This is a genomic window from Acidobacteriota bacterium, assembly GCA_038040445.1.
Classification (GTDB): domain Bacteria; phylum Acidobacteriota; class Blastocatellia; order UBA7656; family UBA7656; genus Onstottus_A; species Onstottus_A frigus.
On record JBBPIG010000008.1, the window covers coordinates 166,798 to 272,819 of the forward strand.

A 106,022-nucleotide genomic window follows, 5' to 3' on the forward strand; every position below is an offset into this window, starting at 1 on the left:
ACAAGCGAGCCCGTCTCGAGCGACATCACGTAGAGATTGTTAGCGCGTGTGAAATAGACGTGCTTCTGGCCGCGTGTGAAGTGAGCGTTCGACTCCGCGTCGTTGGTGGCGGTAATCTGCCGCCGCTGGTTTGCGGCGTTGTCGTAGACGAACACATCGCCGCTGTCGACGAAGAGTGTGAGCTTCTTGTCTTTCGACAACTCGCCGTTGACTGGAGGCGCTTTCCTGGCTTCTTCTTCGCTGAGCTTTTTCAAACCGCTGCCGTCGCGATTGACGACGTAGGTATCGAAGTCCTTCTCACGCGGCTCGACTGCCTGCTTCCACTGAAAAAAGATGCGCTGGCTGTCCGGCGACCAGTGAACGGCGCGGGGTTCGTTGCCGACAAGGCCAGGCCCTCGCATGATGTTGTCGATGGTAAGCGCGAACTTGCCGTTCGCGGAACCGCCGTTGGCCGGCGAGCCCGGACCTTTTTGCCGGGCAACAGCAGGAGCGATCTGCGCTGCGATGAGGAAAAGAATTAAGCAAAGAATCGTACTCCGCTTGCAGCGTCCTTCAGAATTATCCATGAGCCCTCCAAGATCTTGAGCGGTTTTATACCTGAATCGTCGAGCCCCGAACGGGGTTTGTATCATAGCCCAGCAGCTTCAGCGGCGGGAAGAGGGGTGCTGCAACGGCACGCGTCCCGTAGATGATTGGAACCATGCTTTCAGACGTCCTACGGGCAGACGTCCTACGAGACTCCCGTCAATTTTATTGCCTGAATCCGGGTCCGTGACCGCTGGGCCGTTGTCGTCTGACCCGGCGCGACGCGATCAAACTCCCGGCATGGCTTTTTTAAGCGGTTTCAGAAGCAGCGTCAAAACGACCGCCATCACCAGCGCCATTGTGCCGAGGATGATGAAGAACGATGACTGCCTCCAGATGGACCAGTAGACGCCGATTGCCGTCAGCTTGTTGCCGATTGCCGTAGCGACGAACCAGCCGCCCATCATCAAGCCGCGGACACGGAGCGGCGCGACCTTGGATACGAGCGACAAGCCCATCGGCGACAGCATCAATTCGCCAAGAGAAATCACGGCGTAGGCCAGGATCAGCCAGAACGGCGAGACAACGAACAGATATCCTCCCATCATAATCGCTGGTATAGACCCATCAGCCAGGTTGCCACCGACAGCTTTCCGAATTGCATCAGTGAGCTTTTCCTGAGCGGTAAAGGTTTTGTTTTTGTAGCCACGCATTTTCTCTAGAACATCGTCTGGCACACCTTCAACCTTCAATGTTTGTATCGCGGTCTCAAGTGCGGCAGCAAATCTACCGTCTCCAGAAATCTCTCCACTCTCAATCTTCCCATCTTTCAGTTTCTTCCAAACATCATCGGGCAAACCGTCGGCTTTCAGGTCATACTTGATGGTTTCAAAAGCCGCGCTGAATGATTTGTCGGCGCTGAATTTCTTTTCGTTGACGATGAACTTATCTTCGGCGTTTTTGCGGGTCTTAAGTTTTTCCAAAACGTCCGGCGACACACCGTTGGCGCGCAGCGAATCCATCACACGTTCATTCACGCGAAATGAGCCTTCGGCAATCATCGCCGGGGTAACCTCTTTGGCTTCGCCTAGCTGTGCCCCAGCGTAGAGGATTAAGAACGATAGCCCTGTCAGCGTCATCCCGATCGCCATCTTCGTCGGCGTCGAAGGCTCTTTGCCTTTGTTGTCGAGCCACTTCCAAAACCACACCAGCGGGAAGGTCAGCGTCACGATCCAGAATGGGTTGATGGCGTTGGAAATCGTCCCCGTAACGTCCCAGTCAGTGTTGTCATTCGCCCAGTACGTCAGCGTAGAGCCGTTCTGGTGGAAGACCATCCAGAAGACGATGACGATGAGGAAGATAACAATCAAAGCGCCGATGCGCCGACCGTCGGAGACCTTCTCCATCTCTCCGCCGCGCCCAACCGTGGGCAGTGACTTGCCGCTCTTCCTGGCTTCGATTACCGCCGGGTCTTCGACTATGTTTTTGAATTTCCAGAGGATCGACACTGAAATGACCATCCCGAAAGCAGCAACCGCGAACGCGGGGTGGAAGCCCCAGCGCGCTTTAACGACTTCCATCACGACCGGGGCTGCGAATGCGCCGACGTTGATGCCCATGTAGAAGATGTTGTAGGCGCGGTCCTTCAGGTGGCTGCCTTCGGGGTAGAGATTGCCGACCATCGTCGAGACGTTCGGCTTGAAGAACCCGTTGCCGATGACTAGACAGGTAAGCGCCGCGTAAACAGCCCAGAGCGACGGAACCGAAAGCAGCCCGTGTCCTGCCATAAAGAAGAAGCCGCCAATCATAACGGCTTTTCGATAGCCTAAGACTTTGTCGGCGAGCCAGCCGCCTATGAGCGGGCTCGCGTAAACGAACATCAGATAGTTTGAATAGAGACTTGTCGCTTGCGCGGGAGTCCAGCTAAAGCCGTCTTTGGAGTCCTGCATGTACAGCGTGAACAGCGCGAGCATCGAATAGAAACTAAAGCGCTCCCACATCTCGGTCGCGAATAGCGCGTAAAGCCCTTTAGGGTGTTTGTCGAGGTCACCAGTCGGAGCAGTGATGACATCCTGTGCGTGGGTTCTGACAGCCATAGTTGAGAAGGCTCCTTATTCAGATTTCGTCAGCAGGATCGCGGAACACTCATCCGCAAGTGAGAGCCTTGGAGCAGCTCTCAGAGAATCAAAGGCAGTTCGAGAGCATTGATCTTACATGACCGCGGCGGGGCCGACAACTATTTGAGCACGAACTGCCTGGCGGCGGTTATGAACAGCCGCCTGGCGGCTCAAACGACATCGCCTCATCGAAAAGGTCCTCACGTGAAGCTTAGGTCTATCTCTCGTGGGCGCCGCCTTTCGTCAACTTGGCAACCAACTGGGCATTGGCTAGACTGGCGACGTTATTGTCACTTCGCGAAAGGACCCTGTGAAGCAGGAGCAGCTTCCATGATATGGCAGGCGAGCGGCTTATGTTCGAATGGGACGTTCAAAATCGGCGCTTCCATATCCGAGATGTCGAGCGCGAGGCTGAACATCACGCCATCGAAGATCTCCAGAAGGAAGCGTGGGGATTCAGCGATCTGGACATAGTGCCGGCGGCTACGCTGATTGCAACGCAGCATGCAGGCGGCCTAGTGCTCGGCGCGTTCGCAGGCGGCTTGATGATCGGGTTCGCTTACGCGTTTCCTGCTTTTGAAGAAGGCCGCACTTCGATGCATTCGCACATGCTTGCGGTCAAACCGGAGTACCGCAACTTTCACGCGGGCTTCTACTTGAAGCTTGCGCAGCGCGAGCGCGTGCTTGAAAGAGGACTCGACGAAATCACGTGGACGTTTGACCCGCTTCAAAGCTTGAACGCGCACTTGAACTTCGCGAAGCTCGGCGTGGTGTCGCGGCGTTACATGGTGAACTTCTACGGGGAACAAACGTCGAGTCCTTTGCATAGCGGCTTCGGCACGGACCGGCTGTGGGTGAGATGGCTGTTGAACAGCGACCGGGTGAAGCAGTGCGTCTCGCGCACGGCGTCGCACCGCGCGGCTCAGGTTGCCACCGATAGTGTTGCCGTCATTCGATCGGCGCTGATCTACAGCGACGGCTCACGCCCGCTGCTCGGGGATTTCAAGGGCAATCTCTCCGCTGACCGATGCACGATCGAGATACCTCACAACATAAACGCGCTCAAAGAACGTGAACCGAAGCTGGGAATTGAATGGCGAGAAGCAACTCGCGCTGCTTTCCTGGCGGCGATCGAAGCGGGCTTCTTGGCCGACAATTTCGTGCGAATCGAAGGCGAGGACGGCCCGCGATGGTTCTATTCGCTGAGTAAGCAGTCCAGCCCTGAACGTTGAATTCTGCTAACAGATCTCTGAAGTCGCGGTTCACCGGTTTGATCCCCCTGCCAGGCAAGACACAAAATAGTAAGGTCCCAGTGTCTAATCTCGTGTTGGTCGACTAACTAGACTCCATGCAACCTTGGCGGTTCACTTCACGCACGGATAGAATCTTTTCAGATGCGGAGGATATTCATTGATCGCTCAGGTCTGAAGGCTTTCGCGATCATCTTTCTGCTCCCCTTTCTTACGCCAGCCCAGTCCAATCCCAAATCGGAAAGCGCACCTCAGACCAGGCAGGAAAGAAAAGACGAAGCGAAACAGAAGGCCGGCCGCCCAGATCGAGCCGCGCGCACGGAAGCGGGCGCGGCCTCGACCTCACGCTTGGCGCTCCCGTTCAAGCGCGCGTGGCAGTATTTGACCGAGAGCGCATCGACGCTTGCGCCTTCGGTCGACGAAGAGCGCATCTATCTGCCGCTTGCAGGCGGACGTGTCATTTGTCTGGATCGCGGCAGCGGATCTTTGCTGTGGACGAGCGAACCCGGCGGAATCGTCGGAGTGCCGGTTGCCGTTGGCGAGAATTCCGTCTACATCGCAACGCGCAAGGTCGCCGACGATGGATCAGAAGCGGGCGGATCGCTGCGCGCGGTGGACAAAGCTACCGGTCTGACGGTGTGGGTGAAAGACTATCCGCGGCCTTTCGCCTCGCCTCTCGAGCCGGGCGGCAATCGGATTTATGCCGGGAGTTCGGATGGATCGTTCTACGCGCTCGCCTCAACCAGCGGGGATGTGATCTGGAAGGTTGAGACTCAAGACATTGTTCACGGCCGGGCCCGTATCACCGATCGCGCGATCTATTTCGGAAGCGACGACGGCGCGCTGCGCGCGGTAGACCCGGTCAACGGGCAGATGATTTGGAAGTATCAAGCGGTTGGCAAAATCATCGGTCAGCCCGCGGTCGATGCGCGCGACATCTACTTTGGTTCGGGGGACGGCTACATCACTTCGGCCGATTGTCTGACAGGCAAGCTCAAATGGCGTTCGCGAACCGGGGCTGCCGTCGAAGCGTCGCCGGTGCTGGCCGGCGGCCGCGTGCTTGTAGCGTCGTTCGACAACTTCGTTTACGCGTTGTCACGTTCAAACGGGGACCGAATCTGGAAGCGGCGTCTCGAAAACCGCATCGCTTCTGCTCCGATAGTAGAAGGAGACGCGAGCCTGGTTGCTCCGCTCCGAGGCGAATACGTTGCCGTGTTCCTGAATTCCGACGGCCGCCGTGTAAACCTCTACCAACTCGAAAAGGACTTCGAGATCGTTGCCGATCCTGTCTTCTCGGGCGATACGCTGGTGCTCGCGACGGATAAGGGCCTCGTCGTCGCCAGGACCACTCGATCGGCCGACATCCCGCCGAGTGCCGTCAAGAAATAACAGTCTAAAAAGAGATCGCCGCCGCGCTGATGAAAAGGTGGATACAACCCTGATCAACAGCGCAGCGGCGACGCGTGGGAACTAATAGTGGGAGCTTTAGTCCGAAGGAGCCTGAGGGCGACAGAACAACTCGATGTACTGCTTTATGATTGCGAATGGCGGGGGCAGCCGTTCTATTATCAATCGGCGTTCCACAAATGACGTAGTCATCAGTTCGGCAGAATCGCGTTCCGTATAAAGGAGAAATCACAATCAGGCTGGCATGGTCGGGTAAGACCGGAGGCGCGTTCAACCAGAATGAAAGAGGCATTTCAACTGCATTGCGCGATACTGACCGAGTGATCAACGGGAAATAGGAGGCGAAAATGTCACTCCCGAAGAGCGATGACAACCATTGTCATCTTCGCGTACCACCACCTGTCACTCAAATGTGATCAAGCTTTCCCATGCGCCTTAGCGTTCTGAAAGACGCGGCACATCCGCTCGACGCCATCGGCGATCGCTTCCGGTGTCTCCCTGGAATATGCAAGCCGCAATGTGTTCGCGCCGCTGCCATCGACGAAGAAAGGCTGGCCGGGCACGTAGGCGACTCCGCTGTCGATCGCCTCGGGCAGCAACGCCGTCGCATTGGTTCCAGCAGCAAGCTCCATCAGAATGAAAAACCCGCCGGCCGGTCTGGTCCAGCGCGATCCGGCTGGCGCGAAACGATCGAGCGCTTCGAGCATCGCTGCGCAGCGAACCTGATAAAACGTGCGAAGCGCGGGCAACCGCCGCTCGATCAGCCCCTCGCGTATGGCCTCGATGACAATCGCTTGATCGAGCATGCTCGACGAGAGATCGGCGCCTTCCTTGGCTAGCTCGACCTTCGCGGCAAGCTCTTCAGGCGCGCGCAACCACGCGGTTCGCAAGCCCGGCGCGAGCGTTTTTGAAAAAGTGCCCAGATAAACGACGCGGTCCGGGCATAGCGCCGCCAACGGCATTAGCCGCGAAGCGTCTTCAGTGAAGGAGAGATCGAAGTAGGCGTCGTCTTCGATTATCAACAGATCGTTCTCGCCGGCGATCTCGACCAGTTGGTTGCGGCGTTCGGCTGCCAGCGTCACGCCCGAGGGGTTTTGAAAATTAGGGATGGTGTAGATGCACTTGATGCGTCGCCCTTCCAAGCGTGCGCGCTCGATCTTCTCTCGCAGATCGGGGATGACGATGCCGCCCTCATCCTGGCGGACGCCTATCATTTGAGCCCCGGCGTTGTGCAGAGCGATGATTCCGCCGATGTAGCTTGGAAGCTCGACCAGTGCGACGTCGCCCGGATCCAAAATCACTCGAGCGATCAAATCGAGTCCCTGCTGCGAGCCGGTTGTCATCACGATCTGGGAAGGGTTCGAGCTCGAGATGCCGCGTGAGCGAAGGTTGGCGGAAACAGCTTCGACAAGTGCGCTCTGGCCGCGGGTCGGTCCATACTGAAGCGCGAACCGGCCGCGCTCGCGTATGACGCGCGCGGAGATTTCAGCGATCTCTTCGAGCGGGAATGTTTCAAAGCTTGGCGCGCCCGCGGCAAGCGAGATCACTTCCCGGTTGCCGAGCAGCGTGGTCAGCTTGCGGATTGCGTTGGGTTGCAGACGCCGGCCTAGCACGGACAGCATCTCGTGGTATTCGATTTGGGTTTTCAGCATGCAATGCGCCGCCGCTCACCCCTTCACGTCGAAGGCAAACTGCACCATGTGAGAGGGATTAGTTTTATCGTTTGATTTTATGGTTATCGACTTGACGTGCTCACCCGGCGCTTTGCCCGTCTCGACTTTTACCTTGATTTTGCCGGCCTGACCAGGCCGGAGGACCTTCGGATAGTCCACGGTGGTGCATCCTCAGCTTGGCACGACCGCTTCAATATTGAGATCGGCCCGCCCTCCGTTTCTGATGGCAATCGCCCGAATGAGCGTCTTGTCCTGGGGGTGCTTGCCGAAGTCTATTTTCTTTTCCGGCGCGATCAGTTTCGGCGCGCGCGCGCTGCTCGCGGTGTTCGCGCTTCGGTCCGCCGGAGGCTTCTCAGCCGGCGTAACTGCATTGCCGGCAGCCTTCGGTTCCGGCGGCGGTATCGATTGAACCGTTGGCGGGGTGCTCGGCGAAGCGTTGTTTTGAGCGACGCGAAGTTGTTCGGCAGCGTTGCTGTTAGCTTGCTGCTGAGGAGCGTTGGTATTCGAGGAGCCGGAGGGTCCCGTTGAGCTCGAGCATCCCGAGAGTAACGCTATCAGCACAAGCAGGGCGGCGTACGGTCTTATGATCGAGGGTTTCATGGCGCTGATAATTTAGCATAACGAAGCCGCAGGTGTGCAACGTGCCCCTGGGAGCGCAGGCATCCTTGCCTGCCGGTTCTCGCACAACAACAAGCTCCGCAGGTATGCCTGCACTCTCAGGGTCATTCAGCCTTGCTCTCCGCTTCATCGAGCTTCAGCGTTACGACCGTAGCTCCCCATCCGCCGGCCTCCTGCGGCGCATCGCGAAAATCAACCACGTCATTCGTGCGCGAAAGGATCGACCGAACCATCTCCCGCTGAACGCCGATCCCTTTACCATGAATGATGCGAACCCATCGCACGCCGCGGCGGCGTGCTTCCTCGATGTAGCCTTCAACGACAGCGCGAACCTGACCGGGCGGTATCGAATGAAGGTCGATCACATCGCGGAATTCGATCGTGACGACCTCCGGGAACGGATTGTTCGGGTCGGGCGAGTCAATTTCGGCTTTGTCGGAAACGGGGTTCGTCGATCGCTGGCGCCTCTTAGTTCGAAGCTCGCGGCGGAATCTTCCGAACAGTAGATCGAGACGCATTGTCCAATGATATGTGGCTTGAGGCGACGGCCTCAAGGTATGCAGAAACGAGCGCAACCTTAATTCTGCGTTTGGAAGGCCAGCTTGCCCGCCGATTTGAAATCATGAATAATCCTTTATTGAACTTCTCCGCGCGCGCCGCATGAGCAACAAAGACGCGCGGTCTGCTTCTGCGTGCGTATGACCTTACTGACTGTCACTTCACTGATTGCAGCTCTACTGCTGGCCGGGCTCGATGTGCCCGCTCAATTTCCCAGCGCGGCCAGACAGAGCTACCCGGCCGTCATTAAGGACTCCCCGGATCGGCGAGAGAAGGGAGAACGCGAGTGGAGGCGGATGCTTGACTCCTACGGCGTACCGCCAACGCCGCCCGACCTTTATCCCATCACCGGCACGCCGCGCTCGCTGTTGGGCGTCTCCGGCGGCATAAAGCTTCTGACCGGCAAGCCCGAACCCGGCACTGAAACATTCGCGCTTCGTCAGGCGATGAAGGCATTCATCGATCGGTGGCGCGAACTGCTCGGAGTCGATTCGGCGACGGTTTCGCTGATCAACGCCGAGGTGTCGGGCGATACCGAGCGGCTCACTTATCGGCAGGGGAACTATGCTTATCCGGTGGCGGGCAACTTCGGCGAAATGGTCGCGGTTGTCAGCAAGGACGCGAGGCTATTGCAGCTCGACGACAGGTTTGTCCCAGTCGTTGACTTGCCTTTGAAACCCGCTATCGAAAGGAGCCTCGCCGCCAAAAAATGCATCGGCCGAACGTTCAGCTATACGGACATAGCCGGAAGAGAGCAGCGGACCGCGATCAGCTCCGCCGACGAAGTGAACGTTAAACGGCTGGTTGTCCTTCCAATCGAGAAGGGCGATGCGGTTGAAGTCTACCTGGCCTGGGAAGTAGTAGCGGGAAAGTCGCTTTCATGGACGGTGTATATCGACGCGGTGAAGGGCGAGGAGCTGAGAGTGGTTCAGAATTTTCAAACGTGAAGAATAGGGGTTTTGGGATTAGGGGTTAGGGGTTGGCGCGGAGAAGCGTTCTCAAACCCAGCCCCAATCGCCAACCCCCAATCCCCAACTATGGAAACAGTCATAACGCGCGATACTGACGTACTTCGTGAATACCTGGCGGCTCTCGACGAGCGCGAGCGAGTGTTGTCCCCATTCGCCAGGCTTGCCGCCACCATCAAGCTCGCTCGGTTGCGCCGCGAACTGAACAACGCACGGCTTGAAACCACCGATGAGGACTTTGCGGCGTTGCGGAGGGAAATAGACGAGCGCCTCAACCGCTCTTTGTTGCGCCGCTTTCAAGGCAACAACTGGGGCTCGCGAATATCTGTATTCCTGATACTCGTGGCCGGCCAGCAACTCGCGCTGGCGCTCATATGGTTGCTGACGATGTTGTTCGTTCGCTTCGCTCCGGTGCCAAAGGGGTGGAATCCTGTGCTGCCGCACGAACAACCTGCTTTCCTGTTCGGCTTCATTTTCATCTTCTTCTTTGCGACGCCGATGCTGGCGCTGTTTGTGTTGTCCGGGGGGAGATACCTTCGCTCGTGGCGGACCACGCTGCCGGCGACGATTGCGATTTTCGCGCTATCCGCGCTCGGCGCCTTCCTCGTGGTGCGAAACAAGGAAACGAGCAATCCGGTGCGTCACACGACTTCGTTGGGACAGTTCATGAAAGGGCGAGACGTGAACCCCGCGAGCTACGGCGAGTGGGTGAATGCCAACTGGTTGATGAAGGATGTGAAGTTCCAGCGCGACTACGAACGTTACCTTCGCGCAGGTCCGGGACGTTGGATCACGTCGCGCTTCGACTCCCCAAATGATGCGGCGTGGTCAGACTCGCTTGGGATAATGAATGAGTACCTGGACGACGGGCAAGATACCGACGGCTTCGGCGAATGGTTGCGGTACTACCTGGACCGGAATCGAATCTATGCCGAAGACCGCATCGACCGCGAAGTGGCTGCGTTGACCGGCAGCGCGAATCAGCGATTCCTCGGGACCTGGCAGCTCGAGCCTTATCTGAAAGAGCGCGACCAGCGATTGTACCGCGCGTATCTCGGGTCGGTTGACAGGGCGATGAAGACGTTGGGCCTGATATGGCTTGGCCTCCTCGCCCTCGTCCTGCTGGCGGCCTACGCAGCTACGCCGGTTGTTTCGTTGTGGAAACGCATGCCGGGAAGCGGCCGCATGCGCGGGGAATCAGTCGCGCTGGACTCGGACGAGCACGCGGCTTCGAGCCCGGCGGACGAACGTTATAGCTCGTTTCCCGAACGGAGCGAGATCACCACGCCCCCATTCTTCGAGACGCCGTTCAAACTGTTATCGCGAGTTCATCGGGCGTTTTTGCGATTGGCGATCTTCGCTTCACTCTTCGTCTTCGCTTTCTTGAGCTTGGTGTATGCGCTCGATCTAACAAGCGAGCACCCGAACCCGCAGTCGCAGATGGCGCTGATGCGAAGCAATCTGCTTTTCGGGGGCTCACCCGATCGCGCCGAGAGCGACAAGGGCGAGCTGCTCTCTCGTAGCAGCTCGACGGATTCGCGAGTTGCGGGAGAGACGGCCAAAGCCTCGCGGGAAACACTGCTGGCCACGCGAGTGCAAGAGCTTGAACAGACGCTCGACGAGGACGACTATCAGAGCGACAAGAAGTTCAAAGAACAATACAAGATCATTGCGAGTCAACGCAGCGAGTTGAGCTCGATCAGGAGCGCGACGGGGCAGCTTCAGCAGACGCTGCCGGAGCAAATCTCGAGCGTCGGCTCGCGAGTCGGCGCCGCCGAAGCGCGCGCCGGCGAAGTGATGGGACAGGCCGAGGCCGCAAGGCAGGCGGCTGAAAGCGTTCAGAAGCAGCTCGGCACCAAGCTGAGCGAGGTCGAAACTCGAGCGGCGCGCGCGGTCGAGCAGGTCGGCAAAGTCGAAGATCAGGCTTCGCTGCTCGCGACTCGGACCGAAGCGCTTGAGAGAGAACTCGACCGCCGCGCCCGGCAAATCGAAGCTCGAACTGAAGAACTCGGCGAGCGAACCGCGGGACTCAAAGAACGCGAGGAACGAGTAGACCGGTTGCAGCGGGTCGCGTTCGCGGCGATCCTCGCGGAGCTCAAATCCGGCGCCGATGATCTCGAGCGCCGCATCGCTTCATCGTTCTACCGCTTCTTCAGCAAAGGCGAAGCGCGGCGTGATGCCGACTCGCTTCGCCAGCGCATAACGGCGCTATCGACCGAGCTTCGTGCGATGAACACCGATCAAGCGAAGCAATTCATCGAGCAGCTTGATGCGTTGGGCAAGCGTGTTGATCAAATCGCCGAGCACATCAAATGAGCCGGAGGGTGTGATTAGAGTGCGACGATCACAAAAGTGTTTTGCGCGAATCCCACTCACTGCCGAGATTGTGTGAAAACCCCCAACTTCAGTTGGGGGATTGTTAGATTCAACCTACGGCGGAGGACGAATCTCTTGTCCCGTCGTAGGCTGAACTGAAACATCCCCCAACTTGAAGTTGGGGGTATTTCGGGAGTTTTCACACATCTCTGCCGTGGGAGGGATTCCCGAAGTATTGAAGAGAGGCGACGAGTGGTTGACACAGTTGCGGAGACGGAGCGGCGCGGAGAGGACGAGAGCGGGCGCGTCGTCCCTGCTCCCCCGGTCCTCCGCCGCTCTGCTCCTACTCTTCGCTCCACGATCGAGATCGCTGCCGGACTCGCTTTGATACTCGCGGTGATGGGCTGGATCGAATTCGGCGGTCCGGCGATTCTCGACAACGACGGCTACTATCACATCCGCTGGGCTGCGATGCTGCGCGAGAATTGGCCGCACCTTCCGCCGTTCAAAGCGCTGCCGCTCACCACACTCAACGAGCAAAACTACGTCGATCATCATTACCTGTTTCACGTGCTGTTGATTCCTTTCACCCTGGGCGATTTGAGAGTAGGCGCAAAGCTCGCGGCGGTTGTCTTTTCAAGCCTCGGAATTGTCTCGATGTTCGCGCTGCTGGTCGCCTATCGGGTTCGATATCGATGGCTATGGCTTGCGCCGATGGTCGCCGGCTCCGAGCATTTTCTTTACCGGATGTCGATGACGCGAGCGCCGGCGTTGTCGCTTGCGTTGTTAGGCTTGGGGACGCATCTGATCCTCAAGCGCAAGCACGTTTGGCTGGCGCTTCTCTCCTTCGTCTTTGTCTGGTCCTACAGCCTGTTTCCGCTGATGCTTGCCTTTACCCTGGCCTACTCGATCACGGTTTATTTGGCCGAGCGCCGAATAGATCTGTGGGGCGCTCTTGCTTCGGCGATCGGGATAGTCGCCGGACTCGTCATCAATCCTTACTTCCCAAAGAACCTCACGTTGTTCCGCGAACACTTTCTAATGAAGTACACCGGCACCTACTCGGTAGACGTAGGCGTTGAGTGGTATCCGTATGAGACCTGGGTGATGCTGGGCATCAGCGCCGTAGCGTTCGCGATTTACTTGATTGCGCTGTTGGCGTTTGACTATCGAGAGCGCGTGCGCGACGCCAAGCCGCTGTTCTTCTTGATCGTGTCGGTGATGTTTTTGTTGTTGGTTTTCAAATCGCGGCGGTTCATCGAATACTGGCCGCCGTTCGCGGTTCTGTTCGCTGCGTTCACGATGGGGCCAAGGCTTGAAGGCATGAACTTCGCCTGGCTGACTCGAACTCGAGATCGAGTATTCGCAGCGACGGCTGCGGCGGTTGTTACGGTTGCGGCTATCTTGTGGATGGGCTGGTGTGTTTGGCAGGCGCGCGAAGACGTCAAAAGCGAAACGGACCCTTTCGCTTACCGAGGCGCGGCGGAATGGATCGCTGCAAACACGCCGCCGGGCTCGATGATCTTCAACACGGACTGGGATGATTTTCCGATGCTGTTCTACTACAGCCCGAACAACACATACATTGTTGGGCTCGATCCGACTTATCTGCACAATCGCGATCCCGAGCTATGGAAGCTGTATGCGAAGATCACTCTGGGCGAAGAAGACAACCCGGCCCCGCTGATCCGCGAACGGTTTGGAGCTGAGTACGTGTTCACGGATAACGAGCACCCGGACTTCATTCAAGTGGCTGAAGATAGCGGCGACTTCGAGAAGGTGTATGAGGACAAGTTCACTACTGTGCTGAGGGTTCGGAAGGCTGATGAGCCGAGACCGAAGAAAGAAGACGAGAACTAACCATCACCCTCAAGAGGGACACGGTTCGAGTCATATGCAGGCGAGCTTCGTCGGCCATTGTTCCTCGCATCGTTTGATTCATGATATCGGGTTAGCGGTTATGAGTAGTGCGTTGGCAACTGGGAAGTTTTGGTATTTGAAAACCCTCCGGCCGCAGTATGATCCAGCATGGGCTCTGGGGTACGGCATTCTGACACCTTGACAGTTTAATTGTAGCGCCCCAATGAGGCGGCCATTTCGAAGTTAGACGCCAAAGCGATGTGGATAATGCGACCCTGGAACAAGGAGCATTACTTGATCCGATCTATGAATTCAAAGAGAATAATTAGCTTGTTTGCCAATCCTTGGTTGGGACTTCTTGGAACGATCTTCAGTATACTAGGGGGTCATACTATCTATTTATCTATTCAATTTGTCGAAGAGAGAGCGGAACTTGACATATTATGTACACCCAAGCAGATCAGTGATCGTAAAAGCGGGACAGTCTACAAGTTTACGTGTTCTATACAAAGATAAAGACCTAGACACAGATGTAACTGCTGTTCAAGTTTCTATCTGGAACCAAGGAAAAGACTTGATTCGGAAAGAGCAGATACTGAGTAATGCCAAAATAGTAACCCGTCCTCTTGTGCCCGTTCTTGAAGCCACAGTCAGCAAGCCCAGTAGAAATGTTATCGATTTCAATATAGACGAGTCCCACTTATCTGAGGGCTATGTTCCTTTATCTTGGAGAATACTTGAACAAGATGATGGGGCTGTTGTCCAACTAGTCTATGCAGGCTCCTCGGATATAGAAATACAGGTTGAGGCTACAATCGAGGGGCAAGCTGTGGCTCCAACGCGCTTTGCACCCGGTAGGAACTGGTTCATTCTTCTTTTGCTGGTAAATATTATCGGTTATGCGGTAATGAGCGTACGTCTTATCAAGAGCCACATGCCTATTATAGTAAGAATCGTTTTGTTGCTCTTAACCCTCCCGATATGTCTTATGAGCGTTTATTACTTCATACGGTCTTTGATGGGAGCATTAACAGCGTCAGGCTCTCCATATGGGATTTAGATTGGATACTAAAAAGAAATATTGATTAGCGGAACCAACATTCTGCACGGAGGTTTCTATCACCTAAACGCGTCCATACAACAGGATGGTCGCGAGGCAAGGTTCCGATCATCTATTCCTATCCAGCGGGCCTTTGCTGAAACGAGACCGACCTTAGGCTCTGGTTCGTTGACATCAGAACCCGCGAAGCGGGTGGCGGCCGTGGTTCACGAGCGCCGGTAGAGAACTCTGGTGGCGAGGATTTCAGGACATCACTTTCCGGTTGATACTTTCCGCCGGCCGCCACCCTCTTCGAGGGTTCGCGTACTTCGGTGTCGAGTTGTCCACGGGTTCGCGGACTCACCCGTGGCTTTACTCCGGCATCCCGTCCGGGATTCAACCGCAAAATCTAACGCGCACTCAGCGCGGTACCCAAGGACTCCAGTTACTTTCGCCCCGGAATGTTGTATATTCCTCGCACGAGGTTTGGCCATGAAGACTATCAATGCCGGAGAAACAGAAAAGACCCTCAAGGAACTCTTGGAAGAGACTGCTGCTTCTCATGAACCAATTCAAATCATCAGCGATGCTTCTAACGGGATCCTCGTCTCAGAGGAAGACTGGCGTGCCATACAAGAAACTCTTTACTTGCTCTCGATTCCTGGAATGCGCGAATCCATTCGAGACGGAATGGCAACACCGATTGAAGAATGCTCTAAGGAGTTGAACTGGTGAGCTGGCTGCTTGTGTATGCAAAGCAAGCCCAGAAAGACGCGAAAAAACTAGCTGCTGCCGGCCTCCGAAGAAAGGCCGAACAGTTGTTGAAGATCATCAGTGAGAATCCCTTTCAAACGCCACCTCCTTATGAAAAGCTCGTGGGCGATCTTTCAGGAGCGTACTCTCGGAGAATCAACATTCAGCATCGCCTGGTCTATCAGGTTTATGAAGATCAGAAAGTGGTAAAGGTGTTACGAATGTGGACTCATTATGAGTGATGGAGAGTCCGCCCCGGAACCATTGCACGGCGACCGGGTGATTGGGCTCGACTTGCGGCCCGCTCTGCTTGGCGGGTGCAGCTTATCGATCGGAGAGTAAGATATGCGATATGCAATCGTGATCGAAAAAGCCGAAAACAATTACGGAGCCTATGTTCCTGATTTACCTGGTTGCGTGGCGACTGGAAAAACAATAGAAGCAACCGAAAGGGAAATCCGTGAAGCCATAAAATTTCATTTGCGCGGACTTCGCGAAGATGGATTACCCATTCCGGAGCCATCAAGCCGTGTCGACTATGTGGAAGTTGCTGCTTAGCGCTCTTCAAATCCGAGAAGCTTCCATGCCTAACGAAAGGCAGGCACCGCGGCGGCGGCAATCCCAGCAACGCCGGTCGTGGATTGTTCGAACCCGACCTACGATGGCGCCGCGACTAAGCCGTGCACTCAACGTTAGATCGCCCGAGGGAGAAGTGACTCTTCTTAGTAAGTCATCAAACTGGACCGCCTCAAAGTTCCTGACCGCTGAATGGCGTCATCTGGCGATGCTGAACTTCGAGGTCGATCCGAAGGTGCTGCGGCCATTCGTGCCAGCCGGAACCGAGTTGGATCAATGGCACGGCCGAACCTTCATCAGCGTCGTTGGATTCCTGTTCCTCAACACACGCGTCTTCGGCATAGCGATCCCCTTCCACCGCAACTTCGAAGAGGTGAATCTGCGCTTCTATGTAAGACGGAAGGCGAGCGACGGATGGCGGCGCGGCGTGGTCTTCGTGAAGGAAATCGTGCCGCGCGCCGCGATCGCGCTGACGGCGAGGATCGTCTACGGAGAGAACTACGTGGCCGTTCCCATGAAGCACCACATCGAAGGCGAGAACGGCGGCGCTGCAAAGCCGCGAACCGTCTGGTACTCCTGGCGGTTTCGCGGGCGAGAGAACCGAATCGAACTGACTGTTCAGGGCGACGCTGACGAGGCCCCCGAGGGAAGCGACGCGGAGTTCATAACCGAACACTACTGGGGCTACGCCCGTCGGCGAGGCGGCCGTACAATGGAATACCGCGTCGAGCACCCGCGTTGGCGGATTGCGCGGGCGTCCGCAGCGCGGCTCGATTGCGACGTGGATGGACTCTACGGAAGCCAATTCGTCGAGTCCTTGCAGGGGCAGCCGGCATCCGCGTTTCTCGCCGACGGATCGGAAGTCACCGTTTTCAGAGGGACCTTGCTGACTTCACGAGAAGACCAATGACGGAACAGGAAGAACCGATCGGATGGGTGCTGTATGACGACTCCTGCGGATTCTGCAGGCGGTGGGTCCCGTTCTGGGCGGGTGCGCTTTCTAAGAGGGGCTTTGCCATCGCGCCCCTGCAAAGCGAGTGGGTTGTGCAACGGCTGAACACGGTGCCGGAGGATCTGCTTCTGGACCTGCGGCTTTTGCTTGCGGACGGTAGGCAGGTGCGCGGCGCAGACGTTTACCGCCACGTGATGGGCCGGATCTGGTGGGCGTACCCGTTTTATCTGCTTTCCGTGGCGCCACTGCTGCGGCAGGTTTTCGACTGGGGCTATAGGACCTTCGCAGACAATCGCTACCGTTTTTCGCGTGCGTGCCGGCTCCTCCTGCCGTCGAGGATAGGAACCGCATCAGCGGATAACAACGCCTTGCTTATCGAGTCCTCGATCGTTGACTTAGAGCGTTCTCAAAAACGCAATCAACGCGCGTTTGTCTTCACTCGAGAGGTCGAGCCCAAACTCGTGACCCGGCACCGCGCGAGTTTTCTTGCCCGGGGCTTTCCATCCGCTCGGGACGTAGTCGTCTCGCAATCGCTTTCGGTCAAACCACTCCTCGAGCGTCGCAATCGACCCCGAGTGCTCGATCAGGTTTCGATACCACAGCCCCTTCAGCGAAGGCGTCTTGTAATAACCGGTTCCTTTTCTTGTCCTCAATGCCAGATTCGGATCGGTGCCGACTGGTAAGCGCATAATGCGCAGCCGAGCGGTGCCCGGATCGTTCTTGGGCGGAGTGAATCCGTCAGCAGGGATCAGCATGTTGTTCGTGTAGAGCGGCGGCGTGTGGCACATCGCACAGCCTTCGCTCTTGAAGACTTCCTGCCCGCGCCGCGCAACACCATCGGACTTGTTCGGGTTCGGAGGCGGTTCAAGTGAGTAGACAAACTTCCCAATCGCGTACAACGCTTCGTCGCTGAATCGATGACTGAGCTTGCGCTGCTTCTCATCGAAGAACTTGTGTTGACCGATCGAGCCGTCGTCGGCAACGCTAACGAGGATTGCGTATCGGGCGATGTCTTCGGGGCCACGGTTGACGTGAGTGCCGGTGTGATCGATGTACCGGCGGTCCTTCATACCTATCAGGTCGGGAATCTTTGTGATGAAGTAAGGGCTCCCGTTGAAACGCGAGAACGTACCGGGCTGCGGAAACCCGTCCACCTGCCCGATCTCTCCGGGTGTCATCGTCTTGAAGCGTTCGTGAATGTCGTCCTTAAGCCAGGGCATTCCGTACGCCGCGTACTCTGCATGATTGAGCGAGATGCCTTTTCGCTCGAGGTCCTTTCCGAATCCTTCGACGACAACGCCAATGGACTCGAACGCGAACGTGAGGTTGCCTTGAGCGCCAAGCAGCAGCGAACCGTCCGGCATGATCCGGCTGTGACAACCTGAGCAGTCCGCGAGCGAGGCTTTCAACTTGCCATCGCGACCAACGCTCCAGCGCAGCGCGGGAATGATGCCGTCTTTGGTAATTGCGTCTCCGCCTTTGCGGACGGCTTCCGCATCGCTCAGAAAGTTGAAGATGCGAGGGTCATCGGTTCGCGTAACGGGGAAGTCGAGTCCCCCGAATACCGCGCGGCCGGCTTCGATCCAGTCGCGTTCGGTCCTGAGCTTCTCCGGCTCGATCAACCTCTGCGGGCCTTGCTTGAGCATCCACTCTCGGTAGCCCTTGGGCTCTTTATCCGGAGCGTAGACCGGATACGTGCGCAGGTTGTCGACAGGCGCGGCGTAGTACTCTTCTTCACTGTAGAAATTTGGGGTGGCGTTAATCCCGGCGACCGGCGTGGCCCACGTAGCCAGTTGCTTTGCGTCCCAGATCCTGGGAACGCTGATCTTGTCTGAAGCCGGCCTGTTCTGAGCACCTGAGCCGGGCATCATCAAAAACACAGTTGCCGCGGCCCACACAAGCACAAGGATGAAACGATCAGGTCTTCGCATCTTTGAACCTCGCGATTAGTCTAATCCATTGGTCCACCCTGACAAAGGAACCGCAACCTGCCAGAGCCTTCATGAAACATGAACCTACGGCTCCCGCCAAAGGTTACGGGGGAATCAGTATGAAGATAAGGCCGGGCGAAGATATGACCTGATGACGGGTGGCCGACTGATCGGCGATCGATTGAACCTTGTTCGTCCCATCGACCATCGGTGTTCGATTCTACGCCCGACTCTACGTCCGATTCTTGATAGCTTAGCGATCGGTCGGCTATACTCTGACCGGCCATTGACGGAGAAGTCGCCTAGTGGCTGAGGGCGGCGGTTTGCTAAACCGCTATAGGCTGTAAAGGCCTATCGAGGGTTCGAATCCCTCCTTCTCCGCCAATTTTTTTCACCCCTTCCGCGATTCAGACCCAGCTTATGGTTTCTTCGTGTCGGGAGCGCAGGGTTGCGTTTGGCAAGCACCGTTACAACAGAACTCGAGTGGGGGACAGCCCCCCGCTTTGCATACATTGTTGACGACTCTCTTCACGCACTTGACCTTCTTAGCTTCGGCCGCAGCCGCTATCCTGTGGCTGTTGTATCGGACCTTTCCGGTCAAAGTGGCGACCCCAGCTTTTACAACAACGTCGATGTCTTTTAGTGAGGCCCGCTTAGATAGGCGCTCTTTGATTTGGGCCGCGAGCGCTGCATCGTCAGCCTTCGAACAATCAGTTTTGGTTGACGGCTTCGTCGCGCTCTTAGTCGCGCCGCTCTTGTTGGTGTTTTGCGCTGCAGACGCGCTTGTGGTTGAACCGCCCGCTACAGGGTGCATCGAAGCGAAGGCGATCATCCCAAGAAACAGTGGAAGCAGCAGCGCTGTTGCGGAAATTCTCGTTGGTGAGGTCTTTGTCATCGTTTTCTCCTTATCTGAAGTTTTCTATCATCGAGATCAAGGTCCTTGTTAACTGCTTACCGTAGAAAATTGCCTTTCCATCAGGCGACCACGCCATGCTGGAGAAATAGAGCTTCGGGTCAGTGTTTGAGGTGACTCTCCTTCCTTTACCGCCATTAACGCTAATCAGCCAGACGTTATCTTTAGCGTCTTCCCGCACCGGCACAGCGATAACCCGGCCGTCCGGTGATAAAAAAGAATTATAAAGATAGGCAGACTTCGGGTGAGCAATTTCATGCTTAACCCCTCCGGTCGCTGAAACCTGAAACAACGTAATCCCGCGTGGCTCCTCCGAAGGAACGTCGAGGTCAGCCGTTCCGGCAACAAGGTTATCGCCAGACCAACCTAGCAGCCGCAAGAAGGAATTCTTCTGAAAGATGATTTCGGATCTCTCCGTCTTTGTGTCCAATACCCAGATGCTCCAAAGCTGGTTGCCGTCAGCGGGCGCTACTCTTGTCCTCGACAGATAAGCGATACGTGTGGCATCAGGTGAAAGGAAAGGGCAATAAAAGATGAGATCAAGGTTTGTGGGCACCAAAGTATGAGTCTCACCTGAACCATCAACAGCCACCATGCAGACGCTCGATTGTTCATACGATGTGCAATAAACAATCCTCTTGCTGTCGAATGTCCAGGAATAATCTTTGGGCAGCACCCGGTTATAGGGCGCGCTGACTTGCCCTCCGGTGTTAACGCCATCGGTGGTTAGCTGTCTTTCATCTCCGCCCGCGGCTCTCACCGTCCATAGATTCCAGCCTTTACTTCGACGCACAAATGCGACGTGTTCGCCATCGGGCGACCACAGCGGCTTTATTCCTTCAGCGGCTAACTGATTCTGTGGACCCTCAGTCGCTATTGGTCTGGTTAGTATCCGGCACTTGTCCAGCTTAACATGACCAAGTTCCCGGATAGATTGATACGCAATCGTCTTACCATCAGGTGAAACATCGGGCCACAGCTTGACGTTCACGTCCGATGCCAGCTCGAGCTCACTGCCAGTGTCCAGTCTCACTCCCCAGATATCGCTCTCTTCTTTCAGGTTTTTGTATAGTATTTTTGTGCCATCCGCTGAAACATCTTGGACGAAAACACTAGTCTCTCCAAAGGTAATCTGCAGCGGTTTTCGACCATCGAGATAAGCTATGCATATCTGGAACGTGCCGTCACGGTCGGAGCTATAGACTATTCTCTTCCCGTCCGGGAGCCATGCAAGATTCATGTCTCTCGCCGGATCATTGGTAATTCGTGCCGGCGCACCGCCTGACACTGGCATCACCCATAGATCCTCTTGCCCGTCCTTGTTGGCTACGTAAACGATCCGGTCCTCGCCCGGCGATACGCTCAAGTACACTATGCGCTGATCGAAGTGCGCTACCAGTTTGGTATCCCCAGATGTCGTATTCAGAGCTAGGAGATCGGTGTCAAAAGCAGAGCCGTAGGTGTACAGGTAGTAAATGGTATGTCCATCATCCGACCAGGATATCAGTTTGTATTCAGTATCGACCTGCTTAAGCAATGTTGGCGTGCCGCCAAAAGCCGGCATTCGCCAGATTCCGAACTGCTTTCCTCGATTCGATTTGAATGCTATTTGACTGCCGTCAGGTGAGAAGATCGGATTATTGTTGTTCCATTCTCCCTTAGTGATCTGAATCGGGTTCGGATCTCCGCCTATGCTCTGCTTGATCCACAGATTGGGGACTCCGCCTCCCATCGTAGAAAAGGCGATTAATTTGCCATCGCGCGAGAGGACGCTTTCGACATCCTCGTCCGCCTCATTCTTCCAATTTGCAAGCTGGACAAACTTCAAGGAAGACAGAAATTCTGTCTGAGTCTCGTTGGGCGTTCTGGCGATCAACCACCAAATAACTCCGGCGACAGCGACTGCAATCGGAACAATCACCGCCACTGGTAAGCGGACGCGCGGAGACAGTATCCTGGATGTCGTCGAAACGAAGCTTCCGGTGGGTAGGATTCGAGTCTTGATAGTCATTGGAGAGCTTACCGCGGAAGGCCTCGTTGAAGCGCCCCTGATCTGTATTCCCTTGCTCTGAATATACTCGACCAGTTCCAGCTTCAATTCATTGACCGAATCGTACCTATCCGCCGGCTCTTTCTTCATTGCTTTCGTTACTATTCTCTCGAGGTCCCGGCCCACTTCCCGTCTTACTTTGCTGAGAGGTTTAGGCTCCTCGTGCAGAATCGCGTGCATTGCTTCTATCGAGCTTCGACCGGTGAAGGGGCGCACGCCGCTCAGCATCTCATAAAACGTGGCGCCGAATGAAAAGACATCACTGCGCGCATCAACGGCCTCGCCCCGCACCTGCTCCGGTGACATGTAAGGAGCCGTTCCAATGATGGCCGCCGCCGTGGTCACGTGCATCATCGTAGGAGATTCGTCGGTCAGCTTGCTCAGATATGAGGAAACTTGTTTCGCGAGCCCGAAATCAAGCACCACTGCCGAGCCGCGTTCGTTCACGATTATGTTCGAGGGCTTTATGTCTCGATGTATGACCCCGTTCTTATGAGCTTCTTCAAGGGCCTCTGCGACGTCCAACGCATAACTCACCGCGCTTTCTATCGGCATCGGGCCTTGCGTCAGCAACTCGTGAATCGTTCTCCCCTGCAGGTACTGCATAGCGATGAAGACCAGGTCGCCTTCCTTCCCCACTTCAAAAACGGTGCAGATGCTTGGGTGAGACAGAATCGAAGCGGCGCGGGCCTCGCGCAAGAATCGCTGGTGAGCGTTTTGATCTGCAGTCAGCTCGGGCGAGAGAGTTTTGATGGCAACGACTCTGCCAAGCTCGAGGTCTACCGCTTTATAGATCTCGCCCATGCCACCGCGGCCGATCAGTTCCTTGATCTTGTAGTGCGAGATCGTTGAGTCCGGGCTCAGGGTGCTCATAGCCGTTCTCCACACTTGCGTGGCCAAGACCTCGCGATCCGAAGAGAGCGGACCTCCTGTTCGGCGAGAAGACCAGGTGTTTACAAAACTTCAAACGCTTACAATGACCACAAGCCTTGAAGCTTATATGCTGTTGAGCCTGCGACTGATAAGCTTCAGTCGCGCCGTTACTGTTTAGTTCATCGAAAGAAAAAAAGCAAGCGGCACGAACTACTGAGGACTGTCTGATTTAACACACCGCACGTTTGAACAAGATGGCTCTTCGGCGCCCAGCTCTTGAGTTCAGATCATGAGTCCAATCTGAAATCCGCGACGACCGGCGCGTGGTCGGAAGGCTTCTCCCAGCCGCGAGGTTCTTTGTCTATCAAGACAGAAGTCGACTCTTTGGCAAGCGGCTCGGTCACCCACACGTGATCGATTCGCAGTCCAAGGTTGCGCCGGAATGCTCCCGCGCGATAATCCCACCACGAATACTGATTCGCTTCTGAGTTGTGCATCCGGAACGCATCCACAAAACCCCATTGCCTCACGAGGTCCAACGCGTCCTTCTCGGGCTCGCTGAAAAGGATTCGCCCGCGCCACAGCTCCGGATTGTGGACGTCGCGTTCTTCAGGCGCGACGTTGAAATCGCCGCACAGCAGCACTCTCTCGCTCGGCTGATAGCACGAGTCGAAGAAGGCTCGCAGCCGTCGCAGCCATTCCAGCTTGAAGTAGTATTTGTCGGCGCCGACCGCCTGGCCGTTGGGAGTATAGACATTGACGATTCGGATTCCGCTTATGGTCGCCGCAAGCACACGAGACTGAGAGCCGGGCTCGTCATCTGGCAAGCCGCGGCTGACCCGTTCACACTTGACGCGTGAGAGGATCGCGACCCCGTTGTATGCAGCTTGCCCGAACGATTCAGACAGGTAACCTAGCCGGGCGAACTCTTCGGCGGGAAACTTCTCGTCGATGCACTTGGTCTCTTGCATGCACAAGACGTCGGGACTGGCGGCTTCAAGCCATCGGACGACCTGGGGTAAGCGCGCCAGCACCGAGTTCACATTCCACGTGGCGATCTTCAATGCGTTTCCCATTTCGAATCAGGACGCCGAAAGAAACGGGCCGCGGCTAAGCGGCCCTTTGCTGAATTTAGTACCCGCGGCAGGAGTCGAACCTGCGACTTCTTGCTCCGGAGGCAAGCGCTCTATCCACTGAGCTACGCGGGCAAGCGTTTATGCGAACGGACAGCATAGCGAGGAACTGTGATCAGTGTCAATTTTCGGCCAGGTGCGCGTCAGACTTTCGCGCACCACCTCTGAGAGAGACTATGAAAACTCCGGGAATACCACCCACGGGCAGTGGGTGGATTGTTCAAGTGCAGCCTACAAAGGGGCGCGCCCGGATTCCCGTTTTTCCTCTCCTCCCCTCGCGGCGCGAGGGGAGACAGAGATAAAAAAAACACAGGGGGCCGGCGGCTCTCTACGTAGGCTGGGCTTGAACAATCCACCCCACTGCCGTGGGTGGTATTCCCGGAGGTTTTCAGAGTCTCTGTCAGAGGTGATGAATCCGTGATGCTAAGGCCTACAGGATCGCCTTGCTGCGTCTCAGATGCCCACACGCGTTTCTCCGCTAGTAAATCTGGCGAAGGTTATGGCCAAGTGTATGCACTCATCGTTTGCACCCGCGCTTGCGGAGCAGGACAAGAATCACGGCCTGGCTTCAAACACAAGATTGAACGGCGTTTGGGTCGCGCGGCGGAATCGCTTGAAGCCTCCGCTCGTGACCACCTCGCGAATCCGAGCCTCACCCGCTTGCGCGCCAAGACCCAACCCCACTTCTTGAGAGCGCGATGCCGGCGTGCAGATCATCGTAGACGCTGCATAAAAAATCCGGCCTATCGGATTCAAATTGTCCTCGACTTTATCATTGGCAAATGGCTCGACTATCATCCACGAACCATCGGGCTTCAACGTGCTGAGCACGTGAGCCGCCGCTCCGGCCGGATCGCCCATGTCATGCAGGCAATCGAAGAACGCCACGAAGTCATAGTCGCTGCCCGGGTAATCTTTCGCCTTCGCCACCTCGAAGCTCACCCGGTCGGATACACCTGCTTCGACCGCCTTCTTGCGGGCGTACTCAATCGAGCCTTGATGGTAATCGAATCCGATAAAGGTTGATTTCGGGTACGCCTGTGACATCAGAATGGTCGAGGCGCCGTGGCCGCAACCGACATCCGCTACGCTCGCCCCTGCCTTCAGCTTTTCCTCGAGGCCTTCGAGCGCGGGTATCCAGGAGCTCATAAGGTTTGCCGCGTAGCCCGGTCTGAAGAACCGTTCGGTGCCCCGAAACAGTCCGGGATCGTGTTCGTGCCAGCCCACCCCGTCGCCAGTTCTAAATGCATCCGTGATTCGAGGTTCGGCCTTCACCGCCGAGAGCGCAAGTTGGAACGCGCCCGGCAAGAAGACCGGTCCGTTCTCGTCGGTGAGCGCGAACGCCTGTTCTTCGGTTAAGAAGAATCGGCCGGGTTCCGCATCGTAGCTTGCGTAGCCCCCGGCCGCTTGCGACGCGAGCCATTCGCGCACATACCGCTCGGTTGTGCCGGTGCGCGTGGCAAGCTCTTCCGAGGTGATCGGGCCCGCTTCGGCCATCGCCTTGTACAAGCCCAATTTGTCTCCGATTACCGCCATCGCCGCATGAAAGGTCCCGCCAAAATCATTCAGAAACCTTCCAAGAAGCTCGCTCATCTTTTCCTCGTTGATAGCCATCATCACCTCTTCTGGGATTGTTCTTTTTGGGAGTAGGTGGATATGAAATCACGACGGTCGTTTCATTTCAACCGGCGGCAGGTCAGTTCCGCGGTTAGTTCATTCCGACACGAAGACTCAAAGATGCCAAGCCACACCAAGTCACCGGCTTCGAGTCTCCTTCGTGCCTTGGTGACTTAGTGGCGGAATGCAGTTTTTCAGCAGCCCGGCAAAAGCAAATGACGACAGAGCGGTCTTCAGAAGCTTGCCTTCATCTCGATGGGCTTCTTGTCCTTTGAGAACGCAGCGAGCGAGCAGTTCCAAACGGCAGTCCTGGAATTCAGCACGATGTCGGCGTTTGTCTCGGTGATCGGCGACGGCGCGTGCAACACGAACCGCATCCTTACGATCGAGAGAATCAACGGCTTGAATTGTTCTTCCATTTCTTTTGACGCCTTGTCTTCTTCGGGACTCGGCTTCGGCTGCTCTTGTACTTTGCCGTTCACCTTTACTTCCGCCTTCACTTCGGCCTTTGCTTTTGCATCGACGTCCAGAAGGAACTTCTGGGTGTAGAAGCTCTTGTTATCCTTCTTCTCGATCTGCACCGACCACTGCGGGTCCGATCCAATATCGCCTTCCTTCAGGCTGCTCTTTCCGAAGTTCGCCAGCACGCGCTGAATGTCCTGGAGCTGCTTGAACGAGAACACAAGGTAGATGCTCTGAACACCGTTTTGCTTCACGTCCCTGACTTCCTTCAGCTTGATGGTTGGAGGCAGCGCGGTGGTCAGCTCCTTTTTGAACTCGGCCAGCGCATCGGCCGGAGATTTCTTTTGCGTCATTTCGGCTCCGGCCATCTTTTCAGGAAGGTCGGGCAGCGAAATGAAGATGACCAGGTCACCGCTTCCGTCCGCGTTGAGGAATATCTCCTGCTCGATGCTGAAGCAGCCGGTGACGAACACGCAACAGACGATTATGATTCCATAGCCAACCAAACATTTGATTTTCATAAACCCCTTTCTCTGGTAAGCGATCCGCAATGTCTTGTCAGGTCTCCGCAGACCGCGATCAATGTCGCAGCAGACTCTCTCGCGGTCAATGCTCACTTCAAGCTCACCGGTTCTGCTCCTCCGTAATAGATGCCATTGAACAAAAACTTGAACGTCCCGTGTGGTTGAGCGCGGAACGTGATCTCCGGTCCAAAGAGAAACAGCTTGCCTTTTCCGATCTTTGCTTCCGCTACGGCTACGCCATCCTGAAGATACTTCTGACCCCACGCCCAACCGCTTCTGAGAGGTTTGTCGCTGTCGAACCAGGCAACCGCCTTTACCTCTTTCAAAGCAGCTTCAGGTTTGAGCCGGAACACGGGGCTGTTGTCGAAGAACACGTCGACCTTGTCACTCATCCCGTAAGCGAGCGGGTTGTTGTTGTCTACACGCACTTGCAAGACTGATCCCGGAACGTAGTACTTCTCTCGCGGCAACGCGCGCTCAACGCCTTCTGGTGGTTTCTCCATCAACGCGTTTGCGATCGGCAAACCCGTGTTGTAACCGAGACTGGTCGAGCTGCCAATGGTGAGAATCGTTCCGCCTGCTTCAAGAAACTGGCGCAACTGCGGAATCGTCTTTGCAACCGTCACGCTGCCGAGCCGCTCGCGAAACTCAGCGGGTATGCTCTGCGGATCAATTGGTCCGCCGCCTCCGCCTCCGCCGCCTCTTCCACCCGGCCCTCCGCCATCGCGCGCGGGGATGCCTCCGTCCGCGAAGATGAGCACGTCGAATTTACTGGCGAGATCGCCCGCGTCGAGCGCCGGCGGATAGACGACGCTGAACCGAAACTCGTACTGTTCCAGGAGCCAGCGGATCCACCCCGATGGCATCGAGCCGCCGTAGCGATCCCACAGACCAATTCGCAAAGCGCGCAGCTTGTATGCTTCGCCCGTGGGCTTTGAAGCTACTGCGTCGAAGGTCAACCCGATGTCGTTGGCCAGCTTCTGCAGCTTGGGAAGGGTGGATGGCTTTGCTGAAACGAAGATCGCGCCGGCCGGATATGGCTTGCCGTTCGCGCTGACCGGCTGCTTCAGCCAGTAGACTTCTTCGCCGCTTGAAAGCAGCCGATTCACCGCAATGATCGAGTCGTTGACTTGATGACTGAGTAGAAACCCGGCCGCGCCAGCGACCGTGTTGACTTTGCCCGGCGCCGGTTTCGCCAGTCCGGTGATCTTCTCAAACGGGCCCTCGAATCCGTCGAGAACCCGATCGAACGTCACACCCATCTGAAAAGCGAGCGTGTAGCCGGCGCTGTCGTAAGGAGGAGTGGGCGGACCACCGGGATATGGAATGTCGTCCGGATGATCTTGCGGCTCGAACATATCAAGAACGTGCGGGCGGAAAGCCTGCGCGGTCTTGACGACGTAGGAACCCGCCGGATAGCTCTTACCCGCGACTTGAAAGGCGCTGGTGGCGCGATGGATGGTGACGCCGTTCTTGATCAGAGCGTTGACGAACTTTGTCGCGGTCAGGAAGTCCGCCTGATCTGACGTGAGGATGTAACCGCGAGGATCACGGTTCTCCGGTTTGCGAAGCAACTCGAAATACTTGATCGGCACGCCGCGTTGAAAGGTAGCTTGCGGCGAGTCGCCGGCTTCGGGCGAGTCGCCAGCGCGGCGCGCAACACCCGCTTGCTGACTGTCTTTGGCGACTGCCGCGTTCACCTCGGCAAGCACCTTCGGATGAATCGTCCAGTTGTCCCGGCTTCCGCGCTCGATCGAGTTTTTGCCCATCCGATAGATGTTGAACAGCAAGTCTTCCCGATGTTTCGAGGCAACATCCAGCACAGCGCGGTTCGCGCTCATCGAGTACTCGATGGACTGGCGGAAATGCCATTTCTGCGGCGCGATGGGGTAAGCCTGCTCGCCCTTCGGCAGAAGCCGGTTGGGCAAAAACGGGATCTCAATAGGCGTCGGGCTGCCGATGGATTCGGTCAGCAAACCGATCATATTGTGAAAGCCGGTGGTTGAACGCAGCCCGCCATTCCACCACGTTGAATAAGGCGCGCCCGCACGCTGTGTCGCTCCCGGCTTGCCTTCAGTTGCGAACCGGTTGTGCATCGCGGCCCCGACCAGGTCGATGCCCAGCGGCACAAGCGGATCGTGATAATAATTGAACGGATCGCGGAATGGCGGAGCGAACAACACGGTTCCCGCCGGGCCGGTCTGATGGTGATTGTAAACAACGTGCGGGAACCACTCGTGATAGAAAATGCGGTTTATCGCTTCGGTCTCGGGCTGGTTGACCATGTAAAAGTCGCGATTGTTGTCGTGACCGATGTACTTCTGGTAAAGGCGCGGCAGCCCGGCCGTGGATCGCTTCATCGGGTCGGGGTTGCGCATATACCAGTTCGAGACCAGATCAAGCCCGTCGGGATTCACACAAGTCGCCAGCAGAATCACGTCCTTGAGAATTCGCAGCGTCTCGGGATCGTTCATGCTCACCATCTGATAGACCAATTCCATCAGTTGCTGCGCGCCAAGGACTTCGGTGGCGTGCAAGCCGCCGTCGATCCACACGACCGCCTTGCCTTCAGCCGCCAGCGCTCGCGCCTGCTCGTCGGTGAGCCCCTCGGCAGTCGCGAGCCGGCGCTCGATTTCTTTGTACTGCTCGAGCTTCTTGTGATTCTCAGGCGCGGTGATGATTGCCATGAGCATCGTCCGGCCTTCAGCGGTTTTGCCGATCTCAATCAGCTTCATACGGTCGGACTGCTGCGCAAGCTTCTTCCAGTAGTCGACGAGTTGAGTGTAGTTGGCGAGTTGATAGTCGTCCCCGAAATTGAACCCGAGCTGCTCCTTCGGGCTGGTGACTTTGGTTTGAGCGACCGCCGTAGCTGCGAGAAGCAAGACTGCGGCTAATGGTGCAATAATGCGGCTCCCGCGCTTATTCATAAAGACACCTCGCAGGCACTGTCGAAGTCATTCTTGAGTATCCACTGAATTGGGTTAACGGCTCACACCTGAAAACCGAGTGGCGAGCACTGGTTCTACATCAATTCATTGCTGATCGTAAAGGCCGAGATCGAGCAACTGCTTATAGTCGACGATACCGACCCTCAGTCTATCGAGAGGAACCCGATTCGGTCGACGACGTTGATATTGAATGCCTGCGGGTCCGCGAAGTAAACACGGCTTGCCGCTCTTGATCGAGACAGAGACTGTCAACTGCTCGAAGTGGATTCGGCTGAGGAACTCAAAGGGAGCTTCACGTTTGGGATACGTGCGCAACCGGGATCTCTTCGGTTTTCTCAAACGGCCTCGCTCCCGTCGCTATATCGTTTACGGCATGAAGTATATCGGCGGAGTAGTATCGAGTGCCGCATAAGTCGCAGACTCCGATGATGACCTCTTCGAGGATTACAAACCCGGCCTTATGTTTGAACGCCTCGCGCTTGACCTTCTTCGGCCGAACGATTCCTTCGCAGTACTCACATTTGTAGCCGTACATAACCTATTCCTCAGACTCGGTCATCGCATAGACCGTGATTATGAGGTAGCGGCCCGTACTTGTAAAACGCCCGACGACGCCAACCTTCGTTTGCTCACCCGGCTCCCTCGATGACGTATCGGATCCCCCTTGGGTCGTTCCTTTCAGTTCGATCTACATTTCCGTTCAAGACGGCGTGCTCGATATCCACTTGACCAGCGACGAATCCGGGAGTTGCGTAGAGAATGGGGACACGCCAAGTTCTACCGTCTCCGCTGAGGCTCGGCGTTCCGGCGCAGTACACCGTGCCTGCACGGGAAACTAAGACCCCGTTGACTCGGCCCCTAATATCAGGGGCGTCGAAGCTCGGAGTGTGTTTTATTGCCAGGTTTTTGCGTCTGGACATCAGAGGCATCGTAGCAAATGACTTCAAGGAGTTCGTCATCGACCATCGAAATCGCTAGATCCCCATCGACGATTCCCACTCCCCGAGCGTTTGATCCAACCTGTCCATCAAATCATCAACCTGCTCGCGAGTGATGCACAGCGGCGGCGCGATGAAGATCGGCATTCCTCGCTTCAAGGCTCCGGGGCGACGAGGGCCGTACAACGACATATAAAAGGCAAGACCGTTCTTTAAACCAATTGCCTGGAACTTCTCATCAGCGTTAGCCTCGGGCGGAAACCACTCCATCGTGTCCTTGTCGCGTACTAGCTCTAACACCATCAGCAAACCTTTGCCGCGCGCCTCGGCGATCGTGCGGCGCGCGAGAAAGCGTTCCGCGTTTGAGTGTAGGTAAGCTCCGACTGTGGCGCTGTTCTCGACCAGCTTGTCTTTCTCGAGGATGTCCAAGACCGCGAGACTCGCGGCGCATGCCAGCGGGTGACCCATGTTCGTGAAGCCGTGAACGAAAGTTTCGCCGGCCGCGAACGGCTCGTTCACTTCGTCGCTAACGGTCACCGCGCCCATCGGGACATAAAGCCCGGAGATTCCTTTTGCCGTGGTCATGATATCCGCTTGCACGCCGAAGTGCTCCATCGCGAACCAGCGGCCAGTGCGGCCAAAGCCGGTTACTACTTCGTCGGCGATCAACAACACATCGTAGCGATCACAGATTTCGCGGACCGCTTGCCAGTACTCGGCGGGCGGCATCAGGCCATAGTCTTTGCCGGCGCCGACCGGAGTCGCGATGAAAGCCGATACCTGCTCGGGCCCGACGAAGTAGATCGTCTCTTCGAGCTCACGTGCGCATTGAAGCGCCCAGTCTACTTCGCTCATTCCCTCGGGACGTTCCTTCGGGTTGCGGTAGTGCCGAACGTGAGGCCAGTTCGCGAGCATCGGAAGAAACGGCTTGCGAAAGCCCGGCCCGCCCGCGACTGACAACGCGCCTAGCGACATTCCGTGATAGCTATCCCAGGTCCCGATCACGACGTTCTTCTGCTCGTGGCCGCGAGCGAGGTGATACTGGCGGGCGATCTTGATCGCGGTCTCGACCGCTTCCGAGCCGCCCGAGCACAGATAGGTGGTGTTGAGATTGCCGGGCGCGAGGCGCGCGATTCGGGCACAGACATCGGCGCGCGGTTGATTGGAAAGCGCGGGATGACAGTAAGCGTACTTCTCGGCTTGTCGAGTGATGGCTTCGATGACACGACGGTCGCCGTGCGCTATGTTCATCGCAATCGGACCGCCCGACGCGTCAATGTAGCGATTGCCGTCAGTGTCGTAGAGGTATATGCCTTCGGCGCGCTCGAGTGCTGGCGCGAACGCGTGATAGGAGAAGAGGTGCTTCCAATCGCCCTCGGCGGTTCGCTGGTTTGGGATCTCTCTTTCTGGTGTTGCCATTGATAACTCCTGGGATGTTTGTAGTCCCGTCTTCAGACGGAAGTTTGTATCTCCTCGCTTCAGCTAAGAAAGAGGGTTGTCGCGAGCTTTACAAACTTCCGCCTGAAGGCGGGACTACGAACATTCATGTTTTCTCTGCCCACGCAATGGACGCCACTGCTCTCCGTGACTATTTGCCGGGCGGTAGTATAATCCGAATCCGAACTACGTCAAAGCGCGTGCAAGGGACGTTCAGAGTACCGACTTTAGTCGGCTATCTTGCGTCACCAGTACTTTGCTGCATGCCGAGAGAGAAGCCGACTAAAGTCGGTACTCTGAACGCTTGTTTGGTTTGACGTCGAACAAGGAGTCGAAATGCTGACCGTTGAACTCATTCGCCGCGGGGCGCGTTACTTCCCCGACCGAACCGCTGTGCTGTTCGAAGACAAATCGCTCACTTTCGCCGAGGTCGATCAACTCTCAAATCGTTTCGCGCACGTTCTTGCGCGCGGCGGCATCCAACGCGGTTCTCGACTGGCGATACTCGCCAACAACAGTCTCAACAGCATGCCTGTTGATTTCGCCTGCATTAAAGCGGGCGCCGCGCGCACGCCGTTGAACGCGCGCCTCTCGATGGACGAGCACGAGCATATGTTGCGCGAGATAGGCGCGAGAGTCGTGATTTACGATGCGGAGCTGGCCGACCGGGCCGAGGCTCTGGCCGCGCGCGTCGCGGGCCTGACGATGCTCGGCCTGGGTTCAACCCGCTGCGGTGCGGACTTGCTCGTAGAAGCATTGTCCGCTCCGAAAAATGATCCGCAAACTCCAGCAGAACCCGACGACGTTATTTTGACGGTGTTCACCTCCGGCACAACCGGGCGACTAAAAGCAGCCGAGCACACCCAGGCCACTTACGCGGCGGTGTGCAACAACACCTCGATTAACCTGCCGGACATTGGACCCGATGACGTGATGCTCCACGCGGCATCGCTGTTTCATGCGAGCGGTTGTTTCATGCTGCCCTACTGGATGAAGGGCGCAACGACTGCCGTTCTAGCGCGATTTGAACCGGCCGAGTTTCTGAATGCAATCGCTCGTTGGCGCGTGACTTCGATACACCTCGTGCCGACCATGCTCGCGATGTTGTTGGCTCACTCGGATATCGAGAAGGCGGAAATGCCGACGGTCAGAACGATTGTCTACGGCGCATCGCCGATGCCGCTGCCGGTCATCAAACGAGCGCTTGAGCTTTGGGGTCCTCGCTTTGTGCAGTACTACGGCCAGACTGAAGCGCCGCTGTTTATCACCAGGCTCGACAAAGAAGATCACGTTGGGCCGTGGGCTGATCGGCGGCTGTTAGCTTGCGGCCGGCCTTCGGTGGATTGCGAAATCCGATTGATTGACGACAAGGGCGACGACGTGGCGCCGGGTGAGCAAGGCGAGATTGCTCTTCGCGCGCCGTTTGCGATGGCGGGCTACTTCAACGCGCCTGATCTGAATGACGCGATGTTTGTCGAGGGAGGATGGCTTCGGACTCGCGACGTCGGACGCTTTGATGAAGCCGGGTTTCTTTATCTGGTGGACCGCACGTCGGACATGATCATCACCGGCGGCTACAACGTGTACCCTCGGGAAGTCGAAGATGCGTTGTTGGCTCATGCGTCGGTGCTCGAGTGCGCGGTTGTCGGTGCTCCGCACGAGAAATGGGTAGAAGCGGTGACTGCGTTCGTCGTCTTGCGATCAGGAAAAACGGCCACCGAAGGTGAGTTGATCGAGTTCACTCGCAAGCGGTTGGCGAGTTACAAGGTTCCCAAGTCGGTTCGCTTCATCGAGCAGATACCCAAGAGCGCCGTGGGAAAAGTTCTGCGTCGAGCGCTACGCGATCCTCTCTGGAAGGATGCGGTGGGATAGATGAGTTCGTAACTACTGCCGCCAAAATCTGCTATGCTATGCGAAGTCACAGGGTCATACAGGTCGCGAGAGGAGTTACGATGAGCAGTGAATACAAAGCCGTAATAAAGCAGGATGGCGATTGGTGGATTGGTTGGATAGAAGAAGTTCCCGGAGTGAACTGCCAGGAAGCCTCGCGCGATGAGCTGATTGAGACGCTCCACATAACGCTGCGAGAGGCGCTTGAACTTAATCGACAGGACGCAATCGCGGCGGCCGGAGGGGACTACCAGGAAGAACCAATCGCTGTATGAAGCGAAGTAAACTGGTTCACCATCTGAATGCTCACGGCTGTGAATTGCTCCGCGAGGGCAAGCGTCACTCCTGGTGGCAAAATCCCACGATGAACCGACGGTCAGCGGTACCCAGGCACAACGAGATAAGTGATGTCCTCGCGAAGAAAATCTGCAAGGATCTTGTAATACCATCCCCCAAGTAACATGAAAGACCGGAAGAGAGCGCAGTTGATTGGTCGGCACACCTTGAGCGATCCACGAATCTGTCACGGCAAGCCGACCTTTCGCGGTAACGCGGGTGCTGTTTGAAGATGTGCTGGAACAAGTCGCTAGCGGCATGGCCTGGGAGACAATCATCGAAGAGTGGAACGACAGCATCGACAAAGAGGCCATCCGAGAAGCTGGGCAGTTCCGCCCCCAAAATGAGATTCCGGTGCGTAAACTGGAGTGAGGTTCAGTTAGGCTTTCACGGTGACCCAACAGTGAACGTTCTCGACAATCCAGAATACGGAACTACCGTACCGTGCGACCTCGAGGCTCCGTCGTGCCGAATTCGGTAGACACCCGGCCGCGTTCCCGGTGGGATCGTCCATTCGACAGTCGCGAGTGATCCGAGCAGAGACCTTCGCCATATGAATCGAGTTTCCCAATCCCGGTCACGAGCCACGGTAACCCACGAAGACCCATCCTGGCGCTGAACCATCAAATACGTATCCTGAATCTTCAGATCATTCCGCGGGTGTCCCGCCCAAAAGGACACGTTTACAGTTTGTCCGGGCTGATAGGCGGCGTTGGTGTCTCGGTGAACATCTCCAAAGTGTTTCCACAGCGGCTTCCACTCACTGGTATGAACCGGCGCCGCGCGTTGTTCGTGTCGAAGATCGAGTGGAGGTGGGCCGGGATCTACGGAGTCCCCATTGCGAAGCGCTAGGGCCAACCGGTCAAACTCTTGTTGATAGGCTGCGAGTGTCCACGGACCAAAATGCGTAGACGCTCCCTCATAGAGTTGTTTGGCGTATTCTTCGCGCGTTGTGACGTAACCGGCGTAGGCATTCGATAGACCGGCGATGACCGCATACTCGACGCCCGCATGCGCAAGTTGGGCCATCACTGTATTGATTAGCCGCCGCCCCGCCATTGTCGTGAACTCACCAGGCACGGCGATGATGACGAGGTTGCCGATTCTCGCAAGTTGTATCGGCAGGACCGGCGGTGACCACGGAAACGGTTTCTTCGACCCGATCTCCGCTATGATCGGTTTCTCGCACTGACAGTCCGAGTGGAGCTTCTTGCAGATGAACCACAGGAATTTGTGTTCATCGCAAGCCCTTCCCAGCCAACCTATACCCGGGCCGTCTGCTGCGCCGGCTATCATTTTGAATCCAAGCGCCGCCGTGCAAGTGCGATGGCTGAAGCCGTCAGTGTACTGAGGCATAACCTCGACCGCGTCCATCTTTCTATATGCGTGACGGTAGTCTACGCCTCCAGAGAGCAATTGAGCGGTCGGGTCGCAGTAGAGTCTTAATGCGTTGTTATATTGCTTCTCTCCGGAAATCCTCGTGCTATCGACGTCGTTCACACCGCCGCCGTCGGCATCTCCGCAGACGTTCGGTGTCACGTCACCTTCGTTGCTTTGCGCGAATGCAGCCACGAAGGTGTGAGGACAGTAATCCGCAGTCTTCAACCGCTCGAAAAGGTACGCGGCGTAGCCCTTGTTATCTCCGCTAATCAGACGGTTGTCGTTGTGCATCGAGGTGCAATGGACGGGAAACCAGTTGATCAGTCCGGCCTCTCGATCGGAACGGACAAACTTTAACAGCGTCATCTGTTTGTCAGTATCGTATGCGTAGCGTTCGCGCTCTGAACGCGGGTTTTTCTCGTAAGCTTCCCGGGATCGATTGCGGCTCGCATCAAGTAGATCACCGCGTGCGATACGAATTGTCCCGGGCGCCAAGTCCTCGTGGGCTCGAACGATAGACTGATAAACGCCGTCGACGATTGTCTTGAAGTTTTGCCGATCAAAGCCAAGGATGGTCAAGTTGTACAGCGCGTAGTGGGAGAACCCGCCAGGACCGGCGTGGTTATGAGTTGCGCTGAGGACAACGTTCTTATCGCAGTACAGGTTTCCATATTTGTATCGAAGCCTTTCGACAACTTGTTGCTTGACCCCTTGAAAGAGTTGCCCCAGGTCGGCGCTGACGAAAACAACTCGCTTTCCGTTACAGGGACTCTCGATGACAAAGGCCCGCGACCACAGCCGAAAATGGATTCCTCGAGTACGCTGACCCACCTGCCCGTATCCCATCATCCCGAGGCCTGAGGCTGGACCGGTGATGTCGTAGATGCCGCTACCGATCCGGAAGTCAGTGTTCCCGGCACACTCACGATCGGGCGCGACAACCCGCGCGCCTGGCAGAGTGAGCGGCGCGACGCCGGTCGAAGCGCACGGACTGACTAGAGCCACGATTACGAACGATAGAGCGAATGACAGAATTCGCAGATTCACTTTTTTGGAAGGTGAGAAGAATACTCAGTTCTTAACGGTTTCAAAGATAATCTAGTGACTTGTAACAGCCGCTTCGCTAGCGTTCCAATGAAAACGAAATCGGTGCGAACCCGTCAACGCCGCGTCATCGGTGGTCCATGAGTCGTAATTCCAGCGCTGCATAGACCACGGCTGACACTGATTCGACCGAATCGCGCGGATATCACTCGAGCCAGCGTCCTCAGATCATTGCGAAGCCGAATCATTCGGCAGCGCGAAAACGATGATCGTAGCCGAACCTGGCGGCACCGCCCAGAACGCGTTTGCCGCACCCGTGGCTACCGCAACGTACTGCTTGCCGTTGATCGCGTACGTCACCACCCCGCCGTTCATCCGCCCGCCCGTGTTGAATCGATAAAGCACCTCGCCAGTCTTTCCATCGAGCGCCATGAAGTCGCCCAGCAGCTCGCCGGTGAAGATCAGATTCGCAGAGGTCGTTGTCACTGCCGCGAGCAGCGGCCTCGGAGACTCATACTTCCATCGAACTGCTCCGGTCGACGCATCGACTGCGGTCAGCCAGCCGCGCGATTTGTCGGGAGGATCGGCTCGCACCCCACCGCCCATGTAGAACTGGCCTTCAACGTAACGAGCCTCGTCGGCCTTGTTGAACGTCCCGCACCAATCGACCGCGTTGACGTAGAGCATGTTCGTGCCGGGGTTGAACGCCGGGCCGTTCCACTGCACGCCGCCCAGCACCCCCGGACACGCGCGAACTCCTTCGCGGGTAAGCGGCAAGTCGGTGTTCAACCGCGTAGTCACCGGCACCTCGTAAACCTGCTGGTGAGTCTCGCGATCGAGAACGTGTAACAAGCCGTCCTTTCCCACAGTCGCAACCAGCCGTCGAGTCTTACCCGCAATCGTCGTAGTGAAAAGAGGGCTAACCTGAGTCGTGTCCCAGTCGTGCAGATCGTGAGGAACAAGTTGATAAAACCATTTCAGCTTGCCGGTGCGAACGTCCAAGGCAACCATCGAGCAGGTGTACAGGTTCTTACCGGGCCGCGCTTCGCCGTAGAAATCCGGCGCCGGATTGGCGACCGGGACGTATACCAGTCCCTGCTCGACATCGAGCGACAGCGGCGCCCAAACCGCGCCTCCACCTTTGAGTTTCGCGTCGGCTTTCTCCCAGGTCTCCGAGCCGGGCTCGCCATCGTCGGGCACGGTGTTGAATCTCCAGACCTGTTCGCCGTTAGACAACTTGAAAGCGCCGACCCAGCCCTTCACGCCAAGCTCGCTTCCCGCGGGACCGATGAGAATCAGGTCTTCGAACACAACGGGCGCCATGGTGAAGCCGCCCTCGTTCTTTGTCATATCGACAAGAGCGCGGTCCCAAATCAACTTGCCCGTAGCGGCGTCAAGCGCGATGAGGTAACCGTCGTGCGTTCCTCGAATCACCATCCCGTCCTTGATCGCGACGCCGCGATTCAGCGGCCAACCCTCTTTACCTTTTGGCCTGCGGTCGTGGCGCCATCGAACTTTCAATGTCGTCGCGTCGAGCGCCATCGTCGAATCCTTAACCGTGATGTACATCAGCCCGCCGGATACGACAGGATTGGTGTGGAACGCGTTCATGTCTGCTGCCTGATACATAGCGACAGGTCTGAGCGACGCGGCGTTCTGGCGATTGATCTGTTTGAGGTCCACGAATCGCTGGCCGCCGTAGTCGTGATTGGACATCAACCAATCAGTCGTGGCGGCTTGAGCCGAGTTCAACTCCGCTTGCGTAGGTTTGCCGCCCGGCGCGCGAGATGTTCCGGCGGCTGATTCCCTGGCCGGCGCGGCGTCGCCCATCTTACTCGCGAAGTCCGGCCTGTCGGCGCCGCCCTGAGCGGCTATCGTCGTCCGTTTCAGCGAAGGCGAGTTTGCCACCAGCGCTTTGCTGCCGGCTCGGTAGCCGTTGCTTTGGAGTATGAACGCAACAACCTCCGCATACTGCTGGTTGGTCAGCGTGCCCGCTGCTCCGTACGGCATCTGCGATCGGATGACAAAATGCAGATCGTCAACCGTGTGTTTGCCGTCACCCCATTTGATCATGAAGCGCGAGCCAGCCAGCGGTGTTGATGTCGCCCCTTCCAGACCCTGCCCGTGACAAAAGGCGCATTGTTTGGCGTAGACAGCGCTGCCTCTCGCAGCCTGCGCGGCAGTGAACAGGCTTTCGGCCTGGGCACCACCCGATGATGAGACCGGGCTCACCCAAAACACCAAAAGCAAAAGGCCGAACGCACCGAGAGAGAGCACCGAGCGATACGAGTTTATGGCGACGCTGGGAACGTTCATCAAACACCTCCACGGTCTGTTCGCGAGATGGCTTTCTTAGCCGCACTTCAGGGCAACGCGGCGATGGTATCAGACACGCGGCGCTCTTACAACGGTGGTGAGAAAGCCATCTTTGCCTTCGAATAGCACAGCGCCGAGTAGTGTCCTAATCTTGTGTTGGGCGACTAGGACACTATTGGGCGACCGCGTATTTGGACTGCGGTGGCGTCTTTGCGTTGCCACCGCTTTGTGTCGTTTCGTGGGCGATAACCAAAAACGGCGGCAACGCAGGCCGCCGCAGTCCAAATATTCCGTCGCCCGTCATCGGTCGTGCGCCAGGGCACCGCAAATATCAACACAAGATTAGGACACTACCCCGCGCCGAATCCGATACCGGTGCGGGTCTAAGCGTGGTATAAACCTGGCGTCGCAGGTCGACGAAGGCGTTTCTCGCTGGACATTGAATAGGCGCCGAGAATCGAGCAAATGATACGGAACGGTTCGCCGCAGCAAACGCTATCGAGGATCGTCTGTTGCTTATGGCTGTGCTTGGCCGGCGGGGCGGTCATCGGCATCGAAACTCCAGCCACCGCGCAAAGCGACGACAAATGCATCGCCTGCCATAGCCGTGAGAAGGAGAGAGCAGGCCAGGTTGTTTCCATTTATCAAACCAGCACACACGGCAAGATGAATATCGGTTGCGAGGGCTGCCACGGCGGCGACGCTTCGCAAGCGGAAAAGCTCCAGGCTCACGCGGGTCGCTTCATCGCGAGACCGGACACGAGCGCGACTTTGGAGATGTGCGGCCGGTGTCACCGGCAACCGCTCGAGTTCTTCAAGAACAGCCGTCACTTCGCGGCTCGGCCGAATGTGCGGCGGCTCGATTGTGTCGAATGTCACGGCGTGCACGGCATCGGCGCGGCTTCAGAATCGTTTCGCTGGCCGCAGTTCTGCGCCGGCTGTCACGGTCTGGAGTACCTGCCGCAGTTGCCGCGCACGTTTCAGGAGATGCTTGCGCTGGCCGATGATCTGGGCGACGGGCTTCACCGGCTGGAAGCGAAGGGCCGCGCGAACACCGAACTTATTCAACGTCGCAAAGAGATTCGTCACTTAATCTCAGAGTTGGTGCACCAGACGGATGCCAGAGGGGGTATGGAACGCATCCCTCGCATTTTGAAGTTGGGCGCGACGTTGAAGCAACGAATCGCGTCGGAAGAAAAACGGTAGCCACTACTCTCTCCTCCTGCGGCTTGCGTCATGAGGCAAAGAAGCAGTAGCGTTCAAGGTCACGTGAACAGCTTGAGCACCTTGTTGAAATAGGCGGGCCTTCGCCTGCATTACGATTCTGTTTCAGTCATTGGCTGACTGCGTCAGCTGAAAGGAAAACCTATGTGGACTCGCAAGTGTTTCGCCGATGAAGATAAGCCCATTCAATCTCCCATACCCACCGAGATCGTTTCAAACGAAGAGTTCATTCCGCCGCCGCAGTCACCCCAGCAGCAGCGCTGGGAAGCGCGCATTGTTGAAATGTCAGATCGATGCGCGAAGACTCTCGGTATATCGCGGCGCAGCTTCCTGCAGAGCACCGGCGGTATGGCCGTAGCGATGCTCGCTTACAACGAGGTCTTCGGAAAGACTTATGAGGTCGATCCGGTTGAAGCGCTCGATCCGGCGGCCTTCGCCGAAAAATGGCCGAAGAACGAATTCATCTTCGACAATCAAACCCATCACGTGGATGTCGAAAGCCGCTGGTTCGAGGCGAGCGAGGCGGGCAAGCAAGCCGCCGACTTCCTTCGGAACTTCCGCCCGCAAGCCGGCTCAACCGCCGAGCGATTGGCGTTGCTCAATGAATCGCATTACATCAAAGAGATGTTCATGGACAGCGACACCATGATGGCGATCATCAGCGGGGTGCCCACCGCCGAGTGGCGCGAGAACATTCTGCCGCCCGATAAGATGGTCAAGACTCGCAATGACATCAACCAGATGGCCGGCAAATCGCAACGCATGCTAAGCCATGGGCTGCTGCGTCCCAATATGGGCAAGTCCGAGCTTGAAGAGATGGAGCGGCAGGTGAAGACGCTCAAGATCGATTCGTGGAAGATGTATCCCGGCTCGGTGATCGGAGACGGCGCCTACTGGCTCGACGATGAAAAAGCCACTTATCCATTCTGGGAGCGCAGCAAGAAACTCGGCGTCAAGAATATCTGCATTCACAAGGGGCTGCCGCTCGGGTTGTTCAACGAGGAACACTGTCACCCGAAGGACGTCGAAAAGGTCGCCAAAGATTTTCCCGATCTCAACTTCATCATCTACCACTCGGGTTGGAATCCCACGGCAGGCGGCGGACGGCGGCGCGAAGGGGCCGAGGCCGGGCCTCAGTACATCCCGTGGTGCTCCGAGCTGATCGACATAGTCAAGCGCAACAATCTGCAGAACGTCTACTTCGAAGTGGGCAGCACGTGGCAGGGGCTTTCGGGCGGATTCGGCGGACCCGATGTGCCGGCGATGCACTTCCTCGGACAGGTGATGAATCTTCCGGGCGGAGAAGATCGAATAATCTGGGGCACCGACTCGATCTGGGGCGGCAGCCCGCAATCACAGATCGAGCGGCTGCGCCGATTCCAGATTCGTGATGACGTCGCAGAGAAGTTCGGCTACAAGAAGCTCACGCCTGAGATCAAAGCGAAGATATTCGGGTTGAACGCAGCGCGGATTTACAAGATTGACGTGAAAGCCCAGCGCAAGGCGATTCAGACCGACAAGATCGCCGAAATGAGAGAGGAGTACCAGCAGGCGCCTCGTCCGAGCAACACCCAGTTCGGTTGGGTCTGGCGCACTCGCGGCCAGAGGGCGTGAGGGGATTACCCGAGGCACGACGAGTTCTCCAAGGGCATGGAGTTCAGGCTTTAGCCTGGTTGTTGCTGACACAGCCAGCCTGAAGGCTGAACTCCATGCCCTTCCGCTTCGATGACATGTCCAACGAGCAATCTCTTATCGACGAACTGAAAAAAATGCTTGCCGCAAGCAAGCGAGCCGTCGTCTTCACCGGCGCCGGCATCAGCACCGAATCGGGGATCCCCGACTTTCGCAGTCCGGGCGGCATCTGGACTAAATACCAACCAATCGACTTTCGCGAGTTTATGTCATCGGACGAAGCGCGCCGGGAAACGTGGCGGCGAAAGATGGCCGTCGACAAGTCTATCTCTCAAGCGGAGCCAAACCGCGGCCACCGGGCTATTGCTCAGCTCGTCGCACAGGGACGAGTCTCGAGCGTGATCACTCAGAACATCGATGGCTTGCACCAGCGATCGGGCGTCCCCGATGAACAGGTCATCGAGCTTCACGGCAACGGCACCTACGCAGCTTGCCTCGAGTGCTCGAAGCGTTACGAACTGTCAGACGTATTCGCTGAGTTTCAGATCGCCGAAGAGCCTCCGGTTTGTGAGTGCGGAAGCTTCATCAAGAGCGCGACGATTTCGTTTGGTCAGCCTATGCCGGTCGAGGCAATGCGGCGCGCGCAGGCGGAGTCAAAGAGCTGCGATCTGTTTCTGGCGATCGGGTCATCACTCGTCGTCTATCCCGCGGCGTCATTTCCGGCAGTGGCCAAGCAGAACCGCGCGCGACTGGTGATACTCAACCGCGAAGCGACGGATCTCGATTATCTGGCGGATCTGGTGCTCAACCTCGAGATCGGCCCGACGCTTGGCGCGGTGACTGGAGTTGATTGAATCAGCAGACTATCGTGCGCAACCTATCGCGCTTGTGCGAGCACCGCTGAGTTTATATAAATAGCAGGTCATGAAAAGTATCACGCACCCAGGGTTACTGCTTTGCCTGGCTCTCTTGGTTCTCGGCGCTTCTGCTATAGCCCAGCAGAAAAAACGGGATGCACAACCGAGTCAACCTGAGACTACCGCTGAAGAAGCGGCTCAGCTCGAAGCCGTCATCACCACCGATGCCGGCGTGATTCGCTTTGAGTTCTTCTCCGCCAAGGCTCTCAAGCACACGCAGCAGTTCATCAAGCGTGCGCGCAACGGTTCTTACGACGGTTCGGCGTTTCACCGCGTGATCCAGCGTGGAATCATTCAAGGCGGAGACCCGCTGCTCAAAGATACACAAACGGCGCGCGAGCGTTGGGGTACCGGAGGCTTGAATCAGATCGCCGATGAGTTTAGCGACATCAAGCATGTTCGGGGCACCGTTTCGACCGTTCGCATTCCGGGACAAGCGAACAGCGGCGGCGCCCAGTTCTTTATTTGCTCGTCGCCTCAGCCTCAGCTCGACGGGCAGTTCTCAGCTTTCGGTCAGGTCACCGAAGGAATCGACGTTGTGGATCGGATCTCACTCGCGCCAACTGACAGCAATGGGTTGACGGTCACCCCTGTGAGAATCATCAGCGTCAAGATCGAACCCAAGAAGCTCGAACCCTTCAAAGACGCATCTGTCGACCAGATGCGTAGAGAAGTTTTGCTACGAACGAGTCTCGGCGAAATGACGCTCGAGATGGACCCCGGGCTTGCTCCCGAACATGTGCGCAACTTTTTGAAACTCGTCGAAAGCGGATGGTACGACCATACGGCGTTTCAGCGCATCGTGCCGGGTTTCGTCATTCAAGGCGGCGCCGGATCGACGCGCGCCGACAACAAACCGCACCCCGCGGACAAATGGGTACACAAGCTGAAGGGGGAGTTCAGCCGGACGGCGCTTCACATTCGCGGCGTCTTGTCGATGGCGCGAACAAGCGACCCCGATTCGGCGGAGACTTCCTTCTTCATCGTGCTAGGCCCGGCGCCGCACCTCGATGGCAAGTACTCGATCTTCGGCAAGGTGGTTGTTGGCTTCGAGACGATTGAGCTGATCGAGAAGGCGGCTCGCAACGGTGAAGCGCCCGTCCAACGCATCGAGTTGATCGAAGCAGTAATCAAGCAGTGAAGTTCAGGGTTCAGGGTTCAGGGTTCAGAGTTCAAGCTTTAGCTTGCCGACCAATCGCAGCAACCTGAAGGTTGAACTCTGAACTCTGAACCCTGAACCCTGAACTCTGAACCCTAGTCTCAACGCGCGGATTCTTCGGCGCCTTGTACGATGGCGACCGCGCGTGGGGCGTGTCGAAGGGTGAGTATCAGGCCTGCCCCAATCATCGCAGAGAATGACAGGTATAACATTGCTCCCAAAAACGAATTGGTCCGGGTGTTGAGGTATCCGACAACGTACGGCCCGACGAATCCTCCAAGGTTTCCGATCGAGTTGATCAAGCCGATCGACGCGGCGGCTGCGGAACCGGTCAGAAAGGTCGTCGGCAGCGCCCAGAAGGAAGGGAAGAAGCTGTACAATCCGGCGGCTGCGATGCAGAACATGCTTACGGCCAGAGCCGTGTTGCTCTGAGTGAGCGCGCTTAGGAGCAGCCCCGCACCGGCGACCATCATTGGCGCCGCCGTGTGCCATCGTCTCTCGCCGCTGCGATCCGACGACCATCCTACAACCAACAACGCGATGAACCCGGCGAGATATGGCAATGCTGAGATCAGCGTGACGATTAAGTTCGGAAGCCCCGACAGGGCCTTGATGATGGCCGGCAGCCAGAAGTTGAAGCCGTACAGACTTGTCACGATAAAGAAGTAGGCAAGCGCGAGCAAGACGACTTCACGGTGCTTCAACGCTTGCAAGACTCCCAATGAGTGGGTCGCCGTCTTGAGCTCCTTTTCCTTTTCGAGTTCCTTTGTGATCCACTCTCGCTCGTCGGGTGCGAGCCACTTCGCCTGGTGCGGCCAGTCGGTCAAGTAAAAGAGCGTCACAATGCCGAGGATGATCGCCGGGGCGCCTTCAATGATGAACAGCCATCTCCAACCCGCCAGGCCAAACCAGTTCACGCCAAGAAGGAGCCCCGAGATCGGTGAGCCGATGAAGTTGGAAAGCGGCACGGCTGCCATAAACAACGCCACCGCTTTCGCTCTGTCCTGATAGCGAAACCAGTGGGTAAGGTAAACGATGATGCCCGGAAAGAATCCCGCTTCCGCCGCGCCGAGCCCGAGCCGCAGCCAGTAGAACTGCGTCGCCGAATTCATGAAACCCATCAGCACCGCGACGATTCCCCAGGTGATCATGATGCGCGCGATCCACTTTCGAGCGCTCCACAACTCAATGAGAATCGTTCCCGGGATCTCGAGCAGAAAATAACCGACGAAGAATATTCCCGCGCCGAACCCGAAGACGTCGGGTGTGAAGTTGAGATCCCTGGTCATCTCGAGATTGGCGTACGATATGTTGACGCGATCGATGTAGTTGATGATGTAGAGCAGGAATAAGTAGGGCAGGATGCGCCGCATTATTCGCTTACGGGCGCGATCGGCTGCGTCGGTTGAGGGAGCCAGGCTTACCATGTTGACGGCCTCACTTCGAAGCATGGATCGCAGCCAATGATCTGAGTGCCCGGTCGGACCAGACAACTTTCATTGAGACATTCCCAGCTTTTCACGGATCTCGTCGCTGGTCCAAACTCGACCTGCTTAGATGTCAGCAATTCCTTCCTCAATCAAGTGTCGCTCGAGCATCAGACGCGTGAGGTCTTCCCAGGTGGCATCGTCGGGTAACGACTCTATGAGCTTCAGGGCTTCTTCTTTAATGTGTGTGGTCTCCTGCATCGGTTCCTCCGCGCGGACCTTTTATCACAGGCTCAGTATCAGGTTTCACCGTTTCAGATGCTTCTGCCCGCCGACTTCATACGATTCACGCATCCAGCGTTGAACGTCCCGGTCGAGGTCGGCTTCGGAGTATACACGGAACGAGTGGCCGATAAAGTGGGGCGCGTACTTTTCTACCTTGAAGAATCTGGGGTCGTCATCGACTCTGGGGAGCGCGAGGGTGCAGAGCAGATGAGACTTGCGCGGATAGCATCCGCCGAATCGCACTCGCACTTGAAACACGACGCGGGTTTTTTGGGGAATCATGGTGACAGGCCCACATCTTCGAATCATTTCGGCGAACTTGTTGAAAAGCTGAAGCACATGAGGCTCACTGCGAGCGAAGAGGTCTTCTAGAGTGAACTTGCCACACGAATGCCACAGGTTCTTTGTGACGAATCGCTCGCCGCACTTCGGACACTGCCAGAGTGGTGGAAGCTCTGCTGGCATAGAGAAGATCTCCTCGGTATTCAGGCTGGTCAGAGTTCCCTTTTGAATGCCCGGTCTCATAGCGCAGTTCGGTCTAGAGGCCGAGCCAACCTGGAAATTCGCGCCCGATGTTACATTCTTGCTGTCGGGTGATCAAGTTAACCCAAGAGCCGACGACCTCACTGCGAGTCGCCCTTTCTCGCTCTCGCTGTAGTTGGTTCGCCTCTATTTCAAGGCGTATACTCTCCTCTCCGACACGGTCGTGCGAAACTAATTTCCATTCGAAGTCGTATTCGGAGCGCAACTTCATCCGATGAGACGGTCTTTTCAAAGGAGACTCCTATGATCCGAAGAGCACTCACTCTTATCCTTCCTTTCGCTTTTCTGTTCTGCGTGCAGGCATCGGCTCAAACCGTCGACGAGCTGATCAAGAAGAACCTCGACGCGAAGGGCGGCCTTCAAAAGCTCAAAGCCATCAAGAGCGTCAAAATAACGGGCAAGATCATCCAGCAGGGAATCGAGATCCCACTCGTCATTCAGCAAAAGCGGCCCCGTCTGGTTCGATTGGATGTGACCTTCCAGGGCAAGTCTCAGACTATGGCCTATGACGGCGAGAGCGGCTGGAAGACCAATCCGTTTCAGGGCTCCCCGGATCCCGAAAAGATCGCCGGCGATGATTTGAAAGAAGCTGAAGAGCAAGCCGACATCGACGGCGCGCTGGTCGACTACAAAGAGAAGGGCCACAAGGTCGAGCTTGTCGGCAAGGAGGATATGGAAGGCACCCCGGTCTACAAACTGAAGCTCACGCTCAAGAACGGTGACGTGCGCAACATCTATCTCGATGCCGAGAACTATCTCGAGCTGAAGGTCAATTTGAAGCGAAAGACGCCCGGCGGGGAGATTGAGGTGGATCAATACGTTGGAAACTACAAGCCGGTCAACGGAGTCTTGTTCCCCTTCTCGCTCGAGACCAAAGTCAAAGGGCAGACCGTCAGCCAGATCACTCTCGAAAAGATCGACCTTGATGTCGCTATTGACGATTCGATATTCAAGATGCCGGCCAAGCCCCCGGAGAAGCCGAAAACCGAAGAGAAGAAACCGCCGGTCCATGAGTAGCACCGCTTGTGCGAGGACAGATTAATTAACCGCTGATTTGCGCTGCCTGTCGGAACGCCGATCTTCGCCGATCTGCGAATATCAGCGGCACGGCAGTCAGCGAGAATCAGCGGTTCATTCGCAGCGAGAGGAAGACACCTATGCGCTCTCATTCATTCACCATAACTTCGTTGTTTGTTGTCCTCGCCGCTTCGCTAACGCTTAGCGTCGCCGCGCAGACCACGGTCAAACTCGATTCAAACAGCTTCGGCGCGATCGAGGCCCGGCACATCGGACCGGCAATCACTAGCGGCCGCATTGCCGCAATCGACGGAGTAGCAAGCGACCCGCGCATTCTCTACGCCGGCAGCGCCGGAGGCGGAGTGTGGAAGTCCATCAACGCGGGCACGACCTTCAAGCCGGTCTTCGACAAGTACACTCAATCCATCGGGGCGGTCACCGTCGATCAAGCTCACCCGGACACCGTGTGGGTCGGCACGGGTGAATCGTGGACCCGCAACAGCGTCTCCGTGGGGACGGGCGTGTACAAGACGACCGATGCGGGCGACACCTGGAAACTGATGGGGCTTGAAGACTCCGAGCGCATCGCGCGCATCGTGATCGATCCGAAGAACTCCGATGTAGTCTACGTCGCGGCGACCGGCCACCTGTGGAACAGCAACGAACAGCGAGGCGTCTTCAAAACCACCGACGGCGGTAAAACCTGGCAACGCATCCTGTACATCGACAAGGACACCGGCTGCTCGGATATCGCGATCGATCCACAGGAGCCCAACATAGTCTACGCGGGCATGTGGCAGTTTCGGCGAAAGCCCTACTTCTTCACGTCAGGCGGGCCGGGCAGCGGACTCCACAAGAGCACCGACGCCGGCAAGACCTGGAAGAAGCTGACTAAAGGTCTTCCCGAAGGTGAGCTTGGCCGTATCGCAATCGCGATCGCGCCCACTCGGCCGAATCTGGTCTACGCAATCGTCGAAGCCAAGAAGAGCGCGCTGTATCGTTCCGAAGACCTGGGCGAGACCTGGACCAAGGCAAGCTCATCAACCAGCGTGACCGGGCGGCCGTTCTACTTCGCGCGAATCCTCGTCGATCCGAAGGACTACAATCGGCTCTACAAACCTGATTTCAATGTAGGCGTGAGCACCGACGGCGGGCAATCGTTCACTCAACGCGGGGGGCGCGCTCACGGCGACTATCACACCATCTGGGTCAATCCGGTGGACACGTTTCAAGTATATGTCGGGACAGACGGCGGCGTGTACCAGTCCAACGACAAGGCGAACACTTTCAAGTTCCTGAGCAACATTCCTGTAGGCCAGTTCTATCACGCGAGCTTCGATATGGAGCAACCTTACAACGTGTACGGCGGGTTGCGGGATAACGGGTCGTGGATGGGACCCTCGCAGAGTCCGAACGGGGTTGAGAACAAAGACTGGCGCAACGTCGGGTTTGGTGACGGCTTTTTCGTCTGGCCCGATGCTATCGACAAGGACATCGTCTACAGCGAGTTTCAAGGCGGCAACGTTCTGCGCTTTCACAAATCAAGCGGCGAAGTGAAATGGATCAAGCCGCTGCCCAGGCAAGGCGAGCCGAAGTATCGCTTCAACTGGAACACAGCGCTGGGGCTGAGCCCGACTAACAAGAAGGTGATCTACATCGGCGCGCAGTTTCTGTTTCGCACTACGGACAGAGGCGAATCCTGGGAGCGCATCTCGAACGATCTGACGACCAACGATCCTGAGAAGCAGAAGCAGGAAGAGTCCGGCGGATTGTCGATCGACAACTCATCCGCCGAGAATCACTGCACTATCGTTGCAGTCGCGGAATCGCCGCTCGATGAAAAAGTGATTTGGGCCGGAACTGACGACGGAAATCTGCAACTCACGCGCGACGGCGGCAAGGCGTGGACCAACGTCGCCGGCAACATACCCGGCTTGCCTGCGAACACCTGGTGCACCAGCGTCGAGCCGAGCCGCTTCGATCGCGGGACCGCATACGCAACGTTCGATGGCCACCAGACCGGTGACATGAAAGCTTACGTCTTTAAGACCACCGACTTCGGCAAGACGTGGAAGCCGCTGGCGAGCGAGGCGATCAAGGGCTACGCGCACGTGGTTCGCGAAGATCGCGTCAACCGCGATCTGCTTTTCCTGGGAACCGAGTTCGGGTTGTTCGTTTCAATTGACGGCGGCGCGCAATGGGCGCAGTTCACCGGCAACCTGCCGCCGGTCGCCGTGCGCGACATTGCGATTCATCCGCGCGAGCACGATTTGATCCTCGCCACCCACGGCCGGGGCGTTCTGATCATCGACGACATCACCGCGCTTCGACAGATCAACGCGAAGATTCTGGAGTCGACTGCTTACGTACTGGACTCGCGTCCATCGCCGATCACGATTTCGGTCGGGGCGCAGAATTTTCCCGGCGATGGCGACTTCGTCGGGTCCAATCCACCGGAGGCGGCGACGATTACCTATTACCTGAAAGATCGTCACGTGTTTGGCGACATGAAGATCGAAATCTACAACGCCGAAAGCAAACTCATGACGACTCTTCCCGCGGGCAAGCGCAGAGGAATCAACCGCGTTCAGTGGTTCATGCGCCAGAAGCCGCCGAAGGTTCCGCCTTCGCCGAACCTCGCCGGGCCCTCGTTGACCGGACCGATGGTGCCCGAAGGCGTGTACACCGTTAAGCTCATCAAGGACAAGGAGACTTTCACCGGGCAGGTCAAAGTCGTTGCTGATCCGAAGTCTACGCATTCAGCGGCCGATCGCGCGCTTCAACAGCAAACAGTTTGGAAGCTGTACGGCATGCAGGAGCGGCTTGCCTTCGTCGATGATGTCGTAACCGATGCGCGAGACAAGACGAAGGACCGAGCCAAGAAGCTCGATAGCGGTGACGCGGTTGCGAAGGATCTCGAAACTTTCGCCGACAAGCTGGACGCGCTGCACAAGACGCTGGTGGCAACGAAGGAAGGCACGATCACCGGCGAGGAGCAGTTACGCGAGCGAATAGTCGAGCTCTACGGCTGGGTGACCCAGTTTGGCGGCCGTCCGACGCAATCGTTGCTGGATCGGATTCCGGTGCTCGAAAAAGAAATCAACGACGCGAACGCGGCGTTCGAAGCGATCATCGGGAAAGAGCTTGCGGGGGTGAACACGAAGCTCTCGAGTAAGAAGCTTGATCCGATCAAGGTGATGACGAAAGAAGAGTACGACAAGAAGCAGGAAAAGTAGCCCTGGGAGCGCAGCCCTGGGAGCGCAGCCCTGGGAGCGCAGGCATCCCTGCCTGCCTCCTCTAGCGCAACGCCAAGCAGGCAGGGATACCTGCGCTCCCAGGGTCAGTAGTTGCTCGGAAGGGTTCGCGCCGTGGTCGGAGTACTTGGATGTCGGTTAGACTGTACCTATGAGCACACCAACTGAAGCAAGAGTCACTACGTGTCCCTCGTGCGGCGCGAACAACCGAGTTCCTGCTGAAAAGCTTCGCGAGGGTCTTGAACCTGTTTGCGGCCAATGCAAGAGTCCGCTTCCTGTCTCGGCTCATCCTATGACAGTGACCGATGCGAATTTCGCGGAAGAAGTCGAGCGTTCGCCGCTGCCAGTGCTGCTGGACATGTGGGCTCCGTGGTGCGGGCCTTGCAGAATGATCGCACCGATAGTCGAGCAACTCGCGAGCGAGCTTGCGGGCCGCGTGAAGGTAGCCAAGCTCAACGCCGACGAGAACCCGATGACCGCGTCGCGCTTCAACGTTCGCAGCATTCCGACGCTGCTGGTGTTGAAGGATGGGCAAGAGGTCGATCGACTGGTCGGCGCGTTTCCGAAGCAAGAGATTCTGCGCAGAGTGCAGGCGGTGATTTGAGTAGTGAATGCAGGACCACCCATAGGCATTTAGCTAGCGGAGGAATCCGTTTGAATCACTCAGGCAGAACTCGGCTGGCATTTCTTCTAGCGCTGCTAGCGATCGCACCAACTGTCTTCGCTCAGGAGCCGCCGAGGGAAACCGGTACCTTTCGAAAGCCGGATCTTGTCGAGCTGATCAAACTCGATCGCACCATCAAGCTCGATATTCGATACGCAACTTCAAACAACTTCCTCGGACGGCCGGTATACAAAGAAGCTCGCGCGTTTCTTCAGCGGCCTGCCGCCGAAGCGCTCGTTCGAGTGAACAAGGCGCTGCGAATAAAAGGCTACGGGTTGATCATCCATGATGGCTACCGGCCGTGGTCGGTGACCAATATCTTCTGGGACGCGACACCCGCGGACAAGAAAGAATTCGTGGCGGATCCGAGTCAAGGCTCGCGTCACAATCGAGGCTGCGCGGTTGATCTCTCCCTCTTTGACTTGAAGACCGGCAAAGTAGTCGTGATGCCTTCCGGGTATGATGAGATGACCGAACGATCTCACATCAACTACACTGGCGGGACCGATGAGCAACGTCGATTGCGCGACATTCTGCGCGCTGCGATGGAAGCGGAAGGCTTCGCGGTGTACGAGCCCGAGTGGTGGCACTACGACTACAAGGATTGGAAAGAGTACCCGATTCTGAACATCAGTTTCTCGGAAATCCGGAGGCAGAAGTGAGCGGGTCCTAGCGCCGCCATTATTCTTTTCGACGTCTTCGGCTGCGCGGTAACCTGTGAGCGTCGAACCTCTGTCAGATAAAAGGGAGAGCTTATGCCTTTGTCAAAGAAGCTTCAGGAAGTCGTCGATAGGATCTCGCACAACAGAGAGAAACTGCTTCAGTCGGTTTCCGGTTTGAGCGACACGCAGCTCAATCACAAAGCAGAGGAAACCGCGTGGTCGGTCAGCGACGTCCTCAATCACGTTTCGCTGACCGATGAAGCCAATGCAAAGCTCACCTCAAACATGCTCAAGCGAGCGCGTGCGAGCAGCCTGCCGCCCGATCCTTCGCCCGAAGCCTCAGTGATCCATTCGATGGACGACATATTCGCGCGAATGAACACTGCGAAGTTTCAAGCGCCCGAATTTGTCGCGCCTCATTCGCACTCACCCGTGGATGAATCGCTGGCCAGGCTCAACGCTTCTCGCGAGAGAATGCTGGCGAATGTGGAACAGCTCGACGGATATAATCTGAGCGAGCTCACTTATCCGCACCCGTTCGCCGGAGACCTGAACACTTACCAATGGGTTTTGATGGCGGGCGCGCACGAGTTCAGACACGCCGAGCAGATCGATAGAATGAAATCGCAGCCCGGTTTTCCGGAGTGAGATCGAGGGGGACGGTGAGGTTCAGAGTTCAACCTTTAGGTTGCTTCCAACAGGTTGCTCTTCGAAAACAGCAAGCTAAAGCTTGAACTCTGAACGCTACGGGCGCGGCGTCACTTGCAGGTTCTGGTTGTCCAGCGTGAACCCGACAAACCCGATCATCATTTCTTCCCAGGTCTGCGGCCCCCAGCGAACGGCCTTCGCCGGATCAGTTGGTCATCCGAGCCGGCGAAAGGTTTATCTTCCCGCTGGCGAGACGATAGACTCCGGTTGCGATTCGCAGCTCTTTCTTTTCAACCAGTTCCTTTATGATGTCGCTCTGATCCAAAACGCTCTTGGTTTGAACCGCAACATTCTCATCGACAGCGAACGGGAGAATGTCTTTTGCGTCCGGATGCTTGCGCCGGGCGATAGCCACAGCGGGCTTGATCTTCTCGATGATGGCTTCGATGCCCGGAGAGAATTTGCCACCATCGACAGTTGCTTTCACCGCCCCACAGGACTCGTGCCCGAGCACAAAGAGCAGCTTCGAGTGAAGGTGCTCGGCTGCGTACTCGATGCTCCCGAGCGTGACCGGGTCAACGACGTTTCCGGCGACGCGAACGACGAAAAGCTTGCCGAGCGATTCATCAAAGACGATCTCAGGCGGAACGCGCGAGTCCGAGCAACTAAGAACGATCGCATATGGATGTTGTCCCTTTGTCAGCTCGGCTCGCTCGCGCTTGTAGTTTGCGTGGCTGTGCTTGCCCTTCACGAACCGCGTTTCCGTCCATCAGGCGCGCCAATAAATCTGCCTTCGACGTGGAAGACTTCTCTGATGACGCGGGGAGAGATAGCGGCCCGAGAAACAACAGGGCCGCGGCGACGAGACAGTATCCGAGTCCGAGTTTGAGAGACGGACATTGCTCGATTCTTTGCATGGTGAACCTCCGAGGATGGCTGCCATCCTATCGGCGTGGGTGCGGAATGCAACACGAGGTAGCATCGGCTTCGGCCTATGCAACGCCCTCCGGAGGTCTCATTGAAGAAACATGCTGCCGACATCATAATCAAGGTTCACGCAAATGCAAGAGCCCCAAAGATCAAGTTTGATCATCTCGCGCGACTCGGCGACGCGACTATCAGCCGCCGCCGAGTGGCTCAATAGCTATTCTCTCGATGCAGAGATCCTGATCGTCTCTCCGACGCGAGAAGCCGGCGACGAATTCGTCCGCAATGCGGCGTTATCGTCAGGGGCTCGCTTCGGACTCCAGCGGCTTACGCTCGACCGGCTTGCTGCCAGCCTCGCCGCGCCGGTACTCGCTCTGCGAGGCCTGGCGCCGACGACAAGCCTATCGCTCGAAGCCCTCACCGCGCGCGCGATTCACTTGCTTGTGTCAGACGGAGCGCTTTCGTACTTCGCTCCGGTGGCGAAGCGGCCGGGGTTTCCACGCGCGGTCTCGCGTACGCTGGATGAGCTTCGAATGAACAAGGTAGACATCGAAGCGATTCGTCGATTGCCGCGCGGCGGGCCGGATCTGGCCGCACTTGCCGAAAGCGTCGAACGCGAGCTTGCGTCGGCGAAGCTTGCCGATCGCTCCGCAATGTTCGAAGCCGCGACCCAAGCCGCAACAAGCGCGCTCCGTCCTTATCCGATAGGTCTGTCCTTGCTGATGCTCGATCTCTCGGTTGCTACCACTCGCGAAGCGGCCTTGCTTGAAGCGCTCGCCCAAACCGCGCCCCGCGTGCTCGCGATAGCAGCTCGAGGCGACACGCGAACGATCGCGAAGCTTCAGCCTGCAATGGGCTGTGAAGCCGAGGAAATCAGAGAGGGCGAACCAGCAAGCTCGCTCGCGACATTGAAGGCGCATCTGTTCGAAGACTCAAAGCCGGAGGAGTCGGAGCTGGACGAAAGCGTCACGCTCAGCTCGTCGCCTGGCGAAGCGCGCGAATGCGTCGAGATCGCCCGCCGAATTCAAGCAGAAGCCGGGCGCGAAATCCCATTTGATCGAATCGCGGTCTTTCTGCGTTCAGCCGGCGAGTACCGTCCGCACCTCGTAGAAGCTCTCCGGCGCGCAGCGATTCCCGCCTATTTCGCGAGAGGCACGACCCGGCCCGATCCCGCCGGGCGCGCGTTGCTCGCGCTGCTCGCGTGTAGAGCCGAGGACTTTTCCGCTCGCCGCTTCGCCGAGTACACCTCGCTCTCACAGGTGCCGGATCGCGAAGCTGCGCGCGACCCGGAAGCCGGCTGGACGCCGCCGCCGAACGAGCTTCTGCCGCGGGGGCTCGAACCTGAACCTTCCAGTGATACCGAGTCAGAGGCGGAACCGTTGCCGGTCGATCTCGAAAACACGGCTGAGATTGGAGGCTCGCTTCGCGCGCCATGGCGGTGGGAGCGATTGCTTGTTGACTCCTCGGTAATCGGCGGAAAAGAGCGATGGAGGAAGAGGATCGAAGGGCTCGAAGCTGAATTGCGATTGAGACGGCAGGAATTGATCGACGAAGGAGAAGAGACGCGCGCTGCGGGGCTTGATCGTCAGATTCGTGACATCGAACATCTTCGCGAGTTCGCGCTTCCGTTGATTGATGAGCTGGCGGCGTTACCTGATCGCGCGACCTGGGCAGAATGGTTGACTCATCTTCGCAAGCTTGCGCGGGCCGCGCTCCGAAATCCCGAGGGGGTGCTGGAGACGTTGGCCGAGCTTGAACCAATGTCGCCGGTCGGTCCGGTTGATCTCTACGAGGTTCAGATCGTTCTTGCGCCGCGTCTGCGCGAGCTGTCGGTTCCTCCGCCTCGCCGGCGCTACGGCGCGGTCTTCATCGGTTCAACCGACGCCGCGCGCGGAATGAGCTTCGATGTGGTGTTCGTGCCGGGGCTCGCCGAGAAGCTTTTCCCGCGAAAGCTGATCGAGGATCCGATACTTCTCGATGAGCAGCGCCGTCACATCGACGAGTGCGATTTGATGACTCAAAAAGATCGCGGGGACGCCGAGCGCCTCGCGCTGAGGCTGGCAGTGGGAGCCGCTTGCGAGCGAGTTCATCTGTCTTACCCGCGCATCGACGTTCAGCAAGCTCGCCCGCGCGTGCCTTCATTCTACGGACTCGAGGCTCTTCGCGCGGCGGAGGGTTATCTTCCCGGGTTCGACAAACTCGTATCGCGGGCGGAGTCGAGCGCGAGCGGGCGGCTCGGCTGGCCGGCGCCCACCGACCCACGGGTTGCGATCGACGAGGCGGAGTATGACCTGGCGCTTCTGGCGCCGCTGATTGGCGCCGACCCCGAGACAGTAGCGGGCACAGCCCACTATCTGCTCTCGACTAATCGTCATCTCGCGCGCGCATTGCGCGCTCGTTCAAGACGCTGGCTCAAGCGATGGACTCCGAGCGACGGACTTGTAGAACCGGATGATCTGGCTCGCGAAGCGCTCGCCGCCCATCAGCTCTCAGCGCGTTCGTTCTCGCCCACGGCGCTTCAGAACTACGCGGCCTGCCCGTATCGGTTTTTTCTTCAAGCCGTGCATCGGCTGCAGCCTCGCGAAGAACCGGCTGCCATCGAAGTGATCGATCCGCTCACGCGCGGGTCGCTGTTTCACAAGGTGCAGTACGAGGTGTTGACGATGCTGCGTGAGGCCGGGCTTTTGCCTCTCAATCCAGCGACGCGCGAGCGGGCTATCGCCCTGGTCGATGATGTGCTCAACCGGGTAGCATCGAGCTTTGAAGACAAGCTGGCGCCGGCGATCCCGCGTGTCTGGGAAGACGGCATCAACTCGATTCGCGCTGATCTGCGCGAGTGGCTTCGACGAGCTTCGGAGGCAGACGACGGATGGGTGCCTTACAAATTCGAGCTGTCGTTCGGGCTGGCCGATCGCGGCCGTGAAGACGAAGACCCGGCAAGCGTCGCCGACCCGGTGGCGGTCACCGGCGATTTGAAACTGCGAGGGTCTATCGACCTGGTCGAACGCCATGTCAGCGGCAAGCTTCGCGCGACCGATCACAAAACAGGCAAGGCGCGAGCGCGCGATGGAGTAGTCGTTGGCGGAGGCCAGCACTTGCAGCCGGTGCTTTACGCGCTGGCCTGCGAGAGGCTGCTCGAGGCGCCGGTCGAATCAGGGCGGCTTTATTACTGCACCAGCGCCGGCGGCTTCACGGCCGTCGAAGTTCCTCTCGATGACTTCAGCCGTGGCACTGCTGGAATAGTAATCGAAACGATCGGGCGGGCGCTTGCAGAAGGCTTTCTTCCGGCGGCCCCAGCACGAGGCGCCTGCGATTGGTGCGACTATCGCGCCGCGTGCGGGCCTCTCGAATACATCCGAACATCGCGCAAGCCGGGCGACTTGCTGTTCGAGCTCAAGCGTCTGAGGGAGCTGCCGTGACGAAGCCTCACAAAGCGGCGCTCGCCGATCAAGCTGCGCGGGATCGGATTCGCAACGACTTCGACACAACTCTTGTCGTCGAGGCGGCAGCAGGCACGGGCAAGACCAGCGAGCTGGTTGGCCGCATCGTCGCGGGCATCAAGTCAGGCCGCGTCAAGCTCAATAAAATCGTCGCCGTCACCTTCACTGATGCCGCCGCCGGCGAGTTGAAGCTCCGTCTGCGAGACGCGATCGAACAACATCGCCAAGACCCGCAGTGTCCGGCTGAAGCTCGGGAGCTTCTTAAGGACTCGCTGCCGCAGCTTGAAGAAGCCCGCATCGGCACTATTCATTCCTTCTGCGCCGATCTGCTGCGCGAGCGTCCGGTCGAAGCCGGCATAGATCCTCTGTTCGATGTAGCCCCGGAAGACACTGCGCGGCCGCTATTCGAACTTGCATTCGATCGCTGGTTCGAACAGCAGCTTGCAAATCCCGGCGAAGCCGTTCGGCGCATTCTGAGAAGACGCCCACGCCGCGAATACCGTAGAGATCTTCCCGGCATTCTCGCGCGCCGCCCGCGCGATGCGGGTCCCAAGCGCGCGCTTCGTGGCGCCGCGAGAGAGTTGATCGAGCGCCGCGATTTTCCGGCTCAGTGGCGGCGCAATCCCGAGTTCGATCTGGAAGCGGCGATTGATGGGTTGATCGCCGAAATGACCTCGCTTGCCCAGTGGGCGGACTCCGGCAGCGCAAACGACTACTTCTTGAAGTCGCTCAAAGAAATCAAGGTGTTCATCGAAGAGGTGAATCGCGTTGAAGAGGTTGCCGGCCGCGACTACGACGGACTTGAAGCAACGCTCACCGAGATGAATCGCGGCAAGCACTGGAAGTGGGTCGGCTATGCGTCGAGCAAGATCAGCTATCCGAGAGACGAGTTGATCGCGCGGCGCAACGCGGTCAAAGAGAGCTTGCAGGGTTTCGTCGATCAGGCTGGAGCCGACCTCGCTCCTCGACTGCGAGACGAGCTGTGGCCGGTGATTGAAGAATATGAAAGATTGAAAGAGCGCGCGGGCTGTTTGGACTTTTTGGATCTGTTGCTTCGCTCGCGCGACCTTGTAAAAGAGAACGCCTCGGTGCGAGCCGAGCTGCAACAACGCTTCACTTACATTTTCGTGGATGAGTTTCAGGACACCGACCCGCTTCAAGCTGAGTTGCTGATGCTGTTGTCGGCAGACGATCCGAACGAAAAAGACTGGCGTCGCGTCCGTCCGGTTGCGGGCAAGCTGTTCATAGTCGGCGATCCGAAGCAGTCGATCTATCGTTTCCGCCGCGCGGATGTCGCGCTGTATGAACAGGTGAAACGCCAGATCAAGACCACCGGCGGAGACCTTCTCGAGTTGAACGTCAGTTTCAGGTCTGTGCCCGCTATTCAACAAGCGGTGAACGCCGCGTTCTCACGAGTCATGGGCGCCACTCCCAGTCCGGCTCCTGGGGCCGGTTTGAAGGCAGGCTCGACGCAGGCTCGCTACGTGCCGCTCGCGCCTCACAGGTCCGGCGTTGATTCTCAACCGGCGATCGTTGCGTTGCCGGTGCCCGCCCCTTACGGCGATTACGGCAAGGTGGTCGAGTGGAAGATCGAAGAATCATTGCCCGGCGCGGTAGCGGCTTTCGTCGACTGGCTTGTGCGCGAAAGCGGTTGGACCATCACTGAGCGCGAGCATCCTGACGTGCAGGTACCCATCCGGCCTCGTCACGTGTGTTTGTTGTTCCGCCGATTCCGCAGCTTCATGACCGACGTCACCCGGCCGTACGTTCGCGCGCTCGAAGCCAGACGTCTGCCTCATCTGCTTGTCGGAGGAAGCTCTTTCCATTCGCGCGAAGAAGTCGAAGCGATCCGCAATGCGCTTGCCGCCATCGAGCGGCCCGACGACGAGCTTGCGCTGTTTGCGACTCTTAAGGGCCCGCTGTTCGCGATCAGCGATGCGCAGCTCCTGGCTTATCGATCCAGGTTTGCGACTTTGCATCCGTTCAAGCAAGTGCCCGAGGACTTGCCCGAGTCTCTGGTCGAAGTCGTCGACGCGCTTGCCGTATTGCGAGAGCTTCACCTGGGGCGCAATCGACGGCCTGTTGCGGACACCATCGGGCGATTGCTTGCGACGACGCGAGCGCACGCCGGATTTGCGAACTGGGCGACCGGGGAACAGGCGCTGGCAAACGTGACTCGGCTGATGGATATGGCCAGGCGAGCCGAGCAGGGCGGTCTGATCTCGTTCCGCGCGTTTGTCGACTGGCTCGACGATCAGGCCGAGAACGGTGAAGCAGGCGATGCGCCGATCATTGAAGAAGGAGCGGAAGGCGTTCGCATAATGACCGTTCACAAAGCGAAGGGACTCGAGTTCCCGGTCGTCGTGCTAGCCGATATGACTGCGAAAGAAGCGCGCGAGCCTTCGCGTTGGACCGACACCGAAGCCGGTCTGTGCGTGATGAGGCTTGCAGGCTGCTTGCCGCCCGAGCTTCAAGAACATGCCGGCGACGAGCTGCAGCTCGAACGCGAAGAGGCCGCGCGAGTGCTGTACGTTGCCGCGACTCGCGCGCGCGATCTTCTGGTTGTCACCGCAGTGGGCGACGAGCGTCGCGAAGGCTGGCTCAGCGTTCTTGATCCCGCGATCTATCCGCCTGCGAAGGAGAGCTTCAAACCCGAGACTAATCATCCGCCGGGCTGTCCGGAGTTCGGCGCGGACAACGTGGCGTTTCGTCCGAAGAACGGTCTGCGCAAACCAGGATCGGTGACGCCGGGCTTGCACAAACCGGAAGCAGGGGAGCACAGCGTTGCGTGGTGGGACCCGTCGGTGCTCGAGTTGAACAGGCAGGATGAAATCGGCGCGAGGCTGAACAAGCTGCTCGCGGCTGATGAAGAAGGCAAGCGCTCAGAGCAAGGCATTCGCGATCACTCGGAGTGGCAAGAGAACCGCACTCGCGTTCGTGATCGGGCCAGCGCGCCGAGCGTGAGGGTCGTAACGGCGACCGAGCACGCAAAGGGAGAAGAGCAAAGGGCGAAGAGCGAAGAGCAAAACGCTGCGGCGATGTCTCATACACCGGTGCAAGCTGACCCGCCAGTTGGACAGTTAGACTTGTTCGCCGCCCCACCGCCGCCTTCTTCGCGATCCGGAGTAACCGTCGACAGCGGCGCGATCCCCGACGTAGCTGTTGAATCGGCCGGCATCGACTTCTCGCGCCCGCATGGCAAACGCTTCGGGACTCTCGTTCACGCGGTGCTGTCTCTGGTAGATCTGAACGCGGATGCCGCAGGCGTGCAAGCGGCTGCGGAACTTCAAGGCCGATTGTTGGGCGCGGGCGCTGAAGAAATCAACGCCGCAAAAGAGACGGTCACGCGCGCGTTGGCTCATCCGCTTCTGCGACGCGCCGCCGCGGCCTCGCTTGCGGGTCGCTGCAGACGCGAGAGTCCGATAGCAATCAAACTCGAAGACGGGATGCTGGTTGAAGGAATCGTTGATCTGGCGTTTATCGATGAAACCGATCCCGGCATGTGGATCGTGGTGGATTTTAAAACCGACTTCGAGATTGGAGGAAGGCTTGAGGAATATCGCGAACAGATCGCGCTTTACAGCGAGGCAATTGCACGGGCAACCAAGCAGCGGGCCACCGGCGTGCTGCTAAGGTTATAGTCACTTCAGCTTGCTATCGAGCAAACGAATGAAAGGCAACATCTCAATTGCTGAACTGAAAGCCGGAGAGGAAATCTGGCTCGCTGTTGCCGTGACCTCGGCTCGCGAGATCAGACCGCAACAAGGTAGGCCTTTCTTGCTCGCCAGTGCCCGAAACGCAAGCGGAACCATCGCGCTGAAAATACCAACCGAGATTCTCAAGTCAACACCGAAGCCAGGGTTGTGGGGAATCGTTGGCCGCCTCGAGACATTTCAGAATCAGCCGCAGTTCGTAGTCTCGGAACTCAGACCAATCACCGTCGACAAGTATCGAGAGCTGCAGAACGCTGAACCTCTCTTACCGCGGGCGTTCACGCTCGACATCGAAACCATCCCGGTTCCCGCTTTCAAAGAAAGAGCAGCCACTCGCCTGGAGCGCGCAATGCAACGCGGAAAGATGAGCGAGGAACAACACCAGAGATACTTCGAGGACCAGGCCGCCGAAGAAGAGCGCGCTTACAGATCGGGCTCGCTCGCGGCTACATCCGGGCGAGTGTTGTCTATAGCCATGCACATTGGGCCCATCGGCGGCGTCGAAATAGAAGGCGTCGAGCAGAGCGAAAGCGAACACGTGTTTGGCATCGACGCCGACGGACAAGAACAAAGCGAACAACAAACGCTGACGGATTTTATCGCGCTGATGCGGAGCTTCGACGCTGACATCGATGAACTTGTCGGCCATAACATCATCGGCTTCGATCTCCCGTTCATTTTTCAACGCTGTTTGGTCAACGGGATCGCTGTTCGGCCGTTCGTTAATCTTGCGGAGTTCAACGTGCGAGGCGTCTACGACACGATGCATCGCTGGTGGTTGGGCTCGAAGAACCGAGTTGCACTCGACGACATAGCCTGGGCGCTTGGAATTCCATCGAGCAAGACGGATGAAGTCGAGGGAAGCCGAGTGTTCGAGTTGTATCAAGCAGAAAGGCTCACCGAGATTCGCGAATACAACCTGAACGACGTGCGTGTGACGCGCAAGGTTTATGAGCGAATGGTGTCTGGCTTCGGAAGGTAACTGACAAACTGGGTTCCACCTAACAGACTCTGCCAGGGATATGCCCTAGTACCCAGCGGCCAACTCCTGGTGGATCAATCCAGAGCATCGAACCAAGTTCCGTGTCGGCTGGATAAGGATGATAAAGAAGGCCATTCGCCGTTTCGCGAACGGCGATACCCAACCTCGTCAGCGACTGTGTGAAAAGGCGAACGAATCCCCAAACCGGAAGGTTGGGGGATTGCGAGGATTGCCGCCTGACACTCAAGCCTCAAGATGTGTTTGTCGCACTCAAGCTCCTCGGATACGATTCGTAGCTGAGATGATCGTGTACGGTTCTTGCCAAAGTTGATGCCGCATACTATTCAAGTATCGTGAGTCCCGGCAGGCCGTGAGGCCCCGATCGTTTAGAGCAAGGCGAGGTGGAATTGGATCAAACCGTTTTTCTGTTACTGATGTTAGCGATTGGACTTGCGCTCGGCGGCGTAGCCGTGTGGTTCGCGCTTCGACCGCGATTAAGGCACGAGTACGACCGCGCCAGAAGCGAATCCGAAACAGAACGCGCAACGCTGGTCGAGCGGCTTCAGGGCAGGCACGATCAGACGCGCAAGCTCGAAGCTGACCTCGGCGAGTTGAACTCGAAGCTGTCGGAGTTTCAGAACGAAACCGCCAGCCTGCTTGCGCGGATTAGCTCGCTTGAAGCCCAGCTCGAAGCCGAACGCAAAGCCGCTACCGAAAAGCTTGGACTGCTTGAAGACGCTCAAGGCAAACTGTCCGATGCCTTCAAGGCACTGTCAGCCGACGCGCTCAACACGAACAGTCAGAACTTTCTCAGCCTCGCCAGAGAGACACTGGGTCATTTTCAAGAAGCCGCCAAGGGGGACCTCGACACTCGTCAGAAAGCCATAGGCGAACTGGTTCAGCCGCTAAAGGAATCGCTGGACAAAGTCGATTCAAAGATCCGCGAGCTCGAGTCAACACGTGCGTCGGCTTATTCGTCGCTTACCGAGCAAGTAAAGTCTCTCGCCACAACTCAGACGCAACTGCAAAGCGAAACAGCAAACCTCGTCAAGGCGCTGCGCTCCCCAACCGTTCGTGGTCGATGGGGTGAGATTCAACTCAAGCGAGTGGTCGAGATCGCCGGCATGGTCGAATACTGCGACTTTGATGAGCAGCCCAATGTCCAGGGTGAGGATGGCAGGCTGCGCCCGGACATGATCATTCGTCTGCCCAACGAAAGAAGAATCGTGGTTGACTCGAAGGCGCCGCTGCAAGCCTATCTCGAAGCGCTTGAAGCGCCGGACGATGAAAGCCGAGTTGCAAAGCTGAAGGATCACGCGCGGCAGATCAGAACGCATCTGACGAAGCTCGGCGGCAAAGCTTACTGGGAGCAGCTTCCGTCGACTCCGGAGTTCGTGTTTATGTTTCTGCCCGGCGAAACATTTTTCAGCGCGGCCTTGGAGCAAGACCCGGGCCTGATTGAATTCGGCGTCGAGCAACGGGTGATCGTCGCCACCCCAACAACGCTCATCGCTCTGCTAAAGGCCGTCTCGTATGGCTGGCGACAAGAGCAGATGGCTGAGAACGCTCAGACAATCAGCAGACTCGGACGGCAATTGTACGAGCGGCTAAAAACTCTCGCCGAGCATTTCTCCGACGTGCGCAAGGGTTTGGACCGCGCGGTCGACTCCTACAATAAGGCTGTGGGGTCGTTTGAAGGGCGAGTGCTCGTCACCGCGCGGCGCTTCAAGGAGCTTGGCGCGACGACCGGCGAAGACATCGAGCCGCTCGAGATAGTCGACCGCTCGACGCGCTTGTTGGACATGGGAGAGACGGGGCTTATTCCGGGATTGCTTGAAGGCGAGGATTCGGACGAGGAAGAGACAGCATTGAAAATGAAGATTGAGAATTGAAAATTGAAAATTGAGAAAATTGTAGATTTAAATTCGGGGGCCGCAACGGCAGTCAGCAAATTTGCAATTTTCATTTTTCAATTCTCATTTTTCAATTCTCAATTTTCAATTCCCGATTTTCAATTTCCGACTCCTTGCCTCTGGAGCTACGTTGTCCAAACAGATCTGGCTAGCCCCCATCCTCAGCAACAATCGTGAGCGGCTGCTCGAGCGCGCGTCGGACGTGCTGGCATCCGGGCCGACTGAAGGCCTGTTGTATCTGGCCGCTTCGCGCCCGTTGCTGGAGCTGGCCGCCGGTAGATTGCTCGACGGCGTTCGCGTTCGCGGCGTGTGGGGTTCGCTGCCGGTGCACCTGTTTCGAGGTTTCGCCAGGTTCGTGCTCGCGACCGCGATCGAAGACGAAACCGGCTTGCCGCTCGCTCCGCGAATTGCGATCGATCAAGAAGAACTTCCTCTAAAACGCAGCCTGCTCTCCCAGATCGTCAAGCGGTTGGCGCGTGAAGGAAGTCTCAAAGCCATCGCGCCGCTCGCGCATCGCGACGGCTGCATCAACACCATCGCCACTTTGATCGGCGAGATCCAGCGCGCGGCCAGAACTCCAGCCGAGTTCAACGCGATTATCGACGCGCGCGCCCGCGATCTCTACCAGATGAGCGGTGGAGCGAGCGATCCATCCGTCCCAACCGGGCAGACCATTCCGCTTCAGATCGATTTCGATCGGGACATCGGATTGATCTACTCGGCGTATGCGGCGGCGCTCGATGGCTACGGCCTGACTGAAGACGATGCCGATCAGTTGCGCGCGTTGGCAGTTTTGCGGGGAGAAGTCGACGGGAAAAGGGTGAGCGTGCCGTGGCTTTCGGATGTTCGGCTGCTGGTGCTTGATGGCTTCTTTGACTTCACTCCGGTTCAGGGCGAGATGCTCAGGCTGCTGGTTCCGCAGGTAGCCGAGGTGATAGTGAATCTAAATCGTGACGAGCGAAACGCCGATATCTTTCGCCCGTTCGAGCGAACGATTGATCAACTCGCATCCATTGCCGAGTTCGAAATACAGCAGAGCGCGGAAGCTCAGCCGGTTGCGGCCGGGCTGTCGTTGCTGAGCCGGCGATTGTTCAACTCAAGCGTGACCGAACCCACCATCGCCGATGAGCAAGCTGCGGCTGAAGCTTCCGAAGAGGTTTTCGAGAATTCACTCAGCATTAGTTTGCTCGACTGCGGCGACCGGCAGACTGAAATCCGCGCGATAGCGAAAGAGATCAAGCGGCTGGTGTTGCTTGAAGGCTATCGCCCCAGCGAGGTCGCGGTTGTGGTTCGCCAGCGCGCTTTATATGAGGACACGATCGACCGAGTCTTCGAAGAAGAACGAATCCCTTGCGCGCTCAGCCGCCGCATTGCGCTAACCGAAGTGCCGTCGGTGCGGGCGGCAGTGAAACTGTTCGAGCTGCTTATTGAACTCGCGCGCGAAGGCGGCGCCCCAAAGGCCGGCGAAATTGCCGATCTGGTGAAGTCCGGTTACTTCGGTTTATCCGAAACCGAGCTGGCCGGGTTGCGTGAGCGCTTCGCATGGGACGACGGTCGACAGTCGACGGTCGACGGTCGGGGCTGGGACGCGGACGAACTCGAGAACGCGATCGCCTACGTGGGCGGCGAGCTGCGCGTTGACCGGTGGGTGAAACGCGCTCGGCAATTGACCCATCAACCGGCCGACGAAAAGTTTTTGGCAAAGGAGCCCGACGACGAACCGGAGCTGGAGGATGAGAGCGTCGCCGCATCCGATGAACAACCTGCCGCAGTGAAGCGGCGCGTCGAGCGCGCGGAGCCCGTCGATGTCCCGCTACCGGGCTCGGAACGAAGAGCCAAACCGGCGAGTGAGCTTCATCCGGCGTTGATCGCGTGGTCGGCTCTGATCGTCGAGCGGTTTGCCCAGCTTCTGGGTGACGCGCGTCGCGAAGCCAGCCCTCGCGAGCTGCGCGATGCGATGATGCGGTTGCTCGAGCAGCTTCAATTTGCCGGCCAGGTGCGAGGTCCTCAGCACGCGAGTGTCTCGGACCCGGAGCTCCCGGCCTTGACGCTCGATCTGCGCGGACTCGAAGGACTGCGCCGTGCGTTTGCCGCCGCCACACGAAGCCTCGAGATGGCCGAACGCGTTGGCGCCGAAGCCGAGACTGAATCGACGATAAAGCTCGCGACACTTATCGAGGAAGCGATGCGATGCGTGCGGGCACAATCCCTGGTGACGCGCGGCCCCGATCCGGATGGCTTGAAGGTGCTTGAGGTGACCGATGTTCGCGGGCTTCGATTTCGTGCGGTGTTCATCGCCGGACTGGTCGAAGGCGGCTTTCCGCTGCGCGCCTCGCGCGACTGGCTTTACCCGCATGAAGAGCGCGAGCGATTGAAGCAGTACGGTCTGACGCTCGAGGACATCTCGCCCGACACGCTTCTCAAAGAGGAGCACTATTTCTACCAGGCTGCCTGCCGCGCAACCGAACGGCTCTATCTGTCGCGCCCGCTGGTGCTGGAAGATGGCTCGGAGACGGTGCTGTCTTACTACGTTCAAGAGCTTAGCCGCGCGGTCGCGCCGGCTGTAATCAGGAAGGAAATTGTGCGAACTGATTTCGACGGGCGCACTTTGTTCGAGTCGTCCCGGAGTTCCGAGCTGGCCGTGTCGCTGGTGCGGCAGGAAGAGAGGAGGAGGTATCAAGCGCAAAGAGACGGCAACTTTCCCAAAGACGTCATCGAGCCGCTGATCGAAATGGCTTCCGATCGGAAATACTTGAGCGAATCGGCGCGGAACCGAATCGCCATCGAACGCGAGCGAGGCAGCCGCCGGTTCGGAGAGTTCGACGGGGTGATCAGCAGCCGCAGGTTGATTGAGAGACTTGCGGAGCAGTACGGCGCCGATCACGTATTCAGCGCGAGCGAGCTCAGCTTGTACGGTAAGTGCCCGTTCAAGTTTTTCGCCGAGAAGGTGCTGAGGCTGGAGCCGCGCGGTGAAGCGGCGCTCGACCTGACGGCGCTGGATGCGGGAAGCCTTTTGCACGAAGCACTCAGGCGGTTCTTCGAGCGTCATCGAAACCAACGGCTCACGGAGCTTGATCGCGCGGAACTGCGTCGCGAACTTGGCGAAGTGGCCGACGAGGTATTTGACGAACACCAGCGCGCCGTTCCTCCTCTCAATCCAAAGGTGTGGAGCATCGACCGCGACATAAGAAAGCTGTTGCTCGAACAGGTGCTGGATTATGAGCTGACGGTTCAGGGGCAGACTCGATCCGAAGATGTGCGGCCGGCTTACTTCGAGCTTGCGTTCGGTATGCAGGGCGGCGCGGTCGATCCGAGTTCGACCGATCGGCGGCTGGAGCTTAAGCGAGGTTCGGGCGATGGAATTGAAACCGTTCACGCGCGCGGTCAGATCGACAGAGTCGATGTCGCGCGCGACGGGACCGCTATCGCGTACGACTACAAGCTGTCCAGAGGCGCCGGGCTCGACGACATGCAAGAGGGTCGAGCATTGCAGCTTCACCTTTATCTTGCAGCGCTTGAACAACTACTTTTGCCTGAGAGCGCGATCGGCGGCGGCGGGTACTACACGATGAGGGGCGGCCACACCCGGCGCAACCAGGGTTTGTATCGGGCCGTGAAGCATGCCTATACCGCCGTGGGAAAGAGGACGTCTTCGACGTTGTCGGACTCAGAGTGGAACAGGGTTCGCGCTGAGATGGAAGCGCGCGTGTGGGAATTCATCGACGGCATGCGAAGGGGCGACTTTCAAGTTGCGCCGTCGGCTCCCGAGGCTACGTGCCCGCACTGTGATTTTTCGGCGGTCTGCCGCTACGAGAAGTTTCGGATTCAAAGAAAGGACCGATGACCAGAACGACCGACGACCGGCGACCGACCAGAACGACCGACGACCGGAGACCGGAGACCGGCGACGCGCACGGTACGACCGACGACCGACGACCGGAGACCGGCGATCTGGGAGTCGGTCAATCCGTCGCCGGTCGTCCCCCGTCATCCGTCACCGGTCGTCCCCCGTCATCCGTCACCGGTCGTCCCCCGTCATCCGTCGCCGGTCGTCCCCCGTCATCCGTCGCCGGTCGTCCGTCATCGGTCTCCCGTCGGTCCCCGTCATCCGTCACCGGTCGTCCGTCGTCTTTTCGCGAGCTGAAGCCGGAGCAGCAGCAGGCGGCCTACACGCTTGACCGCCACGTCTCGGTGACCGCCGGTCCCGGCGCAGGCAAGACCACCGTGCTTGTCGAGCGCTACCTCCACATTCTTCGCACGCGCGACATCAGCGTAGATCAAATCGTCGCCATCACCTTCACCAACCGCGCTGCAAACGAGATGCGTGAGCGGCTCAGAAGAGAGCTGGATGAGATATTGTTGTCGGCGACTCCGATTGAACGCGCAAAGTGGATGCGTCACAAGCGGACGCTCGACAGCGCGATCATCACGACGATCCACGGCTTTTGCGCGCGCCTTTTGCGAGAGTTCCCGGTCGAGGCCGACATCGATCCCCAATTCGTCCTGATGGACGCGCATCAGTCGGTGATGCTCGAAGAAGCGGTCGCTGAAGAATCGCTCACCGAGTTCATCAGCGCGGATCATCAAGCGGTCACGCAACTCGCCGCAGGCGTTGGCCGCGCGCGGCTCGCACGAGGGCTGATCGGCATTTATCGCACGATGCGAAACCAGGGGTTGACGCTCGAAAAGCTAAAGGAGGAGACCGAGAAGAGCCACAAGACAGTTGAGGACTACAAACGCGCGTTGGTCGAGTTGACAGCGCAGATGAACGAGTTCATCCAGGCTCGCGGGCTCTCGGCTGGGGCCGAAGAGAAACGTAAGGAGGCCGAGCGACGTTGGCCTCTGCTTCGGGAGTTCCTCTGCGCGGTTTCCGCGTCGACCTCACCTGCGGAGTTCTCCGAGGCGATTCAAGAATTCCGCGGCGCGGCCCGGCCAAAGGCACAGGGCAAAATTAATGAGATGGTCAAAGCGCTCGATGAGCTGATCTGGGAGGACAATCTCCGCGGGCGAGTTCCGCAGGTTTTCTTTGACCTCCTCGCCAGGACGTACGCGCACGAGTTGATCAACGCAATCGCGCAGATCGAGCGGCGGCTCAACGAAGAAAAGCGGCGCAGGTCGGCGCTCGATTTTGATGATCTGCAGTTGCGAGCGCTCAGTCTGATCGAAGAGCATCCCGAAGTTTTGCGCAGGACGCCGGGGCGATACCGCTTCTTTTTGGTGGACGAGTTTCAGGACACCAACGGCTTGCAGCGCGAGTTGCTGGCGCGGCTCGCGTTTGGTGGCGCGGACTTCAGTCAGCGCGAATCAAATGACAGGCAGCGGGAGGAGAGCAGACTGAAGTCTGCGCCACGTGCGAATCTGTTTATCGTCGGCGACCGCAAACAATCGATCTACGGTTTCCGCGGCGCGGACGTGGACGTATTCCGCGAGATGACCGCGCTAATAGAAGCCCGGAACGGTGTGCCGGTGCCGCTCAACCGAAACTTCCGAAGCCAGGCCCCGCTGATTCGTTTCTTCAATCTCCTGTTCGAGCACGTGTTCCAGTGCGACCCGCGCATCGCCGCCGATGAACTGAACGAGCTTGGGTACGTAGCGCACGAAGCAAGCGTCGTCGCTCGCGAAGATGCGGACGCGACGCCTGTCGTCGAGCTGCTCGTGGATTTGAGGGCGCCCGGCAAATCGGAAAACGAATCGTCGCGGGAAAAGCCTCGCGAGCGCGATGCCGAGCAGTTGGCGGAGCGGATTATTTCACTTGTGGGGATGGAATCGATCAGTGCGCCCGGCGGGTCAAGTGGTGAAGCCGGGGCTCAGCGCAAGATTGAATACCGTGACATCGCGCTGCTGTTTCGAGCGATGACCGAAGTTCACCTCTATGAATCGGCGCTTCGCCGCGCGGGCATTCCGTATGTGACCGTCGAAGGAAAGGGCTTCTACGCGCGTGAGGAGATCACCGACTTTGTACAGCTACTGCGCTTCGTCGATAACAAGACCGACGAGGTTGCGCTGGCGGCGGTGCTGCGTTCGCCAATTTGCGGTCTGTCGGATGATGTCCTGTTGGCGCTTCGATCCGCGCCGGCGCGAGCTGGAGTCGAAGAACTCGGGCCCGTGCAGAGACGCGGCGGCGTTCGGCCGTTGCTTCATGCGCTTCGCAACCACGAGCCGATCGACCTCATCGAGACGTCCGAGCGGCCGGCGCTCGACCGTGCAAGAGAGTTATTGGAGGAGTTGATCGGGCGCGCGAAGCGATCGCGGCTGTCTGAGCTTTTGAGATTTGCGGTCGATGCTTCAGAGTACCGGACCGTCGCCGCCGCAAACTTCGACGGCGGGCAGCGGCTCGCGAACATCGAGAAGATGTTCACGCTCGCTGAGCGCTTCGAACGTTCGGGCGCTTATCTGATCCGCGACTTCGTGCGCTTCGTCCGGGAGTTCGAGGAAGCCGGCGGGCGCGAGAGTGAAGGACAGATAGACGACTCAGCCGACGCGGTTCGATTGATGTCGATTCATCAGTCGAAGGGGCTTGAGTTTCCGGTGGTGATTATTCCCGATCTTCATCGACTTCCGGATAACCGGCGCGAGTGGTGGGCACTTGACCGGCATCGCGGGCTGACGTTGAAGATCCCAGACGGGCGAGGAAGGCTGGTTGTGGGCGCCGCATTCGTTGCTTTCGCCGAACGGGCGAAGCGTCGCGAGGAATTCGAAGGCATGCGATTGCTGTACGTCGCGGCCACTCGCGCGCAAGACCGGCTGATACTCTCGGGCGCGGCGAAAGACCTCGCCGGCTTGCGCAGTTCGTGGCTTGCATCGGTCTGCAAAGCGATCGGAATCGCGACGGAGATCGAGAGCGGAGTTCTTAAACCCAGCGACGAAGTCGAGGTGAAGCTCACTGTGAATCTGCGTGACGCTTCGGTTGAGACGTCAAATAAGCTGGGCGAAGCTTGCGCTGCGGTCCAACCGGAAAAGGATTTGACCCCGCCCGACGGCGCTCGTTTTCGGCTTCTCGACCCGATCGAGCCGCAGCGCGGAAGCGGGCTTCATCGCTTCAGCGTTACGCAGCTTCTGAACTATCAACGCTGTCCGCGGCAGTATTACTTCGATCGGCTGCTTCACGCGCCGAGCGAGGAAGAGATCGCGGTATGGAACGACGCCGAAGCTCCCGAGCCTCCCGCGAATCTTACAGCGACGCTCCGAGGCGCGGTGATCCATCGCTTCTGCGAACAGTTCAACGAAGGCGATGATCTTCACGATAGCTTGAGCAGCAGCTTTGAAGTTGTGCTCAGGCAGAGAGCGGCGGAGCTTGGTGACCGGGTGTTCGAGATCGATTCCGATAAAGCGATTCACGATCTGCTGCCGCTCGCGCGGAAGTATGTTGGAAGCAAAGTGCGTGAGCGAATCGAATCAGCGCGGGCGGTTCCGAATCACGCATCACGCATCACGCATCACTCACCCGGCGTCTTCAGCGAGCAGCGGTTTCGACTACGGCGCCCGCTCGGAATTTTGACCGGCACCATAGACAAGCTCCTGGTTCGCCCTTCAGAAGGCGGCGGCTTGGGCGTCGAAATAATCGACTTCAAGACAAATCGGTTTCGCGGGAGGAAGGCTGATGCGGTTGGCGTCCAACGGAATCCCGTCGACGGCACACAGCAGGCTCCCGGGAACGAACCCCGAACGAATGACTCGGGCCAGCTTTCGTTCGCATTCTTGGAGCGCGCGTCTGGCGCTTCGTCGGATCGAGATCTTCTGGTGCAGGCTGAAGTACAAGCCGCAGCCGCTGACTATCAATTGCAGATGCAAGCCTACGCTTTGGCCGCGCACGAGTTGATACCCGAAGCCGCAAATGTGCGAGTAACGCTCCACTTCCTCGATCCCGATATTGAAGTGAGCTTGCCCGATGAACTGGTCCGGCGCGATGCGTGTGCGAAGGCGATTGACGAAGCGATGCTGAGCATTGTTTCTTCGTCTTCGCCCGCGAGTTTCCCAGTTCGCCCCGCCGAACATTGCCTGATGTGCAACTTCCGCGAGATGTGCGCGCCTGGGCAAAGATGGCTATCGGAGGTGAGACTCTGAAAATTCGATTGCGGCTGCCAGCGAGCCGAGTTACGTGATATATTCGTTTCAACAATCGGTAATGGACAGGAGCTAGAAATCATGGCATCCACACTGCGCTTCACCTCTTCCGATCTTGAGAAGTTTCCCGATGACGGCAAGCGATACGAGATCATTGATGGAGAATTGTACGTGTCTAGACAACCACACTACTATCATCAACTCGTGTGCTCCAATGTTGTAGCCTTGTTGAAGACCTGGAATAAGAGTTCCGGGCTTGGTCAGGTTAACCTTGCGCCGGGGGTAATATTTGCTGAGGACGACGACGTCGCTCCGGACGTGGTATGGACCAGCAACGCCCGCTTGGCTACGATACTTTCACCCGACGGCAAGCTCCACGCCGCGCCTGAGTTGGTTGTCGAGGTTCTCTCACCTGGAACAGCGAATGAACAGCGTGATCGTTATGCGAAGCTCAAGCTCTATTCGCGGCGCGGCGTCCGCGAGTACTGGATAATTGACTGGCGCACTCGGCAAACAGAGATCTATCGTCGCGAACAGGCTGAACTGAGAATGGTGGGCACGCTCTTCGAGGGGGACACACTAGACACGCCGCTCCTGCCGGGCTTCACGTGTAGCGTTTCAGAACTCTTTGAGGATATACCTTCAGGAGCGTAACGCGCTTTGCGTCTTAGACAAGGCAAGCCTGAAAAGCAAAATACCTGGTAGCGAGTTGATCGGTTGGAGTAGAATCAGGGACGTCCTTCGGGCGAGGAGAGAAGCGAATGAGTAGCACAACAATACCCCAGAAAACACACCTCGGCTGGGTGGTTGACGTCCCGGACGAGATCGCTCAGGCGCTCGGCGTTGCCGAGGGTTCGATCGCTCTCCTTCACGCAAACGAAGGTCGCCTCGAAGTCGAGATCCTGCCACCACCTTCCGCGGAGCTGGTAAACTCCGTTCGCAGAATTAACGAAAAGTACAAGGACGCCTTTGAGGAGATGAAACGTCTTGGCGACTGACGAGATCAAGTATCTCTCGCACGCCGAGGCGGTCCTTCTTCACATTTTGCTGATGCGTGATTGGAGCGAGACACGTTACGGCGTGTTTGATCGAGCCGCTACTCGAATCGACTCTAGCGCGGCCCGAGCAGTCTGCCACTTATGAACGTGCGGATTTGGTTCGACAGGCGGCGACTCTTTGCCTCGGTCTGATCAAGAATCATCCATGGGTCGGCGGAAACAAACGGACGGCAACTGCGCTTGTCGACGAGTTTCTGTTCCGAAATGGCATTGAGGTCAAGGCCTCACTAATGGACCCCTCCTGGAGTTAGTGGTTGCGGTTGAAGCGGGTCGCTGGGAAGTGGACGAGATCGAATCGTGGCTGCGGCAGCACGTCGCTCCTTTCCCGTAGATAACCGCTCATATTCGAAGCCACATTTCTTGACGCTCATCGCTCATCTCATTGTATAATCCAACCCAAGCCCCGGAGGAGATATGAAATGCGCTCAATTTGGAAAGGTCACATCAGGTTTCTGTTAGTCGCCATCCCCGTTCGCGTCTACAACGCGATCGAAACGTCGGAACAAATCCACCTGAACCAGTTGCACAAAGAGGACTACGGTCCTATTGCTTATGACAAGCGGTGCAAGAAGTGCGGCAAGACCGTCTCGAAGGATGACATCGTCAAGGGCTACCAGTACACGAAGGACCAGTATGCGATCATCGAACCCGACGACCTCGGCAAGATCAAGCTGAAGACTACGAAGGTCATTGACATAGTAGGCTTCGTCGACCGGTCCGAGATTCCGCCGATGCTTTACGATTCACCCTACTTCGCCGGTCCCGACGGCGAGGTCGGCGCCAAGACCTACGCGCTCCTGCGAGAAGTGTTGAAAGATACGGGCAAGGTTGGCCTCGGCAAAGTAGTCCTGCGCGATCGCGAAGATTTCGTAGCTATCGCACCTCAGGGTGAAGGGCTGGTACTTTACAAGCTGCGATATCCGAAGGAAGTGAGAAAGATGAGCGAGGTCCCTCAGCTTGAAAACCCGGAGATCGACAAAAACGAGTTGAGGCTCGCGCACACACTGGTCGACCAGATGGTGACTTCGATCGGGGAGATCGAAATGCGAGACCGCTACAGCGAAGCTCTCAAGGAAGTAATCGAAGCCAAGATCGAAGGTAAAGAAGTCGCCGGCTTCGTCGAGGAAGAGCAGCCCACGGTCGACATAATGACCGCCCTCAAAGAGAGCATCAAACAAGCCCAGCGCAAGCCGATGGTGAAGGCCACCGGCAAAGCCAAGAAGCAGGAAGAAGCGGAGGAAGCAAAGCCGAAGAAGGCTCGCAAGAGCAAGGCTTCATAGGCCGAGTTTCTCAGATGTCCAAGAAGGATTCCAAGATTCTCCGGTTCCCCGCCCCGGCGCCGTCGAAAGCAGATTACCAAAGGGTCAAGTCGACCTACACCGTTGCCGAGATCAAACAATTGTTTGGTCTCAGCGAACGTGTGATTCGCCGCTGGACCGAAGGGGGCGTCGTCAGTGCGACGTTGTCTTCAGAGAGCGGCGAACCGCTTTATGACTTCAGCGCGCTGACTCAGTTTCGACGCGTGCGCGAGCTGCGCGGGCAGGGCCTGACTCTCAAGCAGGTCGAGGCCGAGCTGCAGGGTCAGATGAACCTGTTCAAACCGGTTCGGGCCGAGATCGCGCATCTGCTCAGCCCGTTTGAGGAGGCGCTTCTGCTGCATGAGCGCGGCGACGCAAAGGCCGCGGAGTTATATCGAGAAGCGATCGCAGAGGGAGACAACTTAGCCGACTCCTACTGCAACCTTGGCATCATCGAGCTCGAACAGGGCAAGATGCCAAAGGCGCTCGACTGCTTCACGCTCGCTTTGAAGAACGAACCGCGCCACGTCGAGGCCCACTACAACCTGGCCAATCTTTACTTCGATGCCGGCGATTTGCAGCTTGCGAAGCTGCACTATGAGACGGCGGCGGAACTCGAGCCTTCTTTTTCGCCGCTTCACTACAATCTTGCGTTGGTCTATTACAAGGTGGACGATTTGGACGGCGCATGCGCCGCTCTGCACAGATACAAGGAACTGGCTCGCGAAGACAATGAGATGTCCGCCATTGATGAGCTTCTGAAATGGCTGGAACAGGCGCGCGAGATCGAGAATAAACGGCGTGGTTTGCCGTAAGCTCATCACGAAGCCGGCCTCAGTATCATAAGAGACACATGACCTTCAAGAACTGAGCGAGGTGAGACGATGCCGCGAAAATTCACGTCGCGCAAATCCTGGCGCGAGAAGCTCGAAAGGCAAGATCACTCAAAGATCATCGAGATCCCAGCCGCCATGTCCACGAGGCTAGGGATGGGCACAATGCTGATCCCGAAGCCGAGGGATGTCGATGCGCTCATCCGGAAAACGAAAAAAGGGAAGCTCGTCACCGCGTCCGAGATTCGATCGAGGCTTGCGCGCGACAACAAAGCCGACGTCGCCTGCCCGGTGACAACCGGCATATTCATTCGGATCGCCGCCGAAGCCGCCGAAGAAGATCGGCAGAACGGAAGAAAGCAGGTGACGCCCTATTGGCGGGTGATCAGAGACGACGGCCGCTTGTACGAAAAGTTTCCCGGTGGAGTGAAGGCGCAATCGCAGCGCCTGAAAGACGAGGGACACTCGATCGCGCCAGGCAAAGGCAAGCGGCCGCCGAGGGTGAAGGATTTTGAGAAGTCGCTTGCCCGGCTCTAACGCGAGCCGGCTACTTTCGGTTGCTCCTGTGACCGCAGGCCACGGCGGCGCGAGTTGGTGATCCCACTACTGCCTCTTGCGCGCCCAATGCTCCAGCCACGGCTTCAGTTTCGGGAAGCTCAGCCTCTCGCCTCGCCACGCATAATCGCGTAAGCCATCGATTGCCGTCCACGTGGGGTGATAGCGGTGGTGGATGTCATCTGCATTCACATTACCCCAACTGCCGTCCAGGTTCTGATGCGATAGAAGGTACTCGGTGCCGTGTCTTATGAGCAGATGGCCGTCAGTTAGCCCGAAAGCTTTCAACGTGTCCAGGAACTCGCCAACCATCTCCGGGTCGTCCAATGCGACGGCCTCTTGGAGATTTTCCTTGAGGAAATCGAACTCATGAGGCAGCCAGCGTGGCGAGAGCTTGAAGCGGCCATAATCATTCAGCGTATAGACGACGTGAGTGACCGCGTAGACTGAAGAGTGGAAGTCGTCCGCGGTTGTGTCCTTGAGCCCAGAGTACGGGCGCATTTCGGGCAGCCACCTGATTGCGTCTGCGTATTTTGTGCCAAGCATCACGCCTGAGCGCTGGTTCCGATAACCTCTGTAGATCGCCTCCATCCAGGTCTCATACCGGCTTTGCATTCGCAATCGACTCTTGCACCCTTGACAGGTCCTGCGCCCGCGTGAGTTTTTGAGTCCGCAGCGGCATCGTTTTGGGAGATCCTTCGGCGGGCGTTCGAGCGCGGGGTCGAAGCCCAGGAAATCCTGAACGGTGAAGCTTTTCGCGGCTTGGCGAATTCGCTTTTTGAGCTCGCCATCGCGCACGCCGAGTTTGTCCGCCGAAACAGTGGCATCGATAAAGTCAGTTATGGTTTTGGGGTCAGCGCCCGAAGGTAGTTTAGGATTCTCTCGACGCCACCGCCTGGCGCGCTCGCGGCCCATCTCACGCGCCATCTTTCGCAAGCTGGAATCGCGCGATGTTGATGCGATCAGGCTGAAGCAACATAGGTAATCGAATCCGTAGACTGCAAAGTTCTTGGGATCGCAAGCTGTCCGGTAGATGAACCCGATACCGCGTGTTATGGCTTGCTCACGCTTTTCTATCTCGGAACGTCGCACTGTGTGCCCTTTGGATCCGGGCTCTATATCAAGGGAAACTGAAAGCCCTGATAGATCCTTCCATTCGACGGGTTGCTGCCGAAATGCCGGGTAGCAGAATGTAGCATCTTGCCGGGGAACATCACCGCTCGATTATAAATGTTACCGATGCGATCGACTTCTCTCCAGCGATATGGCTTCGCACAATCGCGTTGTATGAGCGCGTCCAGAGTCTTAACGGAGATACCTAAGCGCTCGGCGTCTTTTTCAGTCGGGCCGGCAATCAGGCCTGTCTCGCGGTGCTGCCACAGCGAAGTACCTGCATCGTAAGGAGCATCGGGTGTCATATAAATGATAACAACGAACCAGCTCGCGGGATGATCATAGTGGATCCTAACGGGCTCCGCCCGGGTTCCCTTAGAGAATGCACTGTAGAAGGCACCGTTAAAAGGGTCGGAGATCTGGTCCCATTTGCTGATGCAAATTCTGAACTGCTTTTCTAAGAGCGCTCTAACTCCTTTCGGGTGGTACGACTGAGTCGCCCACATACCGAGCTCCTTATGCTCGACGAACGGCGTCTCCAGGGCGCTCCGACGGACCCGGCCGGGGTTAGGATAAAAATCGTCGACTACGTGAATCAATCGCCTTGTCATCGCGACCTCAAGTCTCATCGCCCGCGTTCTCCGCGCCCGCAGTAAAAGGAGTTTCCTTCTCCCCGAAATCTTTATCTCGCAAGAAACAAGTTCTCGATGGTGGCGATGATGGAAACGTGTACGCTAAGTTTGAGGAGGAGTCAACGGTGTTGTGGCGGGTTGGCTGAGCTGGTGAGGTTGCTTGACACTCCAGCCCATGGGTACTATCCTGCGGCCTGATTGATTAATCGGACCTAGGCGGCATCTCCACGACCTCTCGAAGCTACGCTGCCCCAAGCGGAGGTGACTCATGATCAAGAGAACGTTGATTATTGTCGGTTTGTTGTTTGGGCTGATCCCGCCCGTGGGGCCGTTGCGTGCACGCGGTAGCTCGGAAAGCGAAGCGCCATCGGCCCTTCAAGACATCTGTGAGGCAGCTCCGTGCAGGAATCAGATCGAGGAACGGCTCAGGTGTTACGCACCGCCCCCAGCTCACGCGGCGCCGGGCTACGCCCTGGCGATTCTCAAGAACGACGAGATCTTCTTCAGAAGCGTCTTTGGCCTCGCGAACCTGCAGTCTGAGATACCGATCACGATCGATACCGTTTTTGATCTGGCCTCCCTGACCAAACAGTTTACTGCCGCGGGAATACTGATGCTTATGGAGGACCCCAACATCAAAATCAAGGGCAACGAGGGCGACGAGCGACTGAGTGTTGGAACTTTTCTTTCCACGATTTTTCCCGGTTTTCCCGCGTCTGCGAACATTACGATCGGGGATTTGCTCACCCACCAATCGGGCCTTCCCGACTATTTTGAGTTGGGCAAGAGAGAACTTAAAAAGCGGCATAAATTCGACGTGGAAAAAGCATTCGAAAAGGAAGGTTCGCCAAGCTGGTACCAAAACTTCGAGCACCGCAGGCCTGCCCTTGAAGTTACGAATGAACAAGTGCTCGAGATGATAAAGAACGCCGAACCTCGCAGAAGAAAAAAGCCCGGTACCATATTCGAATATTCAAACTCGGGGTACGTTGTACTGGCGCAGATAATTGAAAAACTTTCGGGTAAAACCTACAAGCAATTCATGCAGGAGAAGATATTCAACCCACTCGGAATGACGAACACGACGGTGCTCGACGAGAGCGTAGACCGGACAGAATCAGAGCGCATTGCCGCCCTACACGCACTTCCGTACGGCCGGCACAAAAATAAGTATTTTCTTATGGACGACTACACGCCGCTGAACTTTGTTCACGGAGACGGCAACATACATTCAACGCTTAACGATATGATCATCTGGGTAAAGGCCATAGATAAAGTCGTACATGGGCTGCCCGGGGCGTTACTGAAACCATCGACACTGCTGGAGGCCTTCAAGCCCCAGCCGTTAAGAAACAACCCCGCCCGGGCCGAAGCCGAAACGCCTCCGCCGTATGGGTTTGGCTGGTTTGTGGCCACCAAGGAGACGCGGCAGTCTATGAATATGCAGACAGTGAGCCGCGCGAACGCCAGATCGCCGAGGCAATCTTCGAGAAATACGAGAATCGCGAATGAGAAGACCATTCAGGTCGTCTATCACGGAGGCGACTGGCCGGGCTTCCATTCGTACATGCTGTACGGGCGGATAGACGAGCCTGGCAAACCCACTTGCGAACTCACTTTGGTCCTGCTGTCGAATTTCGAACCCGCCGAGCATGATCGCGTTCAGAATAGACTCTGTCACCTAGCCAGAGAACTTTCGAGATTATTCTGGGGAGATGACAAGGACGTCAATATCCTTTTGGACGACGCTCAAATTTTCTGCTTAACGAAACCCAATCCGAAGTGCCCTAAAGACCTGGCTTCGTGCGATAAGAGCGTGCACTAGAAAGAAGTCGGCCACAGTGCAGGTGAATAGATGTGCTTTGGAAAGGCTCTAGCCAAAAGTTGTTGACAATGTAAAGCAAAGAATATATAAAAAGCGCAGTATCTTGTATACCGGCCGAGGTTGTACACAAGAGACTACTGATCCCAATATCTTGTGCGCACCATGCGCGAAAGGAGATTGAGCCTATGGTACTCAAGAGCAGCACTGGGGGCGGAAAGAAGAAGACAACCAAGAAGAGCACTAAGAAAGCGGGCACCAAGAAGAGTGCCAAGAAGAGGTAGATGACCTCAGTTAACGTAAAAAGAAAACGTGTTCCGTAAAAAGGGGGACGGCGTAGCCATCCCCCCTTCTTTCTGCGGAGTATATTGTTGTAAGCCAGATCAGTTCGGCAGCCCGATGCGACGTAATAGCTCGGCGAAGCGGGGGTCCGCCCTCAGACTGTCTAAGCGCGGGTCTACTTTGATCTCGGTCACTACGGCGTGGCGCTTCTCAACCCCGTTCTGAAGAACCTCGATCGCTCGGTCTTTATCTCCAAGTCGCGTGTAAAGGATGGCCATTTCCTTCGACAAGAATTGAACGCCCTTTTCGAGGCTGTTCAATTGTGCGGCAATCTTTTGCGCTTCGTCTTTTCTTCCCACCGCAGCATAGGCTTGGCCGAGCACACTCGTGATTTCGTAGTCATCCGGCGAAAGGGCGTGGACGCGCTCGAGCTCAGCTATCGCCTCGCCGTACATCCCCTTTTCGATATACACCTCAGCCAGATGTGTATAGACCACAAGGTACGCGGGATCGATCTCTAAAGTCTTCTTGAACTGTTCGATAGCCTGGTTGTAGCGACGGGCGAAGAACAACATGATCCCATAGTCTTTGTTGATACCCCGCGAGAGCGGGTCGAGATCACGCGCTTGTTGAATCTGGCCGAGCGCCTCATCCATCCTTCCGGTAAGCATCAAGTGCAGAGCGTACCAGTGATGAGCGGTGGGGTAATTTGGGTTGAGCTCCAGCGCCCTCTTGAATTCGCTCTCAGCGCGGTCCCATTCCCAGTAGTATCCTGTATTGGTTGCCGCCAGAGACGTATGAGCTTCGGCTACTTTCTCGTCGATCTCCAGAGCCTTCATCACCTCTGTCCTGGCTTTCGGATAGCCATCGCTTGGTGGCATGAACCCGTAATCGCTAAGCAGTATGTAGCAGTCTGCGATGCCCGTGTAAGCCAGCGCGTACTTCGAGTCAATCGAGATTGCCTGTTGGAAAAATTCTATCCCCTTCTTAAGCCCCTCTTCATTCCTCTTGTTCCAGTGATAACGCCCCTTCAAATATGCCTGGTACGCTTCCGCGCTGTCAGTACGCTGCCTGCCGAGTATTTCCATATCCGAGCCGGTCAACGTCATTCGAAGCTTCTCGGAAATCTCTCGGACAATCTCACTCTGCAGTGCCAGAAGCCCCGAGACTTTGCGTTCGTATCGCCCCCCCCCAATATGGCTGTTGTCCGATACCTTGACCAGCTCGGTGATGATAGTAAGCGTGTCTCCGCGCTGAGTGATCGTGCCCACCAGTACCGTGCGCACTCCCAGCTCGCGTCCCACCGTTTGCGCATCGGCATCTTTCCCCTTGTAGCGAAAGACCGAGCTACGCGCGATCACCTTCAGTTTCGGCAACTGTGAGAGGCTGTCGATGAGGCTCTCTGTTATTCCGTCGCTCACGTATTCCCGGTCCGGATCGGCCATAACTCTCGGGTCCGAACTGGTATATGTGAAAGGCAGGACCGCGAGGGAATCGCCTGCGGCGAAGAAGAAGAAATAGGAGCCAATTCCCACAGCGGCAACGACGACAACCGCCAGGGCAATGAGCATCGCTCGCTTGCGACTCCTAACCTCGGGGACGCCGAAGCTGGAGGCGGGCGAGATCCCGCCGGTTGAAACTGCTCGCCTCAATCCTGAGGTTACAGATCCCGGATAGCCGGAGTAGGAACGCTCCAACTTCTCTTCGAAGGCAAGTTCACTCATCAGATTCTTCAGATCGACCTGCAGATCCTTTGCCGTTTGATATCGTTCCTCGGCGTCTTTACACAGCGCCTTGTTGATAATTCTTTGCATCTCCGGCGGCGCATTTTCGGTGTAGCGGGCCAGCGGGGGCGGCTCGCGCGTCAGTATCTCTGAGATGGTCACGGTTGCGCTGTCATTGAAGAACGGACGGCGCCCGGTCACCAATTCATATAGCACAACGCCCAGACTGAATATGTCACTACGAGCGTCGATTTCTTCTCCTCTGACTTGCTCGGGTGACATATATGGAACCGTTCCGATAACCATTCCAGGCTCAGACAACAGGGTTTCGGTCGCGGCCGCGCTCTCCAGCGTGAGTTTTGTGCCGACTATCTTAGCCAGACCGAAGTCGAGCAGCTTCACATGGCCTCGCGCGGTGATCATTATGTTTTGAGGCTTGAGATCGCGATGGATGATCCCTTGCGAGTGCGCTTCGCCTAACGCATCGGCGACCTGATAGGCGACTTGCAAACATTCGCGAAGGTCTAACGGCTTTCGACGATTTCTTTCATAGACGTTTTCACCCTCGACGTACTGCATCACAATGAAGTTGCCGCCTTCGCATTCACCGACTTCGTATACGGAGCAGATGTTTGGATGGTCGAGCGTCGCTGCTGCCCGTGCTTCCCTGATTAGCCGCCTGGTGACTTGTTCGTTTTTGACTAGTTCCTCCGGGATGAACTTGATTGCGACCTTGCGGCTCAGTCTGGTGTCTTCTGCAAGGTAGACCTCTCCCATTCCGCCCTGTCCGAGCTTCCTGATAATCCGGTAATGACCTATTGTTTCTGATAGCATTCGGGCGCCGCGAAAGCTCTGATTCTAGCACTGATCGATTGGTTGTTGTACTGGCGTCAAGCTTCGGTCCATCGAGGCCAGGTGTAGCCGGGAGTTTCACGGCAAGCTGCGGATAGATTCTGCCCGGCTTTGAGTCTAATATTGGCGGACCGACGACCGATGACGGCTGACCGGCTCTGTGGTGTCTTGATCGCTCTTCGGTCGACGGTCTCCGTCGTGTACTCGCCCGGTCGTCCGTCTGCGGTCTGCGCGTCGAAGGATAGGAGAGTCTTGAATTGGAGCGTGACAGGACGACTATGGATGACCGCGCCGTTGAAGAAACGCTCGACCCGAAGGACTGGGACGAGGTTCGCTTGCTTGGCCACCGCATGATCGACGACATGTTGGATTACCTCTCGGCGTTGCGCGATAAGCCTGTGTGGCAAGCCGTCCCCGAAAACGTGAAACACAACCTTGAACGGCCGCTGCCGAGAGAACCGGAAGGCGCCGCTGCTGTGTATCAAGAGTTCGTTCAAAACGTGCTGCCATACACGAATGGCAACCGTCATCCCAGGTTCTGGGGATGGGTGCAGGGCAACGGCACGCCGTTGGGGATGCTTGCCGATATGCTCGCGTCGGGGATGAATCCTCATATGGCTGGGTTCGATCAAGCCCCGGTGTTGGTAGAGAACCAGGTGCTCGCCTGGCTGACGGAGTTGATGGGGATGCCTGAAGCAACCGGCGGGATATTGACGGGCGGCGGCACGATGGCGAACGTCACGGGTCTGGTTGTTGCTCGCCATGCAAAGGCAGGCTTCGATGTGCGAGAGCGTGGGCTTCAAGGCGGCGGTCAACCGATGTTGATGCTCTACGGCTCGACTGAAACACACGGCTGGGCGCAGAAAGCTGCTGAGTTGATGGGGCTCGGTAACCGCGCGTTTCGCCGCGTCGCCGTCGACGAGAACTTTCGAGTTGACCTGTCAGCTCTTCGACGAGCCATCGATGAAGACCGGCAGTCGGGGCTCAGACCCTTTTGCGTCATCGGGAACGCCGGCACTGTTAATACCGGAGCGATTGATGACCTCGCCGCGCTCGCGAGGATCTGCCGCGAGGAGGAGCTATGGCTTCACGTTGATGGAGCGTTCGGCGCGCTTGCGAAGATAGTGCCCTCGCTCGAATCGCTGGTGGCCGGCATCGAACTGGCTGACTCGGTTGCATTTGATCTTCATAAGTGGATGTACCTGCCTTTTGAAGTTGCGTGCGTGCTGGTTCGCGACCCGAAAGCGCATCGCGACGCATTCACCCTCACTCCGAGCTATCTCGCCGAAACGTCAAGAGGCGTGATAGCGGGCGGTTTGCCATTCGCCGAGCGCGGGCTCGAGCTTACCCGCAGCTTCCGCGCGCTCAAAGTGTGGATGTCGTTCAAAGCGCATGGGATCGACGCCTTCGCCCGTCTGATCGAACAGAACATAAATCAGGCTCGCTACTGCGCGGATCTGATCGAAGCGCATGCCGATCTCGAGTTAGTCGCGCCAGTGCCGCTCAACATCGTCTGTTTTAGATTCGCTCCGAGAGATGCCCCGCGCGACATTCTCAATCGGGTAAACGAAGAGATTCTCTTGAGAATACAGGAGAGCGGTTTGGCGGTGCCGTCGAGCACGACGATAGGCGACGCGTTCGCGCTGCGCATCGCCATCACTAACCATCGGAGCAAGCGGGAAGACTTCGATCTGCTCGTTGAAGCAGTCTCAGGAATCGGGCACGCGGTAGTATTCGAGTCGAGGCGCTAGTCTAGTGACAACGTCAGCGCTTGTTGAGGAGCTCCAACGCCTTTAGATAAGCATGATCGCCGGTCCGGCTCATACCCGACAGTGAGCTACTCCGCGTTTCTCGAAGTACTGTTGGTGATAATCCTCTGCCGGCCAGAACTGCGAGGCAGGCGTGATTTCGGTGACGATCTCTCGCGAGTGTTTGCCGGACCGTTGAAGGTTCTCTTTTGAGGCTCGCGCAGCAGCTTCTTGTTCCGGGCTGTGAAAAAAGATGGCCGAGCGGTACTGCGAGCCGACGTCCGGGCCTTGTCGATTGAGCGTCGTCGGATCGTGAACCTCCCAGAACACATTGAGCAGTTGATCATATGAGACAAGGGCCGGGTCGTAGGACACTTCAACGCTCTCTGCGTGCCCGGTTCCGCCTGAGCACACATCTCTGTAGGTTGGGTTGTCGAACGATCCACCTGCGTAACCGACGCGGGTCGATGCAACGCCTTCGACCTCGCGAAACGCTGCTTCGACTCCCCAGAAGCAGCCCGCTCCAAAAGTCGCAATATCCATTTTTCAACTCACTTTCTACCGCAAGCCAAACGTCATTATCGCTGAAGCAAGGCTCGGAAATTCTTACACAGCGCTCGGTAATCTTTACGTTTATTTGCATCGCTGCTTATTTCAGCTTGATCCATTATGCCTTATTTTGCGGGCGGTTCCTACATCTCAGTTGACCCTCCGTGGCGGCATAACGATTGCAGAATCGGCTCTGGGGCAGAGATACGGGTGATGATAAGTCACTTCCGGTCTCTTATGCGGTTATCGTGGTGAGGACGATAACCACAATAGGCGATGCGGATTCTCTGCGTCGCCTTTTTAAATTCTATTCAGTAGTGGGAGATGAAAACATGAAAAGCAGGTTCACGATCTTGATAGCGTTGACCACCGTTGTGACATTTAGCTCAATTGGGTGCGCCACCAAGAAGTACGTGCGCAACCGGGTGAGCGAGCGAGTGACCCCGCTTGAACAACGCACCGGCGAGTTGGAAGAGACTTCCCGCCGCAACAGCCAGGACATCGGGCGGCTCTCGACTGACATAACCGACGTGCGAGGCCGGGCAGAACGCGCGCAGGCGCAAGCGGACACCGCCCTGACCCGCGCCGATGAAGCGAACAGTCGCGTAAACGGAGCCGAGCAATCCGTCAACGACCTCCGGACAAACCTGGACAACTACACTCTTCAGAACACAGCCGGTGTGCATTTCAAGTTCGACAGCTACGAGCTGGCGCCTGAAGCCATAGAGTCGCTCGATCAGTTGGCGGCGCAGATCAAGGACCGCAACAACTTCATCCTGGAGATCCAGGGCTTCGCCGATTGGATTGGCAAGGACGCCTACAACGATCAGCTAACGCAGAAGCGCGCCGACGCCGTTCGCCGCTACCTGGCCGAGAAGCACAACATCGCGCTGTTCAGGATGCACATACTTGGATTCGGTGAGATGCGCCCCGTAGCCGACAACAAGACCCGTGAAGGCCGCGCGGAGAATCGCCGGGTCGAGATTCGATTGCTGACTCGCAACATCGCCAGCGGAGCTACCGCGCAGACGAAATCAGCAACCCAACGTTAGTCCTCGCTCTCGTGATCGAACGGCTAGAACCCCAGCCCTTGATCAAGCCCCCGACGCAAGGCGGACCCGTAGGAGGGTCCGCCCTTTGTTTTGGGGTGCGCCCGCCAGCCGCGAGGCTCCCTCCTGCCCAATCTCGCCTTGACGTGATCGAGTCGCCGGTCAAAGAATCAAATACTTGGTTCACGTTATGATTATTGAGGTTCGAAAAGGCGACATCACCAGCCAGCCCGACATCGACGCGATCGTCAACGCAGCCAACACCGAGCTATGGCTTGGCTCTGGCGTTGCGGGAGCGATCAGCGCTCGCGGCGGCCCGCAGATCGAGCGCGAAGCCGTCGCTCAAGGCCCTATTCGTTTAGGCGAAGCGGTCGCAACCACGGCCGGCAGCCTTCCAAACAAATTCGTCATACACGCCGCAGCGATGGGTTACCGCGAAGAAGACCGCGCCGTGCCCAAGCGCGCCGGCTCGCTTTCGAGTGAGGCCATCATCCGCAACGCCGCGATCAACAGTCTCTCGATTGCCGACAACTTGGGGTGCAAGTCAATCGCGTTTCCTGCGCTTGCCACCGGCGTGGGCGGGTTCCCGGTGGATGAATGCGCGCAGGTGATGATCAAGGCGGCAAAGGTCTACGCCAGTCAGCATCCGCAATCTAAAGTCGAGCGGGTGATATTTGTTTTATTCACTACGAACGATTTTCAAGTCTTCGAGCGAGAGCTGGAACGGATCGACAGAAGCTAACTCCGGGGAGAGCGCGTGGCAAGTTCCAAATCCAAGCCGGCGAAGACTCACTGCTACGAGCACCCTCGCCCCGCGCTCACCGTCGACATCGTGCTCTTTCATCGCTCCGGAAACACAACAAACGTACTGTTGATCAAGCGGGCTCGCGAACCTTTCAAGGGCCGCTGGGCTTTCCCCGGCGGCTTCGTCGACAAGGACGAGGCGTTGGAAGAGGCGGCCGCTCGCGAGCTACTCGAAGAGACTGGACTTACGGGCATTCATCTCGAGCAGATTGGCGCGTTCGGAGGCCCGGGACGCGATCCTCGAGGGCACACCGTGAGCGTAGTCTTCTCCGCAGTGCTTGATGACCGCCTCCACGCCAGCGCTGCTGATGATGCGGCCGACGCCGCGTGGCATTCAGCGCTTCGGCCGCCGAAGCTCGCCTTTGACCACAAGCAGATTCTCAGCTTAGCTCTGAAACGCATTAGTGGAGGCTCGCTGTGGCGGAACAAAAGCTCGAGATGACCGGCGTTTCTGAGAACTTATCCGCGCGTTTGAACCCCGATTCGGCGCGGCTACACGTTGCGTTGATCGAGCCCGAGATCCCGCCTAACACCGGAAACATCGCGCGGTTATGCGCGGCTACCTTTACGCCCTTGCACCTTGTTGGCAAGCTCGGGTTTCGCACCGACGACAAGGCCGTGCGGCGCGCCGGCCTCGACTATTGGGGCGAGGTCGAGATTCACTATCAGTTGAACGTCGAGGCGCTTTACGAGGCGCTGCCTGGTAGCCGGTTTCTGTATTTCACCACGAAGGCCGATCGCGTCTACACCGGGGTTCAGTACGCGCTCGGCGATTGTCTGGTTTTTGGGAACGAGACCCGAGGTCTACCTGAAGAGTTGCTGCGCGCAAACTGGGATCGCGCGCTTAGGATTCCGATGTCCAACCGGCGCGTGCGCTCACTCAACCTGGCGACGTCCGTAGGGATCGTGCTTTATGAAGCGCTGCGGCAGTTGGAGTAGCTCAGACTTCAGTCTGTAATCCTTGCGGCCCGGATCTGCCGAACGCGTAAGACTGATCCTACGACCCTCGTTGGAGCGTCACAAACGAAGGGCGCCCGCGAAAGGGCGCCCTTGAGAGATGTATTCAGAATGATCGGCGTACACAGACTAATAAAGTCTGCGCTACTCTCAGAATCTCGTCGTGTAGAACTTCGGCGATCGTTGACCGGTCGACGGATTGAGGACAGCGATGCCGACTTGAACCCCAGCCGGGAACGTTCTCTTCAAAGGCTTCTTGCCCAGGTCGGCGGTTAACTGAGTCAACGAGCCGTTTGCCAATGCGAACGAATGATCGTAGCTGACCGTCGGAAGCGGCGTGTCATCGACCTCGATCACTGCCGAACCGTCTACAAACCCGAAGCCGTTGATTGTCACCACTTTCTTGGCAAACTGCACTCCAAGCACGACCGGTGCCTGCACAGGCGCGATCCTGCCTGTCAGCGCGGAGTAGGCGCTCGCTCGTCCTGAGCCCGCAACCTTGGACACGAGCGAGGGCAGCGGCTCAGACGTAGCGATGATCCGCTGCTTCACCTGCTTCGGCGTGAGTGACGGATCTTGCGACCACAGCAACACAGCTATCCCGGCAACATAAGGCGACGACATCGACGTGCCCTGTAGCCTATCGTAGGCGCCGTTGGGCGCGAACGGGCTGCGTGGCAGCGTGCTGACGATCGCAACGCCCGGTGCAGCAACGCTCACCGAGCTGTGGCCTGTGTTTGAGAAGTAAGCCAGACCCCCGCCCTGATCTACGGCGGCAACCGACATGGCTCCCGATAGGTCTGCGGAATAAGCCGCGGGATAGGTGGGTTTTTCCTCAATGTTGTTACTCTCGTTTCCTGCGGCGCACACGAACAGGATGCCGGCAGCGTTCGCTGCAGCGATCGCGTCCCGAAGCGACTGCGAGGGGTCGCCGCCCCCGAAGCTCGCGTTGATCACCCTTACGTTAACACCGCGGTTCCTAATATCGATCGCATAGTTAATTCCTCGAACGGCGCCCGAGGTCGAGCCACCGATCCTGCCGTCCGATTGAATACCCAGGAACTTCAGCGACATAAGCTTGACGTGCCAGGCGACTCCGGTCACCCCTTTGCCATTGTTGCCGACCGCTCCTATAGTTCCCGCGACGTGAGTACCGTGAAAATCCTCGCTGCTCGATTTGAAGGTCTGGTTATTTTTATCCCGAAAGTTCCACCCATTGATATCGTCGGCGAAACCGTTGCCGTCATCGTCCACGCCGTTGCCCGAAATCTCCAGCGGATTCACCCACGCGTTTGCCGCAAGGTCTTCGTGCTGAAGGTCAACGCCCGCGTCCAGCACCGCAGCCACTACGTTGTCGCTGCCCGTGGTCATGTCCCATGCCTGTGTCGCATCTATGTTCGGAGTTTGCTGGCCAGGGTCACCGAAGCTGGATAACCCCCACATCTGGGTAAAGTAAGGATCGTTGGGAACTGTGTCCGTAGCGTAGACGAGGTAGTCGGGCTCAGCGTACTCGACTCGCGGGTCTTCCTTTGCACGGCGAACCGCTTCTTCTACAGACACACTTTTGTTGAGATGGATCAACTGGATGTCGGCGCGTCTTCGAATGGTCAAAGTCTCGGCCCTTACGCCGGGCGCCCGAACTATCTCCTCGGCCATCTGGTCGGCATCGGGAGCCGGCTCGGCCTGGGCTTTGAGTTTGACCAGGATCTGGTCGTCGACATAAAGCTGTCGACGGTCTTCACGCCGTTGCGAATAGACATTCGTTCGGGGAATAAGAATTAGGGAGAATAGGATAAGGCACGCGCTAATTGCTAAGAGTTTTCTCAAATTCACTACCTCTAGATTAGACTAGCGAGACGCCCAGCCGGGGCTCGTTCAACTTGGGAGTCGTCAGAGCCTTCATCTGAGCCGTCCGGTTCGAGTAATGTGGGGACGCTTGATTATAGGTGCCTTCCGGCAGTCCCGCAATAGTTGCAACAGAAATGCTAGAATCTCAGCTAGTTGCCGGAGTGGCTCTTCTCGATGTACCGCTTGCGGGCGGAGGAGGAAAACTTCAGGGCGAGAAGGGACGCGGCCCGCTCTCGCGAGCGGGCCACCGAATCGAAGCACGACGCTTACTTCTGCTTTGAAAGCACTTGGCCGCCGTTGGTGGGTTTAGCTCCGAGATCGAGTCGCTCTCGAAACAGATTCAGCAACAGTAGAGTGCCGATGCCTCCCGCGCCATCGCCAGTCCCGCCCGTAGCCATCACGTCGGGCGTTATGCGCACTCCTTTTTCGCCGATCACCTTTAATATCTCGACCAGGGCCACCCCTTGCGGACCGATGGCGTTTACCTGCTCGGCGTAAGCCACCCCCTGAGCTTCACCCATCAAGCGGACCTTCTCTGCTTCAGCTTTGCCCGTAGCCAGAATGTAGCTCGCTTCGCCTTCGCCTTCCGCTTTGCGTTGCTCCGAGCGCTTGCCAGCGATCTCAACGCCGACAGTTGCTTCCATCAATTTAACCTGATTGTCGGCTTGCGCTCTGGTCCTCTCCAATTGAATGCGACGCTCTTCAGCTTCACGCTGCGCGTTGAACATGTGCTGCTTCTGCTCGGCGAGGATCTTTTCGGTCTGGGTCTTCATCAAATCTTCGGGCAGATGAATGTGACAAATCAAAACGTTCACCACGTCAACGTGATACTTCAAGAGGTGCGCTCGCACGCGAGCTTCGGCGCGCTCTTGCTCTTCGTGACGGTTTTGCAGATAAGCCATCGCCGACGACTCAGAAGCCTGGTTACGGAAGATCGAGTCGATCAGCGGGTGCATGACGTTCTGTATCAACCGGTCGACCGAGCCGATCTTTGCGACCATGAAGGGCGCGTCTTCCGGTTTGATGCGAAACACGACGCGCACTTCGAGCTGCATCGTGAATCCGTCTTTCGAAATCACCTCGAACGGATTGAACGTGTTTGCGACTTCGCCCGAAGTCCATTCAACGGTCTGATTCGTCGTTGGTATGACTATCGGCGTCACAGCGAGCGTGTTGACGTAGTAACGCCCTGGCCCGACTACGGTTTCCTGGATGCCGCGAAAACCGGCAGGCACTACGTAGGCTTCGTGTGCGCCTTGATCCAGCCGCCGGTCCGCAGGATCGTTGAGCGCGAGGTCTTGTTTGATCTCGGCCAAAGTCTCCTGGTCGTTGAGCCGCGCCGCGACAAGAGCTACTTGCTCTTGTTCTTCTCGCTCCAAGCGCTCGCGAATCTTTGCAGCCATTGCGCGGCGCACTTCTTCCGAAGGGTCTTTGCCGACATTTGAAACGATCACGGCGACTTCGCCCGGCTTGATCTCCTTCGCGGATTCGGGAATCACTTTGAACAGCATCGCGTTGATGTAGTAGGTGCCCGGAAGCAGTATGTCTTTCTGCGGCCCGCGCTGCCCGCCGTGGCCGATGAATTCGTTGCCGTCTTGAAAGTTGTCATGGCCCTCGACCTGAGTGGCGACGTAATCGCGCGGGTCAAGCGTAGCGCCGTCCAACGCCTCAACGAGCCCAATCTGATTCTCCTGAATGACTGTGGCGTCGTTGAGCCGCACGAAGAACAATCCCGGCTTTCTTTCGCCGCCTCCTTCAAGGGGCGTCGAGTCGGTCAGTATGCGATAGGTTCCCGGCGTAAGGATGTCGACCTGCGGGCCTTTCTGTCCGCCCGACGCAATGAAAAGCTCAGCGTCTTGAAAGTTTTTGTGATTGTCGATCGCCTTAGCAAGCAAACGGCCCGGGTCGAGTTGGTTGCCGTCGGCCGAGGTGACGATGCCGACCTTGCCCTGCGGGATGACCGTCGTCTTAGTCACCGATACACGAAACAGATAGGGGTGAATCGGCCAAAGGCCCGGCGGCAGCGTGCGAAGCTGAATGCCTTTGACGCCACCGCGTTTGATGAAAGCGATGGGGTCTTGAAAGTTATTGTGCGCGTTTTGGGCGCGATCGGCGGCGAAGATTCCTCCCACCTTGGCCCGGCTCCCTTTGGGCCGCAACTGGTCAACGTCTTCGTGACCTTTAGCAATGGTAAATCACTTTACCGGGGTTTCACGGTCGGCATAAGGAAGCGGTTCAGCAAGGGCTTTCAGATGGAAGGAAACTACGTTTTGTCTAAAGACCTGGACGACGATTCGAGCGAGCGCGACCCGTTCACCGACCGCACCTTTGACCAGACCGACCTCTCAAAGGACTATTCCCTCTCGGACCGCGACATCCGCCACAAGTTTAACTTCTACACCTACGCCGAGCTTGGTTGGGGGTTGCAAGCCAGCGCTCGAATCCAGGCGCGTTCAGCTCAGCCGATCACTCCAAGTCCTCGGGTCCTGAACTTTGTAGACCGCGGCCGAAACAGCGCGCGTAAGGACAACGAGTTCTTCTCGTTCGACTGGCGGTTGCAGCGGCCGTTCAAGTTTGGCGAGCGGATGGCGCTGATGCCAATCATCGAGATGTTCAACACGTTTAACAACAAGAACAACATAAACCCGCTTGCTACTCCGCCACTGACTAACTTCGACGGCTTCTTGAGGTTCGGAGTGGGCGATCCGCGTCAGCTTCAACTCGCGCTGAAGCTCACGTTCTGATGGATTAGTTGGACGACTTTCAATGACAAATGAACGCGGCTCACAGCCTCGGTGTTGTGAGCCGCGGTCGCTTATAGGTGTTTCTGAATCGCCGACTGGTCAGCAGGCTTGCCAATCCACGCCGGCCATCAGGCTCGTTACGGACAGTCTTGCTACTTCGCGAGCATTCGCTCGACCGTCTCGTAACTAGCCTCCAGAGCCTCATCCAGCTTCTCGGGCTTGTTGCCGCCGCCGGTTGCCATATCAGCGCGGCCGCCGCCTTTCCCTCCGACTATCCCGGCGATCTCGCGCACGATGTCTCCGGCCTTCAGCCGGCCGGTCAAATCATCAGTCACACGAGTCACAAGCGACGCCTTGCCATCGTTCGCCTGACCGAGCACGACTACACCTGACTTGAGCTTCTGTGAGAGCGAATCCGCGAGCTGGCGCATCCCGTTCGCGTCAAGGTTGGTTACGCGTCGCGCAACGACTCGAACCCCCGCGATCTCGCGCGCGCTGTCTGCGGCCGAAGCGGATTCCGCTTGAGCCATCTTCAGCTTCAACTGTTCTATCTCGCGTTCGTAGCGGCGCACCTGATCTTGAAGCTTGTCGACTTGAGCCGGAATATCAAGCAACGGGACTTTGAATCGCTCCGCCAGTTGTTCGATCACTTGCTCGTCAGCCTGGAAGCGCGCGATCGCGGCGTCAGCCGTCAGCGCTTCGATTCGCCGGACGCCTGCCGCGATCGAAGAATCGCTGATGATCTTGAGCGGTCCGATGTCTCCTGTCGCGTGAACGTGCGTGCCGCCGCATAGCTCCGTTGAAAAGCCCGGCACGCTGACAACACGTACATCCGAAGCGTACTTCTCTCCGAACAATGCCATCGCGCCTGACTTCAGAGCTTCTTCAAGCGGCCTTGTCTCAGTCTGCACGGCGCGATTATGGAGAATCTCGTTGTTGACCAGCCGCTCGATCTCAGCGATTTCGTCTTCGCCAAGCGGAGCGTAGTGGGTGAAATCAAATCGCAACCGGTCCGGTGCAACGAGCGAGCCCGCTTGCTTCACGTGTGGCCCGAGCACTTCACGAAGAGCGGCGTGCAGTAGATGAGTGCCGGTATGATTGGCTTTGATTTGCCGGCGGCGCTCGGCATCGACACGCGCGTTTATCGCGTCGCCCACGCGAAGCTCGCCCTGCTCGACTCTTGTCTTGTGAAGGTGATAGCCGGGTAGAACCGAGTAAGTGTCTTCGACTTCCGCGAGCACGTTCTCGCCTTCGAACACGCCCTTGTCGCCGATCTGCCCGCCTGCCTCGGAGTAGAACGGCGTACGATCCAAAATCACCTCGCCGCTTTCGTTCGTCGACAGCGACTCCCGTTGTTCGTCACCTGCGATGATTCCGAGCACGCGCGCGGCGTTGGTCTCAGTCTCGCGATAACCTGTGAACTCGGTACGCGGCAGTCCTTCCGCAACCTTCGCATAGATCTCACGCGCGCGCCGGCCAGTCTCGGCCATCGAAGGCGCGGTCTGCTGTTGAAGCTCGCGAAGCGCAGCGTCGAACTGCTTGTTGAACTCGTCTTCAGCGATCTCGGTGCCGTGCTGGCCTAACACCACGCGAATCAGGTCGCGCGGCACGCCATACGTGTCGTATGTGCGAGCAAGCTCAGCCATCGGCGGAGCTGCAGGAGCGTGGCGCTCAAACAACTCAGCAAGCCTCGGCTCGCCAACGGTTAGTATCCGGCTGAAGCGTTGTTCCTCGCCGCGAACGGTCTGTTCGATTAGATGTCGCGACGCGATCAGCTCGGGAAATGGCTCGCCCATCAAATCGACTACGAAGTCGGTGACCTTGTGAAAGAACGGCGGCTTTAGACCAAGTTCTTTTTCGCCGTGATAGATTGCGCGGCGCATTATTTTTCTCAGCACATAGTTGCGCCCGACGTTGCCAGGCGCGATGCCATCCGCAAGCGAGAACGCAGTCGCGCGAGCGTGGTCGGCGATCACTCGCATTGACATACCAGCAGGCGAATCGTACTCGTATGACGTGTCGGCAAGCTTCGCGATGAAGTCGATGATCGGCTGCACAAGATCGGTATCGTAGTTTGACTTTACTCCCTGGAGCACGGCCGCGAGCCGCTCGAGTCCCGCGCCCGTGTCCACAGAAGGCGCGGGAAGCGCGTCGAGCTTGTACGAGCCATCGGGAAGCTGCGACCGATTGAACTGCATGAAGACCAGGTTCCAGATTTCCATCGTCGTGTCGCCCTGTCCGTTCACATATTCGACACGATTGTGTTCAGGATCATCAGGCCGCTCGCCCATATAGTAATGAATCTCGGAGCACGGCCCGCACGGACCGGTCTCGCCCATCTGCCAGAAGTTGTCTTTGCGGCCGAACCGGAGAATTCGCTCGGGCCGCGCGCCTACCTGCTGCCAATACCGCTCGGCTTCTTCGTCGGGAGGGACCTCGTCGTCTCCTCCAAAGACTGAGAACCACAAACGCTTGGGCTCAAGTCCGAGTTCGTTCACCAGCAGGTCCCACGCGAAGTAGATTGCTTCCTTCTTGAAATAATCGCCGAACGAAAAATTGCCGAGCATCTCAAAGAAAGTGTGATGCCTGGCCGTGCGGCCGACTTCATCGAGGTCGTTGTGTTTGCCTCCCGCCCGCACGCACTTCTGCGACGAAGCCGCGCGCTTATAGTCGCGAGTCTCGAGGCCTAGGAAGACGTCCTTGAACTGATTCATCCCCGCGTTGGTAAACAGCAGCGACGGATCGTTCGAGGGCAACAGCGGCGAGCTTCTGACGATGCGATGGCCGCGGCCAGCAAAGTAGTCGAGGAACTTCTGTCTGATCTCGTGTCCAGTCATAACGGTTGTCTTTATGGTTCGAACTTGAAAGTTGAATTATAGCAAACGCAGGCGGGAGAGGGGAGAAGCGCAAAGAGCGAAGAGCAAAGGGCAAAGGGCAAAGGGCAAAGGGCAAAGGGCAAAGGCTCTGCGCTCTTTGCCCTATGCTCTTTGCCCTTAGCCTCTTATCTCTGGGCGGCGGTTTCTTCGTCCTTTACGCGCAACAGGTCGAGCATCAACGACATGTTGCTCGGAGCGTGGATCGTGCTGGGATAACGAGTGGAAGTTCTCTTGAATTCGAACGAGCCTTCGCTGACGTCCAAAAAGTTCTTGAGCGCTTCGGTACCCGAGCTCAAGCCCGAATGCGCTCCGACGATCTGGCCGTCATTGAAGTGAATCTCACCGGTTGCCGCGGTAGACATCAGCGCGAGCGCGCCGCCAAGCCGATTGTTCTCGATTATCTGTATGAGGTCGAACATGCTGACGACCGCGAAATTCCCCAGCAGGACGTCGTCAGGCGTGTTCGAGCCGTTCGGTCGGCGCCCGCTCACCTCGCCGGTTCCGGAAGGCGTTTCCGCCGAAAGCGGCGGTTTGCCGTCGATCAGCCTTTCGAGGGCAGCCACGTGGCCTCGCTGTAGATCCAGGAATCGCACGCCCATACCCATCTGTGGCATGCTGTAGCGCACTTCGGCCGTGGTCTCGATCAATGTATCCAGCACGTAGAATCTGAGCCTTAATATGGTGCCCGGCGCATAGCACGTCAACGAGTCAACAAAGGCACCGGAAACGCTGAGGTCGTTGATTCGCGTGGCCAGGCGATTGAGGCCAGCACCTTCACATTCGACTTCGCAAACGTAGCTTATTCGCTGTGCTTCGCGTCTGTCCTTACCGTACCTCATCGCCCTCCCGTTTCAGTTTCCGGAGTTCGTATCAGCTCTTACTGGGCTTACTGGTTGCCTCAATCCAGAAGTCTCTAATCGCTCGGGTCATCTCCGTCTGGCTCCGTCTTGAGCGCCCGGAGCTTTCGCGAAATCAAATCGTACTCAAATCCGAGCCGCGCAAGGTGATCGAACATTCGTTTGGCAGCGGCGCGGTCTGCCGGGCGGCCGTGCGTTCGTATGCGTCGCCCGATTGCTCGGTCTATCAGGGTTTCTTCCGCGACCTCGCCAAAAACCAGATCCAGGGCGTCGTCAATCCTGTTGCGGGAGACTTTTTTGACGGCCAGCTCGCGCGCTAGCCTGGCCCGGCCCAGCGGCTTCAAGCGAACGCGATAGCTCGCGTAGCTATGCGCGAACAAATCGTCGTTGACGTAGCCCAGTTCCTTTAGCCTCTCAATGCATTTCTCAACCTGATCCGTGTCTGACCCTCGCCTCGCGATCAGCTTGTCGCGCAACTCGCCTTCGCTGCAGGCACGAGTCGCGAGTATCTTGAGCGCCGCCCCCATCACTTTATCAGCCGGCGGCTCGGCGCTGTGTCGTCCGGGTTCATATTCGTCTGTTCCGAGCCGACCGCGCGCCGGGCGCTCTTCGAGCTTCCGGCCGCGTGTTCCGGTTACCTTGTTACTTGCTCTGTGCCTTCCAAAAGCCAATTGACGAATTGCTTGGTCTCGGGCTTGGTTGCATCCAGCGACCCGGTGCGTTTTCGTGATCGCTCCATGTCTTCGCGAGCCTGGTCCGATACCGATCTGACGCCGGAAACTCTTAGTCGGAATTCATCGGCATTGGTAGCGCCGTTCAACGCCTCTTCGAATGTTATCAATCCGCGAGAGTACAGATCAAACAACGACTGGTCGAAGGTCTGCATCCCGTACTGCGAAGTGCCCTGCGCTATTGCTTCGCGTATCGTCGCGGTTTTCTCCGGGTGAATGATGCAATCGCGTATGTACGGAGTCACTATCATGACCTCGACTGCCGGCACTCGCCCCTGTATCGCGTCAGCCGCGCGCACAAGCCTCATCGAGATCACCGCTTTCAGCACGCTTGCAAGCTGCAAGCGAATCGCTCGCTGCTGATGCGGTGGAAAGACGGATACGATGCGGTTGAGTGTCTCGGTTGCGTCGAGCGTGTGCAGCGTGGATAGGACCAGATGGCCGGTCTCGGCTGCGGTGACCGCAGTCTCGATCGTCTCGTAGTCGCGCATTTCGCCGACAAGTATGACGTCGGGATCCTGTCTCAACGCCCCGCGCAGCGCTTCTGAGAAGCTTCGTGTATCGACATCGACCTCGCGCTGGTTCACGTAAGACTTCTTGTCGCGGTGCAGAAACTCGATTGGGTCTTCGATTGTTACGATGTGCCCGGTGCGAACGCGATTCATGTAGTCGATCATCGCGGCGAGCGTCGTCGACTTTCCCGATCCAGTCGAGCCGGTGACCAGCACGAGACCGCGGTTTTCGTCGGCGATCTTCTCGATCACCGGCGGCAGGCGCAGCTCTTCGGTCGTTCGCACGGTTGTTGGAATGACTCGCAGCACCATTCCGACGGTGCCGCGCTGCTGGAATATGTTGCAGCGGAACCGGCCCAGCCCGGATACACCGTACGCGATATCAATCTCAGAATTCTCGTTGAACCGCTGCTTCTGGCGGTTGTTCATTATCGAAAACGCCATGTTGAGCGAGTCTTCGCCCGCCAGGCGTTGCGCCTCCACCATCGGCTGAAGATCGCCGTTGATGCGGATGAACGGAAAGCTCCCGGCCTTGATGTGCAGATCAGACGCGCCCTTGCTGCACGCGATTGTCAACAACTGGTCGATGCTCGGTGACATTCTCTTTGCCTCGGAAGGCGGTCTACCATGAACCGAAAATCGGGGACAGTTTTCGGAAGGTTTGACGGCAGACAGGCTGAGTCGATCATCAGGAGCCGAATGGTCGTCGGAATCGGAGGAGAAGGGGCATTCGCCGAAGCCGCAAAACCGCCGGTTAGAAAAGTACGCGCGCGGCGGTGAGCTTCGATAGTATAAGGTTAGCCGAATGTCGGGGCAACAGTAATGATTGGGTAGCACAGACTTTAGTCTGTAGCTGGTAGTTGCTTTTGTACCAAGTGACCGGACACAGACTAAAGTCTGCGCTACGTCATTGTGGCGGGGTGCCGGACTGCGCGGACCAGGCGCGGAACATCTCGGCCGCTTTTGCGCGAGGAACAATCAAATCCGTATCAACGCGCTTGCCCTCGTTCTTTACCTTTATCAGCTTTAGCAACTGGCCCAGATCCGGGCTCTTTTCCTTCATTCGCAGGGCCCAAAAGAGCACGTTCAGCAGGTCGGACTTTGCCTTGGCGATTTCCGGCGTCGGAGCGAAGGCCATAATTCTAATCCGCGCGATGTCGTCGGTAATGTCGAGACTAATCGTCGTCGAAGAAAGTTCAGAGACTTGCCCGAGCGCGTGCGATTCGCCTATGTTCGAGAGTATCTCGAGCGCGTTCCGGTCTATGACCTTCGAACCAGACGATTTGATGATTCGGATGTTTTCAAACGATCCGTCGGGCATGACCTTGAACCCGGCCATCATCGAGAACCTCACCTCCGGAATATCAAGCCCGCCGGCGTCGAACAGCTTGTACAAGTTGCCGACCGTGTCTTTGATAGGAGCTATGTTGATCTCTCCGAGCTTAGTCTCCGTGGCTGGCTTGTTCTGAGCCGCAACCTTTGCTGCTTCTTCAGCGGCCTTGCGCTCGGCTTCTTCTTTCTCCTTCTTTTCCTTCTCGGCCTTCTCCCGCGCCAGCGCCAACTCTTTCTTATGCTTTTCTGCACGCGCGCGAACTTCTTCCAGCGTCATCGCCGGTCCGCTAGGCGGCCCCCGCAACATCTGCGGAGGGTAATATAGCTTCGCAATTAGCGTGTCCGGGTCAAACTTTTTGTAAGCCTTGTTGACCACTCGCAAATGCGCGAACTGCGAAAAAAATGCCAGGTAGGATACATATAGGCCTAGCGCGAGGTAAACGACAGCCAGGGTCGCAAGTATCGGCAGGAAGCGGCGTCTGCGGTTGACTTCTATTTGATCGGTCGCAAGAGCCCCCTTGATTGTTTCCACCGGGTGAGCCAGCGATGCCCCGACGAGTTTAGCGAACTTGATCGGGAACCAATCTTCAATGCGATCTGGCAGAAAAGCGACGCGGAGATACGACAGAGGTCCCGCGCCGAGCTCACGAGCGGTCTCGGCCAATGCGGAAGCGAGTCGCGAGGCTGCACCTGGCAGCGGCATTATCCAGATTATCTTGTCCGGATTCGGAACATCCGAAGTCGTTGTATGGGCATCGCTCTTCATCAAGAAACTCTACCAGGCGGTGTCTTGCGCGCATCCGCTCGTTGCATTGCACTATTACTGTCTAATTGTACATTACGCAGCGCCGAATCGAGAAAGTGCAAAAGACTAAGTAGGCCGGACGAGTATGAACGGGTTGAGAGCGGGTACAACTTATCGCAGTCTTCACGCAACATCAATCGTTTACGAACGGCGGCCCTGTCGCGCGCTCAAGTTTCGTCGCTCGAAAACATGCTGAAGAATTCTTCAACGGATGCGATTGGAACCGCGCCAACCGCCATATTCTCGTCGACGTGCGAGCGCTGAGCCATCCCAACGAGCGCGGTTGTGACGCCGGGAGTCGAGCGCACGAACTGAATCGCCCGCTGAGCGTCGGTGCTCAACCCTTTCAATGCTTCACCGACGAACGGCGGAAGGTGTTGACTCAGCTTCGCCTGCAACATCGACGCGCTGCACATAACCGTGACGCCAAGCCGAGCGGCGGCCATCAAGAGTGAAAGTTGCTCGCCCTCAACAAGCTGATTCGCGTTTGTTAGCGCTTCGGGCATTGCGAGGTTGTAAGGCAACTGAATAGCTCTGAAGTGATGCTCTTCGCCTCCCGCCTCGCGGGCGATCGCCACCATCTCTGCGAGCGACAGGTACCCGCCCGACCCCTGCTGCTGTCGATACCCATTCCATGTAGCCGTGCCATACGAGCCGATGCGTCCGTCCACGGCCGCGCGCTCGAGGACTTCAAAAGCGGCACGCACTCGCTTGTTGAACTCATCGCGCGAGACCGCTTCGAGCTGGGACTCCGGATTGTGAATGTAATAGATGTCGATCGTCTCGAGGCCGAGGTTTTCAAGACTGCGAGCGAGTTGGTCTTCAAGATAGCGCGGCGTCATGCAGTGGCTGCCGCCAACGATTTCCTCCGCTTGCGCAAGACCCTTGTTGACGACATTCTCGAGGACCCAGGCTCGAGGGTCGCGCGGCGGTTCGTCTTCGAAAGGAAAGAACCCGCCCTTTGTCGCTACAACGATCTCGTCGCGCGAGGCTTTGCCTGCTTCGAACTGGTCTTTGAGCGCGGCGCCTATCGCCCGCTCGCTGCGCTGGAAGCGATAGTTGATGGCCGAGTCGATGACGTTGCAGCCCAGACCGATCGCGCGCTTGATAGCCTCTTGATAGCTTCGATCCGTGTGCTCGTCCCAGTGACCGAGATACGTGCCGAGCCCTATCGAAGAAACGAGCAAGCCATCCCGTTCGTGGAAGTGACCTTTAGCGACCGTCGAATTCATCCGCTGGGCGTATCGTCGTGTTCCCATTGGAGTAGCTTTGCTCATGTCGCTTTCTTCATCCTCAGTGGCCGAGATTCTAACAGAGAGACGTTGACATTGAACACGCGAAGGCGCTTGCCGGCAGTTCGCTCCTGCGAGCTTTGCGGACCTTAGCGATCTTTGCGCGAACCTGTTAGTGCTTCTCGCCGATGAACGCAGGACCTGAACGCATATTGGCTTTGGTGGGATTCGCGGGAGACCATAGGCGTGCTAGAATGCCAACATCCTGGGAGGTTCATAATGAGTGGCGTCGTAGCAGAACTCCAACCGCGCGAAACAGGGCTCACTCTGCATTTGAGTCCTGCCGTTGAGTTGACCGACCAGCAGTTCTTCGAATTGTGTCAGCTCAACAGCGATCTCCGGCTGGAGCGTACTGCGGAAGGGGACATCGTAGTTATGCCGCCTGCCGGGGGAGAAACGAGTAACCGCAATCTCGGAATATCAGTTCAGCTCTATAATTGGACGAAGCGAGACGGGACCGGGACTGCCTTTGAATCCTCGGCCGGTTTCAAGCTCCCAAATGGAGCGGATCGTTCTCCGGATGCTGCGTGGGTGTCGCACGAGCGTCTGGCTCAACTGACCCCGGAAGAGAAGCGCAAGTTCATTCCGCTGTGTCCCGACTTCGTGATTGAGTTGCTTTCTCCATCGGATTCACTCGCGGCCACGAAAGCGAAGATGGCCGAGTATATCGAGAATGGCGCGCGCCTGGGATTCTTGATTCACCCCGACGCTAGACGCGTGTATGTCTATCGTCCAGGAGTACCGATCGAAGAGTTGAAGAATGTGAATGAGGTGTCGGCCGACCCAGAGCTGCCCGGCTTCACACTCGAGCTAGCCGATGTCTGGGAGCCGAACATCTAGCGGATCAGTTCCTTCGCCTTCTCTACAATTCGCTTCTCACTATCAAACGCAAGCAGCTTGATCGCATCGCTGATCTCGACCCAGCGCGCTTCGTTTACTTCGTCGTCGTGGCCGCTGACATCGCCCGACTTGTAGCGAAGCAGGTAGAAATAGACAAACTTGTGATAGCGGACCCGCCCGCCTTTCTCTTTCGCGAAATACCAGTACTCGACCTTATCGATGCGGTCGACGACTTCGGTATCGGCACCTGCTTCTTCGCGGACTTCGCGAACGGCGGCGTCTTCGGTTGATTCGTTCTTATCGACAACCCCCTTCGGCAACTGCCAGCGGTTGTCTCGGCCGACTGAGATGAGCGCGACTTCGAGTTTTCCGCCTTGCTTGCGGAACGCGACACCGCCCGCGGAGATTTGCAGCTTGGTTGGGACCTTGCTCACGGAGTTAACACTACCGGCTGTCCTTTGGGGCTGGCCCTCATTGAGACCAGAGAGCTTGATGGGGGAGCGGCGACAAAGGGTAGCCCATACAACCGACTCGCTTCATCTCTTTTCGGGGGCGACGAGCGACTGGATCTCGAGCATCCGCGGGAGCACCGTGCGCCAGGCGGATTCAACTTCTGCTACGCGTCGATCGACTGCGCGCTCGCCGTTTACATCTATCACCAATCGCTCGCCTCCGGTGCGCCCGATCACCGCGGCCGCGACGTCGTGCTCCCGAGCCAGCCTCACGATCTGATCGACGTTGCTTTGCGCAGCCGACAACACGATGCGCGAAGGCGTCTCGGCAAACAACAATGCGGCCGCCGACAGCTCGCCTTCGAGGTCCACTTCACAGCCAACCGCGTCTCGACCATAGGTTGAGAAGCAGCTCTCGGCAATCGTTACCGCAAGCCCTCCATCCGAACAATCGTGAGCCGACTCGACAAGCCCAGCCCGAATGATCTTCAAACAAGCTTCATGGACCCGCTGCTCGAGTTCCAGGTCGAGCTGAGGCAAGCTGCCCTCGAGACGTCCAAGCATCGCCGCCGCGTAGCAGCTCGCTCCCAGATCGTTCGCGGTCTCACCAAGCAGGATAACCGCGCGGCCTTCTTGCTTGAACCATTGAGTGGTGATGTGACGCGAGTCTTCAACCACGCCGACCATCCCGATCACCGGCGTCGGATAAATTCCGCGGCCATCCGTCTCGTTGTAGAAGCTGACGTTGCCGCCCGTCACCGGCGTGCCGAACATTTCGCAAGCTTCGGCCATCCCATCGATCACTTCGCTGAATTGCCACATTACTTCGGGCCGCTCGGGCGAGCCGAAGTTCAAACAGTTCGTCAGCGCTAGCGGGCGCGCGCCGCTGGCGACAAGATTTCTGCACGCCTCCGCGACGACCAGCCTCGCACCTGCTCGCGGATCAACCTGACAGTAGCGCGCGTTCGAGTCCAAAGTCATTGCGAGCCCCCGCCGCTTCTCCTTAATCCGTATCACCGCCGCATCCGAGCCCGGCAGCACCACCGTGTTCGTTCGCACCATGTGATCGTATTGTCGATAGACCCATTCCTTCGCCGCGATTGGCGGCTGCGCGATGATGCGCATGAAGGTCGAGCCCAATTCTGCTGTAGACGATTCGACCTGGGTGACTTCAATTGGAGCGGCTGCGTCGGGTCTCTTCATCGGCCGGTGATAGACGGGCGCCTCGTCGGTCAGCGCTGAGTTGGGAATATCCGCAACTGTCCGCCCGCTGTGCTTCACTCTTAAGTGGCCATCATCGGTAACGTGACCGATGACCACCGCGTCAAGCTCCCATTTCTTGAAAATGTCGACGACTTCGCGCTCGCGGCCGGCTGCGGCGACGATCAGCATGCGCTCCTGCGACTCCGAAAGCATGATCTCGTAGGGCGTCATCCCCGTCTCGCGCTGCGGCACATGTTCGATGTCGATTTCGACGCCGTTGCCGGCGCGCGAGCCCATCTCACACGATGAGCTGGTCAAACCTGCCGCGCCCATATCTTGAATGCCGACGATCGCGCCCGCGCGCATCGCTTCAAGACAGGCTTCGAGTAACAGTTTCTCAAGGAACGGATCGCCGACTTGAACCGTCGGCCGCTTCGATTGAGCTTCTTCGCCGAACTCTTCGGAAGCCATCGTCGCGCCATGTATGCCGTCACGCCCGGTTTTGGCCCCGACGTAGATGACCGGATTGCCAACCCCCTCCGCGCGGCCATAGAAAATGTGGTCCTTGCGCATGATCCCGAGCGTGAACGCGTTCACCAGTGGATTGCGCGAATAGCACTCGGCAAATCCGACCTCGCCGCCGATAGTCGGGACGCCGAACGCGTTGCCGTAGTCCCCCACGCCTTTTACGACTCCAGCCATAATCGCTCGGTTGCGCGCAATCACCGAGCGCTCTTCAGCCGAAGCATCTTCGCCCGCGGCGAGCGGGCCAAAGTGCAATGAGTTCATTGCCGCAAGCGGCCGCGCGCCCATAGTGAACACATCGCGAAGTATCCCGCCGACGCCTGTTGCCGCTCCCTGATAAGGCTCGATGAACGAAGGATGATTGTGCGATTCGATCTTGAACGCGGCCGCCAGCCCTCCGCCGATATCGACAACGCCGGCGTTTTCGCCCGGGCCCTGGAGCACGCATTCGCCCTTCGTCGGTAGCCGCCGGAGATGGACCTTCGATGATTTGTACGAGCAGTGCTCTGACCACATAACCGAGAAGACGCCAAGCTCGGTATAGCTGGGCTCGCGACCCAGGAGTTCTACTATTCGGTTGTACTCTTCTTCGGTGAGTCCGTGGCTTTGAATGAGTTCGGGAGTGATAACAGGTTCGCTCATAAGGTGGTACGTGTTTGTAGAACGGATGGAAATGGTTGACCGATATGCTACCCGACTGGGTCAGCCTCTATCAAGCGGCACGGGAACTCAGCGCTTGTTCAACGCGCAGATCTACTTCAACTTTGCTTGGTCGAGGGACTACCTGGTGACGGGTCGGGTCGTGACGGGCTCAGCGAAAGCGCCGCCGGTGAACTGCAGGAGGCTGAACGGAGGGCGGCGCACGCCAGGCAACGCGCCGATGGAGAGTTGGGTCAGGGAGGGCGGCTCCTTATTTGGACTGCGCCGCCCTCTAGCGACGACGTCCTTCGACTACAAATCGGCGGCGCTTTGTATTCCGCCGTCTGCGTTGCCAGCAATCCAAAGCGCCGCCGAGAGGAATAGCCCGGGTCGAGGGCGGCGCAGTCCAGATAGCGTGCTGACGGAGAGAAAAGTTGGTTGAGGGCGGCTGCTCATTTGGACTGCGCCCGCCCTCTAGCGGCGACGTGCTTCGACTACAAACCAGCGGCGCTTTGTATTCCGCCATCTGCGTTGCCAGCAAATCCAAAGCGCCGCCGATAACTAGTTAGAGGAATAGCCTGGTCGAGGGCGGCGCAGTCCAAATAGCGTGCCGCAGGAGAAAAAAGTTGGTTGAGGGCGGCGCAGTCCACATAGGACTTAAGACGCCTTCGCAAGCTCGGCCAGCGTGTCCGCAAGCGAGTAAAAAATAATCCGCCCGTCGCTGCTTCCCAATAGCTGCTCGCTTGCGCGCTCGGGGTGAGGCATCATCCCCAACACATTCCGCTCGCGATTGCATATCCCGGCAATGTTATCGAGCGAGCCGTTCGGATTTGCATCAGCCGCCAGATTCCCATTCGCATCCGAATAGCGGAAGATGATCCGGTTTTCGCGGTGCAGCTCGGCGAGGGTATCGGCGTCGCAGAAATAATTTCCATCGCCGTGCGCGATCGGGACCGAGAGCACTTGCCCGCGCTGGCAGCGATTCGTGAACGGCGTGTCGGTCGCTTCGACGCGAATGTTGACGTGCTCGCAGATGAACTTGAGGTTCTTGTTTCTCAGCAACGCACCCGGCAACAAGCCGGCCTCGCACAGGATCTGAAACCCATTGCAGATTCCCATCACCAGCCCGCCGCGCGAGGCGAACTCTTTGACCGCGCCCATCACCGGACTGAAGCGCGCGATGGCTCCGGTCCTGAGATAATCTCCGTAAGAGAAGCCGCCCGGCAGTATTACTGCATCGCAGTCGGCGACCGAGTTCTGTCGATGCCAGATGAAATCAACGGGCTGGCCGATTACTTTACTGATTACGTGGTAGGTGTCATGGTCGCAGTTTGAACCCGGGAACATCACTACGCCGAATTTCATTTACTCCTCCGATTCAGGGGCTAGCGGTTTTGGGATTGCCGCGCCGGGGGTTCGTAAGCGGAATTATCTCACGATCAAGAATCGGAATCTAGCTCGACCAGATAGTCTTCGATGATCGGGTTGGCGAGAACATCCCTGGCCATGCGCTCGATTTCGGCGCGGGCTTCTTCGGGGGAGAACGAGTCGTCGATAGTGACGACGAAATACTTGCCTTGGCGGACGTCTTGAATCCCGCGGTAACCGATCGTCTCAACCGCGTGATGAATCGCCTTGCCCTGAGGGTCAAGCACGGAAGGTTTGAGTGTGACGTAGATCTTGGCTTTCATAATCAGAGGTCAGAAGTCAGAAGTCAAAGGTCAGAAGTCAGAGGGTCTGACCTCTGATCTCTGACTTCTGACCTCTGTCATTCTTCAAACACTCGCGCGAATATCTTATCAACGTTGCGGAGCTGTTTGCTTAGATCGAACAGCGCGTCAAGTTCTTCGCGCGAGAGCTTGTCCGTTACGCGATTATCGTTCATTACCAGATCGTGGAAATTCGCGCCCTCATCCCAAACCCTCATTGCAAGCGGCTGGATGATCGCATAAGCGTCTTCGCGTGACACTCCCTTGCGTGTCAACTCCAGCAACAACTGTCCGCTTGCAGTCACGCCCCCAAGCGATTCCAGGTTAGCGCGCATGCGGCGCGGATAAACCGCCAGGCCGTCGATCAACCACTCGGTCTTGTTGATCAAGTAGTCGGTAAGGATGCACGAATCTGGCAGGATCACTCGCTCGACCGACGAGTGCGAGATATCACGCTCATGCCACAGCGCGATGTTCTCGAATGCCGCCTGCGAGTTTGCTCGAACAACTCGCGCGAGCCCACATATCTGTTCGGAGGTGACCGGGTTGCGCTTGTGCGGCATCGCCGATGAGCCCTTTTGCCCGGCCGCGAACGGCTCTTCCACTTCGCGGACTTCGGTGCGCTGGAGGTGACGCACCTCGAGCGCGGTCTTTTCCATCGACGACGCGATGATCGCGAGAGTCGCGACGAATTCAGCGTAACGGTCGCGCTGAATTATCTGAGTCGAGATTGGCGCGTGCTTCAACGCGAGTTTCGCGCATACTCTCTCTTCGACTTCGGGATCCAGATGAGCGAACGTCCCGACCGCGCCCGAAAGCTTGCCGTAGCTGATCGCTTCACGCGCGTGTCGCAGCCGCTCTTTGTTCCGTTCGTTCTCGGCGTAATAAACCGCAAGCACCAGACCGAACGTCGTGGGCTCGGCGTGAACGCCGTGGGTGCGCCCCATCATCGTAGTGTGCTTGTGCTCGATCGCGCGACGCTTCAGCACGATGCCCAGCCGGTCCAGGTCTTCCAACAACAGCGTCGCCGCGTCGCGCATCAACAAGGCGTTTGCTGTATCGACTACGTCGGACGACGTGAGGCCGTAGTGAACCCAGCGCGATTCGGGGCCGATGCTTTCAGCGAGCGCAGTGGTGAATGCGATCACGTCGTGGCGGGTGGCGCGCTCGATCTCATTGATGCGCTCGACAGAGAAGCTCGCCGTGCGTTTTATCTTATCGACGGCGTCGCGCGGAATCGTGCCCATGTCGGCGTGGACTTCGCAGACAGCGATCTCGACGTCGAGCCACTTCTGAAATCTGTTTTCGTCTGTCCAAATCGCGCCCATCTCGGGGAGCGTGTAGCGTTCAATCATAATCAGGTCGGGGGTTGGGGGGTAGGGGTCGGGGTCGCAACCAGGCCCCAAACCCCAAACCCAAAACACCCCCTAAAAAATTTAAAACAAAAAAAAAAACCCAAAGCCCCCCCGGAACACAAAACAAAATAAGATCACGGAAAACAAAAAA

General features: G+C 57.5%; 82 protein-coding genes and 2 tRNA genes (1 of these 84 running past the window's edge). 45 read left to right on the forward strand and 39 right to left on the reverse strand.

The window, feature by feature from the left end; translation table 11 throughout:
- Both AABO57_11210 and AABO57_11215 read right to left on the reverse strand, forming a co-directional pair.
- Positions 1-566 carry the 5' portion of a prolyl oligopeptidase family serine peptidase gene (locus AABO57_11210; protein MEK6286301.1) on the reverse strand. 2,014 nt of this gene lie to the left of the window's left edge, so only the first 566 of its 2,580 coding nucleotides appear in the window; the start codon lies at positions 564-566; its stop codon lies off the left edge, out of view.
- A gap of 246 nt (positions 567-812) precedes the next feature.
- Entirely contained in the window at positions 813-2,621 is a 1,809-nt protein-coding gene (locus AABO57_11215; protein ID MEK6286302.1) for a peptide MFS transporter, read from the reverse strand.
- A gap of 356 nt (positions 2,622-2,977) precedes the next feature.
- On the opposite strand from AABO57_11215, the gene AABO57_11220 reads away from it, so the two are divergent.
- Together AABO57_11220 and AABO57_11225 are read left to right on the forward strand one after the other, a co-directional pair.
- Positions 2,978-3,874, forward strand: coding sequence for a hypothetical protein (locus AABO57_11220; GenBank protein MEK6286303.1), 897 nt, complete (start codon positions 2,978-2,980; stop codon positions 3,872-3,874).
- 162 nt (positions 3,875-4,036) lie between these two features.
- Positions 4,037-5,281, forward strand: a complete 1,245-nt coding sequence (locus AABO57_11225; protein MEK6286304.1) for a PQQ-binding-like beta-propeller repeat protein — start codon at positions 4,037-4,039, stop codon at positions 5,279-5,281.
- 434 nt (positions 5,282-5,715) lie between these two features.
- On the opposite strand, the gene AABO57_11230 is transcribed toward AABO57_11225, so the two are convergent.
- The 4 genes from AABO57_11230 to AABO57_11245 all read right to left on the reverse strand — a co-directional run bounded on the left by AABO57_11230 (position 5,716) and on the right by AABO57_11245 (position 8,108).
- The gene (locus AABO57_11230; GenBank protein ID MEK6286305.1) at positions 5,716-6,951 is read right to left on the reverse strand and encodes a PLP-dependent aminotransferase family protein; all 1,236 of its coding nucleotides are present in this window, start codon (positions 6,949-6,951) and stop codon (positions 5,716-5,718) included.
- A 15-nt stretch (positions 6,952-6,966) separates the two neighbouring features.
- A complete protein-coding gene (locus AABO57_11235; GenBank protein ID MEK6286306.1) occupies positions 6,967-7,131 on the reverse strand; it encodes a hypothetical protein in 165 nt (54 codons plus the stop codon).
- 12 nt (positions 7,132-7,143) lie between these two features.
- Positions 7,144-7,572, reverse strand: coding sequence for a hypothetical protein (locus AABO57_11240; GenBank protein ID MEK6286307.1), 429 nt, complete (start codon positions 7,570-7,572; stop codon positions 7,144-7,146).
- A 122-nt stretch (positions 7,573-7,694) separates the two neighbouring features.
- The gene (locus AABO57_11245; GenBank protein MEK6286308.1) at positions 7,695-8,108 is read right to left on the reverse strand and encodes a Smr/MutS family protein; all 414 of its coding nucleotides are present in this window, start codon (positions 8,106-8,108) and stop codon (positions 7,695-7,697) included.
- A 180-nt stretch (positions 8,109-8,288) separates the two neighbouring features.
- Between AABO57_11245 and AABO57_11250 the strand changes: the two genes are divergently transcribed.
- The 8 genes from AABO57_11250 (at position 8,289) to AABO57_11285 (ending at position 16,570) form a co-directional block, all read left to right on the forward strand.
- Positions 8,289-9,095: a hypothetical protein gene (locus AABO57_11250; protein MEK6286309.1), complete on the forward strand. Its 807-nt coding sequence runs from the start codon at positions 8,289-8,291 to the stop codon at positions 9,093-9,095.
- Positions 9,096-9,185: 90 nt separating this feature from the next.
- A complete protein-coding gene (locus tag AABO57_11255) occupies positions 9,186-11,432 on the forward strand; it encodes a hypothetical protein (protein MEK6286310.1) in 2,247 nt (748 codons plus the stop codon).
- A gap of 252 nt (positions 11,433-11,684) precedes the next feature.
- Positions 11,685-13,292, forward strand: a complete 1,608-nt coding sequence (locus AABO57_11260) for a hypothetical protein (GenBank protein ID MEK6286311.1) — start codon at positions 11,685-11,687, stop codon at positions 13,290-13,292.
- A 433-nt stretch (positions 13,293-13,725) separates the two neighbouring features.
- Positions 13,726-14,352 carry a hypothetical protein gene (locus AABO57_11265; GenBank protein ID MEK6286312.1) on the forward strand — a complete coding sequence of 209 codons (627 nt, stop codon included), beginning with the start codon at positions 13,726-13,728 and terminating at the stop codon, positions 14,350-14,352.
- Positions 14,353-14,823: 471 nt separating this feature from the next.
- Entirely contained in the window at positions 14,824-15,066 is a 243-nt protein-coding gene (locus tag AABO57_11270) for a type II toxin-antitoxin system Phd/YefM family antitoxin (GenBank protein MEK6286313.1), read from the forward strand.
- On the forward strand, positions 15,063-15,326 hold the full coding sequence (locus tag AABO57_11275; GenBank protein ID MEK6286314.1) for a Txe/YoeB family addiction module toxin: 264 nt from the start codon (positions 15,063-15,065) through the stop codon (positions 15,324-15,326). Before AABO57_11270 ends, AABO57_11275 begins: the two co-directional genes overlap by 4 nt.
- Before the next feature lie 103 nt (positions 15,327-15,429).
- Positions 15,430-15,642, forward strand: coding sequence for a type II toxin-antitoxin system HicB family antitoxin (locus AABO57_11280; GenBank protein MEK6286315.1), 213 nt, complete (start codon positions 15,430-15,432; stop codon positions 15,640-15,642).
- 154 nt (positions 15,643-15,796) lie between these two features.
- Positions 15,797-16,570 carry a DUF2071 domain-containing protein gene (locus AABO57_11285; protein ID MEK6286316.1) on the forward strand — a complete coding sequence of 258 codons (774 nt, stop codon included), beginning with the start codon at positions 15,797-15,799 and terminating at the stop codon, positions 16,568-16,570.
- Between the two features lie 437 nt (positions 16,571-17,007).
- On the opposite strand, the gene AABO57_11290 is transcribed toward AABO57_11285, so the two are convergent.
- On the reverse strand, positions 17,008-18,543 hold the full coding sequence (locus AABO57_11290; protein ID MEK6286317.1) for a hypothetical protein: 1,536 nt from the start codon (positions 18,541-18,543) through the stop codon (positions 17,008-17,010).
- 291 nt (positions 18,544-18,834) lie between these two features.
- Between AABO57_11290 and AABO57_11295 the strand changes: the two genes are divergently transcribed.
- Positions 18,835-18,927 (forward strand) — tRNA-Ser (locus AABO57_11295).
- A 34-nt stretch (positions 18,928-18,961) separates the two neighbouring features.
- On the opposite strand, the gene AABO57_11300 is transcribed toward AABO57_11295, so the two are convergent.
- From AABO57_11300 to AABO57_11335, 8 genes are all read right to left on the reverse strand, one after another.
- Entirely contained in the window at positions 18,962-19,438 is a 477-nt protein-coding gene (locus AABO57_11300; protein ID MEK6286318.1) for a BON domain-containing protein, read from the reverse strand.
- 10 nt (positions 19,439-19,448) lie between these two features.
- Positions 19,449-22,379, reverse strand: a complete 2,931-nt coding sequence (locus tag AABO57_11305) for a protein kinase (protein MEK6286319.1) — start codon at positions 22,377-22,379, stop codon at positions 19,449-19,451.
- A gap of 287 nt (positions 22,380-22,666) precedes the next feature.
- Positions 22,667-23,443, reverse strand: coding sequence for an exodeoxyribonuclease III (gene xth / locus AABO57_11310; GenBank protein ID MEK6286320.1), 777 nt, complete (start codon positions 23,441-23,443; stop codon positions 22,667-22,669).
- A 71-nt stretch (positions 23,444-23,514) separates the two neighbouring features.
- Positions 23,515-23,587 (reverse strand) — tRNA-Arg (locus AABO57_11315).
- A gap of 480 nt (positions 23,588-24,067) precedes the next feature.
- Positions 24,068-25,126, reverse strand: coding sequence for a class I SAM-dependent methyltransferase (locus tag AABO57_11320; GenBank protein ID MEK6286321.1), 1,059 nt, complete (start codon positions 25,124-25,126; stop codon positions 24,068-24,070).
- 236 nt (positions 25,127-25,362) lie between these two features.
- The gene (locus AABO57_11325; GenBank protein MEK6286322.1) at positions 25,363-26,112 is read right to left on the reverse strand and encodes a hypothetical protein; all 750 of its coding nucleotides are present in this window, start codon (positions 26,110-26,112) and stop codon (positions 25,363-25,365) included.
- A 92-nt stretch (positions 26,113-26,204) separates the two neighbouring features.
- Positions 26,205-29,042, reverse strand: a complete 2,838-nt coding sequence (locus tag AABO57_11330) for a M14 metallopeptidase family protein (protein MEK6286323.1) — start codon at positions 29,040-29,042, stop codon at positions 26,205-26,207.
- A 313-nt stretch (positions 29,043-29,355) separates the two neighbouring features.
- Entirely contained in the window at positions 29,356-29,598 is a 243-nt protein-coding gene (locus AABO57_11335) for a YgiT-type zinc finger protein (GenBank protein ID MEK6286324.1), read from the reverse strand.
- A 224-nt stretch (positions 29,599-29,822) separates the two neighbouring features.
- Here AABO57_11335 and AABO57_11340 point away from each other — a divergent pair, with 224 nt between their 5' ends.
- Positions 29,823-30,041, forward strand: coding sequence for a hypothetical protein (locus AABO57_11340; GenBank protein MEK6286325.1), 219 nt, complete (start codon positions 29,823-29,825; stop codon positions 30,039-30,041).
- Here the strand turns inward: AABO57_11340 and AABO57_11345 are convergent.
- On the reverse strand, positions 30,038-31,420 hold the full coding sequence (locus AABO57_11345; GenBank protein ID MEK6286326.1) for an aspartate aminotransferase family protein: 1,383 nt from the start codon (positions 31,418-31,420) through the stop codon (positions 30,038-30,040). The genes AABO57_11340 and AABO57_11345 overlap by 4 nt on opposite strands.
- Before the next feature lie 354 nt (positions 31,421-31,774).
- Here AABO57_11345 and AABO57_11350 point away from each other — a divergent pair, with 354 nt between their 5' ends.
- From AABO57_11350 to AABO57_11365, 4 genes are all read left to right on the forward strand, one after another.
- On the forward strand, positions 31,775-33,310 hold the full coding sequence (locus AABO57_11350; protein MEK6286327.1) for an AMP-binding protein: 1,536 nt from the start codon (positions 31,775-31,777) through the stop codon (positions 33,308-33,310).
- An 80-nt stretch (positions 33,311-33,390) separates the two neighbouring features.
- The gene (locus tag AABO57_11355) at positions 33,391-33,603 is read left to right on the forward strand and encodes a type II toxin-antitoxin system HicB family antitoxin (GenBank protein ID MEK6286328.1); all 213 of its coding nucleotides are present in this window, start codon (positions 33,391-33,393) and stop codon (positions 33,601-33,603) included.
- The gene (locus AABO57_11360; protein MEK6286329.1) at positions 33,600-33,788 is read left to right on the forward strand and encodes a type II toxin-antitoxin system HicA family toxin; all 189 of its coding nucleotides are present in this window, start codon (positions 33,600-33,602) and stop codon (positions 33,786-33,788) included. Before AABO57_11355 ends, AABO57_11360 begins: the two co-directional genes overlap by 4 nt.
- Positions 33,789-33,883: 95 nt before the next feature.
- The gene (locus tag AABO57_11365) at positions 33,884-34,036 is read left to right on the forward strand and encodes a hypothetical protein (protein MEK6286330.1); all 153 of its coding nucleotides are present in this window, start codon (positions 33,884-33,886) and stop codon (positions 34,034-34,036) included.
- A 15-nt stretch (positions 34,037-34,051) separates the two neighbouring features.
- On the opposite strand, the gene AABO57_11370 is transcribed toward AABO57_11365, so the two are convergent.
- Positions 34,052-36,091: a neutral/alkaline non-lysosomal ceramidase N-terminal domain-containing protein gene (locus AABO57_11370; GenBank protein ID MEK6286331.1), complete on the reverse strand. Its 2,040-nt coding sequence runs from the start codon at positions 36,089-36,091 to the stop codon at positions 34,052-34,054.
- Positions 36,092-36,316: 225 nt separating this feature from the next.
- Positions 36,317-38,404 (reverse strand): PQQ-binding-like beta-propeller repeat protein, encoded by a 2,088-nt coding sequence (locus AABO57_11375; protein MEK6286332.1) that lies wholly within the window; start codon positions 38,402-38,404, stop codon positions 36,317-36,319.
- A gap of 465 nt (positions 38,405-38,869) precedes the next feature.
- Here AABO57_11375 and AABO57_11380 point away from each other — a divergent pair, with 465 nt between their 5' ends.
- The 4 genes from AABO57_11380 to AABO57_11395 all read left to right on the forward strand — a co-directional run bounded on the left by AABO57_11380 (position 38,870) and on the right by AABO57_11395 (position 43,318).
- A complete protein-coding gene (locus AABO57_11380) occupies positions 38,870-39,610 on the forward strand; it encodes a cytochrome c3 family protein (GenBank protein MEK6286333.1) in 741 nt (246 codons plus the stop codon).
- A gap of 162 nt (positions 39,611-39,772) precedes the next feature.
- Positions 39,773-41,242 (forward strand): amidohydrolase family protein, encoded by a 1,470-nt coding sequence (locus tag AABO57_11385; protein MEK6286334.1) that lies wholly within the window; start codon positions 39,773-39,775, stop codon positions 41,240-41,242.
- Positions 41,243-41,337: 95 nt separating this feature from the next.
- On the forward strand, positions 41,338-42,114 hold the full coding sequence (locus AABO57_11390; protein ID MEK6286335.1) for a Sir2 family NAD-dependent protein deacetylase: 777 nt from the start codon (positions 41,338-41,340) through the stop codon (positions 42,112-42,114).
- A 70-nt stretch (positions 42,115-42,184) separates the two neighbouring features.
- Positions 42,185-43,318: a peptidylprolyl isomerase gene (locus tag AABO57_11395; GenBank protein ID MEK6286336.1), complete on the forward strand. Its 1,134-nt coding sequence runs from the start codon at positions 42,185-42,187 to the stop codon at positions 43,316-43,318.
- A 119-nt stretch (positions 43,319-43,437) separates the two neighbouring features.
- On the opposite strand, the gene AABO57_11400 is transcribed toward AABO57_11395, so the two are convergent.
- From AABO57_11400 to AABO57_11410, 3 genes are all read right to left on the reverse strand, one after another.
- Positions 43,438-44,763 carry an MFS transporter gene (locus AABO57_11400; protein ID MEK6286337.1) on the reverse strand — a complete coding sequence of 442 codons (1,326 nt, stop codon included), beginning with the start codon at positions 44,761-44,763 and terminating at the stop codon, positions 43,438-43,440.
- 126 nt (positions 44,764-44,889) lie between these two features.
- A complete protein-coding gene (locus AABO57_11405; protein ID MEK6286338.1) occupies positions 44,890-45,024 on the reverse strand; it encodes a hypothetical protein in 135 nt (44 codons plus the stop codon).
- 45 nt (positions 45,025-45,069) lie between these two features.
- Positions 45,070-45,513 (reverse strand): DUF5655 domain-containing protein, encoded by a 444-nt coding sequence (locus AABO57_11410; protein ID MEK6286339.1) that lies wholly within the window; start codon positions 45,511-45,513, stop codon positions 45,070-45,072.
- A 321-nt stretch (positions 45,514-45,834) separates the two neighbouring features.
- Here AABO57_11410 and AABO57_11415 point away from each other — a divergent pair, with 321 nt between their 5' ends.
- From AABO57_11415 to AABO57_11435, 5 genes are all read left to right on the forward strand, one after another.
- Entirely contained in the window at positions 45,835-46,608 is a 774-nt protein-coding gene (locus AABO57_11415) for an outer membrane lipoprotein-sorting protein (protein MEK6286340.1), read from the forward strand.
- Positions 46,609-46,748: 140 nt separating this feature from the next.
- On the forward strand, positions 46,749-49,844 hold the full coding sequence (locus AABO57_11420; GenBank protein ID MEK6286341.1) for a glycosyl hydrolase: 3,096 nt from the start codon (positions 46,749-46,751) through the stop codon (positions 49,842-49,844).
- 169 nt (positions 49,845-50,013) lie between these two features.
- Positions 50,014-50,466 (forward strand): thioredoxin TrxC, encoded by a 453-nt coding sequence (gene trxC / locus AABO57_11425; protein ID MEK6286342.1) that lies wholly within the window; start codon positions 50,014-50,016, stop codon positions 50,464-50,466.
- A 92-nt stretch (positions 50,467-50,558) separates the two neighbouring features.
- Positions 50,559-51,188, forward strand: a complete 630-nt coding sequence (locus tag AABO57_11430; protein ID MEK6286343.1) for a M15 family metallopeptidase — start codon at positions 50,559-50,561, stop codon at positions 51,186-51,188.
- 93 nt (positions 51,189-51,281) lie between these two features.
- Positions 51,282-51,836 (forward strand): DinB family protein, encoded by a 555-nt coding sequence (locus tag AABO57_11435; protein MEK6286344.1) that lies wholly within the window; start codon positions 51,282-51,284, stop codon positions 51,834-51,836.
- A gap of 205 nt (positions 51,837-52,041) precedes the next feature.
- Here AABO57_11435 and AABO57_11440 read toward each other — a convergent pair whose 3' ends face one another.
- Positions 52,042-52,587 carry a carbonic anhydrase gene (locus AABO57_11440; GenBank protein ID MEK6286345.1) on the reverse strand — a complete coding sequence of 182 codons (546 nt, stop codon included), beginning with the start codon at positions 52,585-52,587 and terminating at the stop codon, positions 52,042-52,044.
- Positions 52,588-52,897: 310 nt separating this feature from the next.
- Between AABO57_11440 and AABO57_11445 the strand changes: the two genes are divergently transcribed.
- The 11 genes from AABO57_11445 to AABO57_11495 all read left to right on the forward strand — a co-directional run bounded on the left by AABO57_11445 (position 52,898) and on the right by AABO57_11495 (position 74,601).
- Positions 52,898-56,182, forward strand: coding sequence for a PD-(D/E)XK nuclease family protein (locus AABO57_11445; protein MEK6286346.1), 3,285 nt, complete (start codon positions 52,898-52,900; stop codon positions 56,180-56,182).
- Complete coding sequence (locus AABO57_11450; GenBank protein MEK6286347.1) at positions 56,179-59,844, forward strand: UvrD-helicase domain-containing protein; 3,666 nt, start codon at positions 56,179-56,181, stop codon at positions 59,842-59,844. Before AABO57_11445 ends, AABO57_11450 begins: the two co-directional genes overlap by 4 nt.
- Positions 59,845-59,872: 28 nt before the next feature.
- Positions 59,873-60,898, forward strand: a complete 1,026-nt coding sequence (locus AABO57_11455) for a ribonuclease H-like domain-containing protein (protein ID MEK6286348.1) — start codon at positions 59,873-59,875, stop codon at positions 60,896-60,898.
- Between the two features lie 407 nt (positions 60,899-61,305).
- On the forward strand, positions 61,306-62,790 hold the full coding sequence (rmuC, locus tag AABO57_11460) for a DNA recombination protein RmuC (protein MEK6286349.1): 1,485 nt from the start codon (positions 61,306-61,308) through the stop codon (positions 62,788-62,790).
- Between the two features lie 151 nt (positions 62,791-62,941).
- Positions 62,942-66,655, forward strand: coding sequence for a PD-(D/E)XK nuclease family protein (locus AABO57_11465; GenBank protein MEK6286350.1), 3,714 nt, complete (start codon positions 62,942-62,944; stop codon positions 66,653-66,655).
- A complete protein-coding gene (locus AABO57_11470) occupies positions 66,652-70,875 on the forward strand; it encodes a UvrD-helicase domain-containing protein (GenBank protein ID MEK6286351.1) in 4,224 nt (1,407 codons plus the stop codon). The genes AABO57_11465 and AABO57_11470 overlap by 4 nt, the downstream gene beginning before the upstream one ends.
- An 81-nt stretch (positions 70,876-70,956) precedes the next feature.
- The gene (locus tag AABO57_11475) at positions 70,957-71,529 is read left to right on the forward strand and encodes a Uma2 family endonuclease (GenBank protein MEK6286352.1); all 573 of its coding nucleotides are present in this window, start codon (positions 70,957-70,959) and stop codon (positions 71,527-71,529) included.
- A gap of 107 nt (positions 71,530-71,636) precedes the next feature.
- Entirely contained in the window at positions 71,637-71,873 is a 237-nt protein-coding gene (locus AABO57_11480; protein MEK6286353.1) for a hypothetical protein, read from the forward strand.
- 479 nt (positions 71,874-72,352) lie between these two features.
- Positions 72,353-73,213 (forward strand): Ku protein, encoded by an 861-nt coding sequence (locus AABO57_11485; protein MEK6286354.1) that lies wholly within the window; start codon positions 72,353-72,355, stop codon positions 73,211-73,213.
- Positions 73,214-73,227: 14 nt separating this feature from the next.
- Entirely contained in the window at positions 73,228-74,046 is an 819-nt protein-coding gene (locus tag AABO57_11490) for a tetratricopeptide repeat protein (protein MEK6286355.1), read from the forward strand.
- Between the two features lie 69 nt (positions 74,047-74,115).
- On the forward strand, positions 74,116-74,601 hold the full coding sequence (locus AABO57_11495; GenBank protein MEK6286356.1) for a hypothetical protein: 486 nt from the start codon (positions 74,116-74,118) through the stop codon (positions 74,599-74,601).
- A gap of 66 nt (positions 74,602-74,667) precedes the next feature.
- Here AABO57_11495 and AABO57_11500 read toward each other — a convergent pair whose 3' ends face one another.
- On the reverse strand, positions 74,668-75,711 hold the full coding sequence (locus AABO57_11500; GenBank protein ID MEK6286357.1) for a hypothetical protein: 1,044 nt from the start codon (positions 75,709-75,711) through the stop codon (positions 74,668-74,670).
- A gap of 23 nt (positions 75,712-75,734) precedes the next feature.
- Positions 75,735-76,361 (reverse strand): DUF6445 family protein, encoded by a 627-nt coding sequence (locus AABO57_11505; GenBank protein ID MEK6286358.1) that lies wholly within the window; start codon positions 76,359-76,361, stop codon positions 75,735-75,737.
- A gap of 271 nt (positions 76,362-76,632) precedes the next feature.
- Between AABO57_11505 and AABO57_11510 the strand changes: the two genes are divergently transcribed.
- Entirely contained in the window at positions 76,633-78,189 is a 1,557-nt protein-coding gene (locus AABO57_11510; protein MEK6286359.1) for a serine hydrolase domain-containing protein, read from the forward strand.
- Between the two features lie 380 nt (positions 78,190-78,569).
- Here AABO57_11510 and AABO57_11515 read toward each other — a convergent pair whose 3' ends face one another.
- On the reverse strand, positions 78,570-81,026 hold the full coding sequence (locus AABO57_11515) for a protein kinase (protein MEK6286360.1): 2,457 nt from the start codon (positions 81,024-81,026) through the stop codon (positions 78,570-78,572).
- Between the two features lie 275 nt (positions 81,027-81,301).
- Here AABO57_11515 and AABO57_11520 point away from each other — a divergent pair, with 275 nt between their 5' ends.
- Positions 81,302-82,795 (forward strand): pyridoxal-dependent decarboxylase, encoded by a 1,494-nt coding sequence (locus AABO57_11520; protein MEK6286361.1) that lies wholly within the window; start codon positions 81,302-81,304, stop codon positions 82,793-82,795.
- A 69-nt stretch (positions 82,796-82,864) separates the two neighbouring features.
- Here AABO57_11520 and msrA read toward each other — a convergent pair whose 3' ends face one another.
- Positions 82,865-83,335: a peptide-methionine (S)-S-oxide reductase MsrA gene (gene msrA, locus AABO57_11525; protein MEK6286362.1), complete on the reverse strand. Its 471-nt coding sequence runs from the start codon at positions 83,333-83,335 to the stop codon at positions 82,865-82,867.
- Positions 83,336-83,673: 338 nt separating this feature from the next.
- On the opposite strand from msrA, the gene AABO57_11530 reads away from it, so the two are divergent.
- From AABO57_11530 to AABO57_11545, 4 genes are all read left to right on the forward strand, one after another.
- Positions 83,674-84,393 carry an OmpA family protein gene (locus tag AABO57_11530; GenBank protein ID MEK6286363.1) on the forward strand — a complete coding sequence of 240 codons (720 nt, stop codon included), beginning with the start codon at positions 83,674-83,676 and terminating at the stop codon, positions 84,391-84,393.
- A gap of 187 nt (positions 84,394-84,580) precedes the next feature.
- On the forward strand, positions 84,581-85,132 hold the full coding sequence (locus AABO57_11535; protein MEK6286364.1) for a macro domain-containing protein: 552 nt from the start codon (positions 84,581-84,583) through the stop codon (positions 85,130-85,132).
- Between the two features lie 15 nt (positions 85,133-85,147).
- On the forward strand, positions 85,148-85,636 hold the full coding sequence (locus AABO57_11540) for an NUDIX domain-containing protein (protein ID MEK6286365.1): 489 nt from the start codon (positions 85,148-85,150) through the stop codon (positions 85,634-85,636).
- On the forward strand, positions 85,633-86,133 hold the full coding sequence (locus AABO57_11545) for a tRNA (cytidine(34)-2'-O)-methyltransferase (protein MEK6286366.1): 501 nt from the start codon (positions 85,633-85,635) through the stop codon (positions 86,131-86,133). The genes AABO57_11540 and AABO57_11545 overlap by 4 nt, the downstream gene beginning before the upstream one ends.
- Positions 86,134-86,301: 168 nt before the next feature.
- On the opposite strand, the gene AABO57_11550 is transcribed toward AABO57_11545, so the two are convergent.
- Both AABO57_11550 and AABO57_11555 read right to left on the reverse strand, forming a co-directional pair.
- The gene (locus AABO57_11550) at positions 86,302-87,978 is read right to left on the reverse strand and encodes a S8 family peptidase (GenBank protein ID MEK6286367.1); all 1,677 of its coding nucleotides are present in this window, start codon (positions 87,976-87,978) and stop codon (positions 86,302-86,304) included.
- A 287-nt stretch (positions 87,979-88,265) separates the two neighbouring features.
- A complete protein-coding gene (locus AABO57_11555) occupies positions 88,266-90,131 on the reverse strand; it encodes an SPFH domain-containing protein (GenBank protein MEK6286368.1) in 1,866 nt (621 codons plus the stop codon).
- A gap of 138 nt (positions 90,132-90,269) precedes the next feature.
- Here AABO57_11555 and AABO57_11560 point away from each other — a divergent pair, with 138 nt between their 5' ends.
- A complete protein-coding gene (locus AABO57_11560; GenBank protein MEK6286369.1) occupies positions 90,270-90,743 on the forward strand; it encodes a hypothetical protein in 474 nt (157 codons plus the stop codon).
- Between the two features lie 152 nt (positions 90,744-90,895).
- Here the strand turns inward: AABO57_11560 and alaS are convergent, their stop codons facing one another.
- From alaS to AABO57_11580, 4 genes are all read right to left on the reverse strand, one after another.
- Positions 90,896-93,580 (reverse strand): alanine--tRNA ligase, encoded by a 2,685-nt coding sequence (gene alaS, locus AABO57_11565; protein MEK6286370.1) that lies wholly within the window; start codon positions 93,578-93,580, stop codon positions 90,896-90,898.
- Between the two features lie 164 nt (positions 93,581-93,744).
- The gene (locus tag AABO57_11570) at positions 93,745-94,458 is read right to left on the reverse strand and encodes a DUF4388 domain-containing protein (protein MEK6286371.1); all 714 of its coding nucleotides are present in this window, start codon (positions 94,456-94,458) and stop codon (positions 93,745-93,747) included.
- A 74-nt stretch (positions 94,459-94,532) separates the two neighbouring features.
- Positions 94,533-95,147 (reverse strand): regulatory protein RecX, encoded by a 615-nt coding sequence (locus AABO57_11575; GenBank protein ID MEK6286372.1) that lies wholly within the window; start codon positions 95,145-95,147, stop codon positions 94,533-94,535.
- Entirely contained in the window at positions 95,111-96,319 is a 1,209-nt protein-coding gene (locus AABO57_11580; GenBank protein MEK6286373.1) for a type IV pilus twitching motility protein PilT, read from the reverse strand. Before AABO57_11580 ends, AABO57_11575 begins: the two co-directional genes overlap by 37 nt.
- A 27-nt stretch (positions 96,320-96,346) precedes the next feature.
- On the opposite strand from AABO57_11580, the gene AABO57_11585 reads away from it, so the two are divergent.
- On the forward strand, positions 96,347-96,499 hold the full coding sequence (locus AABO57_11585) for a hypothetical protein (GenBank protein ID MEK6286374.1): 153 nt from the start codon (positions 96,347-96,349) through the stop codon (positions 96,497-96,499).
- A 127-nt stretch (positions 96,500-96,626) separates the two neighbouring features.
- On the opposite strand, the gene AABO57_11590 is transcribed toward AABO57_11585, so the two are convergent.
- Positions 96,627-97,817, reverse strand: a complete 1,191-nt coding sequence (locus AABO57_11590; protein MEK6286375.1) for a hypothetical protein — start codon at positions 97,815-97,817, stop codon at positions 96,627-96,629.
- A 206-nt stretch (positions 97,818-98,023) separates the two neighbouring features.
- Complete coding sequence (locus tag AABO57_11595) at positions 98,024-99,133, reverse strand: aldo/keto reductase (GenBank protein ID MEK6286376.1); 1,110 nt, start codon at positions 99,131-99,133, stop codon at positions 98,024-98,026.
- A 234-nt stretch (positions 99,134-99,367) separates the two neighbouring features.
- Between AABO57_11595 and AABO57_11600 the strand changes: the two genes are divergently transcribed.
- On the forward strand, positions 99,368-99,988 hold the full coding sequence (locus AABO57_11600; GenBank protein MEK6286377.1) for a Uma2 family endonuclease: 621 nt from the start codon (positions 99,368-99,370) through the stop codon (positions 99,986-99,988).
- Here AABO57_11600 and AABO57_11605 read toward each other — a convergent pair.
- The 5 genes from AABO57_11605 to purB form a co-directional block, all read right to left on the reverse strand.
- Positions 99,985-100,422 (reverse strand): NUDIX hydrolase, encoded by a 438-nt coding sequence (locus AABO57_11605; protein MEK6286378.1) that lies wholly within the window; start codon positions 100,420-100,422, stop codon positions 99,985-99,987. The two genes, AABO57_11600 and AABO57_11605, sit on opposite strands and share 4 nt — an antisense overlap.
- Before the next feature lie 102 nt (positions 100,423-100,524).
- Positions 100,525-102,810, reverse strand: coding sequence for a phosphoribosylformylglycinamidine synthase subunit PurL (purL, locus tag AABO57_11610; GenBank protein MEK6286379.1), 2,286 nt, complete (start codon positions 102,808-102,810; stop codon positions 100,525-100,527).
- Between the two features lie 654 nt (positions 102,811-103,464).
- Positions 103,465-104,172: a phosphoribosylformylglycinamidine synthase subunit PurQ gene (gene purQ, locus AABO57_11615; protein MEK6286380.1), complete on the reverse strand. Its 708-nt coding sequence runs from the start codon at positions 104,170-104,172 to the stop codon at positions 103,465-103,467.
- 74 nt (positions 104,173-104,246) lie between these two features.
- Positions 104,247-104,498, reverse strand: a complete 252-nt coding sequence (gene purS, locus AABO57_11620; protein ID MEK6286381.1) for a phosphoribosylformylglycinamidine synthase subunit PurS — start codon at positions 104,496-104,498, stop codon at positions 104,247-104,249.
- A gap of 77 nt (positions 104,499-104,575) precedes the next feature.
- The gene (gene purB, locus AABO57_11625) at positions 104,576-105,871 is read right to left on the reverse strand and encodes an adenylosuccinate lyase (protein MEK6286382.1); all 1,296 of its coding nucleotides are present in this window, start codon (positions 105,869-105,871) and stop codon (positions 104,576-104,578) included.
- Between the last annotated feature and the right edge of the window lie 151 nt (positions 105,872-106,022).

Coding starts and splice junctions, on each gene's coding strand:
- AABO57_11515 (MEK6286360.1), bottom strand. CDS start 81,026: ATGCTATCAGAAACAATAGGTCATTACCGGATTATCAGGAAGCTCGGA.
- AABO57_11390 (MEK6286335.1), top strand. CDS start 41,338: ATGCCCTTCCGCTTCGATGACATGTCCAACGAGCAATCTCTTATCGAC.
- purL (MEK6286379.1), bottom strand. CDS start 102,810: ATGAGCGAACCTGTTATCACTCCCGAACTCATTCAAAGCCACGGACTC.
- AABO57_11475 (MEK6286352.1), top strand. CDS start 70,957: ATGGCATCCACACTGCGCTTCACCTCTTCCGATCTTGAGAAGTTTCCC.
- AABO57_11395 (MEK6286336.1), top strand. CDS start 42,185: ATGAAAAGTATCACGCACCCAGGGTTACTGCTTTGCCTGGCTCTCTTG.
- AABO57_11320 (MEK6286321.1), bottom strand. CDS start 25,126: ATGGCTATCAACGAGGAAAAGATGAGCGAGCTTCTTGGAAGGTTTCTG.
- AABO57_11300 (MEK6286318.1), bottom strand. CDS start 19,438: ATGACAAAGACCTCACCAACGAGAATTTCCGCAACAGCGCTGCTGCTT.
- trxC (MEK6286342.1), top strand. CDS start 50,014: ATGAGCACACCAACTGAAGCAAGAGTCACTACGTGTCCCTCGTGCGGC.
- alaS (MEK6286370.1), bottom strand. CDS start 93,580: ATGACTGGACACGAGATCAGACAGAAGTTCCTCGACTACTTTGCTGGC.
- AABO57_11305 (MEK6286319.1), bottom strand. CDS start 22,379: ATGAGCACCCTGAGCCCGGACTCAACGATCTCGCACTACAAGATCAAG.
- AABO57_11535 (MEK6286364.1), top strand. CDS start 84,581: ATGATTATTGAGGTTCGAAAAGGCGACATCACCAGCCAGCCCGACATC.
- AABO57_11345 (MEK6286326.1), bottom strand. CDS start 31,420: ATGGCAACACCAGAAAGAGAGATCCCAAACCAGCGAACCGCCGAGGGC.
- AABO57_11485 (MEK6286354.1), top strand. CDS start 72,353: ATGCGCTCAATTTGGAAAGGTCACATCAGGTTTCTGTTAGTCGCCATC.
- AABO57_11490 (MEK6286355.1), top strand. CDS start 73,228: ATGTCCAAGAAGGATTCCAAGATTCTCCGGTTCCCCGCCCCGGCGCCG.
- AABO57_11215 (MEK6286302.1), bottom strand. CDS start 2,621: ATGGCTGTCAGAACCCACGCACAGGATGTCATCACTGCTCCGACTGGT.
- AABO57_11360 (MEK6286329.1), top strand. CDS start 33,600: ATGAAGCGAAGTAAACTGGTTCACCATCTGAATGCTCACGGCTGTGAA.
- purS (MEK6286381.1), bottom strand. CDS start 104,498: ATGAAAGCCAAGATCTACGTCACACTCAAACCTTCCGTGCTTGACCCT.
- AABO57_11230 (MEK6286305.1), bottom strand. CDS start 6,951: ATGCTGAAAACCCAAATCGAATACCACGAGATGCTGTCCGTGCTAGGC.
- AABO57_11530 (MEK6286363.1), top strand. CDS start 83,674: ATGAAAAGCAGGTTCACGATCTTGATAGCGTTGACCACCGTTGTGACA.
- AABO57_11445 (MEK6286346.1), top strand. CDS start 52,898: ATGCAAGAGCCCCAAAGATCAAGTTTGATCATCTCGCGCGACTCGGCG.
- AABO57_11255 (MEK6286310.1), top strand. CDS start 9,186: ATGGAAACAGTCATAACGCGCGATACTGACGTACTTCGTGAATACCTG.
- AABO57_11590 (MEK6286375.1), bottom strand. CDS start 97,817: ATGAAGAGCGATGCCCATACAACGACTTCGGATGTTCCGAATCCGGAC.
- AABO57_11325 (MEK6286322.1), bottom strand. CDS start 26,112: ATGAAAATCAAATGTTTGGTTGGCTATGGAATCATAATCGTCTGTTGC.
- AABO57_11510 (MEK6286359.1), top strand. CDS start 76,633: ATGATCAAGAGAACGTTGATTATTGTCGGTTTGTTGTTTGGGCTGATC.
- AABO57_11245 (MEK6286308.1), bottom strand. CDS start 8,108: ATGCGTCTCGATCTACTGTTCGGAAGATTCCGCCGCGAGCTTCGAACT.
- AABO57_11595 (MEK6286376.1), bottom strand. CDS start 99,133: ATGAGCAAAGCTACTCCAATGGGAACACGACGATACGCCCAGCGGATG.
- AABO57_11340 (MEK6286325.1), top strand. CDS start 29,823: ATGGGGACACGCCAAGTTCTACCGTCTCCGCTGAGGCTCGGCGTTCCG.
- AABO57_11480 (MEK6286353.1), top strand. CDS start 71,637: ATGAGTAGCACAACAATACCCCAGAAAACACACCTCGGCTGGGTGGTT.
- AABO57_11585 (MEK6286374.1), top strand. CDS start 96,347: ATGAACCGAAAATCGGGGACAGTTTTCGGAAGGTTTGACGGCAGACAG.
- AABO57_11330 (MEK6286323.1), bottom strand. CDS start 29,042: ATGAATAAGCGCGGGAGCCGCATTATTGCACCATTAGCCGCAGTCTTG.
- AABO57_11335 (MEK6286324.1), bottom strand. CDS start 29,598: ATGTACGGCTACAAATGTGAGTACTGCGAAGGAATCGTTCGGCCGAAG.
- AABO57_11420 (MEK6286341.1), top strand. CDS start 46,749: ATGCGCTCTCATTCATTCACCATAACTTCGTTGTTTGTTGTCCTCGCC.
- AABO57_11400 (MEK6286337.1), bottom strand. CDS start 44,763: ATGGTAAGCCTGGCTCCCTCAACCGACGCAGCCGATCGCGCCCGTAAG.
- AABO57_11455 (MEK6286348.1), top strand. CDS start 59,873: ATGAAAGGCAACATCTCAATTGCTGAACTGAAAGCCGGAGAGGAAATC.
- AABO57_11290 (MEK6286317.1), bottom strand. CDS start 18,543: ATGCGAAGACCTGATCGTTTCATCCTTGTGCTTGTGTGGGCCGCGGCA.
- AABO57_11470 (MEK6286351.1), top strand. CDS start 66,652: ATGACCAGAACGACCGACGACCGGCGACCGACCAGAACGACCGACGAC.
- AABO57_11350 (MEK6286327.1), top strand. CDS start 31,775: ATGCTGACCGTTGAACTCATTCGCCGCGGGGCGCGTTACTTCCCCGAC.
- AABO57_11280 (MEK6286315.1), top strand. CDS start 15,430: ATGCGATATGCAATCGTGATCGAAAAAGCCGAAAACAATTACGGAGCC.
- purQ (MEK6286380.1), bottom strand. CDS start 104,172: ATGAAATTCGGCGTAGTGATGTTCCCGGGTTCAAACTGCGACCATGAC.
- AABO57_11570 (MEK6286371.1), bottom strand. CDS start 94,458: ATGAGGTACGGTAAGGACAGACGCGAAGCACAGCGAATAAGCTACGTT.
- AABO57_11405 (MEK6286338.1), bottom strand. CDS start 45,024: ATGCAGGAGACCACACACATTAAAGAAGAAGCCCTGAAGCTCATAGAG.
- AABO57_11505 (MEK6286358.1), bottom strand. CDS start 76,361: ATGAGACTTGAGGTCGCGATGACAAGGCGATTGATTCACGTAGTCGAC.
- AABO57_11600 (MEK6286377.1), top strand. CDS start 99,368: ATGAGTGGCGTCGTAGCAGAACTCCAACCGCGCGAAACAGGGCTCACT.
- AABO57_11355 (MEK6286328.1), top strand. CDS start 33,391: ATGAGCAGTGAATACAAAGCCGTAATAAAGCAGGATGGCGATTGGTGG.
- AABO57_11385 (MEK6286334.1), top strand. CDS start 39,773: ATGTGGACTCGCAAGTGTTTCGCCGATGAAGATAAGCCCATTCAATCT.
- msrA (MEK6286362.1), bottom strand. CDS start 83,335: ATGGATATTGCGACTTTTGGAGCGGGCTGCTTCTGGGGAGTCGAAGCA.
- AABO57_11375 (MEK6286332.1), bottom strand. CDS start 38,404: ATGAACGTTCCCAGCGTCGCCATAAACTCGTATCGCTCGGTGCTCTCT.
- AABO57_11415 (MEK6286340.1), top strand. CDS start 45,835: ATGATCCGAAGAGCACTCACTCTTATCCTTCCTTTCGCTTTTCTGTTC.
- AABO57_11250 (MEK6286309.1), top strand. CDS start 8,289: ATGACCTTACTGACTGTCACTTCACTGATTGCAGCTCTACTGCTGGCC.
- AABO57_11435 (MEK6286344.1), top strand. CDS start 51,282: ATGCCTTTGTCAAAGAAGCTTCAGGAAGTCGTCGATAGGATCTCGCAC.
- purB (MEK6286382.1), bottom strand. CDS start 105,871: ATGATTGAACGCTACACGCTCCCCGAGATGGGCGCGATTTGGACAGAC.
- AABO57_11240 (MEK6286307.1), bottom strand. CDS start 7,572: ATGAAACCCTCGATCATAAGACCGTACGCCGCCCTGCTTGTGCTGATA.
- AABO57_11410 (MEK6286339.1), bottom strand. CDS start 45,513: ATGCCAGCAGAGCTTCCACCACTCTGGCAGTGTCCGAAGTGCGGCGAG.
- AABO57_11545 (MEK6286366.1), top strand. CDS start 85,633: ATGACCGGCGTTTCTGAGAACTTATCCGCGCGTTTGAACCCCGATTCG.
- AABO57_11380 (MEK6286333.1), top strand. CDS start 38,870: ATGATACGGAACGGTTCGCCGCAGCAAACGCTATCGAGGATCGTCTGT.
- AABO57_11270 (MEK6286313.1), top strand. CDS start 14,824: ATGAAGACTATCAATGCCGGAGAAACAGAAAAGACCCTCAAGGAACTC.
- AABO57_11225 (MEK6286304.1), top strand. CDS start 4,037: ATGCGGAGGATATTCATTGATCGCTCAGGTCTGAAGGCTTTCGCGATC.
- AABO57_11580 (MEK6286373.1), bottom strand. CDS start 96,319: ATGTCACCGAGCATCGACCAGTTGTTGACAATCGCGTGCAGCAAGGGC.
- AABO57_11495 (MEK6286356.1), top strand. CDS start 74,116: ATGCCGCGAAAATTCACGTCGCGCAAATCCTGGCGCGAGAAGCTCGAA.
- AABO57_11220 (MEK6286303.1), top strand. CDS start 2,978: ATGGCAGGCGAGCGGCTTATGTTCGAATGGGACGTTCAAAATCGGCGC.